Below are 112,928 nucleotides of genomic sequence, written 5' to 3'. Positions count from 1 at the left end.
TCGGCCACGCTACCGTTAGCGGCCGTGGTCAGTTCGGATATCGGGGGCGCGGCGGTCGACTACGACGTGCCGCTGGCACCCCTGACCTCGTTCCGCGTCGGACCGGTGGCAGCCCGCCTGATCACCTGCGATACCACCGCCAAGGTGGTCGGCGCGCTCACCGCGCTGCGGGATCACCCGGGCCCGGTGCTGGTGCTGGCGGGCGGGTCGAATGTGCTGGTGGCCGACGATCTGCGTGATTTGACGGTGGTGCTGCTGGCGAACACCGAGATCACCGTCGACGGCAACGTGGTGCGCGCCGAGGCCGGCGCGCTGTGGGACGACGTCGTCGTGGCCTCGCTGGCACACGGGCTCGGCGGGCTGGAATGCCTGTCCGGCATCCCGGGCTCGGCCGGGGCGACACCGGTGCAGAACGTCGGCGCCTACGGGGCCGAGGTCGCCGACGTCATCACCCGGGTCCGGCTGTTCGACCGCGAGACCGGGACCGACAGCTGGGTGAGCCCCGAGACGCTGGATTTCGGCTACCGGCACAGCGTGCTGAAGAACTCCGACCACGCCGTCGTGCTGGAGGTGGAGTTCACCCTGAACCCGGACGGGCTCAGCGCCCCGCTGCGGTACGGCGAACTGGCGACCCGCCTGGGCGCCGAGCCGGGTACCCGGGTCGATGCGGTCAAGGTCCGCGAGGCGGTGCTGGCGTTGCGGCGCGGCAAGGGGATGGTGTCCGACGCCGCCGACCACGACACCTGGAGCGCCGGCTCGTTCTTCACCAACCCGGTCGTCGCGCAGGACGTTTTCGAACGCATCCAGGCCGCCACCGACGGTCCCGTGCCGAATTACCCGGCGCCGAACGGGGTCAAGCTGGCGGCCGGCTGGCTCGTGGAACAGGCCGGTTTCGGCAAGGGATACCCGGGTGACGGCGCCCCGGCCCGGCTCTCGACCAAGCACGCGCTGGCCCTGACCAACCGGGGCTTTGCTGGCAGCGCCGATGTATTAGCGCTGGCCAGGACGGTTCGGGACGGCGTCAAGGCCGCTTTCGGGATAGATCTCACACCGGAACCGTGCTTAATCGGCTGTTCGCTGTAGGTAAATTCGAACCTGTGAGTGTGAACCGGCGACAGATGCTGACCGCGATTGCCGTCGGCACTTCCGGCGTGCTCGCCGCGTGCTCCGACAAATCGAACGGATCTGGCTCTTCGGCCCCTGCCAAAGAGACCGCGGCGCCCGTCATCACCTACCGGCCCGCCAACGGCGCCACCGATGTGGTGCCGACCAGCAGCGTCGGCGTCGATGTCACCGACGGCTGGTTCCAGAAGCTGACGCTGACCAACGGCGACGGCAAGGTCGTCGCCGCGGTGTTCAACAAGGACCGCACGTCGTTCAACGCCGCCGAGCCGCTCGGCTTCGGCGCGACGTACACGTTCACCGGTTCCGTCGTCGGCCGGGACGGCAAGTCCGTGCCGGTGTCCGCGACGTTCACGACCGTCAACCCGACCAAGCAGGTCAACGGCCAGTTCCAGCTCGCCGACGGGCAGACCGTCGGCGTGGCGGCGCCGATCATCCTGCAGTTCGACTCCTCGATCAGCGACAAGGCCTCGGTCGAGCGCAACGTCAAGGTCGTCACCGACCCGCCGGTCGAGGGCAGTTGGGCCTGGCTGCCCGACGAGCGTGAGGGCGCGCGCATGCACTGGCGGCCGCGCGAGTACTACCCGCCCGGCACCAAGGTCAGCGTCTCGGCGAAGTTGTACGGCGTCCCGTTCGGCGACGACGCCTACGGCGCGCAGGACAGCACGCTGGAGATCAACATCGGCCGGCGCCAGGTGGTCAAGGCCGACGCCACCAGCCACCGCATCCAGGTGATCACCGACGGCGGCGTGCTGTTCGACTTCCCGTGTAGCTACGGCGAGGCCGACAAGCCGCGCAACGTGACGCGCAGCGGCATCCACGTCGTCACCGAGAAGTACGCGGACTTCTGGATGTCCAACCCGGCCGCCGGCTACTCGAACGTCCACGAACGCTGGGCCGTGCGGATCTCCAACAACGGTGAGTTCATCCACGCCAACCCGGCCAGTTCGGGCGCACAGGGCAACACCAACGTCACCAACGGCTGTATCAACCTGTCGACCGACAACGCGCAGCAGTACTTCCAGACCGCCATCTACGGCGACCCGGTCGAGGTGACGGGCACGTCGATCCAGCTGTCCTACGCCGACGGCGACATCTGGGACTGGGCCGTCGACTGGGCCACCTGGGTGTCGATGTCCGCGTTGCCGCCGGCCAACGCCGCACCGCCGGAGACGTCCATCCCGCAGAGTGCGCCGGCCACCCCGACCGACGCACCGACGTATTCGGGTACGCCGACGACCACGACGACACCGCCGCCGACGGGCCCGGCCACCACTTCGTCGACCGCCCCGTCGACGTCGTCGTCCACCTCGACGACGACCTCGACAGCGACGTCGACTTCGACTTCGAGTCTGCCGGCCCCGACGACGACTACTGCGGCCGGCGGCTGAAGCGGCTGTAGGGCGCCTGGTCGCGCGGCCGCATGACGATCTGGTCCAGATCGACGTGCGGCGGCCGTGACGCCACGAAACCGATGACCTCCGCGACGTCCTCGGCGACCAGTGGCGTGATGCCCTGATACACCGCGCCCGCGCGCTCGGCGTCACCGTCGAACCGCACCAGCGAGAACTCCGTCTCGACGGCGCCGGGCGCAATCTCGGTGAGCCGCACCGGTTTTCCCAACAATTCGCCGCGCAGCGTGCGGTGCAGGGCGCCCTGGCCGTGCTTGGCGGCGATGTACCCGGCGCCGTTGTCGTACGTCTCCAATGCCGCGATGGACGTGACGGTGACGACCAGTCCGTCACCCGAATCGATCAGCGCGGGCAGCAACGCGCGCGTCACCCGAAGGGTGCCCAGCACGTTGGTCCGCCACATCCAGTCCCAGTGCTCCAGATCGGCCTCCGCGACCGGCGCCAGACCCTTGGCGCCGCCGGCGTTGTTGACCAGGACGTGTACCGGTCCCAGGCCTTTGACCTGGGCCGCAAGCGCGTCCACCGAATCCTGGTCGGTGACGTCCGTCACAACCGCGGTGCCGCCGATCTCGGCTGCGAGGGCGGTGATCCGGTCCGCGCGTCGGGCCGCACAGACGACATGAAAGCCAAGGGTGGCAAGGGTTTTCGCGGTGGCGGCGCCGATTCCGGAACTGGCGCCGGTGACCACCGCGATGCGTACGGAGCGTTCGTCAGCTGGCATATGACCGACCTTAGTGGGCGTGCTAAGTTCCTTCCGTGATCATCAGTCAGGCATCCGGCGTCGCTGTGCGGCGTTCGTGTTGTTGTTGTCGCGCTTCGCGCTGCGCCTGACTCACGACACGGATATCTTCGTCCTAGCTGTCGGCAGGTGTGGCCCCAGGACCCACCAGCCCGACTTCTTCCCTAGGACACCCAAATGCCTGCTTCCGTCTCCACCGTTTCTGCCCCCTCCGGCGTCCGCTCTGCCGCACACGCCAAGCGCACCCTCCTGGCCCGGCACCACATCGTCGCCCCGTCGCTCCGCGTCGCCGACGCCGCCGCCGGCTCGGTTTTCAGCGCGGCCCGGCTGCGCGGCCCCATCGCCCGGGACGTGATCGCGCAGGCCACCGGCCTGAGCATCGCCACGGTGAACCGCCAGGTCACGGCCCTGCTGGACGCCGGGATGCTGCGTGAGCGGGCCGACCTGGCCGTCGCCGGCGCCATCGGCCGCCCGCGCATTCCGGTCGAGGTCAACCACGAACCGTTCCTCACCCTGGGCCTGCACGTCGGCGCCCGCACCACCGCGATCGTCGCGACCGACCTGTTCGGCCGCACCCTCGACGTGGTCGAGACGCCCACGCCGCGCGGCGACCAGAACGCCGCGCTGGCATCGCTCGCCGGCAGCGCGCAGCGCTATCTGAGCCGCTGGCACCGGCGCCGCCCGCTGTGGGTCGGCGTCGCAGCCGGTGGTGTGGTGGACAGTGCCACCGGTCACGTCGACCACCCGCGCCTCGGCTGGGTCGACGCGCCCGTCGGCCCGGTGCTGGCCCAGACCCTGGGTCTGCCGGTGTCGCTGGCGTCGCACGTCGATGCGATGGCCGGCGCCGAACTGCTGCTGGGCGCGCGCCGCGGCAAGATCGACGCCGATGCCTCGTCTGAATCCATGACCAGCCTGTACGTGTACGCCCGCGAGACCGTCGGCTACGCGCTGTCGATCGGCGGCAAGGTGCACTCGCCGGCCAGCGGCCCCGGCACCATCTCGGGCCTGCCGGCGCAGTCGGAACTGCTCGGCGGCAGCGGGCGGCTCGAGTCCACCGTCAGCGACGAGGCCGTGCTGGCCGCCGCCCGCAAGCAGCGGATCGTGCCGGCGGACGGGCCGTCGTCGACCATCGCCGCGGTGCTGCGCGCCGCGCGGTCCGGCAACGCCGCGGCCGTCGAACTGCTGGCCGAACGGGCCCGCGTGCTCGGTGGTGCGGTGGCGCTGCTGCGCGACCTGCTGAACCCCGATGATCTGGTCGTCGGTGGCCAGGCCTTCTCCGAGTACCCCGAGGGTCTGCCGCTCGTCGAGCAGGCGTTCGCGGAGCGAACGGTGTTGGGCGTCAGGGACATTCGCGTCACCACGTTCGGCAACCGGGTGCAGGAAGCCGGCGCCGGTGTGGTGTCCCTCGGCGGGCTGTACGCCGACCCGATCGGTGCGATGCGCCGCGCCCTGCGCGCCGCCTGATCCGATTTGCCGCACTCCTCATCGCGGCTCGTTCCTCGCCGCTTGATCGTCGCGCGGCCTAAACAGCGCCGAAGGCGCTGACGATGTGCAGCGCCAGTTCGAGGTAGACGCGGCGGTGGTCGACGGAGTGCCCGAGCAGCCCTTCGGCCTGCCGGACGCGGTAGCGGACGGTGTTCGGGTGCAGGTTCAGGATTTCGCCGACGGCCCGGGCGTCACCCGCGTGCTCCAGATACAGCCGGAGCGTGTCTCGCAGGCGTGCCGCCCCGTCGTCGGCCGCCGCGAGCGCGCCCAGTTCCCGTCGCACCAATGTGGCCATGCCGTCTTCGCCCGCGATACCCGCTGCCAGACAAGCCAATTCGACGTCGTCATAACGAACTGCGCCGGCGCCGTGGCGGTGCGCCACCGCCTGGGCGGCGAGCGCTTCGGCATGGCTGCGCCGGAATCCGTCGACACCGGGATGGCACGTGCCGAGCGCGACGTGGACGAACTCGGGCAGTGCGGCAATATCGTTGTCGGACAGCGGTTTCGACGGTCCTTTCGTGGCCGACCAGCACCACACGGTACGGGCTCCGCTGGTTATCGTCAGCGGCCGGTCGGCACCGAGGGCCGCGCTGACGGTGACCGGGGTGGCGTCGAGTAGCCGTTGCACGTCGGCGTCGGCCACCGGCTCGTCGACCCACACCGCAAATGCGGTGTGCCGCTGGCGAAGTGGATACGACAGCGCGGTGGTGGCGTCGTCGATGTCGACGGCCTGGCCCGCGAGGATGGTCCGGACGGTTTCGGCGCGCCTCGCCCGCGCGCCCCGCTGCCACTGGTCGCGTTCGTCGGAAAAGGTGACGATGAGCGCCTCGACCATGGTGTCCAGCCAGCCCGCCAGCCGCGGCCAGAGCTGCATCAGCACCGCGGCGCGCAGCTCCGGGTCACCGATGGCGGCGACCCGCGTCTCGGTGATGAACTGCCACGCGGACCGCTGCCCGATGCGGTAGACCGCCAGCAGCACCGGCAGTTCGTAACCGCGGCGGGCGAGGGTCCGCGCCAGGTCGTAAATCTCGGGTGCCGGTCGCACGTCGACGATGTCGCGCGTCACGACGGCGAGGAAACCCTTCCAGTTCGAGCGGGTGCTCGCATCGAGATCGCGGCGCAGCGTCGGGTCCGTGAACATCGGCAACGCCTCGGTGATCTCGTCATCGACGACGGTGACCAGGTGGTCGAGCGTCTCCCGGTGCTCCGACGCCTCGGCGAACTGCGCCAGCCAGTCCGTCACGGCCGGATCGGTCCGCATCCATTCGCTCCTCATTTGTCCGCGCGAACAACGTCGCGCGATTCGTTGTCCCGCCAGACCAAGAATATGGCGGGCATCACATCGCACCCTGGGAATGGCATAGGTCGCAGTGACAAATCTTTGACGATCCCTGACAGGAGCAACCCGATGATCGAACACGACTCGCACTACATCGACGGCCGGTGGCAGCCGTCGATCGGCACCGAGCGATTCGAGGTCGTCAACGCTGCGACCGAGGACGTCATCGCGACCATCCCGCTGGGCGACGCCGACGATGCCGAGGCGGCAGTGGCCGCCGCGCGCGCCGCGTTTCCCGGGTGGGCGGCGACGCCGGTCGCCGAGCGCGCCGGCTACCTCAAGCTGGCCGCCGAGGAACTGCAGCGCCGCCAGACCGAGATCGCCACGCTGATCAGCCAAGAAGTCGGCATGCCGTTCGCGTACAGCAACGTGGTCCAGGCGGGGCTGCCGGTGCAGTCGTTCGTGTCGATCGCCGATGTGGCACTGAGCTTTCCGTTCGAGGAGCAGGTCTACAACTCGCTGGTGGTCCGTGAGCCGATCGGCGTCGTCGTCGCGATCACGCCGTGGAACTACCCGCTGCACCAGATCGCCGCCAAGGTGGCGCCGGCGCTCGCCGCGGGCTGCACCGTCGTGCTCAAACCCAGCGAGGTCGCACCGCTCAACGCCTACGTACTGGCCGAGGTGTTCGATGCGATCGGCCTGCCGCCGGGCGTCTTCAACCTGGTCACCGGCACCGGCCCGGGCGTCGGCGAGACGCTCGTCGCGCACGAGCAGGTGGACATGGTGTCGCTGACGGGGTCGACGGCCGCGGGCCGCCGCATCGGCGCGGTGGCCGCACAGACCGTCAAGCGCGTCGGCCTGGAACTCGGCGGCAAGTCCGCGCTGGTGGTGCTCGACGACGCCGACCTCCTCGAGGCCGTGCGGGAAGGGTTGACCCGGTGCTTCCTCAACTCCGGTCAGACGTGCATCGCGCTGACCCGCATGATCGTCCCGCGCGCGAAAGTCGCTGAGGTGGAAGCGATTGCGCGCGCCGGCACCGAGGCGCTGCGCGTCGGCGATCCCTTCGACCCGGCCACCGAACTGGGCCCGCTGGTGTCCGCGGTACAGCGCGACCGCGTCATCGGCTACATCGAGCAGGGCATCGCCGAAGGTGCGCGGCTGGTGGCCGGCGGCCCGACCCCGCCCGACGGCCTCGACCGCGGTTTCTACGTCCGGCCGACGGTGTTCTCGGACTGCACACCCGACATGGCCATCGTGCGCGAGGAGATCTTCGGGCCCGTGCTCGTCATCCAGGCCTACGACGACGAGGAGGAAGCCGTCCGCCTCGCCAACGACAGCATCTACGGGCTCAACGCCGGCGTGTACTCGGCGGACCGGGAGCGCGCGATCGCCGTGGCCCGCCGGCTGCGGTCCGGCCAGGTGCAGATCAACGACGGTGCCTTCAACATCCACGCCCCGTTCGGCGGCTACGGCCAGTCCGGCAACGGGCGCGAATTCGGCAAGTGGGGCCTGGAGGAATTCCTCGAGACCAAGTCCCTGCAGCTGCCCTGAAACTTCCCTCTCCCCAACAACTTTCGAAAGCAACTCCCATGGCCAACGCATTCACCACCAAACAGCGCGCGACCCTGAAGTCCATCGTCGACACCTACGTCGCCGCGGTGCGGCGCGACGACGACCCCACCGGATTCTTCGCCACCAAAGGCAGTGACCTGGGCACCGACGCCGTGCTCGAGCAGTACCTGATCGCCAAGCTGCCCGCCGAGAAGTTCGCCGGCCTGCAGCAGCTGCTGGACACCGCCGAGCTGGTCGGCCTCAACAACCAGCCGCTGAATGTGCGCGAGGTCATCGTCGGCAACCTGTCGCGCATCTCGCCCGAGACCACCGCGGCCATGACGGCCCTGTACACGCTGTCGGTGCTGTTCTCCTACAGCCTGCCCGGCGGCGAGAACGGAAACCCGTTGTGGGCGGGCATGGGGTACCCCGGCCCCGCGCAACAGCCGCCGCAGACGCCGAAGACGCTGTCGGTCATCACCCCGTCGGCGGATACGACGCTCGACGCGGACGTCGTCATCGTCGGATCCGGGTCGGGTGGCGGCGTTGCCGCTGCGGTGTTGGCCGCAGCGGGCAAGCGCGTCATCGTCCTGGAAGCCGGCGGCTACCGCAACGAATCGGACTTCGTGCAGCTCGAGCCCGTCGCCTATCACAACCTGTTCCTGCGCGGCGGCTTCTTCCCGAGCGCCGACGGCATGGTCTCGATCGCCGCCGGGTCGACGGTCGGTGGCGGCAGCACCGTCAACTGGTCCAACTCGCTGCTGACGCCGGCCACGGTCCGCAAGACGTGGGCCGAGGAGTACGGGCTGACGGATGTCACCGGCCCGTCGTTCGACGAGCACCTGGCCGCGGTGTTCGAGCGTATCGGCTGCTGCGACAAGGTCGCCGTCCAGAACGAACCGCACCAACGCCTGTCGGAAGGCGCTGCGGCACTGGACTATTCGTACGGCGTCGCGCAGCTCAACATCGACCCGGAACGCTTCGACCCGGCGCTGGTCGGCTACAGCGGCATGGGTGACCAGACAGGCGCCAAGCAGGGCACCATGAAGACGTTCCTGCAGGACGCCTCCGACGCCGGCGCCCAGTTGCTGCCCGACACCCGGGCCCACCGGATCGTCACGCGCGACGGAGTGGCCGCGGGTGTCGAGGCGACGTACACCGACCCGGTCACCGGCACCGCGCACCGCGTGCTGATCAACGCCCCGCAGGTCGTCGCGGCCGCGGGCAGCCTGGAGACCCCGGCGCTGCTGTTGCGTTCGGGCATCGGCGGCCCCGCGGTCGGCACCGGCCTGCGGTTGCACCCGGCAACCCTGGTCAGCGGCATCTACGACGACCGCCAGGAGCCGTGGTCGGGCCCCGCCATGGCCGGCGTGATGAACGAATTCGCCGAAGTCCACGACGGGCACGGCTACCTCATCGAGTGCGTGCAGCACCTGCCCGGGCTGTTCACCGCCACCGTCCCGTGGCTGTCGGGCGCACAGCACAAGGAACTCGCCCGGCAGTACCAGAACCGCGCCGACTGGGTCGTCCTGGTCAAGGACCGCGGCAACGGCAGCGTCACCATCGACGCCGACGGGGAGGCGGTGCACTGGTACCCGTTCACCGACGAGCTCGACCGCCGCCATTTCCGGGAGGGCATCGAGACGTCCATCCGGATGCACGCGGCCGCGGGCGCGCAGCAGATTTACGCGGCGGGCCAGCCGTTCGCGCCGTGGCAGCGCGGCGAGGACCTGGAGGCGTTCATCGCGAAGGTCAACGAGCTGCCGATCGGCCCCGGCGGCACCCCGGTGTTCAGCGCCCACCAGATGAGCAGCGCGCGGATGGGTGCCGACCCGCAGACCTCGGTCGCCAAGCCGTCCGGCGAGCTGCACGACACCCCCGGCGTGTGGATCGCCGACGCCAGCGCCATGCCGACCTGTTCCGGCGTGAACCCCATGATCACCGTCATGGCCGTCGCCCGCCGCACCGCCACCAACATGCTCTAGGTGCCCACCGTCCCGGCCTGGGGTACTTCCCGCGAGCGGCCGTGTCTGCACGCCGACACTCCGTGTCAGGCGTGCATTCCACGGCCGCTCGCGGGCGTCGAGCGTCCCCAAAATGCCCAGCTCGGACCACCGGACGGCGGGCGCCCGAAGCGACGGTGTAAGGATGGAGGGCGTGCGTGTCGCCGTCCTGTCGGTCCATACCTCGCCGCTGGCCCAACCGGGCACCGGCGATGCCGGCGGCATGAACGTCTACGTCCTGCAAAGCGCCCTCGAGTTGGCGCGCCGCGGCGTCGAGGTGGAAATCTTCACCCGCGCCACGTCGTCGACCGACGCCCCGGTCGTCCGGGTGGCCCCCGGCGTCCTGGTGCGCAACATCGTCGCCGGCCCGTTCGAAGGCCTGGACAAGTACGACCTGCCGACGCAGCTGTGCGCTTTCACGGCGGGTGTGCTGCGCGTCGAGGCCAACCATGAGCCGGGCTACTACGACATCGTGCATTCGCACTACTGGCTGTCGGGGCAGGTGGGCTGGCTGGCCTCGGACCGCTGGGCCGTGCCCTTGGTGCACACCGCGCACACGTGGGCCGCGGTGAAGAACCTGTCGCTGGCGGAAGGCGATACCCCGGAGCCGGCGCTGCGCGCGGTCGGTGAGCAGCAGGTGGTCGACGCCGCCGACCGGCTCATCGTCAACACCGAAGACGAAGCGCAGCAACTGGTTTCGCTGCACCACGCGGACCCGGCCCGCATCGACGTGGCCTATCCGGGTGTCGACCTGACGACCTTCACGCCCGGCGACAAGGCCGAAGCCCGTGCGGCACTGGGGCTTTCGCCCCACGAACAGGTGGTCGCCTTCGTCGGCCGCATCCAGCCGCTGAAGGCGCCCGACGTGCTGTTGCGCGCGGCGGCCAAGCTGCCCGACGTGCGCGTCGTGGTCGCCGGCGGTCCGTCGGGCAGTGGCCTGGCCGTACCCGACGGCCTGGTTTCCCTCGCCGACGAGCTGGGTATCACCGACCGTGTGACATTCCTGCCGCCGCAGTCCCGTGACCAGCTGGTCAATGTCTACCGTGCCGCGGATCTCGTTGCGGTGCCGAGCTATTCGGAGTCGTTCGGCCTCGTCGCGGTCGAGGCGCAGGCCTGCGGGACGCCAGTGGTGGCCGCCGCTGTCGGCGGGCTACCTGTCGCGGTGCGCGACGGCGTGAGCGGCGTGCTGGTGCAAGGCCACGATCCGGTCGACTGGGCCAACGCCATCGGGCGGACGCTGGAAATGGGTCCGGAATCCCTGCGCGACGGCGCTTTACAGCACGCTGCGACGTTCTCGTGGGCCCACACCGTGGACGCGCTGCTGGCCGGTTACACGCGGGCCATCGCCGACTACCGCGGCCGTCGCCCCCGGCGTGATTCGGCGGCCCGCCGCAGCCGCCGGTTCCTGATTCGTCGGGGCGTGCGCGCATGACGACTGCCGCCACCGTCACCCAGTTGATCGAAGAGACCCTGCGCGCACACGAACTCGACTTCTCCCACCACGACGGGGGAGTGCACGGCCGGCCCGGCATCGTCGTGGCGCTGCCCGGTGAGCGCCGGCTGACCACCAACACGCTGCTCAGCGTGGGCGAGCACGGCGTGCGCCTGGAGGCATTCGTCTGCCGCAAGCCCGACGAGAACTTCGAGGGCGTCTACAAGTACCTGCTGCGCCGCAATCGGCGGCTGTACGGCATGGCCTACACGCTGGACAACATCGGCGACATCTATTTGGTGGGCCGGATGGCGCTGCATGCGGTGACCCCAGACGAGATCGACCGGCTGATGGGCCAGGTCATCGAGGCCGTCGACTTCGACTTCAACACCCTGCTCGAGCTGGGGTTCCGCTCGTCGATCGAGAAAGAGTGGAAGTGGCGGCTGTCCCGCGGGGAGTCGCTGAAGAACCTCAAGGCGTTCGAGCACCTGCGGCCGGAGTAGGGGTTCAGCGCCGAAAGCGGGCGAAATGACCGCACGATCGGCGATTTAGCAGTCATTTTGCCCACTTTCGGTGCGATTTGGGTAGCACTGGCCTGTGGATAACCCTCGGTTTCGTGGCCTGGCTTGTCGGTGGTCGCGCCAACGCTCGAATCATGACCGAACCATTTTTAGGCCGTGCGGCGGTCCGGGCGGGTGAGCTCACCAAGCATCAACTGCTCACTCGGAACCGTGCGATCTTCCGTAACGTCTACGTGCCCAATGACGTCGCGGTGACCGCGGAGCTCAAGGCTCGCGCGGCCTGGCTGTTCGCTGGGCCCGACGCGGTGTTGGCAGGGGTGTCGGCAGCGGCGGTCCACGGCACCAAATGGCTGGATGTCGATGCGCCGGCCGTCATTGTGCGTCAGGAGAAACACGGCCCGCCCGGGCTGACGATTCACTCGTACCAGTTGGCCTCGGACGACATCTGCATCAGGCGCGGCATGCGCGTCACCACGCCGGCTCGGACGGCGTTCGACATCGGCAGGCTGTTGCCCGAGGCCCGCTCTGTGCCGATTCTGGATGCGCTGCTGAACGCGACCAAGCTGGACATCATCGAGGTAGAGAGGCTCGCGCTCAACCGAACGGGTATGCGCGGCATCCGTCAGCTGACGAAGGCGCTGAATCTGACTGACGGCGGAGCTGAGTCGCCTCAGGAAACCCGGCTGCGGTTAGCGCTGATCGCGGGTGGCTTACCGGCGCCCGAAACGCAGATCGAGTTCTTCGATGAGTACGGCGCCGCGCACATCCGCGTGGACATGGGCTGGCGGCAGTGGAAGGTGATTGTCGAGTACGACGGTGTTCAGCACTGGGCCGATGCGCGCCAGCGGGCCTGGGATATCGAGCGCATCGCGATTCTGGAGTCACTGGGCTGGACGGTGATCAGGGTCAGTGCCGTGATGTTGCGGCGGCCGGACGCCGTAGTCGCCCGTGTCAGAACTCGGCTCCGGGCGGCGGGTTGCGCGATCTGAGCTGTCCGTGCCACCGAAGGTGGGCGAAATGGCCGCAGTACCGCCGATTTGTCGGTCACATCGCCCACTCTCGGCGGTGGGCTAGCCAGAGCGCCCCCCAAAAAACCGCACGTGAGAAGATGCAGGCCATGCCGACCTTGATCCTGCTGCGTCACGGCGAGAGCCAGTGGAACGAGAAGAACCTGTTCACCGGTTGGGTCGACGTCGACCTCACCGACAAGGGCCGGGCCGAGGCCGTCCGAGGCGGAAAGCTGCTGGTCGAGCAGGGTGTGCTGCCGGACGTGCTGTACACGTCGCTGCTGCGCCGCGCGATCACCACCGCCAACCTGGCTTTGGACGCCGCCGACCGGCACTGGATTCCCGTGCACCGCGACTGGCGCCTCAACGAGCGGCACTACGGCGCGCTGCAGGGCCTCGACAAGGCCGAGACGCTGGCCAAGTACGGCCAGGACCAGTTCATGTCGTGGCGCCGCAGCTACGACACCCCGCCGCCCCCGATCGAGAAGGGCAGCACCTACAGCCAGGACGGCGACCCGCGGTACGCCGGCATCGACGCGCCGCTGACCGAATGCCTCGCCGACGTCGTCAAGCGGTTCGTGCCCTACTTCGAGCAGACCATCGCGGCCGACCTCAAGGCCGGCAAGACCGTGCTGATCGCGGCACACGGCAACTCGCTGCGCGCGCTGGTGAAGTACCTGGACGGCATGTCCGACGACGAGATCACCGGCCTGAACATCCCGACGGGCATCCCGCTGCGGTACGAACTGGACGAAAATCTGAAGCCGACGGTGCCCGGTGGCGAATACCTGGACCCCGAGGCAGCCGCCGCGGGAGCCGCCGCGGTCGCCGCGCAGGGCGCCAAACAGCACTGACGCCGCGAACAGCTGGTGAACAGCGGTTAACACCAGTGAAACACCTGGATTTGTACGTGTGACTTGTACCGATCCGGCCGCTCGCTGCTGGGATGGCGTTCATCTGATGCGTACGATTTGCCCGTGAGCTTGTCGTACGCGCTGCCTCTGGTGGCCGCCACGGCGCTGCTCGCGTTGGCCCTGGGCATCGCGATCGGCATGCGGTGGGTGCCGCGGCTGAACGAGCGCCGCGAGCGCCGCGCCGCCGAGCAGTCCGGCCTCACGGTGTCCGAGATGTTCGCGCACATCGTGTCCATGTCCCCACTGGGCATGGCGGTCGTCGACACCTACCGCGACGTCGTCTACACCAACGGCCTGGCCAAGGACCTCGGTCTGGTGCGGGACCGGCTGCTGGACGACCGGGCGTGGGAGGCCGCGCAGCGGACCCTCGCCACCGGCGAGGACGTCGAGTTCGACCTGTCGCCGGCCAAACGGGCCAACCCCGGCCGGTCCCGGCTGGCAGTGCGGGGTCTGGCGCGGCAGCTGACGGAAGAGGACGGCCGCTTCGCGGTGGTCTACGTCAACGATCAGTCCGAACAGGCCCGCATGGAGGCCAGTCGCCGCGACTTCGTCGCCAATGTCAGTCATGAGCTCAAGACGCCGGTCGGTGCCATGGGCCTGCTGGCCGAGGCGCTGCTGGCGTCGTCGGAGGACCAGGACATGGTCAACCGGTTCGCCGAGAAGATCGTCACCGAGTCCAACCGGCTGGCCAACATGGTCGGTGAACTGATCGAGCTGTCCCGCTTGCAGGGCGCCGAGCCGCTGCCGCACCTCGACGCGGTCGACGTGGATTCCGTTGTCGCCGAGGTGGTTTCCCGGCACAAGGTGGCCGCCGACAACGCCGATATCGCGATCACCACCGACGCGCCCCGCGGTTACCAGGTGCTGGGTAGTGAGACGCTGCTGGCGACGGCGCTCGCGAATCTGGTGTCCAACGCAATCTCGTACTCGCCCAAGGGTTCCCAGGTATCGATCAGCCGGCGCCGCTACGGCGACAATGTCGAGATCGCGGTGACCGACCGTGGCATCGGTATCGAAAAGGCTGACCAGGAACGGGTTTTCGAACGATTCTTCCGCGTCGACAAGGCGCGGTCCCGGGCCACCGGCGGCACCGGGCTGGGGTTGGCCATCGTCAAACACGTTGCGGCCAACCACAACGGAACCATCCGGCTGTGGAGTCAGCCGGGAACCGGGTCGACGTTCACGTTGTCGATTCCGGCCTATCTCGACTCGGACGACGTGGATGTCGACGAGGGAGACGACCACTCATTGCCATCACAAGGAGGGCGACCGAACCAATGACCAGTGTGCTGATCGTGGAGGACGAGGAGTCCCTGGCCGATCCCTTGGCGTTCCTGTTGCGCAAGGAAGGTTTCGAGGCCACCGTCGTGACCGATGGTCCGTCGGCGTTGGCCGAGTTCGACCGGGCCGGGGCCGACATCGTGCTCCTGGACCTGATGCTGCCCGGTATGAGCGGCACCGACGTCTGTAAGCAGCTGCGCTCGCGGTCCGGCGTGCCGGTCATCATGGTGACCGCGCGGGACAGTGAGATCGACAAGGTCGTCGGCCTGGAACTCGGCGCCGACGACTACGTCACCAAGCCGTACTCGGCCCGCGAGCTCATCGCCCGCATCCGCGCCGTGCTGCGCCGCGGTGGTGAGTCCGACGACACCGTCGGCGCCGACGGCGTGCTGGAGGCCGGGCCGGTCCGCATGGACGTCGAGCGGCACATCGTGTCCGTCAACGGCGACGCCATCACGCTGCCGCTCAAGGAGTTCGACCTGCTCGAGTACCTGATGCGCAACAGCGGGCGGGTGCTGACGCGCGGCCAGTTGATCGACCGGGTCTGGGGCGCCGACTACGTCGGCGACACCAAGACCCTCGACGTCCACGTGAAGCGGCTGCGGTCCAAGATCGAGGCCGACCCGGCCAACCCGGTGCACCTCGTCACCGTCCGCGGGTTGGGTTACAAGCTGGAGGGCTAGCTCCCCGCGCCAGTCCTCGCGGTTACTTCTCTGCCGCCGCAGTGGCCGGGTGCACGGCGATGAGCCCCAGCCCGGCCCGCCGCTTGCACAGGGCCGCCAGCTCGGCGTACACCTTCGCGCCGAGCAGTTCGGTCAGTTCGGGCCCGTAGGACTCCCACACGGGCCGGGCGCCGACGTGCGCGGCCGGGTCGCCCGTGCAGTACCAGACCAGGTCGTGGCCGCCCTCGCCCCAGCCGCGCCGGTCGTATTCGGTGACGACGGTCCGCAGGATCTCGGTGCCGTCCGGCCGCGTCACCCAGTCCTGCGTGCGACGGATCGGCAGCTGCCAGCAGACCTCGGGTTTCATGGTCAGCGGCTCGACGCCGAGCTTGAGGGCCTTGCTGTGCAGTGCGCAGCCGATGCCGCCGGCGAAACCCGGCCGGTTCAGGAAGATGCACGCGCCCTTGTATTTGCGGGTCCGCAGGTTGGGCTTGTCGTCGTATTCGTCCATCTCGAGGTAGCCCTTGCGGCCCAGGCCCTTCTCCCGGAATTGCCAGTCCTCGTCGGTCAGCAGCTTGACCGACTCCTCGAGCTGCGCGACGTCGTCGTCATCGGCCATGAAGGCGCCGTGGCTGCAGCAGCCGTCGTCGGGCCGGCCCTCGACGGTGCCCTGGCACGCGGGCGTCCCGAAGACGCAGGTCCATTTCGACAGCAGCCACGTCATGTCCGCGGCGATCAGATGCTCCGGATTGTCGGGGTCGAAGAACTCCACCCACTCGCGGGCAAAGTCCAGCCCCACCTCGTGGGAACCGGGCTTCGAAGGCTCGCCGGCACTCTTCTGCGATGCGGTCACAGCACGCAACCGTAGACCCGTTACCGTGGTTTCCGTGCGATTGGGCGTCCTCGACGTGGGCAGTAACACCGTTCATCTGTTGGTGGTCGACGCGCGCCGCGGCGGGCACCCGACACCGATGAGTTCGACCAAGGCCTCGCTGCGCCTTGCCGAGGCGATCGACGACACCGGCAAATTGACCCGCAAGGGTGCCGACAGCCTCGTCGCGACCGTCGACGAGTTCGCCAAGATCGCCACCAGCTCGGGGTGCGCGGAGTTTATGGCGTTCGCCACATCTGCGGTCCGGGACGCGACCAACTCCGAGGCGGTCCTGGCGCGGGTGCGGGCCGAGACCGGCGTCCAGCTGCAGGTCCTGTCCGGGGTCGACGAATCGCGGCTCACCTTCCTGGCCGTGCGCCGCTGGTACGGCTGGAGCGCGGGCCGCATCATCAACCTCGACATCGGTGGCGGATCGCTCGAGCTCTCGGGCGGCATCGACGAAGAACCCGACGTCGCACTGTCGATGCCGCTGGGTGCGGGCCGTTTGACGCGCGAATGGCTGCAGGAGGATCCGCCCGGGCGGCGGCGCGTGGCGGTGCTGCGTGACTGGCTCGACAACGAGATTTCCGCCTCGGCGGCCAAGGTGCTGGCGGCCGGTACGCCGGAGCTCGCGGTCGCGACGTCGAAGACGTTCCGGTCGCTGGCGCGGCTCACCGGTGCGGCGCCGTCGGGCGCGGGACCGCGCGTGAAGCGCACGTTGACCGCCGCCGGCCTCAGACAGCTCATATCTTTCATCTCTAGGATGACCACCGCCGATAGAGCCGAACTGGAGGGGGTGAGTGCCGACCGCGCGCCACAGATCGTGGCCGGTGCGTTGGTGGCCGAGGCGACCATGCGAGCGCTGTCGCTGGACTCCGTGGACATCTGCCCGTGGGCATTGCGGGAGGGTGTGATCCTGCGGAAACTCGACAGTGAAGCCGATGGAACCGACTTGGTCGAAACGTTCGCGGGATTGGCTCCCGCCAAAGGCGAGACACGATGACAGATTCAGACGACTTCTCGGCGACGCGACCGATCTCGGTCGCCGAGCTGCTGGCCAAGAACGGCACCATCGGTGCGCCGCCGGTCGGTGGCCGCCGGCGCCGGCGGCGGGGGAACAGCGACGCGGTGACCGTCGCCGAACTGACCGGCGAAATCCCGATCATCCGGCCGGAGACGCCGCACGCAGAGCCGGCTGAGGCCCCTGAGGCCCCGGCTACGGAGGAAGCGGCTCCCGAGCCTGTCGCCGAACCCGAACCCGAGCCCGTCGCCGAGCCGGAAGCGGAGGCCGCCGTCGACGAGCCGGCCGTCGCCGTCGAGGACGAGACGCCGTCGGCAGCCGACGAGATGGAGCCCGACGACACCGGGGCCCACTACGTCGTCGACGAGATGCTGCACACCGACCTTGTCGCCCCCGCACCGGACACCGCGGCGGTCGACGACTACGAGGACCACCTGCGCCGCCGCGACGCCGAGGCCGACCCGGTGGAGTTCGTGGCGCCGTCGCGCAAGCCCGCCTTCCGGTGGTCGTTCAAGCCGGTCCGCGGCGCCGAGGAGATGAGCCCCGACCCGGTCGACGAGGACCTGCCGCCGGCCGACGCGGACATCGACGACGACCTGCTCTCGCTCACGGACGCCGAGCCCGTCGCCAAGCTCGACACCGGCGCCGTCCGCGTCGTGGAGGACGCCGAGGACGCCGAGGACACCGTGGCGCCGGAAGCCGCTCCGGAGGCGCCGCGTGAGCCGTCGCGCAATGGCCGCGCCGAGCGCTACGACGCCCTGTTCGGCGGCTTCGCGGCCGACGAGGACACCCGGCGGGAAGAGCTGGTCGCCGACCCCGACGTGCGCGACGAGGACGTCGACCACGACGAAGCCGACCACGAGGACGACGAAGAGTCCGGTTCCGGCCTGAAGCGCGGCGCGTGGGTCGTCGGGCAGAGCTTGCTGGCCGTGGCGTTCGGCGCCGGCATGTTCTTCGCGTTCGACCAGCTGTGGCGCTGGAACCAGATCGTGGCGCTGATGCTGTCGATGCTGGTGATCCTCGGCCTGGTCGCCGGCATTCGGGTGATCCGGAAGGATCATGATCTGGCCAGTACGCTGATCGCGATTCTGGTCGGCGGTCTTGTCACGTTCGGACCCCTGGCACTGCTCTACTCAGCCTGAACCGGAGGCCTGTGCGTCCCGCCATCAAGGTAGGTCTGTCCACCGCGTCGGTCTATCCCTTGCGGACCGAGGCTGCCTTCGAGTACGCCGCCCGCCTCGGCTACGACGGTGTCGAGCTGATGGTGTGGGCCGAGCCGGTGAGCCAGGACATCGACGCGATCGAGCGGATGTCGCAACGGTGGGGCGTCCCCGTGCTCAGTGTCCACGCGCCATGCCTGCTGATCTCGCAGCGCGTGTGGGGCTCCAATCCGATCCCGAAGCTGGAACGCAGCGTGCGGGCCGCCGAGCAGCTGGGTGCGCAGACGGTCGTCGTGCATCCGCCGTTCCGGTGGCAGCGCCGCTATGCCGAAGGCTTCTCCGATCAGGTCGCCGAGCTCGAGGCATCGAGCGACGTGCTGGTTGCCGTCGAGAACATGTTCCCGTTCCGCACCGACCGGTTCTTCGGCACCGGCCAGCCGTCGATCGAGCGGATGCGTAAGCGTGGCGGGAACCCGGGACCGGGGATCTCGGCGTTCGCGCCGTCCTACGACCCGCTGGACGGCAATCACGCCCACTACACGCTGGACCTGTCGCATTCGGCGACGGCCGGCACCGATGCCGTCGACATGGCGCGGCGCATGGGCAAGGGGCTGGTGCACCTGCATCTGTGTGACGGCAACGGCGCGTCCACCGACGAACATCTCGTGCCCGGGCGCGGCAGCCAGCCGACGGTGCAGATCTGCCAGATGCTGGCCGCCGGGGAGTTCGCCGGACACGTGATCCTGGAGGTCACCACATCGGCGGCACGCAACAACGCCGAGCGTGAGGCGCTGCTCGTCGAGTCGCTCGAATTCGCGCGGCGGCACCTGCTGCGCTGACCCCGCACCGTCCTGGCATGCTGTCTCCCGTGGCGAGAATTGCGATCATCGGTGGCGGAAATATCGGCGAAGCCCTGCTGGCGGGGCTGTTGCAGTCCGGGCGACAGGTCAAGGATCTGGTGGTCGCCGAGGCCAATCCGGCGCGCGCCGCGCAGCTCGCCGAGACGTACTCCGTCCGGGTCACCGATGTCGCGGACGCTGTCGAGAACGCGGCCTACGTGATCGTGGCGGTCAAGCCCGACGCCGTCGAGGGCGTCGTCGAGACGCTGGCCGACGCTGCCGCGGACGCCGACAGCAGCAGCGTCGAGCAGGTCGTGGTGTCGGTGGCCGCGGGCGTCCCCACGGCCTTCTACGAGGCCAAGCTGCCGGCCGGCTCGCCGGTGGTGCGGGTCATGCCGAATACGCCCATGCTGGTCGGTGCGGGCATCACCGCGCTGTCACGGGGCCGGTACGCGACCGACGCGCAACTGGCCGAGGTGTCGGAGATCTTCTCGGCCGTCGGCGCGGTGCTGACGGTGCCCGAGAAGCAGATGGACGCGGTCACCGCGGTGTCCGGTTCGGGCCCTGCGTACTTCTTCCTGATGGTCGAGGCGGTCGTCGACGCGGGTGTCGCGGCAGGCCTCCCACGGCCCGTGGCAACCGAGCTGGCGGCCCAGACGATGGCCGGTGCGGCGGCCATGTTGCTCGATCGCATGACCCAATCCGGGTCTGGTTCCACGGTCGGTCCGCTGGACACCAGCGCCGCGGCATTGCGGGCTTCGGTGACCTCTCCGGGGGGCACTACCGCCGCTGGTCTGCGGGAACTCGAACGTGGTGGGCTGCGGTCTGCTGTCGCAAATGCCGTCGAAGCCGCAAAAACACGGTCTGAGCAGCTAAGAATTACATCTGAGTAGTTCTAAGATTTCAGATTGATTACCCCACACCCGTCGCAATAACCACATTGGCCACGCTATTCTCCTTCTCGTAAGCACGCGTTGGTGCCAGCGGAGGGGAAGCCGCTGGAGCTGGCCGTGCCTGATTGATTGGGTTGCGATGACGTCTATGAACGGGCCATCGGCGCGTGACGGTGGCGATCAGCCACGAACGCAGTTCCTGACTGTTGCCGAGGTTGCGAGCCTTATGCGGGTCAGCAAGATGACGGTATACCGGCTGGTGCACAACGGGGAGTTGCCCGCGGTGCGTGTCGGCCGCTCATTTCGGGTGCACGCCAAGGCCGTGCACGACCTGCTCGAGTCGTCGTACCACGACGCGGGTTAGTCTCCGCGGGCTCGGCTGAGTGCTGCGCACCTCAGGTGCGCAGCACCGACTCCGCGACTTCGGCGTGAGCCGTCTGGGCCAGCACGGCCGGGGCGCGCTCAAATCACTGATGAGTGGGCGTATCCAGCAGGCGTTTTCGTGGCGGGAAACCCGGCCGGGTAAAGTGGCGGGGTTGGTTTCACACCGATCTTCACGGATCGACGTCTAGTAGCGGAGACTTCAAAGTCTATGGGTTCAGTCATCAAGAAGCGGCGTAAGCGCATGTCGAAGAAGAAGCACCGCAAGCTGCTTCGTCGCACCCGGGTTCAGCGCAGAAAACTCGGTAAGTAGTTCTCAGCGCTCGTTTGCGTCGCCCACTAGGCTGACCAAATGGATGCCGACGGACGCCCCGGAAGCCGGCCCACAGCGCCGGGCGGAAGCGATTCCGGCCCGGACATCCCCGAGACCCTGCACCACCCCAAGGTGGTGCTGGTCACCGGGGCGTGCCGGTTCCTGGGCGGATATCTGACAGCCAGACTCGCTCAGAACCAGCTCATCGAGCATGTGATCGCGGTCGACGCGATCACGCCGAGCAAGGACATGTTGCGGCGTATGGGCCGCGCGGAGTTCGTCCGCGCGGACATCCGCAACCCGTTCATCGCCAAGGTGATCCGGAACGGCAACGTCGACACCGTCGTCCACGCGGCGGCGGCGTCCTACGTGCCGCAATCCGGTCGTGCCGCGCTCAAAGAGCTCAACGTCATGGGCGCGATGCAGTTGTTCGCGGCCTGTCAGAAGGCACCTTCGGTCCGTCGGGTGATCCTCAAGTCGACATCGGAGATCTACGGGTCCAGCTCGCGTGATCCGGTGATGTTCACCGAGGACAGCAGCGCCCGCCGCCCACCGGGGGAGGGCTTCGCCCGGGACAGCATCGACATCGAGGGCTACGCCCGCGGTCTCGCGCGGCGGCGGCCCGACATCGCGGTGACGATCCTGCGCCTGGCCAACATGATCGGTCCGGCCATGGACACCGCGCTGTCGCGGTACCTGGCAGGTCCCTTGGTGCCGACCGCGTTCGGGCACGACGCCCGGCTGCAACTGCTGCACGAGCAGGACGCCCTCGGGGCGCTGGAACGCGCCACCCTGGTCGGACGGGCCGGCACCTTCAACATCGGGGCGCCGGGCATCATCCTGATGAGCCAGGCCATACGCCGGTCCGGCCGCATCGGTTTGCCGCTCGCCGGCCCCACCATGTGGGTGCTCGACGCGTGGCGACGGGCGACCGCGGGCGTCGAACTGGACCGCGAGCAGTCCGACTACATGCGCTACGGCCGGGTCATGGACACCACACGGATGACGAGGGAACTCGGCTATACCCCAAAGTGGACGACCATGGAGGCTTTTGACGATTACGTTTCAGGCCGCGCGCTGACGCCCATTATCGACCCGGGGTGGGTAGGCTCAGTGGAGCGTCGTGCAGTGGCCGCAGCGCAGCGGTGGGGACGCTGATTTCGCAAGTTTTTGATGGTGGGAGATATTGACGTGGCGGGCGAATCTAAAGCCAAAGTCATTCCGCTCCATTCGAATTCGACACGCGCTGCCGCGCAACGTCGGGCGTCGAAACGGGATGCAACGCTGCGACATCCTTCGCTGTTGACCGACCCCGGGACCCGCGCATCGGCCGAGCAGATTGCTGCCGTGGTCCGTGAGATCGACCAGCACCGGTTTGCCGCGGCCGGCCCTGCCGCCGACGAGGGGCCCAACGAACTGGCCCAACGTATAAGTGCCGCTTCGGATTTCATCCGCAAGCGACTGACCGGCGACTACCGCGTCGACGAATTCGGTTTCGACCAGCATCTCAACAATGCGGTCTTTCTTCCGTTGCTGCGAACACTTTTCAATTCGTGGTTCCGCGTCGAGGTATCCGGCATCGAGAATTTGCCCGATGACGGCGCCGCTTTGGTGGTGGCAAACCATGCGGGCGTATTGCCGTTCGACGGACTGATGACGTCGGTCGCCGTGCACGACAAACACCCGAAGCATCGGGACCTGCGGCTGCTGGCCGCCGACCTCGTCTTCGACCTGCCCGTGGTGGGACAGGCGGCGCGCAAGGCCGGCCACACCATGGCCTGCACCGCCGACGCGCACCGGCTGCTCGAGGCCGGCGAGCTGACCGCCGTGTTCCCCGAGGGGTACAAGGGGCTCGGCAAGCCGTTCAAGGACCGGTACAAGCTGCAGCGGTTCGGCCGCGGCGGCTTCGTCTCGGCGGCGCTGCGCTCGGGTGCGCCCATCGTGCCGTGCTCGATCGTCGGCTCCGAGGAGATCTACCCCAAGATCGGCGACGTGAAGCTGCTCGCCCGCCTGCTCGGGCTGCCGTACTTCCCGCTGACGCCGCTGTTCCCGCTCGCCGGGCCCATCGGCCTGCTGCCGCTGCCGTCGAAGTGGTACATCCAGTTCGGTGAGCCCATCTCGACGGCCGACTACGACGAGTCCGCCGCCGACGACCCGATGATCACCTTCGAGCTGACCGACCAGGTGCGCGCCACCATCCAGCAGACGCTGTACCAGCTGCTGGCCAACCGCCGCGGCACGTTCCTGTAGTTCACCGCGAGCGGCCGTGTTTGTACGCAGACACGCCGCATTGCGCGTGCATTTTGCGGCCGCTCGTCGCGCGCGAGGGACACGCTACTGCCCGGCGTTCACCGCGTGTCGCCGTACAAACACGGCCGCTCGCGGTAAGGGGCTCAACCCTTTTGCGCGGCAACCATTTTCGCGATGGCGGCGTCGCGGGCCGCGGCGATCTGCGCGCTGACCTCGCCGGCTTCGTCGTCGTTCTGGGCCTCACCCAGCATCGTGACGATGCTCGTCATGATCGGCTCACCGGAGTCGTCGGTGACCTCGGCGCGAATCTCGGCGATCACCGTGCCGTGCGACTCGATCACCGAGTCCAGGTACGAGTCGAACCACAGCCGGTCGCCGACCTTGATCGGGCGGTGGAAGATCAGCTTCTGGTCGCGGTGCAGCACGCGCTCCAGGTTGATCGGCACGTCGAACTGGTTGAACAGCTCGAGCTGGACCCGCCGGCCCGCGACGGCGATGAACGTCAGCGACGCGATCAGGGTGTCCGAGCCGCACTCGGCGGCCGCTTCCTCGGAGAAATGGGCCGGGTGATCGTCCTGGACCGCCTGCGCGAATTCCTTGACCTTCTCGCGGCCGACCTCGAAGTAATCCGGGTACCGGAAGTGGGTTCCGATGATGTCGTCCGCAATGCCCATGGCGCGTGAGCCTATCAGCGTTCGAGTGGCTGACCTGCGCGCTGCGCCCGTGGTGCGGCGGCCGCGCGTCCCTAGTTGCCCTTGCGCGACGCCATGGCCGCCAGCGCCCCGCCGACGGCGCCCAGGGCCAGCGCCGAGGGCACGCCGATGCGGGCGGCCTTGCGGGCGGTCCGGAAATCCCGGATTTCCCAGCCCCGTTCGCGCGCGACGTCGCGCAGCGCGGCATCGGGGTTGATCGCGACGGCCGTGCCGACCAGCGAGAGCATCGGCACGTCGTTGAAGCTGTCCGAGTAGGCGGTGCAGCGGCGCAGGTTCAGGCCCTCCCTGATGGCCAGCTGACGGACCGCGTGCGCCTTGCCGACCCCATGCAGGATCTCGCCGACCAGCCGGCCGGTGAAGACGCCGTCGACCGACTCGGCGACGGTGCCCAGCGCCCCGGTCAGCCCCAGCTTGCGGGCGATGGTCTGCGCCAGCTCCATGGGCGTCGCGGTGACCAGCCAGACCTGCTGGCCGGCGTCGAGGTGCATCTGCGCCAGCGCCCGGGTGCCCTGCCAGATCTTGTCGGCGATGATCTCGTCGTAGATCTCGTCGCCGAGCGCTTCCAGTTCCGCCGTCTGCCGGCCCTCGATGAAGGACAGCGCTTTGCGCCGGCCGGCGGCGACGTCGTCGCTGTTCTCCTTGCCGGTGACCTGAAACTTGGCCTGCGCGTAGGCGAAACGGGCCAGGTCCGAGTATTTGAAGTAGTCGCGGGCGGCCAGGCCGCGGGCGAAGTGCACCAGCGACGAGCCGTGCACCAGGGTGTTGTCGACGTCGAAGAACGCCGCCGCGGTGAGATCGGGCGGCGGTGGGAGCACCGGGGCGGCCGGTTCGTCGGCTCCGGAATCACGCTCGGCGGCATCGAGTTCAGCGGCGTCATCAGCTCCGGAGGGCACGGGCGTGCCCGTGGGCTCGTCGGCAGTCACGGGGCTGGATTCGGACACGGTTCAACACTAGGTCACGCCATACTGTTGCGCGTGGATCGATCAGGGAACAGCCACCGCGTGACGTTGCTCACCCGGGCCGGCTGCAGCATGTGCGAGCGCGCGGCGGCTCAGCTAGCAGAGCTGTGCGACGAGCTCGGATTCGTCCTGACGAGCACGGACGTCGATGTCCTGGCGGCGGCGGGCGACACGGCCCTGCGCGCGGAATTCGGCGATCGCCTGCCCGTGGTGCTCCTCGATGGCGTTGAGCACAGCTACTGGGAGGTCGACGAGGAGCAGTTGCGGGCCGACCTGGCAGGTTGACCGGGCGAAGCGGGCCGGTCAGCGCGGGTGCCCCGGGGCCCGGCGTGCGTATAGCAAATTTGGTCGGCGGGCTGGTGAGCGGCTAGCTTTGAAGGCGTTCCTGCGGCCAGAAGAGGCCCGGGCAACCTTCTTGCCCAACGGAGGTGCTACGAGGTGATGAGGCCGTGAGCGTCCTGCTGTTCGGGGTTTCACACCGCAGCGCGCCGGTTTCCGTGATCGAGCAGCTCAGCACCGACGAGGCCGAACAGGCCAAGATCATCGAGCTGCTGCTGCAGTCCTCTCTGGTCACCGAGGCCATGGTGCTCTCCACCTGTAACCGGGTCGAGGTGTACGCGGTGGTCGACGCCTTCCACGGCGGGCTCTCGGTGATCGGCTCGGTGCTCTCCGAGCGGTCCGGCATGTCCCTGCAGGACCTCACCAAATACGCCTACGTGCGGTACGCCGAGGCGGCCGTCGAGCATCTGTTCGCCGTCGCCAGTGGCCTGGACTCGGCCGTCATCGGCGAGGCGCAGGTGCTGGGGCAGGTGCGCCGCGCCTACACCTCGGCCGAGGCCCACCAGACCGTCGGCCGGACCCTGCACGAGCTGTCGCAGCGCGCGCTGTCGGTCGGTAAGCGGGTGCATTCCGAGACCGGGATCGACGCTGCCGGCGCCTCGGTGGTGTCGGTGGCGCTCGACATGGCCAAGGCCAAGCTGACGTCGCTGACCGGGCTGACGGCCGCCGTGATCGGCGCCGGCTCCATGGGTGCCCTGGCCGCCGCGCATCTGACGCGCGCCGGGATCGCCCGCGTCGAGGTGGTGAACCGCTCCCTGCCGCGGGCCGAGCGCATGGTCGAGAACTTGAAGGCCCAGGGCGTCGAGGCGGCCGCGCACACCCTGGACGACATCGCCGTCGCGCTGGGTAATGCCGACGTCGTCGTCGCGTGTACCGGCGCGGTGCGTCCGGTGGTGTCGTTGGCCGACGCGCACCGCGGGCTGATGAACCGGCCGGAGCACCGCCAGCTGGTGATCTGCGACCTGGGCATGCCCCGCGACGTCGACGGCGCGATTGCCGGCCTGCCCGGCGTGCACGTGATCGACATGGACCGGATCCAGCGCGAACCGTCGGCCCGGGCCGCGGCCTCGGATGCCGAAGCGGCCCGCTCGATGGTCGCTGCGGAGGTCGCCAGTTACCTGGCCGGGCAGCGGATGGCCGAGGTCACGCCGACCGTCACGGCCTTGCGTCAGCGTGCTGCCGACGTCGTCGAAGCGGAGTTGTTGCGGCTCGACAACCGGGTTCCGACACTCGACGCCGCCCACCGCGATGAGGTCGCCAAGACCGTCCGCCGGGTGGTCGACAAGTTGCTGCACGCGCCGACGGTGCGGGTCAAGCAGTTGGCCAGCGCGCCCGGCGGTGACAGCTACGCCGAGGCGCTGCGCGAGCTGTTCGAGCTGGACCCGCAGGCCATCGACGCGGTGTCCGCCGGCGAATTGCCCTTGGTGGCACCAGATTTGGCGGCAGGCGAGCCGCATTCCCACCACGACAAGGCTGAGTAACCACACTTGGTAACTACCCTCGAAAACGTTGTCCGGATCGGCACCAGGGGCAGCCTGCTGGCTACCACGCAGGCCGGCACCGTCCGTGACGCTCTGATAGCTCTCGGCCAACCCGCGGAGCTGGTCATCATCAGCACCGAAGGCGACCGGTCGCAGGCGCCCGTCGCAGACATCGGCATCGGTGTGTTCACCGCCGAGCTGCGGCACGCCATGGCCGACGGTCGCATCGACGTCGCGGTGCACTCGTACAAGGATTTGCCGACCGCACCCGACGAGCGCTTCGTCATCGCCGCCGTGCCGCCGCGCGAAGACCCGCGGGACGCCTTGGTGGCGCGCGACGGATTGGTGCTGGGGGAGTTGCCGGCCGGCTCCGTGATCGGCACGTCGAGCCCGCGACGGGCGGCGCAGCTTAGAGCACTGGGTCTCGGTTTGGAAATCCGCCCCCTACGAGGCAACCTAGATACCAGGTTGAACAGGGTAAGTAGTGGTGATCTCGACGCTGTTGTCGTCGCCCGAGCGGGTCTGGCCCGTATCGGACGGCTCGACGCCGTCACCGAGAGCCTCGAGCCGGTGCAGATGTTGCCAGCGCCGGCGCAGGGCGCCCTCGCGGTCGAGTGCCGAGTGGGGGACACCGAACTGGCGACGCTGCTGGGAAAGCTCGACGATCCCGACACGCGCGCCGCGATCACTGCCGAACGAGTCCTGTTGGCCGAACTGGAGGCGGGTTGTTCCGCGCCGGTGGGTGCGATCGCTGAAGTGGTCGAGTCCATCGACGAGGACGGCCGAGTCTTCGAAGAGCTGTCGTTGCGCGGTTGCGTGGCGGCGCTGGACGGATCCGACGTGATCCGGGCGTCCGGGATCGGGACCCCCGAACGGGCACGGGAGCTGGGGCTCTCGCTGGCCGCGGAGTTGTTCGACCTGGGTGCGCGTGACGTGTTGGATCAGCGGACTGTAGAGCGGGAGTGAGAGATGACGACCCGAGTGCGTAAACAGCACAAGCCCGGCCGCATCACCTTTGTCGGTTCCGGCCCCGGTGACCCGGGCCTGTTGACGACGCGTGCGCGGAACGTTTTGGCGCACGCGGCATTGGTTTTCACCGACCCTGATGTGCCCGAGGCGGTGCTGGCGCTGATCGGAACCGATCTGCCGCCGACGTCCGGGCCGCACCCGGCCGACGCCGAGCCGGCTGCCGATGCCAAGACCGACGACGCTGCCGCAGGCTCGATCGTCGCGCCCGCTGGGCCTTCGATGACGTTCCCGCACGGCGTCGACGTCCGCCCCGCGCTGGGCGACCCCACCGAGGTGGCGAAGCTGCTCCTCGCCGAGGCGAAGACCGGTGTCGACGTGGTGCGTCTGGTCGCCGGCGACCCGCTGTCGGTCGATTCCGTCATCACCGAGGTGAACGCCCTGGCCAAGACCGCGGCGCACTTCGAGCTGGTGCCGGGCCTGCCGTCGTCGACGGCGGTGCCCACCTACGCGGGCCTGCCCGTCGGTTCGTCGCACACCGTGGCCGACGTCCGCGGTGACGTCGACTGGGCCGCGCTGGCCGCCGCCCCCGGGCCGCTGATCCTGCACGCGACGGTGTCGCACCTGCCGGACGCCGCCCGCACCCTGATCGAATACGGCCTCACCGACAACACCCCGTGTGTCGTGACGGCCAACGGCACCACCTGCCAGCAGCGGTCCATCGAGACCACGCTGGCCGGGCTGCTGGACAAGGCCGTGCTGGAGAAGCCGGTAGGCCCCGAGCCGGTCGGTCCGCTGGCGGGCCCGCTGGTCGTGACCATCGGCAAGACCGTGGCGCACCGGGCCAAGCTGAACTGGTGGGAGAGCCGCTCGCTGTACGGCTGGACCGTGCTGGTGCCGCGGACCAAGGACCAGGCCGGCGAGATGAGCGATCGTCTCGTGGGCCACGGCGCCCTGCCGATCGAGGTGCCGACCATCGCGGTCGAGCCGCCGCGCAGCCCCGCCCAGATGGAGCGCGCGGTCAAGGGGCTGGTCGACGGCCGTTTCCAGTGGGTCGTGTTCACCTCCACCAACGCGGTGCGTGCGGTGTGGGAGAAGTTCAACGAGTTCGGTCTCGACGCCCGCGCGTTCTCCGGTGTGAAGATCGCGTGCGTCGGTCAGGCCACCGCGGACAAGGTGCGCGCGTTCGGCATCAACCCCGAGCTGGTGCCTGCCGGTGAGCAGTCGTCGCTGGGCCTGCTGGACGAATTCCCGGACTACGACGAGATTTTCGACCCGGTGAACCGGGTGCTGCTGCCGCGCGCCGACATCGCCACCGAGACGCTGGCCGAGGGCCTGCGCGAGCGTGGCTGGGAGATCGAGGACGTCACGGCCTACCGGACCGTCCGGGCGGCACCGCCGCCGGCGCACACCCGCGAGATGATCAAGACCGGTGGTTTCGACGCCGTCTGCTTCACCTCGAGCTCCACGGTGCGCAACCTGGTCGGCATCGCCGGCAAGCCGCACGCCCGGACCATCGTCGCCTGCATCGGCCCGAAAACCGCTGAAACCGCAGCCGAATTCGGCCTGCGCGTGGACGTGCAGCCGGAGACCGCCGCCGTCGGCCCGCTGGTCGAGGCGCTGGCCGAGCACGCCGCCCGGCTCCGTGCCGAGGGTGCGTTGCCGCCGCCGCGTAAGAAGAGCCGGCGCCGCTAAACTCGGCGTATGGCTTTCCCACGACAGCGGCCGCGGCGGCTCCGTACCACCCCGGCGCTGCGGCGTCTGGTGTCCGAAACCTCGCTGGAGCCACGGCATCTGGTGCTGCCGATGTTCGTCGCCGACGGGCTCGCCGAGCCGCGTCCCATCAGCTCGATGCCCGGCGTCGTGCAGCACACCCGGGATTCGGTGCGCCGCGCGGCGGCGGAAGCCGTCGAGGCCGGTGTCGGTGGACTGATGCTGTTCGGCGTCCCGTGCGACGGTGACAAGGACGCCACCGGGTCCGAGGGCGTCAACCCCGATGGCATCCTGAATGTGGCACTGCGCGACCTGAATTCGGACCTCGGCGATGCGACGGTGCTGATGGCCGACACCTGCCTGGACGAGTTCACCGATCACGGACACTGTGGCGTCTTGGACGCGCACGGCCGGGTCGACAACGATGCGACCAACGAGCAGTACATCAAACTTGCTGTGGCGCAAGCGCATTCGGGCGCGCATGTAGTCAGCCCGAGCGGCATGATGGACGGCCAGGTGGCGGCCATCCGCGACGGGCTGGACCACGCCGGGCACAGCGACGTCGCGATCCTGGCCTACGCGGCCAAGTTCGCGTCGGCGTTCTACGGCCCGTTCCGCGAGGCCGTGGGTTCGAGCCTGCAGGGCGATCGCCGTACCTACCAACAGGATCCGGGTAACGCCCGCGAAGCGGTGCGCGAGATCGAGTTGGACCTCGCCGAAGGCGCCGACATGGTGATGGTCAAGCCGGCGATGAGCTACCTGGACGTGGTCCGCGCCGCTGCCGAGATGTCACCGGTACCCGTTGCGGCGTACCAGATTTCGGGCGAGTACGCGATGATCAGCGCCGCCGCGGCCAACGGTTGGATCGACCTGCGGGCCTCGGTTCTGGAGTCGCTGCTCAGCATTCGTCGGGCCGGTGCCGACATCGTGCTCACGTACTGGGCGACGGACGTCGCGGGCTGGCTGCGGTGAACCCACTCAGCCCGCACGACCCGCAGCACCCCTACAACCCGCAGTACCCGCCGTTTCAGGGCCCGGGGCAGGGTCAGGGGCCGGACGGACCCGCACCCGAGCCGCGCGAGATGCCGCAGGACGTCGTCACCGGTTTCTGGCTGTGGACGGCCGCGCTGCCGCTGTCGCTGATCGGCTACGTCATCAACCTGCTGACGACGCCCGAGCGCGAGGTGTCGGGCTATGCGTACGCGGTGTCCGGTCTGATGTTGTTCATCATCGCGGTCCTGGTGGCCACGTTCCTGGTGCTGCTTCGGCAGGGCTACCGCTGGGCCCGCAGCATCCTCACCGGCGGATCCGCGGCCACGATCCTCTACCTGACCACGAATCTGTTCGCCAATTACCACGGCGCGGCCGCGGCCCTGGGCTACGCGGTGTGCGGCATCGGCGGCACCGTGCTGATCGGCGGCGGCGTGTATCTCCTGCACCGCCCGGATTCGAACGCCTACTTCGTCCGCTGACCCTCCCTCGGGTCCACACCTCCCTCGGGTCCACACCTCCCGCGGGCGGCCGCGTCTGTACGCGACACGCCGCCACAAGCGTGCAATTTGGGGACGCTCGCCGCTGTTCGCGCGGAACCGCACGGCTAGGCTGGCCCGGATATGACTGAGCCCACGTCCTCTTCGCCGGCCCGACCACAGGCCGTCACCGTCGCTTTCTGGTGCTGGGTGGTGGCCGCCGTGCTGCTGATGGTCGGCGGCATGCTGACCGCCACCGCCGAGGTGCCCTCCGCCTACCGGAGCCTGGTCCTGGGCTTCGGCGCCATCACCGCCCTCGCCGGCGCAGCCATGGCCTTTTCCGCGGGCCGTGCCCGGTCGGGGGACAACCGGTTTCGCCGGGCCGCGGTGGCGTTGTCGATGGCCATCGTGATCGTCGTCGGCCTCCTCGCACTGCTGGGGGTGGCGCAGCTGCTGCCGTTGATCGCCGGTACGGTCTCGATCACCCGGCCGGCGGCGCAGACCTGGTTCGACGGAAAGGCCGATGCATGACGGACGCGCCCACGGACACCGACGCCGAGCAGATTCTGTTCCACGAGGTCGGTGCCAGCTGGTGGTGGCTGGTGCTCGGTCCGTTCTCCGGTGCCTCCATCGCGGCGATGCAGCTGTGGTCGGCGCACCGGTTGGACCCGCTGGTGCCGGTGGTGTTCCTCGTTCTCGTCACCGGGTTCCTGGGGCTGCAGGTCAAGGCGGCGCGGCTGCACACCTCGGTGGAGTTGACGCCCGAGTACCTGCGGCAGGGCACCGAGTCGGTCCGCGTCGCGGACATGGTCGGGATGTTCCCGGAGGCGCGTGGCGCTGACGTGCCCCGCTGGCAGTCGTACCGGGCGTTCGGGGAGCTGACGGGCGTGCCGCGCGGCCGCACCGGGATCGGCGTCAAGCTGACCGGTGAGCGCAGTGGGCAGGCCTGGGCGCGTCGTCACCGCGGGTTGCGGGCCCAGTTGGAGGCCTTGGGCGTGCGCGAACTCGGCGAGGACGACGACGAATGAGCCGCGACAAGATCGTGGCCGCCGGTGCGCTCGTGGTCGCGGTGCTGGCGGCCGTCGGCTCCGTGGTGAGTTGGCTGGCCGCGTCGTCGATCGCCGACGTCGCGCCGGTGATTCCCGGCGAGCCGGTGAAGACGTCGGTGCTCTATGACCCGTCGCTCATCACGCTGTCCTTGTTGCTGGCGGCCTTGGCCGGGGTGCTCGCCGTAGTAGGTACCGCGAGGTGGCGGCGCGCCAAGTAGTGTGTCGCCCATGTCTTTTTCGCTGGAACTGTCTGCCGACGTCTGCCAGGTCCGGGACTGGGTTCACGAGTTCGCTGCAGACGTGATCCGTCCGGCCGCACAGGAGTGGGACGAGCGCGAAGAGACGCCGTGGCCGATCCTGCAGGAGGCGGCCAAGGTTGGCCTGTACTCCATGGAGTTCTTTGCTGCCCAGACTGCCGAGGAGACCGGGCTCGGTATGCCCGTCGCGGTCGAAGAATTGTTCTGGGGTGACGCCGGAATTTCGATGTCGATCATGGGAACCGGCCTGGCCGCCGCGTCGCTGGCGGCCAACGGCACCATGGAACAGCTGGGCGAGTGGCTGCCCCAGATGTACGGCGACATCAACGAGCCCAAGCTGGCCGCGTTCTGTTCGTCGGAACCCGGTGCGGGATCGGATGTTTCGTCGATCATCACCAGGGCGCGGTACGACGAAGCGGCCGACGAATGGGTGCTCAACGGCACCAAGACCTGGGCCTCCAACGGTGGCATCGCCAACGTGCACATCGTCGTCGCCTCGGTGTACCCGGAACTCGGTTCGCGCGGCCAGGCAAGCTTCATCATCCCGCCGGGCACCAAAGGCTTCAGCCAGGGCCAGAAGTTCAAGAAGCACGGCATCCGGGCGTCGCACACCGCCGAGGTCGTGCTCGACGACGTCCGGCTGCCGGGCCGCCTGATCGTCGGCGGCCGGGAGAAGTTCGAGGAACGGGTGGCCCGCACCCGCGAGGGCAAGAGCTCGGCGGGTCAGGTGGCGATGAAGACGTTCGAGCGGACCCGGCCGACCGTCGGGGCCATGGCGCTGGGCGTGTCCCGCGCGGCGTACGAGTACGCGCTGGGATACGCGCAGGAGCGCGAGCAGTTCGGCCGCAAGATCGGTGACTTCCAGGCCGTCGCGTTCAAGCTGGCCGACATGAAGTGCCGGATCGACGCGGCGCGGCTGCTGGTGTGGCGGGCCGGCTGGATGGCGCGCAACAATCAGCCGTTCGAGAACGCCGAGGGCTCCATGGCGAAGCTCGTCGCCAGCGAGACCGCGGTCTACGTGACCGACGAGGCCATCCAGATTCTGGGCGGCAACGGCTACACCCGCGACTACCCGGTGGAGCGGTGGCACCGCGACGCCAAGATCTTCACGATCTTCGAGGGCACCAGCGAGATTCAGCGGCTCGTGATGTCCCGCGCGATCACCGGGTTGCCGCTCAAATAGATTCCGCGAGCCGTGCCGGCTGCTGCATGGCGCATTCGATGTACAGGAACGTCCCGCTCGGCAGGTCCGAGCGGGACGTTTTTGTACGCAACTTGCGGCGTGTCGCCCGCAGACACGGCCGCTCGCGGGAAGTGGGATTGTGGCGAGGGCTGCAGCTCAAGTAGGGGTTGTTACAGAGTGCAAAATTTGTAACACTGTTCCGCATGACCGAACTTGCGGAGCAGTCCGAGCTCGTTGACGCGCTGCCACTGGGGCCCGACTCGCTGGTGTGGAAGTACTTCGGCGACAACCGGATGTACCTGATCGGTCCGCGGCCGGCGGTCCTGCAGAACATGCTGGCCCAGCTCGGCCAGGGCGTGCTGGACCATTCGGTGTTCTTCGTGGACACCTCGGCGCGGATCAAGCGCTCGCTGCCGCCGATCTTCCGCACCGTGTATGAATCGGACGACGCCAGCTCCGGCTCTCGGGCTGGCACCCAGGTCCGCGACTTCCACCGCGAGATCAAAGGCGACATGCCCGACGGGAGCCGCTACCACGCGCTCGACCCGGAGACCTACTACTGGGCGCACGCGACGTTCGTCGAGCAGGTGCTCTATTTCGCGGACACCTTCGTCAAGCGGCTGACCGATGCCGAGAAGGAGCAGATCTACCTCGAGTCCAAGACCTGGTACCGCCGCTACGGCGTCAGCGACCGGCCGATGCCGGCCACCTACGCCGAATTCGAGGAGTACTGGGACCGGATGCTGAATGACGTTGCGGTGCCGCACAAGACGGCCCGGTACGGCGTCGGCTATGTGACCAAGGGTTTCCCGGCGCCCAAGGGCGTCAACCCGGCGGTGTGGCGCGTCATCGCGGTGGTGTTCAACCCCGTCGCGGCGTTCCTGACCACCGGCGGCCTCCCGCCGCGGGCGCGGGACCTGTTGGAGCTGCCCTGGTCCGACCGGCAGGAACGCGCCTACCAGCTTTTTGCCGCCGCCTGGCGCACCAAGCCGGTGAACTGGCTGTGGGACCGGTTGCCGATGTCGGTGCGGTACAACAGCTTCGCGCAGCAGGGCTACGCGCGTGCCCGCTGACGCGACGGCCGCGATCCTCGACGCCGCGCTCGTCGAGTTCGAGCAGCACGGCTTCCGCCGCGTCGCGCTCGACGATGTGGCGCGCCGGGCCGGCGTCAGCCGCACCACCATCTACCGGCGGTTCGCGAACCGCGACGAGCTGGTGGCCGCCGTCGTCGAGCGCGAGAACGTCGTGCTGTTCGACGACATCGCGCGCGAGCTGAAAGAGGCTGGGCCGCAGTCGAATCTGTATGTCGAGGCGTTCACGCTGTCGATCCTGCGGTTCCGGCGGCACCGCGTCCTGAACCGGATGATGACCGACGAACCCGCGCTCGTCATCGAACTCATGCAGCGCCACTACGGCGCGGCGGTCGGCCGGATGGCGGCGGCGTTGCGTGTCATCTTCCCGGACGGGTTCGCCGACCGGATCGGCGAGCAGGCCGTCAACGACCTGGCCGACACCATCTTGCGCTACGCCGCGATGGTGCTGCTGTTGCCGAGCGTCGAGGCGCTCGACAGTGCCGAGGAGATCCGTGCTTTCGCCGCACGGCATTTCGTGCCGAGCCTGCCGCCCGCGCTGCAAGGCCAGTCGGGCAAGCCGGCCGCGGAGTCGATGCGTTGATCGCCGCCTAGTGCGCGACGGGCTTCTCGGCGCCCACCCCGGTCAGTGACCGCACCTCCATCTCGGCGTTGCGTTCGGGGTCACCGGAATCCCGGGAACTCAGCGTCCCGATGATGCCGAGCAGGAACGCCAGCGGGATGGACACGATGCCCGGGTTGGCCAGCGGGAAGAACGCGAAGTCCGCACCCGGGATCATCGCCGTCTTGCTGCCCGACACGGCGGGGGAGAACACGATCAGCACGATGGTCGAGATCAGGCCGCCGTACATGCTCCACAGCGCGCCGCGGGTGTTGAACCGCTTCCAGTACAGCGAGTACAGGATCGTGGGCAGGTTGGCCGCGGCCGCCACTGCGAACGCCAGGGCCACCAGGAACGCCACGTTCTGACCGTTGGCCAGGATGCCGAGCCCGATCGCGAACACGCCGAGCACCACCGCCGTGATCCGGGAGACCCGCACTTGCTCTTCCTCTGTCACCTTGTGGGACTTGAGAACTGACGCGTAGATGTCGTGCGCGAAGGACGCCGACGCGGTGATGGTCAGGCCCGCCACGACGGCGAGGATCGTCGCGAACGCCACCGCCGAGATGACGCCGAGCAGGATCACCCCGCCGAGTTCGAACGCCAGCAGTGGCGCCGCGGAGTTCACGCCGCCGGCGGCCTTGAGGATCCGGTCCGGGCCCACCAGGGCGGCCGCGCCGTACCCGAGCACCAGCGTGAAGAGGTAGAAGGCACCGATCAGCGCGATCGCCCAAACCACCGACCGCCGCGCCTCTTTCGCGGTCGGCACGGTGTAGAAGCGCATCAGCACGTGCGGCAGGCCCGCGGTGCCCAGCACCAGCGCCAGCGCCAGTGAGACGAAGTTGATCTTCGAGGTGAGCGAACCGCCGTACTGCGCGCCGGGCGCCAGGACGTCGCGGCTGGAGACGCCTTTGGTGGTGGCGTGCGAGATGGCCGACTGCGCCGAACCGAGGATGTCGGAGAAATTGAACCCGAACTTGCCGAGCACCATGGCCGTCATCAGGGCGGCGCCGGTGATCAGCAGCACGGCCTTGATGATCTGCACCCACGTGGTGCCCTTCATACCGCCGACCAGCACGTAGACGATCATCAGCACGCCGACGACGGCGATGACGATCGATTGGCCGCCCCGGCTCTTCACGTCGAGCAGCAGCGCGACCAGACCGCCCGCCCCCGCCATCTGGGCCAGCAGGTAGAACAGCGACACCGTCAGCGTCGAGGTGGCTGCGGCCAACCGGACCGGCCGCTGCTTGAGCCGGAAGCTCAGCACGTCGGCCATGGTGAATCTGCCTGTGTTGCGCAGCAATTCGGCGACCAGCAGCAGCGCGACGAGCCAGGCGACCAGGAAGCCGATGGAGTACAGGAAGCCGTCATAGCCGTAGACGGCGATGGCGCCGGCGATGCCGAGGAAGCTCGCGGCCGACAGGTAATCGCCGGCGATGGCGATGCCGTTCTGCGGGCCGGAGAAGCCGCGGCCGCCGGTGAAGAACTCGTCGGCGGTGGCGTTGCGCTTGCTGGCCTTGATGACCACGACCATCGTGACGACGACGAACACACTGAAGATGCCGATGTTGGCGACGGGATTGCCGACGGTGGCGGCGGCGAGCACGGTGGTGTTCATCAGGCGCCCTCGAGTTCTTCACGGATGGCCGCAGCGCGCGGGTCGAGCTCCCGGTTGGCGAAGCGCACGTACAGCCCGGTGATCACGAACGTCGTCAGGAACTGGCCCAGACCGATCAGCAGCCCGACGTTGATGTTGCCGAACACCCGGATGGCCATGAAGTCATGGGCGAAGGCGCCGAGCGCGACGTAGAGGCCGTACCACACCAGGAAGAACGCGGTCATCGGAAACACGAAGCGGCGCAGTCTGGTTCGCAGTTCCTGGAACTCGGGGCTGGCCTGCATGGCGAGGAACTGTTCCCCGGTGGGGACAGCGCGCTCTGGAAGTTCGGTTGCGGACACCTGCGGCTCCTGGCAGTTGGCCGTGAGGTGAATCGGGCATGAACCTAATTGAGAGCTGGGTCACCCGCGACCGGTATCGCGTTCTGTTCACCGAATTCGGTCTCGGGGTGCTGCGCTACGGTCGGCGGCAGCCACATCGAGAGAAGGACTCAGGGATGACCAGCGAGCCAGGTTCGGCGTTCGACGCCGGGATCACCACCCGCCGCCAGGTGATGGGCGACGAGTTCGTCGACCGCGCGCTGGCCCGCACCAGCGGCACCGAGTCGGAGCCGATCCAGCGCTTCGTCACCGAGCACGTCTGGGACGCGGTGTGGAACCGGCCGGGGCTGAGCCGCCGCGACCGCAGCCTGCTCAACCTCGGCATGCTGACCGCGCTGCGCGCCCATGAGGAACTCGCCGGCCACGTGCGGGGCGGCCTCAACAACGGCCTCACCCGCGAGGAGATCGTCGAGGCGATCATCCACGCCACGGGCTACTGCGGCGCGCCCGCGGCGCTGAGCGCGATGCGCGTGGTGCAGCAGGTACTGGACGAAACGCGCTAGGCCCGGCGCAACAGCACCGCCTGCTCGAAAGGCAAGCGCGGGAACACCTTACGTAGCGACCCGGTGACGAGCGGGGCCGCTTCTTCCTTGCTCACCACCCGCGGGTCGACGACGTCGTACGTCTGGCCGCGCCGGGTGAGCTTGCCGCCGCCGGACTTCGTGATGTTCTTGAGCCAGTCGCGGTCGGGGCCGTAGGTCAGCAGGATGGCGAAGCCGTCGGCGGTGGTGAACACCGTCAGCGGCGTGCGGAACGTCTTGCCGGACTTGCGCCCGACGTGCTCGAGGATGCCGAACGTCGGCGCGCGGCCGGCCCACAGCCGTTGGATGGGGTTGGTGACTCGACGGTTGAACCGGGCGACCGACTGCGGAATCTGCATGTCCCCATCGTGCGCCATCGTGGTTGGGGCGGCCAGGGGAGCGAGTAAAGTTACCGACCGGTAGCGGCGACGACGCTGTGTCGCACACCAGCCCGTAACCCGCTGATTCATCTTCGAGGAGGAATGCATGCCTGCGCCCGCCAACGCTGACGCCCGCCGGATCTATGACCTGGAGCGCAGCCGCGTATTCCACTCGTGGTCGGCCCAGGGAAAGCTCGACCCGATGGTCTTCACCGGCGCCGAGGGCAGCTACCTCATCGACGGTGACGGCAACCGTCTCCTCGATTTCTCGAGCCAGCTCGTCTACACCAACATCGGCCACCAGCACCCCAAGGTCGTCGCCGCCATCGCCGAGCAGGCCGCCAAGCTGTGCACCATCGCGCCGCAGCATGCCAACGAGGCCCGCGCCACGGCCGCCGACCTGATCTGCCAGGTCGCCCCCGAGGGCTTCAACCGGGTGTTCTTCACCAACGGTGGCGCCGATGCCGTCGAGCACGCCATCCGCATGGCCCGCGTCTACACCGGCCGCTACAAGACGCTGTCGACCTACCGCAGCTACCACGGCGGCACCGCGCTGACGGTCAACCTCACCGGCGACGTCCGCCGCTGGGGCAACGACTACGGCACCGAGGGCACCACGCACTTCTTCGGCCCCTTCCTGTACCGCAGCCAGTTCAATTCGCTGACGCAGGAGGAAGAGTCCGAGCGCGCCCTGGCGCACCTGCGGTCGGTCATCGAGTTCGAGGGCCCGAGCGCGTTCGCCGCGATCATCCTCGAGTCGGTGCCCGGCACCGTCGGCATCATGCCGCCGCCGCCCGGCTACCTGCAGGGCGTCCGGGAACTGTGCGACCAGTACGGCATCGTGATGATTCTCGACGAGGTCATGGCCGGCTTCGGCCGCACCGGTAAGTGGTTCGCGCTGGACAACTACGGCGTCACGCCGGACCTCATCACGTTCGCCAAGGGCGTCAACTCCGGCTACGTCCCGCTCGGCGGCGTCATCGTCAGCGACAAGATCCTCGAGCGCTTCCTGGACCAGCCGTACGGCGGCGGGCTCACCTACTCGGGCCACCCGCTGGCGTGTGCGGCATCCGTCGCGACCATCACGGCGATGCACGACGAGAAGATCGTCGAGAACGCCGAGCTGATCGGCACCGACGTCTTCGGTCCGGGCCTGGCGGCGCTGGCCGACAAGCACGACATCATCGGTGACGTCCGCGGTCTGGGCGTGTTCTGGGCCGTCGAGCTGGTCAAGGACCGCGCCACCAAGGAGCCGCTGGCGCCGTACGGCGGGTCGTCGCCCGAGATGGGCGCCATCAACGCGCGGGCCAAGCAGAACGGCCTGCTGCTGTTCATGAACTACAACCGCTTCCACCTGGTGCCGCCGTGCAACATCAGCATCGACGACGCCAAGCGCGGGCTGGACATTCTGGACGATGCGCTGAGCGCGGTGTAGCCATAGGCTTCTGGCCATGGCCTACCTCAAGCCGCCGTGGTTCGTCGTCCATGTCTTCAACCCGATTGCGCGGCTGACCGGTATCGGTGGCAGCCAGACCCTGACGGTCACCCGCAGCTCCAACCACGTGCCGCAGCGCATCCCGGTCGTGGTGCCGACGGTCGACGGGGTGAAGTACCTGGTGTCGACGCGTGGTGAGTCGGCGTGGGTGAAGAACGTCCGGGAGAACCCGGTGGTCGCGCTCGGCAAGGCCAACTACCTGGCCAGTGAGGTACCGGTCGCGGACCGGGCGCCCATCATCGCGGCGTACCGGCCGCTGGCCGGCAAGGTCGTCGAGCAGTACTGGCGTGAGCTGCCCGACGACGCCGACCACCCGGTGTTCAAGCTGACGCCGCAGAACTAGGGCGCCGGCTTTCACGCCCGGCACACCAGCCCCGGTTGTCAGTTCGGTGTCGTCGTGCTGTCGCGAGTGTGCAACCAGCGCGTGAAGATCGCGATAGTGACGCTCTGGCTGCACATTCGTGGTCGCGAACCTGACCAGGCGGCGGAAATCAGGCCCGAACTTCGCCCTGTGGTCAGGATCGCGGCGAACTGCGTCGCCGAATGCAACGGGGCGGCGAAAATGGCCTGAAAGTCGCCGTGCCGTTGCGGGCGCGACGTGCACTCATCGCGATGTGACGGCCGCCGCCGAGATGGACGAAGCCGCCCTCCTACACCCTGTAGTTGGTCCATTCGCGCCGGGCTGGGACACTGGTGGCCATGCGCTCTACCGACGTTTCCGCGAAACTGTTCGCCGACGCGTCGACCGTGATCCCCGGCGGGGTCAACTCGCCTGTGCGGGCCTTCAGCTCGGTCGGCGGTACCCCTGCATTCATCACCTCGGCCAACGGCTACTGGCTGACCGACGCGGACGGCAACCGGTACGTCGACCTGGTGTGCTCCTGGGGGCCGATGATCCTGGGCCACGCGCATCCCGCCGTCGTCGAGGCCGTGCGGACCACCGCTGTGAACGGCCTGTCGTTCGGCGCCCCGACGCCCGCCGAGACGGAGCTGGCCCGCGAGATCATCGACCGCGTCGCCCCCGTCGAGCGCATCCGCTTCGTCAACTCGGGCACCGAGGCCACCATGAGCGCCATCCGGTTGGCCCGCGGCTTCACCGGCCGGCCCAAGATCATCAAGTTCTCCGGCTGCTACCACGGCCACAGCGACGCGCTGCTGGCCGACGCCGGCTCCGGTGTCGCCACGCTGGGGCTGCCGTCGTCGCCGGGTGTGACCGGGGCGGCCGCCGCTGACACCATCGTGCTGCCGTACAACGATGTCGAGGCGGTGCGCCAGGCCTTCGCCACGGCCGGCGATCAGATCGCCTGCGTCATCACCGAGGCCAGCCCCGGCAATATGGGCACCGTCCCGCCGGCCGCGGGCTACAACGCCGCGCTGCGCCAGATCACCGCCGAGTACGGCGCGCTGCTGATCATCGACGAGGTGATGACGGGCTTCCGCGTCAGCCGTGGCGGCTGGTACGGACTCGATCCCGTCGCCGCCGACCTGTTCACGTTCGGCAAGGTGATGAGCGGCGGGCTGCCGGCCGCCGCGTTCGGTGGCCGCGCCGAGGTGATGGAACGGCTCGCCCCGCTGGGCCCCGTCTACCAGGCCGGGACGCTGTCGGGGAACCCGGTCGCGATGGCCGCGGGCCTGGCCACGCTGCGCGCCGCCGACGACGCGGTGTACGCCGCCCTGGACCGTAACGCCGACCGCCTGTCCGGGCTCTTGTCCGACGCGCTCACCGAAGCGTCTGTGGCGCACCGGGTTTCGCGTGCCGGAAACTTCCTGACGGCGTTCTTCGGTGACGCGCCCGTCACCGACTTCGCATCGGCCAAGGCGACCGAGACCTGGCGCTACCCGGCGTTCTTCCACGCCCTGCTGGACGCCGGGGTGTACCCGCCGTGCAGCGCCTTCGAAACCTGGTTCGTCTCGGCCGCACTCGACGACGCTGCGTTCGACCGGATCGCCGCCGCGCTGCCCGCCGCCGCGCAGGCCGCCGCCCAAGCTCAGGAGCCCGCATGACCGACAGGACGATCGTGCACGTGATGCGTCACGGCGAGGTCCACAACCCGGACAAGATCCTCTACGGCCGCAAGCCCAATTTTCATCTGTCCGACCGTGGGCGCGCCCAGGCCGAGGCGGTCGCAGGCTGGCTCGCCGAGCGCGACATCGTCTACGTCGTGGCGTCGCCGCTCGAGCGCGCGCAGGAGACGGCGGCGCCCATCGCGGCGCGGCACGGGCTGTCCATCGACACCGACCCGCACCTCATCGAGTCGGAGAATGTGTTTGAGGGACAGCGGGTTTCACCGGGTGACGGCGCCCTGCGCGACCCGCGCAACTGGTGGCACCTGCGCGACCCGAAGACCCCGTCGTGGGGCGAGCCGTACAAGCACATCGCGGAGCGGATGACCGGCGCCGTGGACCGCGCCCGGGTCAAGGGCATGGGCCACGAGGCGGTGTGCGTCAGCCATCAGCTGCCGGTGGAGACGCTGCGCCGCGCGATGCTCGGCAAGAACCTGCACCACTTCCCGACCAAGCGGATGTGCAACCTGGCATCGGTGACGTCGTTCTACTTCCATGGTGACCAGATGGTCGGCTGGGGATATTCGGAGCTGGCCGGACAGTGACTTCGCTGGTGGCCCGTGCCGGGGCAGTGATGGCGGCCGTCCTGACGACGGCCGTGCTGCTCGTCGGCTGCTCCACCGGTGACGACGCCGTCGCGCAGGGCGGCACCTTCGAGTTCGTGGCGCCGGGCGGCAAGACCGACATCTTCTACGACCCGCCATCGAGCCGCGGCAAGCCCGGCGCGGTGCGCGGACCGTCGCTCACGGATCCGGCGAAAACGCTTTCGCTGGAAGACTTTTCGGGTCAGGTCGTGGTGATCAACGTCTGGGGCCAGTGGTGTGGCCCGTGCCGCTCGGAGATCTCCGAGCTGGAGAAGGTGTACGAGCAGACCAAGGCGCAGGGCGTCGGGTTCCTCGGCATCGACGTCCGGGACAACAACCGGCAGGCCGCCGTCGACTTCGTCGTCGACCACAAGGTGACCTTCCCGTCCATCTACGACCCGGCGATGCGCACCATGATCGCGTTCGGCGGCAAGTACCCGACGACCGTCATCCCCTCGACGCTGGTGCTGGATCGCCAGCACCGGGTGGCCGCGGTGTTCCTGCGGGAACTGCTGGCCGAGGATCTCAAGCCCGTCGTCGAGCGGCTGGCCAAAGAGGGCAAGGCATGACCGGCTTCGCCGAAACCGCCGCGGCGGGACCGCTGTTGGTGGCACTCGGGGTGAGCGTGCTGGCCGGGCTGGTGTCGTTCGCCTCACCGTGCGTGGTGCCGCTGGTGCCCGGGTATCTGTCGTATCTCGCTGCCGTGGTCGGTGTCGATGACCAAGGGGGAGCAACCAAAGTGCGCACCGCGCGCTGGCGCGTGGCCGGTGCGGCGGCGCTGTTCGTCGCGGGCTTCACGGCGGTGTTCCTCATGGGCGCGGTCGCCGTACTCGGCCTGACCACGACCCTCATCGCCAATCAGCTTCTGCTGCAACGCATCGGCGGCGTCGTCACGGTGCTGATGGGCCTCGTGTTCATCGGGCTGGTCCCGGCGCTGCAGCGTCAGGTGCGGTTCACGCCGCGCCAGGTGTCGACGGTCGTCGGCGCCCCCTTGCTGGGCGCGGTGTTCGGGTTGGGCTGGACCCCATGCCTGGGGCCGACGCTCACCGGCGTCATCGCGGTGGCCTCGGCCAGTGACGGCGCCAGCGTCGCCCGCGGCATCGCGCTGGTGATCGCGTACTGCCTGGGTCTCGGCATTCCGTTCGTGCTGTTGGCCTTCGGGTCGGCCCGCGCCGTGCAGGGCCTGGGCTGGCTGCGCCGGCACACCCGCGCCATCCAGATCTTCGGCGGCCTGCTGCTGATCGTCGTCGGCACCGCGCTGGTCACCGGCGTGTGGAACGACTTCACGTCCTGGGTGCGCGACGCCTTCGTCAGCAACGTGAGGCTCCCGATATGACCGACGTTTCCGCGCCCGACGCCGTGTCGGGCGGCGAGACCCGCCGCCCCGGCCCGCTCTCCCGGGTGGTCGCACTGTTCCGCAACACCTGGCGGACGCTGACGTCGATGGGCACTGCCCTGGTGCTGTTGTTCCTGCTGGCGCTCGGCGCCATCCCGGGTGCGCTGCTGCCGCAGCGTTCGCTCAACGCCGGCAAGGTCGACGAATACCTGGCGCAGCATCCGACGATCGGGCCGTGGCTCGACAAGGTGCAGGCCTTCTCGGTGTTCTCGAGCTTCTGGTTCACCTCGATCTACGTGCTGCTGTTCGTCTCGCTCGTGGGCTGCCTGACGCCCCGCATGATCGAGCACATCCGCAGCCTGCGCGCCGTCCCGGTGCCGGCGCCGCGGAACCTGGCGCGGCTGCCCAAGCACGCGCAGGCCTCCGTCCCGGGTGAGCCGGACGCCGTCGCCGACCGGATGGCGGGGCGGCTCAAGGGCTGGCGCCAGACCACCCGCACCCTCGATGACGGCACTCGCGAAATCTCGGCCGAGAAGGGCTACCTGCGCGAGTTCGGCAACATCGTCTTCCACTTCTCGCTGCTGGGCCTCCTGGTGGCCATCGCGTTCGGCAAGATGTTCGGCTACGAGGGCAACGTCATCGTCATCGCCGACGGCGGGCCCGGCTTCTGCTCGGCCTCCCCGGCCGCGTTCGACTCGTTCCGCGCCGGCAACGTCGTCGACGGCACCTCACTGCACCCCAGCTGCCTGCGGGTCCACGACTTCGACGCCCGGTACCTGCCGAGCGGGCAGGCCACGGCGTTCGCCGCGAACATCGACTACCAGGACGGCACCGATCTGGTCAGCGGCACCTGGCGGCCGTACCGGCTGGAGGTCAACCACCCGCTGCGGATCGGCGGCGAGCGCATCTACTTGCAGGGCCACGGTTACGCGCCGACGTTCACCGTGACGTTCCCCAACGGGCAGACCCGCACGTCGACGGTGCAGTGGAAGCCCGAGAACGCGCTGACGCTGCTGTCCTCGGGCGTCGCGCGCATCGATCCGCCGGGCGGCAGTTATCCCGACGACCGCGAGCGGCGCAAGCACCAGATCGCCATCCAGGGCCTGTTCGCCCCGACCGCCGAACTCGACGGCAAGCTGCTGTCCTCGAGCTTCCCGGCGATGAACGCGCCCGCGGTGGCCATCGACATCTACCGCGGCGACACCGGGCTCGACAGCGGCCGCCCGCAGTCGCTGTTCTCGCTCGACCCCCGGCTGATCGACCAGAAGCGGCTCACCAAGCAGGCGCGCGTCAACCTCAAGGCCGGCGAGCAGACCAAGCTGGACGACGGCACCGTCATCAAGTTCGACGGCGCGGTGCCGTTCATCAACGTGCAGGTGTCGCACGACCCGGCGCAGGTGTGGGTGCTGGTGTTCGCGCTGACCATGATGGCCGGGCTGCTGGTGTCGTTGGTGGTGCGCCGCCGCCGCGTTTGGATTCGGATCGTGTCGGCCGGGCCGGGTACCGTCAACGTCGAGCTCGGCGGCCTGGCCCGCACGGACAACTCGGGGTGGGGCGACGAGTTCGAAAAGCTCACAGAGCGGTTGATTGAGGACAAGCGATGAACACAGAGCACATCGACATCGACCTGGCCCGGTACTCGGACTGGGCATTCTTCAGTTCCTGGACGGTGCTGTGCCTGGCTTTCGTCTTGCTGGCCGTCGAGCTGGCGTCGAGCCGTGGCCGGAAGGTAGAGACCCGAGAGCTGGTCGGTGCGGGCGTGGGCGCGAACAGCACCATCCCAGGCGTCATCGTCGACGCACCCACCCGCTCGGTTGACGAGCGCATCGGCCGTGTCGGGCTCGCGCTGGTGTACGTCGGCATCGCCATGTTGTTCGTCTGCATCGTGTTGCGCGGTCTGGCCACCATGCGCGTGCCGTGGGGCAACATGTACGAGTTCATCAACCTGACCAGCTTCTGTGGGCTGGTCGCAGCGTCGATCGTGCTGCGCAAGCCGCAGTACCGGGCGCTGTGGGTCTTCGTCCTGGTGCCCGAGCTGATCCTGCTGGCGGTGTCGGTCAAGTACCTGTACACCAACGCCGCGCCGGTGATGCCCGCGCTGCAGTCGTACTGGTTGCCCATCCACGTCTCGGTCGTCAGCCTCGGCTCCGGCGTCTTCCTGGTCGCCGGCGTCGCCAGCATCCTGTTCCTGCTCAAGATGTCGCCGCTGGCACATCAGGACAACGGGTTCGGCCGGATGATCCAGCGCCTGCCGGATGCCCAGACCCTGGACCGCATCGCCTACCGCACCACGATCTTCGCGTTCCCGATCTTCGGGTTCGGCGTGATCTTCGGGGCCATCTGGGCCGAGGAGGCGTGGGGCCGCTACTGGGGCTGGGACCCCAAGGAGACGGTGTCGTTCGTCGCGTGGGTCGTCTACGCCGCCTACCTGCACGCCCGGTCCACCGCCGGCTGGCGCGACAAGAAGGCCGCGTGGATCAACGTCGTCGGCTTCGTCGCGATGGTGTTCAACCTGTTCTTCATCAACCTGGTGACCGTCGGCCTGCATTCGTACGCCGGCGTCGGCTGAGCCATCAGATGTCGGGGCTGATCGTGCCTTCATTCCGCGCCCAGGGCCGGTTCAAGGACCCGGCCGATCCCGTCGCTGCCGCCACGCCGACCTCGGCGCCGGAGGCCCGCATCGTCATCGCGCATGTGGTGACGCCGGTCCTGGCGCCGACACCCGCGAAGCCGCGGAGCCTGGATCCCGCCACGGTCGCGCTGCTGAGCCGGCCGAGCCGCGCACCGTCGACCGGCTGGCGCAAGGCGCTCTACTACGCGACCGGCACCCTGCTCAATCCCGGTGACAGCCCCAAGACCCTGCACCGCAACCGGTTGACCGCGCAGATCAACCGCCCGCTGCGGGACTGCTACCGGGTCGCGGTGCTGTCCCTCAAGGGCGGCGTCGGGAAGACGACCATCACCGCGACGCTGGGGGCGACGTTCGCGTCGATCCGCGGCGACCGCGTCATCGCGGTGGACGCGAACCCCGACCGCGGCACCCTCAGCCAGAAGGTGCCGCTGGAGACGCCGGCGACGGTCCGTCATCTCCTGCGCGATGCCGAGGGCATCTCCAGCTACAGCGATGTCCGCAACTACACCTCGCGCGGTGAGAGCCAGCTCGAGGTGCTGGCCTCGGAGAGCGACCCGGCGGTGTCGGAGGCGTTCAGCTCCGAGGATTACGCCCGCACTCTGGCGGTGCTGGAGCCGTACTACCGGCTGGTCCTGACGGACTGTGGCACCGGCATGCTGCATTCGGCCATGGGTGCGGTGCTCGCGCACGCCGACGTGCTCGTCGTGATCAGCTCAGGCTCGGTCGACGGCGCCCGCAGTGCCGCGGCGACGCTCGACTGGCTCGACGCCCATGGTCATCAGGAACTGGTGCGCAACGCCGTCGCGGTGGTCAATGCCGTGCGTCCGCGCTCGGGCAAGGTCGATCTGCGCAAGGTGGTCGATCATTTCGGCCGCCGGTGCCGGGCGGTGCAGGTGGTGCCGTTCGATCCGCACCTGGAGGAGGGTGCCGAGGTCAGTCTGGACCGGCTTCGGCCGGACACCAGGGATGCGTTGCTGGAATTGGCCGTGGCCGTCGCCGACGGATTTCCGCTGTCGCTGTAGAGAGTCGCTACGAACCGAGCCGGCGCAGGAATTCCGGATCGTCATCCGGGCCGATGACGCGCGTGGTCGGCCGCGCGGCCGTGGCGCGAGTGGCGCGCCAGCCCACGTAGGCCAACAGCGCCAGCAGCGTGATCAGGAGCAGGAACTGCACGTAAAACCTCCTTTATTCGAATATACGCGTCCGTCGGTAAACTCGTGCGGTGTCTGATGCGCCCGCCACCCCGTCCATGCCACGTTTGCTGCTCGACGTTTTTCTCTACGCGCTCGCCCGCCTGCTGCTGTTAGCGGTGATTGCCGGCGCGATCTTCGGTGTCGTCGCGTTGCTGGGTATCCGTGATTTCCCGGCCATGGTGGCGCTGCTGTTCGCGCTGGTCCTCGGCATGCCGCTGGGCATCTGGCTGTTCGCTCCGCTGCGCCGCCGGGCCACCGCCGGGATCGCCGCCGTCGACGAGCGTCGCCGCGCCGAGCGCGAGCAGCTGCAGGCCCGGTTGCACGGCGAGGATTCCGCCGGCGACTGACGCCGCCCGACTAGGGCTTGACCGCCACCAGCACCGCGGTGATCAGGGCGGCCCACACCAGCATCGTCAGCCCGGTGTCCTTGAGCACGGGGATCAGCTCGCGACCGCCGAGGCCTGAGCGCACGGGCTTGGCCGCGCGGACCGCCAGCGGTGCCGCCGCGAAGCCGACCAGGCACCACGGGGTCGCGAGCGTCAGGACCGCGGTCAGCACGAACGGCAGCAGCGTCAGCACCTGGAACAGCTGGCGGGTGCGGGCGTCGCCGAGCCGCACCGCGAGCGTGATCTTGCCCGAGACTTGATCAGTGGGAATGTCGCGAAGGTTGTTGGCCACCAACACCGCCGACGACAAGGACCCGACCGCGATGGCGAGCACGAGTCCCACCCAGTCGACCCGCAGGGCCTGCGTGTACTGCGTGCCGAGCACGGCGACCAGCCCGAAGAACACGAACACCGCGACCTCGCCGAGCCCGCGATAGCCGTACGGGTTGGTGCCGCCGGTGTACAGCCAGGCGCCGGCGATGCACGCCGCGCCGACGGCGATCAGCCACGGCTGACTGACCAGCGCGAGCGCCAGGCCGGCCCCGGCGCCGATGGACAGGCTGATCACGGCCGCCGCCAGCACCGCCTGCGGCGAGGCCAACCTGGCCCCGACCAGGCGCACCGGCCCGGACCGGTCGTCATCGGTGCCGCGGATGCCGTCGGAGTAGTCGTTGGCGTAGTTGACCCCGATGATCAGCGATATCGAAACCACAAGGGCCAGAGCCGCTTTCCACCACACCTCACCGCCGACCCAGGCGGCGGCACCGGTACCTGCCAGCACGGGAGCGACGGCATTCGGGAGGGTCCGCGGTCGGGCGCCCTCTATCCACTGCGAAAGACTGGCCACGCGCGCAATCGTCCCACGCCCCTACACTTATCGGCATGAAGGATCGGCTCAGCAAGAACGAGATTCGCAAAGATGTCGTGCAGGAATCCGTCGAAGCCGTCGCAGGCACCGTCGGCGAGGTCATGAACATCGTCGTCACCGCCGTCAAGGACGTGGCGAGCTCCATCGGCGCCCTGGCCACCGACGCATTCGAGATTCGCGACGGCGCCCGGCGGGCCCGCGCGCAGCTGGAACAGGACGAGGCCGAGGATATCGAGGACGACGACGTCGTGGCGCCCGCGCCGACGCCCGTCACGGCCGTGACGCCGGAGACCGTGGATACCCCCAAGACCGACGCCGAATAACGGATGCTGGGAGTCATCGGCGGTAGCGGTTTCTACACGTTCTTCGGGGACGACGCGCGCACCGTCACCGTCGACACGCCCTACGGCACGCCGAGCGCGCCGGTCACCATCGGGGCCGTCGGCGGGCACGAGGTGGCATTCCTGCCACGGCACGGGCTCAAGCATGAGTACTCGCCGCACACGGTGCCGTACCGCGCCAACATGTGGGCGCTGCGCAAGCTCGGGGTGCGGCGGATTTTCGCCCCGTGCGCCGTCGGCAGCCTGACCGCGGATCTCGGCCCCGGCGTCGTGGTCGTGCCCGACCAGCTGGTGGACCGCACCCGCAGCCGCGAGGACACGTACTTCGACGCCGGCGGCATCCACGTCGGCTTCGCCGATCCGTACTGTCCGACGCTGCGCGCCGTGGCCGCCGAGCAGCCGGGCGTCATCGACGGCGGCACCATGGTGGTCATCCAGGGGCCCCGGTTCTCCACCCGCGCCGAGAGCCAGTGGTTCGCGGCCCAGGGGTTCACGTTGGTGAACATGACCGGCTACCCAGAGGCCGTGCTGGCCCGTGAACTCGAGATGTGTTATGCGGCAATCGCTTTGGTGACCGACCTGGATGCGGGCATCGAGGCCGGCGCCGGCGTCACCACCGTCGACGTCTTCGCGGAGTTCGAGCGCAACACCCCGATGTTCAAGGCGCTGGTGCAGCAGGCCCTGGCGACCGTCCCGGCCGAACGAACGTGTACCCACTGCCTGGCCCACAGCGGGGTGAAGCTGCCGTTTGAACTGCCCTGATCGAGGCGGCTCTTGACACCCGTCAAGTCGGGGTGGCAAAACTGACGGGGTGACTTCCCGCATCTGCGAACAGCTCGGCATCGACTTTCCGCTCTTCGCCTTCAGCCATTGCCGCGACGTGGTCGCCGCGGTCACCAACGCCGGCGGCTTCGGCGTGCTGGGCGCGACGGCGTACACGCCCGAGCAGCTCGACCGGGAACTCGCCTGGATCGATGATCACGTCGGCGGCCGGCCCTACGGTGCGGACATCATCGTGCCGGCGAAATTCGAAGGCAAGGGCGAGAACCTGTCGGACGGCCAACTGGCCGACCGAATCCCTTCGGAATACCGGGAATTCGTCACCCAACTGCTCATCGACCACGGCATCGAGCCGGAGGAAAAGATCCGCACCGGCGGGTCGGTGCTGTCCGGCAACACCGGGCACGACCTGCTCGACGTGGCGTTGAGCCATCCCGTCAAGCTGATCGCCAATGCCCTTGGCGTGCCGCCGGATTACATGATCGAGGCGGGCCGCGAGCGGGGGATTCCGGTGGCCGCGCTGGTCGGCGCCAAGGAGCACGCCGTCAAGCAGGTCGCGGCCGGGGTGGACCTCATCGTCGCGCAGGGCACCGAGGCCGGCGGGCACTGTGGTGAGGTGTCCACACTCGTCGTGGTGCCGGAAGTGATTGAGGCGATTGATGATTCGGTCCCCGTGCTGGCGGCGGGCGGCATCGTCACCGGCCGGCAGATGGCCGCGGCGGTCGCGCTGGGCGCCGCCGGGGCCTGGACCGGTTCGGTGTGGCTGACCACCGAGGAGGCCGAGACCGCGCCGGCCACCAAGCAGAAGATGCTGGCCGCCACGTCACGCGACACCGTGCGGTCGGCGGGGCGCACCGGAAAGCCCGCACGCCAACTGGTTTCGGACTGGACGGATGCCTGGGCGCCGAACGACGGCGGCCGCAAGCCACTTCCGCTGCCGCTGCAGAACATGCTGAGCGAGCCGGTGATCCGGCGCATCGACCGCCTGGCCGCCCAGGGCCATCCGGGCGCCCAGCAGTTGGCGACCTACTTCGTCGGCCAGGGCGTCGGCCTGATGAACAAGGTCAAGCCCGCCCGCGAGGTCGTCCGCGAGTTCATCGAGGACTACCTGGCCGCCACCGAGCGCCTGAACCGCTCGCTGCCCTAGGGATTTGTGCACGATTCTCCGCGCGAGGCGCGGAAGATCGTGCACAAATCCCCGGGTTACGGCTCGATGGCGCGGCGGCCTTCCTTGAGCTGACGGCGTTCGTCGGCGGCGTCGATGATCGTGGTGTCGGTGCCGTCGAGTGCGGTGTACGGGTCGGCGCCCCGCAGCGGCGTCGTCGGTGCGAACGTCGCGTTCATCTGCGGTGCGGCCCACTGGGGTTCGACGCGCGGGTGGACGCCCTGGCCCGCCCCGAGCGCCTGGCCCTGGTCCGCGGCGCGCGGGCCCGACGACTGCTCGTGCTCGTTCTCGGTCACCGTCGTCCGCGACGTCCGGCGCAGCGTGAACGTGATCTCCTCGAACTCCTCGATGACCTTCTGCGCCGAGCGCAGCTGCTGCACCGACGTGTCGATGACGCGGTCCACCACGGGCGCGACGGGCGCCACCAGCGGACGCAGCAGGCGAGCCGCGACCTTGGTGAGGTCGGGCAGTTGCGGCAGTGTCAGGCCGCCTGCGGGCTGGCTGGTCGCCTGTACCGGCAGGTTCTCGGCCCGCTCGTCGCCGATCGGGACGAGTTCGGCCGTGGCGGCCGGTTCGGCCGGTGCGTCGGCCGGTTCGGGCTCCGGCGCTGGTGCGGCGCTCAACGAACGCCGCTGCGGGTCCGGGAACGCCATGAGTTCGTCCCAGTCGGAGTACATGGGCTGCGGCGGCGAATCGGGCCGCAGCACCTCGGCGGTGGGGGCCGCGAGCGCGGGCTGCGCCGGCTCGCCGGTGAGGGCTTCGGCGACGCGCTGGCGGTGATATTCGCGGTTGATCTCGGCGTCGGTCTCGAGCGCGAGCTTCATGGCGGCCAGCTGGTGTTCGGCCTTCAGAATCTCGGCTTCGGCCCGCACCTCGGCCTGCTTGACCGCGATGGCGGTCTCGGCGCGCAGCTCGGCCCGCAGCCGGGACTCGTCGTGGCGCTCGCGCAGGGTGCGGTCCTGCCGGGCGTGCAGCAGCATCGGCAGCAGGTACAGCAGGACGCAGACGCCGACCACGGCGATGCGCGCCACCAGCGCGGCAGGCGTGTCGATGGTGTAGCCGTTCATCGCGACCCAGCGCGCGCCGAAACCGCGGTCCGCGCCGGCGCCGGCCGCATCGCGCGCGGCCGTGACCGTGTGCTCGGCACCGGCGATCCGCGCGTCGAGGGTCGGGGCCTGCTCGCCCCGGGCCGCCAGTGCGGCATCGAGCTCGCGCTGGTCGTGCTCGAGGATGTCCTGCGTGTTCTGGGTGATCTGGCCGTCACCGGGCACACCGGTGACGGGCTGCTGGGCGCACGACGGCGTCGGGTGGTATTCGCAGCGGGCCACGACCTGAGCGTCGTCACGACGCTGCCGGGCGGAGTCGACGGCGGCGTCGAGCGCACCGCGGCTCGCGCGCAGCGCATCCAACTGGCCCTGCGCGGTGGCCACGGCCGGCGTGGTCGCGGCGCGAGCCGCGGCCTCGGCGTCCAGACGCTGGGTGATGGCATTGCTGAACAGCGTCATCGCGGCCAGTTCACCGACCAGCAGGCCGATCGCGACGGCCAGGGCCGCCCGGCCGGCGGTGCCGCGGGCGCTGGCGACGGTGCTGCGGATGGCCACGACCACCAGCGCACCGAAAATCAGGGTCACGGGCAGCACGACGGCCAGTGGCAGACCGGTGGACGGGGCGGCGACGGCGGCGGCCACGGCCCAGGCCAGCACGCCTCCCGACCAGGTCAGGGCGGTCACCGCAGGATGGTTGTCAGGCTGTCTGTGGGCAGGCATGGAAACTCCAACTCTTCCGGTCCGCGTTCCAGGGTCCCAGAGAGCCGGGCCCGTCACCGAATCAAGCGCCGGTGCTGTGACCGGCATCACGGGCCGATCAGGCGTTTTTCTGGTACTGCAGCGTCAGCGCCCGCCGGTCGAGCTTGCCGATCCCGCGGCGGGGGAGTTCGGCGACCACGTGCACCTCACGTGGGGCGGCGGTGGCGGCCAGCGTGGCGCTGACGTATTCCCGCAGGTCAGCTACGGTGGGTGCGGCCGCGCCCGGGTGGAGCACGACGGCCACGGCCACCCGCTGGCCCAGCCGTTCGTCGGGCATGCCGAACACGGCGCATTCGGCGATGGCCGGATGGCCCGCCAGGGCCGACTCGACGAGCGCGGGCAGCACCTTGAGACCGCCGGTGGCGATGGCGTCGTCGATGCGGCCCAGTACCCGCAGCACGCCCGAATCATCCACGGCGCCAATGTCATCGGTGACGAACCAGCCCGCCACGAACGGCGACGGGTCGACGGGATTTCGGTAACCCGACGCCAGCGTGGGACCGCCCAACGAAATTCGGCCGGTGTCGTCGATGCGCAGCCGGACGCCGCTCAGCGGTCGTCCGTCGTAGACGCAGCCGCCGCAGGTCTCGCTCATCCCGTAGGTGCGGACCACGGAAATGCCTGCGGCCGCGGCCTTTTCGCCGAGTCCCGGCGGCATGGGGCCGCCGCCGATCAGGACGGCGTCCAGTTCGGCGAGCGCCGCGGTCGCGGCGGGATCGGCCAGGATCTTGGCCAGCTGCACCGAGACCAGTGACGTGTAGCGCCGTCCCGAACCCAAAGCCCTTACCGCAGAAGGCAGTTCACTGACGTCGAAACCCGGGTCCAGCGCGACGGGCGTGGTGCCGGCCCGCAGGCTCCGCACCAGAACCTGCACTCCGGCGACGTGGTAGGCAGGCAGTGCCAGCAGCCACCGGCCGGGCCCGCCGAGCCGGTCATGCGTGGCGTCGGCGCTGGCGTGCAATGCCGCGGCGGAAAGCAAGGCGCCCTTGGGGATTCCGGTGGAACCCGACGTCGAGACCACAAGGGCCACGTCGTCGTCGACGGCTTCACCGGCGCGCAATGTCTCCGTCAGCAGCGCGGCCTGGCGGTCATCGTCGGCCGGCACCGGCAGTAGCGCGCCGCGGCCGTCCAGGGCCTGCGCCAACTTCGGGATCAGGGCGAGGGCCGCGTCGCCGGAACCGACGGCGACCGGATGCAGAACAGCTATGCCACGCCTCCGTCACCGGGCTCGCCGTCGATCGGGTCGCGGGGATCGTCGAGCGGCCAGCCCTTGGCGGCCAGCCGGGCCCGCACCCGCTCCACATCCTCGGCGCGGGGGAGTTCGTCGGTGATCCGCGTGATCAGTACGCCGATGTCGATGTCATCGAATTCACCACGATTCATCAGCCCGCGGGCGACGGACTTGACCTCGTCGTTGGTCAGGCGCCGGGACAGCAGCGCCAACAGCGGCACCCGGTCGGTGGCGGGGATGCCGTCGGGATACCCGGCTTGCAGCCACGCCACGATCTTGGTGAGAAACGAGTTCATGGCGTCACCTCCTGATCTCGGGGAGGGGCGGCCCAGCTGTGCGCTGTGTGCCCCGAAATTGCGCACCGAATCCTATGCCCAGCCTGTGACGTGGGCATATCGCCACCGTAACCCTCGGCATCGCCGACAGCACTTTGCCAGACTAATTAGACGAAGCTAACAGGTGAACACTCCATGAACACCTCTTCGGGTCGGGCAAACACCCAGGTCGCGGTCCGGATTGAGGACTTCTGTAACTGGTCAAAAACGGCGCCGTTACACCAGAATGAGCGCCATGAGCGCAGAGTTGGTCATCCTGGTGCTGTTGATCGCAACAGCACTGGCATTTGACTTCACGAATGGATTTCACGATACCGGTAATGCCATGGCGACCTCGATCGCCACAGGCGCGCTGAAGCCCAAGACCGCCGTGCTGCTGGCCGGCGTCCTGAACTTGGTCGGCGCGTTCCTGTCAGTCGAGGTCGCCGTCACCGTCACCACCTCGGTGCTGAAGATTCAGGACAGTAAGTCCGGGCACCTACTGAAGTCCATCGACGCGTCGACCGGACTCACCATCATCTTCGCCGGCCTCATCGGCGGCATCCTGTGGAACCTCCTCACCTGGCTGTTCGGCATCCCTTCCAGCTCGTCGCACGCGCTCTTCGGCGGACTGATCGGTGCCGGCCTGGCCGCGCTCGGCACCGCGGGCATCAACTGGAGCGGCGTCATCCAGAAGGTGCTGATCCCGGCTGTCGCGGCTCCGTTCATCGCGGGCCTCGTGGCCGCCGTAGGCACCTGGCTGGTCTACAGGATCACGCGCAACGTCATCAAGAAGCGCCGTGAGGAAGGCTTCCGCTGGGGCCAGATCGCCACTGCATCGCTGGTCGCGCTGTCCCACGGCACCAACGACGCGCAGAAGACCATGGGCGTCATCGCCCTGGCCCTCATCACCACCGGCCACCTGACCGGCGACGTGAAGAAGGACGGCCTGCCGTTCTGGATCATCGCGTCGTGCGCCCTGGCCATCGGCCTGGGCACCTACATCGGCGGCTGGCGCGTCATCCGCACCCTGGGCAAGGGCCTCGTCGAGATCGAGTCCCCGCAGGGCCTGGCCGCCGAGGCGTCCTCGGCCGCGATCATCCTGAGCTCCAGCGCCGCCGGCATGGCGCTCTCGACCACCCACGTCGCCACGGGTTCGATCCTGGGCAGTGGCGTCGGCAAGCCCGGCGCTTCGGTCCGCTGGGCCGTCGCCGGACGCATGGCCATGGCCTGGCTGATCACGCTGCCGGCCGCGGCGCTGGTCGGTGCCCTGTCGTACTGGCTGTCCTACGGCCTGAAGTCCGCCACCGGTTCCGCGCTGGTGGGCGACGGCACGATCTTCGTCATCCTGGTCGCGCTGTCGGGCTTCATGTACTGGCGTGCGCAGCAGCAGAAGGTCGACCACAACAACGTCAACGCTGAATGGGACGCGTCCACCAACTCCGTGGTGCCTGCCGACGTCCGTGAGGCTGCCGCCAAGTCGCCCGAATCCGCCGGCGTCTGATTCCCGCGAACCGAACCAGAAGGAATCACTGATGCATTACTTGGAAGCCATCCTCAAGGTCCTCGTCGTGGGTTTGATCCTCGGTGCCGGACTCCCCGCGGTGTTCGCGGGCGGCCTCGTCGCCTACTCCAACGGCGCCGGCGGCGAGCACTCCGATGGGACGGTCACGGCCCCCAACCCGATCCTCAAGTACCTGGGTCTGGCGCTGTTCATGCTGGTCGGAGCCGTCGTCCTGCTCGCGATCCTGTGGATCACCCGGTCCACGATCATCCACCACACCGGCGTCGACCTGTTCCCCTTTCTGAAGAAGTGAGCTGACGGACAATGACTGAATCCAATGGATTGTTCGAGAATGTCCTGAAGTGGCTGCGGGCGGGATACCCCGACGGTGTGCCGCCGAAGGACTACTACCCGGTGCTGGCGCTGCTGAAGCGTTCGCTCACGGAGGACGAGGTCGTCGAGGCGGCGCGGTCCATCCTGCGCACCAACGACGGCGAGAGCCCCGTCACCGAGGCCGAGATTCACGCCGCGATCGCGGCCGTCACCAACCAGGAGCCCAGCCCCGACGACATCCACCAGGTGTCGGCGCGACTGGCCTCGGTCGGCTGGCCGCTGGCGACGCCGGCTCGCTGACGCGCCGCAGAACTCACCACCCGCGACACCCGGAGTGCTAACTCCGGGTGTCGCGTCGTAGCGGGTGGGTGTCGGGCACCTGGACGAAGATCAAGGTGACCTGATCAGGATCGGTGACGTGCATCTCGTGCAGGCCCCACGGTTCCTGTCTCGCGGCACGGGAAATCGCCACCCCGCGGGCCTCGAGCTCGGCCTGGGTCTGGTAGACGTCGCGCACCTGTAGCCACAGCGCGCCCGGGAACGGAACCGTCGGGCCGTCGTCGTCACGGCCGTGGCCGGCGAGTTCGATGAGCGACTGGCCGGCGTAAAACACTGTGCCGGCACCGTATTCGCGGGCGATGGCCAGGCCGATGGCGTCGCGGTAGAACGCCACCGACTTCGCGTAGTCGACGGGCCGGATCAGGATGCGGCTGGCGAGGATCTCCATCGCGTCACCCGATCGACTGCGCGCGTCGGCGTTTCATCATCTGGTCGACCAGGCCGGGCACGAAACTGTTGAGCGCGTGCGACGTCACCGCGATCCGGGGCGCGATGCGCACCGGGCGGGTCTTGGCCGCGGTGACCATCCAGTCGGCGGCTTCGTCGGCCGACAGGCCGGGCATGCCGTCGAAGGCGCGGGTCGGCGCGATCATCGGCGTCTTCACCAGCGGATAGAACAGTGTCGAGGAGTGCACTCCGCTTGCGCCCCATTCGGTTTCGATGACCCGGCTCACCGCGGTCAGTGCCGACTTGGAGGCGTTGTACACGGAGAACAGCGGCGACGACTCGTTCATCACACCCCACGTCGACACGTTGATGATGTGCCCGTCGCCGCGCTCGAGCATCCCGGGGGCGAAGCCGCGCACCAGGCGCAGCGGCGAGTAGTAGTTCAGCGTCATGGTGCGTTCGAGGTCGTGCCAGCGGTCCAGGGACTCGGCCAGCGGCCGGCGGATGGACCGGCCGGCGTTGTTGATCAGGATGTCGACGCCGCCCAGCTCGGCTTCCACGTCCGCCACCAGCTTGTCGATGGCGTCCATGTCGGACAGGTCGCACGGCCGCGCGATGGCGTCACCGCCGCTGTGGGTGATCCGGGCGGCCACCTTGTCCAGCAGTTCGGCCCGGCGGGCGACGATGACGACCGTCGCTCCGAGGTGCGCGAACTTGGCGGCGGCCGCCTCGCCGATGCCCGACGACGCTCCCGTCAGCACGATGCGTTTTCCGGCCAGGTCGACCTCGCCGTGGCCCGACAACCGTTCGATCAGGGGCGGTCGCATGCCGGCGAGCAGCAGGCTCTCGGAGACGCGCCGTAGGGGACTCTTGCTCACCCCCTGAGCTTAGGGCCGCGGCGTCAGCTCGCTCCGGTGACAGGCCAGACGTTGGTGTACACGAGTTCGTCGAGCGGGCGCGCCGTCGTCCAGCCGACGATCTCGAGTTCGGGGCGGTCCGGGAACTCCGGTACCGGGCCGACACACAGCACCGCGATCGGTTCGGCGCCCTCGGGCATGCCGAGGAGGGCGGCCAGCTCGGCCGGGTCGAACAGCGAAACCCAGCCCAGCCCAAGGCCTTCCGCGCGGGCGGCCAGCCACATGTTCTGGATGGCGCACGACACCGACGCCAGGTCCATGTGGGGCATGGTCCGGCGGCCGAAGATGTGACGCTCGCGATCGTCGCCGAGGGCCACGACGAACAGCTCGGCGCAGTCGCCGATGCCTTCGACCTTCAGCGCCAGGAACTCCGCCTCGCGCGGCCCGAGGGCCTCGCCCGTCTGGATGCGCTCGGCGTCGACGAGCTTCTTGATCGCCGTCCGGACGGCCGGGTCGGTGATGCGCAGGAAGCGCCAGGGCTGCATCAGCCCGACACTCGGCGCCATGTGCGCGGCCTCCAGGATGCGGCGCAGAACCTCTTCGGGCACCGTGGAATTCGGCGTGAAGTGCCGCATGTCCCGACGCTCGGACATGACGCGGTAGACGGCTGCGCGTTCGGCGTCGGAGTAACTCGGCTCGCTCACCGGAGGGAGGCTAACAGGGATCAGCGGGATCCGATCGCGTCTGAGTGACGCCGGTGGAAACGGCGGGGTGGCTGCCCTGCGGGCGTGGTCCGGTGGGGGAAGGCGAACCACGCCGCAAGGGTCACGTTGTAGCCGGTGAGGATCGCGTACAGGACGGTGTCACGCGAGTCGAAACCCAGAGGTCCCGGGCTGTGACTCGACGTTGCCGCCACGCACACCGCCGTCACGATGAACCAGCCGACGGCGGCGACGCGGTTGAACCGCGCCGCGCCGCGGCCGAACGCGGCGAAGACGGTCACCACGCCGACCACGAGCAGCAGCGCGCAGTGCAGCGGCGTGACCCGCAGCCACATCAGGGGCGCCCCGGCGGCGCCGAAATGCGGGTTCGCCATGGACCACGCCAGGCCGGTGCCGCCGAAGACGCCCAGCGCGAAACCCTCGGCCCCCAGCGCCCACTGGCCGATTCGCGCTCGCGTCCCGACGTCCACGTGCCAAGTGTGACGCGAGGTCTCCACCATCGGCGCGCGCCTAAGCGGATACACAGCGCACTCATGGGAAAGCACACAGCGGGCTGTCGTCCAGATGACGGACCAGGGCCCCGCCGAACCTCAGAAGTAGCGGGGGAACTCGCTCCAGTCCGGGTCGCGCTTCTGCAGGAACGCGTCCCGGCCCTCGACGGCTTCGTCGGTCATGTAGGCCAGACGGGTGGCCTCGCCGGCGAAGATCTGCTGACCCACCAGGCCGTCGTCGAGCAGGTTGAATGCGAACTTCAGCATCCGGATGGCCTGTGGTGACTTGCCGTTGATCTCGGCCGCCCATTGCAGCGCAACGGTTTCCAGGTCCTTGTGGTCCACGACCTCGTTGACGGCGCCCATCTTGTGCATGGTCTCGGCGTCGTAGGCGCGGCCCAGGAAGAAGATTTCGCGGGCGAACTTCTGCCCGGTCTGCCGCGCCAGGTACGCGGAGCCATAGCCGCCGTCGAAGCTGCCGACGTCGGCGTCGGTCTGCTTGAACCGCGCGTGTTCGCGGCTGGCCAGGGTCAGGTCGCAGACGACGTGCAGGCTGTGGCCGCCGCCGGCCGCCCAGCCGTTGACGAGGCAGATCACGGGCTTGGGCATGAACCGGATGAGCCGCTGCACCTCGAGGATGTGCAGCCGCCCGGCGCGGGCCGGGTCGACGGACTCGGCGGTCTCGCCGGACGCGTACTGGTAGCCGCTGCGGCCGCGGATGCGCTGATCGCCGCCGGAGCAGAAGGCCCAGCCGCCGTCCTTGGACGACGGTCCGTTGCCGGTGAGCAGGATGACGCCGACGTCGGGGCTCATCCGGGCATGGTCGAGGGCGCGGTAGAGCTCGTCGACGGTGTGCGGCCGGAAGGCATTGCGCACGTCGGGCCGGTCGAAGGCGATCCGGACCGTCGGCTGCGGCTTACCGTCCAGCACGTGCCGGTGGTAGGTGATGTCGGTGAGTTCACCGAGTTCGGTCACCGGCTGCCAGAGCTGCGGGTCAAACGGATTGTCTGCGTTCACGCCTCGACCTTAGAGCCGACGGTGTTTGGTCCGCGCCACCCAGGGGTACTAGATCGGACACAATCAGCGGCCGTTCGCGGCCCGAATACAGGAGGACCTTGATGAAGCGGTCAGCAGGCGTGGTGGTGTCGAGTGTCATTGCCGGACTGATGCTGGTCGGATGCTCGCCGGCCGTGCAGGGCGGCGATACCAAGTGCAAGGACTTCGTCGGCGCCGACGAGAAGACGCAGAACGAAGCGGTCAACAAGATGATCAAGGACCGCAAGGGCGCCGATCCGTCGTCCCTCGAGGTGTCGGGGACGCGCGCGTCGGCACTGGCGTGGTGTCAGACCGTCGGTCAGCAGGACGCCCCGATCAAGAACGCGCCGCACATCTAGCCGACTACCGAGCGTGGGGGTTGACGCGGAAATCCGGACCGGATTTCTCGTCAGCCCCCACGCTCGTCGGTGTCTAGACGGGGTCGAACCGGAACACCGCGCAGCGGCCTGCGAGTGCTTCGAATTCGTCGGGGTTGGGCCCGGTCACCAGGCCCGCGTTCTTCATGAAGCCGACGCCCGTCGGCACCAGGATCGGGAACTGCCGCAACAGCGGCCGGGCCTCGTCGGCGGGTACCTCGAACAGCCGGACCTCTTCGCGATGACGCCCCTGCGTGACGGTGGCAGTGGCCGCGGCGCGCGCGTTGCGCACCCAGTCGGCATTCGGGAACCCGCCCACCACGTAGCGGTGGCCGTCGACCTCGAACGGGGTGATGGGCGTCGACCGCGGTTCACCGGACTTGCGGCCGGGCACGGTCAGCACCACGGGGCCCTTGATCGGGACCACGCGCATGACCGCCATCATCACCTTGTTCATGGGCTTGAGCCACCAGGGTGGCTTGAGATTCGCGTCGCTGTCCGAGGCCATGACCCGAGGCTAGACGAGGCGCCGAAACCGCGCTGGCGTGCTATGTTCGCCCAGCTGAAAGTGGGGTTTCGATGTCGAATCAGTGGCCCCCCGGGCAATTCGGGCCTGGGCAGTTCGGACCCGGTCAACCACCGGGTCAACCGTATGGGCCCAACCCGTACGGCGCACCCGGTATGCCGCCGAACGTGCCCTATCCGCAGTACCCCCAGCCGCAGTACCCCCAGCCCCCGGGTTACGGCGTGCCCACACCGCCCGGGCCGGCGGGACCGTCGGGCGTGACGGCGATCATCGCCGCGGTGCTCAGCATTCTCGGCGCCCTGTCGACGGCATTCCAGGCGTTCTCCAGCTGGTACGCGGTCGCCACGATCGGCGCGCTGACCAGTTCGTACGCGAGTGACACCAAATCCAGCCTGATGGGTCTGAGCAGCGGCATGGCCGTCGTGCAGACGGTCGTGGCGATCGCCCTTCTCGTCGGTGGCGTGTTGCTGGTGCTCGGGCGCGGGGTGGGCCGCTGGGTCGTCATCGGCGGCTGCACCGCCGTGGTGCTGGCGAACGTGATCGGGCTGTTCGCCTCGCTCACCATCCTCAAGCGGCTCGACAGCACGCTCGGCGGCAGCTACGAGGGCATGCAGAGCATGGCAGGCCTGTCGGTGATGTCCGCCGCGGTGCCGATCGTGTTCGCGCTCGCCACCGGCGTGCTGGCCGCGCTGAATTCGACGCAGCAGTGGTGCCGGTGGAAGAGCGGGCAGGCGGCGCCCGCCGCTCCTGTCGGCTACCCGGGTTATCCGCCGCAGTACTAGACGTAGCGGTTGCGTCCGGCGAACCAGCCGGCCGTCAACTGCACCGCGTAGACGGTGAAGAACAACACGAACGGCACGTGCCAGTCGCCGGACACGTCGTGCAGCAGCCCGAACAGGAACGGGCCGGTGCTGGCGAACAGGTAGCCGAAGCCCTGCGCCATGCCCGAGAGCTGTGCGGTGTCCTCGGCGTTGCGGGCGCGCAGCGCGATGATGGTCAGCGCCAGCGAGAACGCGCTCAACCCGATGCCGATCATCGTGCTCCACAGCACCGGCGCCGCCATCGGCGCGATCAGCAGGCCGATGGTGCCGGACACGCCCAGCACACCGAGGCCGACGTTCCACAGGCTCTGGTGTGTCGTGCGGGCGGCCAGCGGCGAGATCAGCAGCGCGATCGGGACGCCGATCAGGGACATCACCCCGGACATCACGCCGGCACTGGTCTTGTCCATGCCGTTGTCGATGAAAATCTGTGGGAGCCAACCCATCATGACGTAGGCCAGGAACGACTGGCTGCCCATGTAGACCGTCACGGTCCACGCGAGCGGGTTGCGCAACAGCGAGCGGCGCTTGGTGGCCTGGGCCGCGGTGGCGGCCCAGTCGGTGCGGTGGCGCCGGGCCGCGGGGACCCAGAGGAGCAGCGCGGCCAGCGCGAGGGCGGCCCAGATGGCCAGTGACGGACGCCAGCCGCCGACGCTCTGTTCGACGGCCGGGGTGACCGCGGCACCGAACGCGCCGCCGGCCTGCAGCGCGCTGGTGTAGATGCCTGTCATCAGGCCGACGCGGGCGGGGAACGAGCTCTTGATGACCACCGGGATCAGCACGTTCGCCAGCGCGATGCCCGACGAGGCGAGCAGGGTGGCGCCGAGCATGAGGCCGCCGTCGCCGTACGGCCGCACGATCAGCCCGACGGCCAGCGCCAGCAGTGCGAGCGTGACGGTCCGGCCCAGGCCGAGTCGTTTGGACAGCAATGGCGCGGTGGCGCCGGCGGCCGAGAAGCACAGCACGGGCAGGGTGGTCAGGATGCCGGCCCAGACCGATGACACCCCGAGAGCGGTGCGCATCTCGCCGAGCAGGGGAGCGACGCTGGTGACCGACGGCCGCAGGTTCAGCGCGGTGACGACGACGGCGAGGGCCAGCAGGATGCCGCTGGCGAGGCGCGTGTTCGGGCTCGCCGGGATGTCGGTGATCTCGATGGCGCCGTCGAGCTCGAGTGCCAATTCATCTTCGTAACGGGCGTGTGGGGTTCCGCTCACGGCAGCACTCATCCTGCTAGGATGCCATACATCCTATGATTGGTTGAAAGGATGATTGCGTGACGCTGAACACAGCCCGCCGGGCCGGCTTGGTCGAGCAGGTCATCGAACAGCTCCGGGACTCGGTCACAGACGGGGAATGGCCCGTCGGGCACCGCATCCCCAACGAGACCGATCTCGTCGAAGCCCTCGGGGTCGGTCGCAACACCGTGCGCGAGGCCGTGCGGGCACTGGCGCACGCCGGGCTGTTCGAGGTGCGGCAGGGCGACGGCACGTACGTCCGTGCCACCAGCGAGGTGTCCGGTGCGCTGCGCCGGCTGTGCAGTGACGAGCTGCGCGACGTGCTGCAGGTACGCCGCGGGCTGGAAGTGGAAGGCGCCCGCCTGGCCGCGACCAACCGGACCGACGACGACATCGTCACCCTGCGCCGGCTCCTGGACGGCCGCGACGACGAACAGCGCGCCGGGCATCACGACGAATTCGTCCACGCCGACACCGAATTCCACTGCGCCGTCGTGCGGGCATCGGGCAACGCGATGTTGATCGACCTCTACCTCGGTCTCATCGAGGTCATCACCGCGAGCGTGTCGGTCATGAACGAGACGCCCGTCGAGACCGAGTTCGAAGACCATCACCGGTTGCTCGACCGCATCGTGGCAGCCGACCCGGACGGCGCGGCCGCCGCGGCAGCCGTGCTCTTCGACCGCCTGCTCGCCGGGTTGCGATCCACTCGCGAGCAGACGTAAAACTGTCGTTTTCAGGCCGAAAACGACAGTTTTGCGTCTGCTCGCGGAAAGGCCTCAGCCCACGGAGCGCTCCGAGCCGGCCCAGAACTGCGCCCGGACGGCCTTCTTGTCGGGCTTGCCGAGGGCCGTCACCGGCACGGAGTCGGCGATGACGACCTGCTTCGGCGACTGCACCGAGCCCTTGCGGTCCTTGACCGCGGCCTGAATCTCGGCCGTCATCTTCGCGATGGCATCCTCGGAACGATCGGCCTCCGGACGCAGCACGACGACGGCCGTCACCGCCTCGCCCCACTTCTCGTCCGGGGTGCCGACGACGCAGACCTGGGCGATCGAAGGATGTTCGGCGACAACGTCTTCCACCTCGCGCGGGAACACGTTGAAGCCGCCGGTGACGATCATGTCCTTGGTCCGGTCGACGATGAACCAGAACCCGTCCTCGTCCTCGCGGGCCAGGTCGCCGGTGTGCATCCAGCCGTCTTTGAACGTGTCGGCGGTGGCCTCCGGCAGGTTCCAGTAGCCACCCGACAGCAGCGGCCCGGACACGCAGATCTCGCCGACCTCGCCCTGCTTGACGGGCTTGCCGTCGTCGCCGAGCAGCGCGGTCCGCGCGAACAGCGTCGGCCGGCCGCACGACGTCAGCCGCTTCTCGTCGTGCTCGCCCTTGGCCAGGTACGTGATGACCATCGGGGCCTCGGACTGGCCGTAGTACTGCGCGAAGATCGGGCCGAACCGGCGGATGGCCTCGGCGAGGCGCACCGGGTTCATGGCGGAGGCGCCGTAGTAGACGGTCTCGAGCGACGACAGGTCCCGCGTGTGCGAGTCGGGGTGGTCCATCAGTGCGTAGATCATCGACGGCACGAGCATGGTCGCGGTGATCTTCTGCTCCTCGATGACCCGCAGCACCTCGGCGGGGTCGAACTTCTTGAGCACGACCAGCTCGCCGCCCTTGACGATGGTCGGGGTGAAGAACGCGGCGCCGGCATGCGACAGCGGCGTGCACATCAGGAAGCGGGGGTGCTCGGGCCACTCCCATTCGGCCAGCTGGATGGTCGTCATGGTGCTGATGGACTGCGTCGTGCCGATGACGCCCTTCGGCTTGCCGGTGGTGCCGCCGGTGTAGGTCAGTCCGCCGACGTGGTCAGGTGCCAGGTCGGCGGCCTTCAGCGGCTGCGGCTCGTACTTCGCGGCTTCGGCGGCCAGGTCGATGGCTGAACCGATCAGGGCGTCCGGCACCGGCCCGATGGTCAGGATCTGCTGGAGCGACGGGACCTTCTCGAGCAGCCCGATGGCCCGTTCCACGAAGGCGTCGGTCGGGTCGATGATCAGGGTCGTGACGCCGGCGTCGGTCAGGACGTAGGCGTGATCGTCCAGAGAACCGAGAGGGTGTAGTGCGGTGCGGCGGTAGCCCTGCGTCTGGCTGGCGCCGATGATCATCAGCACCTCGGGCCGGTTGAGGGACAGCAGGCCGCTGCTGGCGCCGGAACCGGCGCCGAGCGCCTCGAACGCCTGAATGTACTGGCTGATGCGGTCGGCGAGCTGGCCGCCGGTCAGCGTGGTGTCGCCGAGGAACAGGACCGGCTTGTCTTTGTTGCGCTTGAGGGCGCCGACGGTCAAGTGCCCGGAATGCAGGGGATGGCGCAGCAGCTCGTCACTCATGACCTAAGACTAGAACGTGTTCTAGTCCGTAGGTCAAGCCCTGCGGTCTAGCATCCACCTCATGGCCAGCGCTGCGGACCTCGTCATCGTCGGAAACATCCTGACCGTCGACCCCGGCCGGCCCACCGCCGAGGCGCTCGCCGTCACCGATGGCCGGATCGTCGCCGTCGGAGCGCGTGCCGACGTGCAGCCGTGGATCGGTGCCGACACCGAGGTACGTGAGATCGACGGCTGCGTGCTGCCGGGCTTCGTCGAGGCGCACGGCCACCCGCTGATGGAGGCCGTGGTGCTCGGTGGCCGCATGGTCGACATCCGGCCGGTCACGATGCCGAACGCGGCCGACGTCGTCGCCGCGATCCACGCCGAGGTCGCCGCCCGCGGCGCCGAGGGCGCCTACCTGAACGGCTGGGACCCGCTGCTGCAGAAAGGGCTGCCCGAGCTGACGCTGGCCTGGCTGAACGCGGCGGCGCCCGACACCCCGCTGGTGATCGTGCACAACTCGGGACACAAGGCGTACTTCAACTCGGCGGCCGCGGCGAACGCCGGTCTGACGCGCGACACCCCGGACCCGCACGGCGCCAAGTACGGCCGCGACGCCGACGGCGAACTCGACGGCACCGCGCTGGAGACCGCCGCCGTCTTCCCGCTGGTGACGGGCGTGCTGTCGCCGGCCGACTATCCGGCGTTGCTGCTCGCCGAATGTGCCCGGCTGAACCGCGCCGGTCTGACGACGTGCTCGGAGATGGCGTTCGATCCGATGTTCCGGCCGGTCCTGGAGCAGATGCGCGACAAGCTCACGGTGCGGCTGCGCACCTATGAGATGTCCACCGCGGCGCTGCACACCGATGCGTCGCCCGACAACGGCGACGACATGGTCCGGCAGGCCGGCATCAAGATCTGGGTCGACGGTTCCCCGTGGGTCGGCAACATCGACCTGACGTTCCCGTACCTGGACACCGAGGCCACGCGCACCATCGGTGTCGTGCCCGGGTCGTGCGGCCACGCCAACTACACGCGCGAGCAGCTCGCCGAGATCGTCGGCACCTTCTTCCCGCAGGGCTGGCAGATGGCCTGTCACGTGCACGGCGACCACGGCGTCGACACCATCCTCGACGTGTATGAAGAAGCGCTGCAGCGCTGGCCGCGCGACGATCACCGGCTGCGGCTCGAGCACGTCGGCGCCATCACGCCGGCGCAGCTGCAGCGCGCCCACGATCTCGGCGTCACGTGCAGCGTGTTCGTCGACCACATCCATTACTGGGGCGACGTCATCGTCGACGGTCTCTTCGGCCCGGAGAAGGGCGACGTGTGGATGCCGGCCGGCTCCGCCGTCGCGACCGGCATGCGGATCTCGCTGCACAACGACCCACCCGTGACGCCCGAGGAGCCGCTGCGCAACATCAGTGTCGCGGCCACCCGGACCGCCCCGAGCGGCCGCGTGCTGGCGCCGCAGGAACGGCTCACCGTCGACCAGGCGATCCGGGCGCAGACCATCGACGCGGCCTGGCAGTTGTTCTCCGACGACGTCATCGGTTCGCTGGAAGTCGGCAAGTACGCCGATCTGGTGGTGCTGTCCGCCGATCCGCACACGGTGCCGCCGGAAGACGTCGCTGACCTGGAAGTCCTCGCGACTTACCTGGCAGGACAACAGGTTCACGCCAAAGCCGACTGAGCGCGCGGCAGACGTGGCAGGCTCAGCACATGACTGAACTGTCGGCACCCCGATTCCTCGATGAACGTGTTGCCCACTGGGCCGCGACCAAGCCAGACGAAGAAGCGATCACCTACCTCGGCCGGACGTGGACGTGGTCGCAGTGGAACGACCGGGTCCGCCGCCTCGCCGGTGCGCTGCAGGCCTGGGGCATCAAACGCGGCGACGTCGTGGCGTTCCTGGACAAGAACCATCCGGCGTGCGTCGAGCTGACGCTGGCCGCGGCGTCGCTGGGCGCCGCCAACGCCATCATCAATTTCCGGCTCGCCGCTGACGAGCTGGATTTCGTGCTGAACGACTGCGGCGCAAAGGTTCTCATCGTGGGCGCCGAGCTGCGGCCGGCGGTCGATGCCATCACCGACAAGCTGACGGCCGTCGAGCACATCGTCAGCGTGACGCCCGAGGGTGGTGACGGCGACGAGTACGAGGCGCTGCTGGCCGGCGCGGCCCCGGTGGATCGGTCGCCCGACGTCCAGCCCGACGACGTCTGCATCATCATGTACTCCTCCGGCACGACGGGCCGCCCGAAGGGCGTCGCGCTCACGCAGGCCAACATGATCGCGCACACCATCAATGCCTTCGAGGGCTGGACGGCCGAGGCCGGTGACAAGAACCTGGTGGCGATGCCGCTGTTCCACGTCGGTGGCTCGTCGTACATGCAGTACGGGCTGCACAACGGGGTGCCGAGCTACATGACGCGCGACGCCGACGGCGCGTCGCTCGCCGGCGGCATCCTCAACGGTGCCAACCGCACGTTCCTCGTGCCGGCCGTGCTGGCCAAGGTGCTCGAGTCCGGCCCGGACGCGGTGAAGTTGTTCAGCGCGCTGAAGACGTACGCGTACGGCGCCTCACCGATGCCGCTTCCGCTGCTGCGCCAGGCCCTGGCGGCGTGGCCCGACACCGAGTTCATCCAGGTGTACGGCCTGACCGAGGTCTGCGGCGTCGTCAGCCGGCTGATGCCCGAGGACCACCGCGCCGACAACGAGGAGCGCCTGGTCAGCGCCGGCGTGCTGATTCCCCAAGCCGAGGTCCGTGTGGTCAACCCGGAGACCCTGGAAGACGCGCCCGCCGGCGAACAGGGCGAATTGTGGTTCCGCACACCGACATTGATGAAGGAATACCTGAACCGTCCGGACGCCACGGCCGAGGCGATCACCTCCGACGGCTGGTTCCGCACCGGCGACATCGGCCGCGTCGACGCCGACGGCTACATCTTCGTCGAGGACCGGCTCAAGGACATGATCATCTCCGGCGGCGAGAACATCTACTCCATCGAGGTGGAGCGGGTGCTCGCCGAGCACCCGGCGGTGTCCGAGGTCGCGATCATCGGCGTGCCCGACGAGAAGTGGGGCGAGTCGGTGAAAGCCGTTGTGACGCTCGAGGGTTCGGGAGAAGGGGTATCGGATGCCGACCTCATCGCCTTTGCCCGGGAACGCCTCGCCGCCTACAAGTGTCCGAAGACCATCGACTTCGTCGACGACATGCCGCGCAACCCCACCGGCAAGATCCTCAAGAAGGAGCTCCGCAAGCCGTACTGGGAGGGTCGGGACCGCGCCACCGTGTGAGGCACGATGGAGGGGTGCCGCCCGCCATGCCCACACTCGACGAACTGCTCGAGCGCCTTTACGTCGTCTCGCTGCCGATGCGGGTCCGGTTCCGTGGCATCGACGTTCGCGAAGTCGCACTGATCGAAGGACCGTGCGGCTGGGGTGAATTCGGCGCGTTCGTCGAGTACGGCGCGGCCGAGGCGGCGCACTGGCTCGCGTCCGGCATCGAGGCGGCCTACCGGCCCTCGCCGGCTCCGGTGCGTGACCGTATCCCCATCAATGCCACCGTGCCCGCCGTCGACGCGGCGCGGGTGCCCGAGGTAGTGGCCCGCTTCCCGGGTGCCCGCACCGCCAAGGTGAAGGTGGCCGAACCGGGACAGACGCTGGCCGACGACGTGGCCCGCGTCGAGGCCGTCCGCGCCCTGGTGCCGGTGGTGCGGGTCGACGCCAACGGCGGCTGGACCGTCGCGGAGGCGGCGGCCGCGGCGCGGGCGCTGACCGCGTCGGGGCCCCTCGAGTACCTGGAACAGCCGTGCGCGACGGTGCCCGAACTGGCCGCACTGCGGCGGCTGGTCGACGTGCCGGTGGCGGCCGACGAGTCCATCCGCAAGGCGTCGGACCCGCTGCGTGTCGTCCGCGAGCGCGCGGCCGACGTCGCGGTGGTCAAGGTCGCGCCGCTGGGCGGGGTGGCTCGGTTGTTGGACGTGGCCGCACAGATCGACATCCCGATCGTGGTGTCGAGTGCGCTGGATTCCGCGGTCGGGATGACGCGCGGGCTCCTCGCGGCCGGCTGCCTGCCGACGCTGCACCACGCCTGCGGCCTGGGCACCGGCGGTTTGTTCGTGCACGATGTCGCGGACGTGGCACCGCCGGCCGACGGGTTCCTGCCCGTCGGCCCGGTGGCGCCGGACCCGGCCCGGCTGACGGCCCTGGCGGCCGACCCGGCGCGCCGGGACTGGTGGATCGAGCGTGTCCGCGCGTGCTATCCGCTGCTGGGGACGTTGTCCGTCAACTGAATTCGACGAGCGTCACCGGTGCGCGGAAGCGCGCCAACGCCGGCCGGCGGTAGGACTGCCGGGTGACCCACGGCACGAGCTTGCCGCGGCCGGCCGGATAGCGCAGTTCACGCACCGCACGGACGCCGGGGATGGCCTGCAACCGCGGGTACTGGTCGGCGGTGAACCAGAACGGCATCGGGGGCACGGTGTAGTCCGCGCTGAGCCGGAAGCCGCGGCGCTGCGAATAGGCGCTCAGGAACCGCGGCACGCTGTCAAAGACCAACTGCCCGTGGGGAAAACGGTCGGCGCAGGCGGCGATGAGAGCGAAGACGACGTCCTCGGTCAGATACTGGAAGAGGCCTTCGGCGGTGATCAGCACGCCGTCGGCAGCGTCGACGGCGTCCATCCACGAGTGGTCGAGCGCGGACTGCGCGCGATACCCCAGCCGGCCGGACGTCGGGAGCAGCTGCTGCCGGAGCGCGATGATCGGTGCCAAATCCACTGACAGCCAGGTCATCTCGCTGTTGTCCACGCGCCAGAAGCTGGTCTGCAGACCCTCTGCCAGCGCCACGACGGTCGCGCGCGGGTGGACGGTCAGATAATCGCGGGTGGCCGCGTCGAACACCAGGGCCCGCAGGGCGGTGGCCTGATGGGTACGGCCGAAATCCTGGTAGTCGTAATCGAGGCTGTCCCGCAGCGTGATCGCCATCGGGTCGTCGATGATGCCGTCGGGCCGGGCGGCCTCGGTGGCGCGCTGGTGCAAGGTGAGGAGCGCGGTTTCGGATACCCCGTCGAGATGGCGGGCGTCGAGGACTGACATGGGCCCACCGTACGTCTGCCGATCACGTCGGTGGCACCGGCCCCAGGAACGGCATTTCCGTCGTGTGGCGATATCCGGCTGCGGCATAGGAGTTTTCGGTGGCCGGGAACTTTCTCGACGCTCCGCCCGACTAGCTGACAGTGACCGCACCGATTTGGCTGGCGCTACCGCCGGAAGTGCATTCGGCGCTCCTGGCAGCCGGGCCGGGGCCAGGCTCGCTGCTGGCTGCCGCCGCGCAGTGGCAACAGCTGAGCGTGGCGTACGGGCAGGCGGCCGCCGAGCTGTCGGCCATCTTGACCGACGTGCAGGGGAGTAGTTGGGAGGGGCCGAGCGCCGTCCAGTACGTCGCAGCGCACGTGCCCTACCTGGCCTGGTTGGAGGAGTCCGCACTGGCCTCGGCCGCCGCGGCGGCGCAGCACGAGACCGTGGCCGCTGCCTACGGCACCGCTGTCGCGACCATGCCGACACTGGTCGAACTGGCTGCCAACCATGTGACCAATGCCGCCCTGGTGGCGACGAACTTCTTCGGTATCAACACGATTCCCATCGCGCTCAACGAAGCCGACTACGCGCGCATGTGGGTGCAGGCGGCCGACACCATGATCGTCTACCAGGCGGTGAGTGAATCGGCCACGGCCGCGGTCCCGCCCACACAGCCGGCGCCGTCCATCGTCGCGCCCGGTGGTGAAGCCCGGCAGCCGATGTCGAACCTGTCCGCCGCGCCGAGCCAGCCGCTGCGCGACCTCTGGCAATTCCTCTCGCAACTGGGTACGCCCGGTCAGATCGACCAGATGCTCGAGAACTTCACACGCTTCTTCGAGCAGCTGGGCTTCAACCCCGCCACGTCCGCGGTGTTGGCTCTGGTGGCGTTGACGCTCTACGACATGCTCTGGTACCCGTACTACGCCTCCTATGGACTGCTGCTGACCCCGTTCTTCGCGCCGGCACTCAGTGCGCTCGCGGCGCTGGCGCTGGTGAAATCGCCACTGCCACCGGCGATGGACATGACACCGGTGCCTGCCGAGGCTGCTGTCGGGCAGCCTGCGGCCGCTGCACCACGCGCTGAGGCCGTCCCGGTTGTCCCCGGCATCCAGGTCGGTGTGCCGCAGGCTTCCGGGCCGTCCACGCCGGCGTCGACGACCGCCGGGGCCGGCGGTGCCGCCCCGGTGTCCAACCTGGTCTACGCCGTGCCCGGGCTGGCGCGCGCCGGGTCGGGCCCGGGACCGGAGCCCGGCAGCGAATCGCCCGATATCACCACCGACACCGTCGGCGCGGCAGCGGCCGCCCGGGCCGTGGCCGGCGCCCGTGACCGGGCCAAACGAGTGCGTCGAAGCCGGCGCGGGGCACGTGGCTATCGCGATGAGCTTCCCGAGCTGAAAGCCGATCTGCCTGGTGCCGGCGGCAATTCGCCGAGTGCGGCCGTCATCTCCGCCAATGCGCACGGTGCCGGGCCGGTCGGGTTCACCGGTGTGGTGACCACAGCGAGCACCGCACCCAGCGGGATGGTGGAGCGGATGCCGGCCGATGCGAACCCGCCGGCGCCCCTGCTTCCGGGCACCTGGGCTTCCGGCGCGGCGGACGGGTCTCCGCAGCGCTGACGCGAATTGTGAAGCGGCGCGGAACTTTTCTCGATGCTCCGACGACTACATCAATTGAAGACAACAACTGAACGACTTTCTGCATTGCGGAGCAACGGATTTCGACATCCCCGCGATGCGGTGCAGCAAACTTGGGGAGGCAGCGTCGATGACGCTCAATGTGCAGGGACACGGGCTCGGAGCCCAGGTCGTCGGAATCGATCCGGACAATCTGAGCAACATCTCCACCGACGAGCTCCGCGAAATCGTCTACGAGAACAAGCTTGTCGTCCTCAAGGGCGTCAAACCTTCGCCCGCGCAGTTCATCGAGCTCGGCCGCATTCTCGGTGAGATCGTCACGTACTACGAGCCCGTGTACCACCACAACGAGCACCCGGAGATCTTCGTCTCTTCCACGGAGGAGGGGCAGGGCGTGCCGCGCACGGGTGCGTTCTGGCACATCGATTACATGTTCATGCCGGAGCCGTTCGCGTTCTCCATGGTGATGCCGCTGACGGTGCCGGGCGCCGACCGCGGCACGTACTTCATCGATCTCAACAAGGTGTGGGATTCCCTGCCGCCGGCGCAGCAAGAGCCGGTACGCGGGACGTTCAGCACGCATGATCCGCGGCGCCACATCAAGATTCGGCCCAGCGACGTCTACAAGCCGATCGGTGAGGTGTGGGACGAGATCAACCGCGCCACGCCACCGATCAAGTGGCCCACGGTGATCCGGCACCCGCACACCGGCCAGGAAATCCTCTACATCTGCTCCACCGGCACCAGCAAGATCGAAGACGCCGACGGCGAGGTACTGGACCCCTCGGTGCTGCAGGAACTGCTCGCCGCCACCGGCCAGCTCGACGCCGACTTCGCGTCCCCGTTCATCCATACGCAGCACTACGAGGTCGGCGACATCATCCTGTGGGACAACAGGGCCCTGATCCACCGGGCGAAGCACGGCACCGCGACAGGGACGCTGACGACGTATCGGCTGACGATGCTCGACGGCCTGGCGACGCCGGGGTTCGCGGCATGAGCGCCACCGAGTTGACCGCGCCCGTCGCCGAATGGGTTGATACCGAGCAGATTCCGGAGGAGCTGCTGGCCAGAGTCCTGGAGCCCTATTCCTACAAGGGCTGCCGGTATCTCACCGACGCGACGTACCGGGCCACCGGCGACTCGATGTTCGCGACGGGGAACTTCAGCATCCCGGAGTCGGTCTACATCCGGAGCACCGGGCATTTCAACGCCGTCGAACTGGTGCTGTGCTTCAACCAGCTCGCCTACTCCGCGTTCGCGCCGGCCGTCCGCCACGGCGAGATCGACGGGTTCCGGGGGTGGTCGCTCGACGACTATTTCGAGAACCAGTTGTCCAGCATGCTGATCCGGTCGACGGCGTCGCGCTACAAGCGGCAGATCGATGCGCGCAAGTTCTCCGCGCGGCTGACGTGCGAAGGCATCGAGGTCGTCGAGCGGACCTGGCGGTATCTGAAAGTCCCGTGCGCCATCGAGTTCCACGATGACCACGGCGGATCGGCATTCGGCGAGTTCGAACTCGCGGTCCTCAACATCCCGTGAGCACCGTACTGGGACGGGTGCTCGCGCAGGCGCGGCAGCACCCGCAGGCCATCGCGTTGCGGCGCTGCGACGGGACGAGCGCCGTCACCTACGGCCAACTCCCCGCCGTGGTGAACCGGCTGGCGGGCGAGCTGCGGGAGCGCGGGGTTTCTCGCGGCCACCGGGTATTCGTGATGTCCGACAACGGTCCCGAGACCTATGTCGCGGTGCTGGCCTGCGCGCAGCTCGGTGCCGTCGCCGTGCTGGTGGACCGTGCTGTCCCGGCCGCGACGGTCGCACGCTTCGGTGAGATCACCGGCCCCGGTGCGGTGCTGCTGACCCCGGGAGCCGACCCGGCGGCGCTGCCAAACACGCTGAGCGCCATCCCGGTGATCGCCGTCGACGCCAACGAGGTCGCCGGGCACGGCGACGCCGCGCCCGCCGTCGCACCGCCGGAACTGGGCGCCGATGATCCGCTGGCGATGATCTTCACCAGCGGGACCACTGGTGAACCGAAAGCCGTGCTGCTGGCCAACCGAACGTTCTTCGCCGTCGCCGACATCCTGGCGCGCGAGAACCTGACCTGGATCAGCTGGGTTGCCGGCGAAGCCACCTACTCGCCGCTGCCCGCCAGCCACATCGGCGGACTGTGGTGGATCCTGAACTGCCTGATGCACGGCAGTGAATGTGTCACCGGCGGTGAGAATTCCGCCTCGCTGGCCGAGATTCTCAACGTCAACCAGATCGCCTCGACCTGTCTGGTGCCCACCCTGCTGACGCGACTGGTGTCGGAGGTCAGGGCCGGGGCGGCGCTGCCGCCACTGCGCATGATCGGCTACGGCGGATCGCGTGCCATCGCGGCCGATGTGCAGTTCGTCGAAGCGGCAGGCGTTCACACGGCCCAGGTCTTCGGCCTGAGCGAAACCGGTTGTACCGCCCTGTGTCTGCCGACATCGGAGGGATCGATCGCCCGGATCGAGGCGGGCGCCGTGGGGCGGCCGTACCCGGGAGTCGAGGTCCGGCTAGACGGCGACGGCGCCGAGTCGGGCACCCTGTGGATCAAATCACCGGCAAACATGCTGGGGTACTGGAACAATCCCGAGCGCACCGCTGACATCCTGGTCGACGGCTGGGTGAACACCGGCGACATCTTCGAGCGCGGTGTGGACGGGTACTTCTACATCAAGGGCCGGTCATCGGAGATGATCATCTCCGGCGGCGTCAACGTCGCACCCGACGAGGTGGACCGCATCGCCGAGAGCGTCCCCGGCGTCGGTGCGGCGGCCTGCTTCGAGATCCCCGATACCGAATTCGGTGCCCTGATCGGTCTGGCGGTGATCCCGTCGGGCGAACTCGACGAAGGTCAGGCCCGCAAGCTCAAGCGGGCCATCGCGGTGCGCTATCGGGCGGAGTCGGAATCGATGGCCAGGCCGTCGACCATCACGCTGGTGACCGAGATACCCAGGACGCAGTCCGGCAAGGTCATTCGCGCCGCACTGGCAGCGGCGGTCCATGGCTGACGGGCTCCGCGAACGCGTCCTGGCCGCCGTCGCCGACGTGCTCTACATCGACGAATCCGACCTGTTCGACGGCGACGCCACCGATCTGCGCGAACTCGGGCTGGACTCGGTGCGGTTCGTCCTGCTCATGAAACGCCTTGGGGTGGACCGGGAATCGGACCTGCTGAAGCGGCTGGCGCAGGAGCTGACGATCGAAGGCTGGGTCCGGGAATTGGCGGGCATCCGTGGCGGCGTCTGACCACGGACGGATTCCGCTGAGCATCTCTCAGCAGAACATCTACCACGGGGTGCTGCAGGACCCCGATCCCGCGCTGTATCTGATCGGCAAGCGCTACCGATTCCGGCCGCTGGCGCCGGCGAGGTTCCTGTCCGCGCTGGAAGCGACGGTGCGGGACAACCCCATTCAGCTGTGTGTCCTGGAGCCGCCGGCAGCCGGCGACGGCTACCCGGCTCTTGTTGCCCGCCTCCAGGTTGCGGACGTCGTCAGTGTGCGAGCGCAGACCGACCCCGTCGGCGAGACGTTGGAAAAGGCATGGGCGGACGGCATTCTCGAAACCCCGCTGGTGCGTTACGTCGTGCACACCGACGTCGACGGCCAGGTGGTGGGCATGGACGCGCAGACCCACCACATCCTGCTCGACGGCGCTGCGACCGCAATCATCGAAGCCGACCTGGCCCGGCATCTCGGTGACGCCGGCCAGAAGCCCAGCACCACAGCAGGTTTGGCGGCACTCGCCGCAGCACACCGCAGCGAACGCGCGAAAGTGGCGGAAGCGACCGAACGCCACGTTGCCGCGGTGCGCCGCGAACTGACCGAAGACGCACTGCGCGGCGGTTCCGCGCCGGGCACTGTCGAAGCGGGCCTCGGTACCGCAGGCCGCGGCGTGCTGCGGGAATCGTGCCGAGTCGCCGACCGGGCCTATGACGAGATCGTGGCGCTCGCCGAGGCCCGGCAGGTGCCGCTGAACATCCTGGTCGCGGCCGCCGCGGCGGCGGTACGCGCGAGCCTGCGCCAGAGCACCGAGGCCCTCCTGGTGCACCCGGTGGACAACCGCTTCGGTGCGCCGGAGCTGAATGTCGCCACCTGTCTGGTGAATTCGGTCGCCCACCCGGTTCGGTTCGCACCCTTCGCCGCGGTCCGGGACGTCGTCACCGCGATCGACCGCGGCTATGTCAAAGCGCTGCGGCGCCGGTGGTTTCGGGAAGAGCGGTACCGCCGCATGCATCTCGCGATCACCAGCGGCGCACCCGTCGACGCGCTGACGATCAACTACATGCGCGGCCGGTCCGCCCCGGAGCTCGGCCCGTACCTGTCCGAACCCCCGGTGGTCACCGATATCGGCCCGGTGGAAGGGATCACGGTCTCCTGCGTCCACGACGAGGCGCGGCGCACCATCGACTTCGCCATCTGGACCCGGCACGATCACCCTGAACCTGTCGCCGTCGCCGGCCGCATCGTCGCGGCACTGCGATCGATGGACGCGCACTGGGACCGGCCGATGGCGTTGACCGTCGGTGACTGGTCGGCGCTCGACGCCGATGGCCGTCTCGAAGCGGGCTCCGGCGTACCCGCGCCGCCACTCGCCGGTGCGCGCGCCTGGTTCCTGGACGCCGATCCCGGCCAGTGCCGCAGCCCGGGCGTCGACCAGTGGATCGCCGAGATCATCCGCCGCGGTGTCGATCCCGGCGATGTGCTGGTCTTCGTCGACGACGATTCCCAGCGCGCGGTGGAGCTGCTGATCGCGTGCCACCTGGCGGGCTGCGGTTACAGCGTCTGCGCGACACCCGGCGAGGTGGAGTCGCGGGTCAGCGTCATTGCCGAGCATTGCGGCACCCGTGCGCACGCCGTCGACCTCACCACACCGGTTGCCGAGGTGGACGGCACGACAGGACAACTCGTGGACGACCGCATCGGCCAGGTCATGCGCGACCAGGGCCTGGGCTCCCGGCTCGCGTATGTGATGCCCACGTCGGGCTCGACAGGGCAACCCAAACTTGTTCCGGTGACGCATGGTTCGCTGGCTATCTTCTGCGCCGCGGTGCGGGATGCCTACGGCTGGGGGCCGGCCGACACCATCCTGCAGTGCGCTCCGCTGACGTCGGACATCAGCGTGGAGGAGGTGTTCGGCGCGCTGTCGTGTGGCGCGCGGGTCGTCCGGTCGGTCGCGATGCGCGCCGGTGACCTGCCCGCGCTGACGCGCGATGTCGCGGCGCACCTCGCCACCGTGCTCGACCTGCCCACCGCGGTCTGGCATCTGTTGTGCGAGGACGACGCGGCACTGGCAGCGCTGGGCGGCTCGGCGCTGCGCCAGGTGATCATCGGCGGCGAGGCCGTCCGTCCCGCCGCGGTCGACAAGTGGTGGGATGTGCTTGCCGCCGAGCGCATTTCCCTGGTCTCGACGTACGGCCCGACCGAGACGACGGTGGTCGTCACGCAGCTGCCGATCGGTGCGGGTGAACCGGCGCGGACCACGGCCAGGCTGGGCCGCCCGCTGGTGCCGGGCTCGGTGTTCGTCGGATTCGGGGAAGTGGTCGTCGTCGGGGAGCTGGTGTCGGCCGGTTACCTCGGGCTGGACGGCACGAGCTTCGGCACGGTCCAGGCGCCCGATGGCTCCCGGTATCGGGCCTTCGCCACCGGCGACCGGGTGACGACAGACGCCGCGGGCTACCCCATGCTGGCCGGACGACGGGACGCCGTGGTCAAGATCGCCGGCAAGCGGTTCGACATCGCCGAACTGCTGCGCCGGTTGTCGTCGGTACCCGAGATATCCGACGCGGCAGTGGAAGTGGCGGGCGATGGCCTGGGTATCTGGTTCCAAACCCCACAGACCCGCACCGGGAACGACGACCCGGCCGCGCGCGCCAGGATTCAGGACCTGGCGAGAGCACAAGGGGCACCGGCATTTCACGTTGTCGGCGTCCCGAGCATCCCACGCCGGCCCAATGGGAAGGTCGACCGCGCGAAACTGGTTGTGGAGAAGGAGGTTCCGCGCGACGGCACCGAGGCGGACCCGCGCGCAACCGTCCTCTCCGAGATGTGGAGTCGCCGGCTCGGTCGGCCGATCGGGCCGGACGCGTCCCTGCTGGACGAGGGCATCGGTTCACTGGACCTGATCCGCATCCTGCCGGAGACCCGACGGTTCCTGGACTGGCAGCTGTCGATTCTCGATCTGATCGGCGCGGACTCCGCCACCAACATCGTCGGCCGCAAACCTGACGTCGACACCTGGATGGACGAGGAGACCGCGGCCGAGATCGCAGACGACCTGGCGGCAGCACGGAGGGGCTGCCTTCCGGCCACCAGCGGGCCCGGTGGCGGCGCATCGACCATCGTGATTCTGGGCGCCTCGGGCATTCTCGGCACCGGGTTCGCGCGGGCGATCCTCGACCGCGCCCGGGCCGGGCTCGACTGTCCCGATGTGGTGTTCGCCACGAGATCGCCACTGCCCGAAGGTGACCCGTGGGCGGGCCTGCACCGCGTGGACGGCGTCGACATCGTGCGGGTACCCGAGCGCCTGAGCCCCGCAGCACTCGATGCCCTTCTCGCCGGCGTCGGCGCCGGCACCGTGGTGAACTGCGTCGGCAACACCAATGTGTTGGTGCCCTACCGCCGGCTGCGGGCGGCCAACGTTTCCGCGGTGGCATCGATCGCCGAGGCGTGTGCGCGGCGCGGCGCCGGGTTGGTGCACCTGTCGACCTTCGTGGTGAACGCCGACGTGACGGCGTCGCGCGTGACCGACCCGCGTCATGCGCCGTACCCCTATGCCGCGTCGAAGTCGTTGGCGGAGATGGCCGTGTCCCGTGCCGCGGCCGGCCTGGACTTCTCGGTGGTGCGCCTGCCCAGGGTGCTCGGTGACGCTCGTCAAGTCGCGCGGTCGTCGGACATCCTGGTGGCGATGGTCGATGCCTGCGCCGCGCTGGGGGCGTGTCCCGTGGTGCCGGTGACGGAAGAGGTCACCACCGGCGTGGCCGCCGCGCACAGCATTCTCGGGCTGCTTCCCGGGCTGTCACCGGCGGTGGAGCTGGGTCGCGGTATGACCGTGCTACGCGGTGAAAAGCTGCCCTATACAGCGTTTCTCAACGGCCTCGGGTTCCCGGCCATCGATCTCCCGGAGTGGAAGGACCGGCTGGACCGCAGCGTGTGGGCCGCCCGAAATCCGCAGCGCTGGGCGGTACTCGACGCGTGGGTCGGGTTGGGGGCGAGGTTGCGCGGCCGCACGTATGCCGAGTACCTCGCCGAATATCCCACTGTCGATATCGATTTCGAATCCATCGCGGAGTGCACCAGTACGCCGCAGCCGCTCGACACTGTCTTCGGCGCCGATCAGATTGTGAGGAAATGACCTTGACGGATGTGACCGAACCCCGGCCCGGGGCACCGACCACCGGTGCCGTCTATCTCGACATCACCGGAATGTCGTGCGGCATGTGTTCCCGGCGGGTGCAGAAGGCACTCAACAAGATCGACGGCGTGCACGCATCGGTCAGCTTCGCCACCAAGACCGCCACCGTCGAGACCGACCGTGACGTCAGCCCTGCTGATCTGTGCGACGCCGTGGTGGCAGTGGGCTACGGCGCCGCACCGCGTGCCGACGCGCCCGCGGTGGACAGCTCGGCACCGGGTCCGCTGCAGCGGCTCGTGGGCGGCCTGTTCGGCCGGGCGTAATGCCGGCCGGCATGTCCTGATTTGTGGGGTCCGTGGCGTAGACGCCATGGACCTCGGCGTCGCACGATAGAAGCGTGACGCGATCTGTGGTGCTGCTCGGCTTCCGCGGGGTGCAGGCCCTCGATGTGGTCGGCCCCTTCGACGTGTTCACGGGAGCCACGCTGCAGCTGGCCGCGATGGGGCGGGCTGACGAGGGCTACGCGCCGGTCCTGGCCGCGGCCGACGGCGGTCCCGTCACCACGCTGACCGGGCTCGAATTCGTCGCCAAGCCGCCGCCTGACCCCAACGAGCCCATCGACACCATCGTGCTGCCCGGCGGCATGGGCGTCGACGAGGCCCGGGCCAACCCGGCCGTCATCGACTGGATTCGCACCGCCGCACCCCACGCGCGCCGCATCGTCAGCGTCTGCAACGGCGCCTTCCTGGCGGCGGAGTCCGGCCTGCTCGACGGCTGCTCGGCCACGACCCACTGGGCCTCGGCGGACAAGCTCGCCAGTGAATTCCCCTGCATCACCGTCGATCCCGATCCGATCTTCGTCCGCAGCTCCGAGCAGGTGTGGACGGCGGCCGGCGTCACCGCGGGCATCGACCTGGCGCTGGCCCTCGTCGAGGACGACTACGGCACCGACGTCGCCCAGGACGTCGCTCGCTGGCTGGTGCTGTACCTGCGCCGGCCCGGCGGGCAGACGCAGTTCGCGCCGCCGGTCTGGATGCCGCGCGCCAAGCGCGAACCGATCCGCGACGTGCAGGAGCGCATCGAAGCCGAACCCGGCGGCGCGCACAGTGTCCCGGAGCTGGCGCGCGCCGCCGCGATGAGCCCGCGGCACTTCACCCGCACCTTCACCGCCGAGGTGGGGGAGCCGCCCGCGGCCTACGTCGAGCGCGTCCGCACCGACGCGGCCCGCCGGCAACTCACCGAGACCGACGACACCGTCACCGCCATCGCCGCCCGCTGCGGCTTCGGCAGCGCGGAAACGTTGCGCCGCAGTTTCATTCGGCGCGTCGGGGTTTCACCCGACCAGTACCGCAGAACTTTCGCGCACGCGAGGACCAGAGAAAATGCGAGCTAGGGAGCAATAATGCAAGTTGCCATCGTCCTGTACCCGGGGTTCACGGCCCTCGACTTCATCGGGCCGTACGAGTCGTTGCGCTGGCTGCCCGATACCGAGGTCCGCTTCGTCTGGCACGAGCCGGGCCCGATCGTCGCCGACTCCGGGGTGCTGCTGGTGGGCGCCACCCACTCGTTCGACGAGACCCCGTCGCCCGACATCGTCCTCATCCCGGGCGGGTTCAGCACCATGGAGCACGCGCGCGACGAGAAGCTGCTGGAGTGGCTGCGGCGGGCCCACGAGACCACCACGTGGACGGCGTCGGTGTGCTCGGGCTCGGTGATCCTGGGCGCCTCCGGACTGCTGAAGGGCAAGCGCGCGACGTCGCACTGGGCCGCCGTGCAACTGCTGCGCACGTTCGGCGTCGAACCCGTCACCGACGAGCGCATCGTGCAGTCGGCCGACCGCATCGTCACCTGCGCGGGTGTCTCGGCCGGCATCGATCTCGGTCTGTGGCTGGCCGCGCAGATCGGCGGCGAGGACAAGGCCAAGGCCATCCAGCTGTCCATGGAATACGACCCGCAGCCCCCGTTCGACTCCGGGCACATGTCGAAGGCCTCGGCCGCCACCAAGGCCAGTGCGACGGCCCTGATGTCCCGCGAGCTGCTCAAGCCGACGGCCCTCAAGGCCACCACGGCGCTGCTGTGGGACCAGGCCCTCAAGAAGGTCCGAACCCGCCGCTGACCTAGGGATTTGTGCACGATTTTCCGCGCCGACCGCGGAAAATCGTGCACAAATCCCGGGTCCAGTAACCTCGGCCGGGTGAATCTGGCATATGACGAGCGCGGTAATGGCGAGCCGGTGCTGTTCATCGCGGGCCGCGGCGGCGCGGGCCGCACGTGGCACCTGCACCAGGTACCGGCGTTCCAGCGGGCCGGCTTCCGCTGCATCACGTTCGACAACCGCGGTATCGGCGCCACGGAGAACGCCATCGGCTTTTCCACCGACCAGGCGGTCGCGGACACGGCGTCGTTGATCAACAAGGTCGTCGGCGGCCCGGTGCGCGTCGTCGGGGTGTCGATGGGGTCGTTCATCGCGCAGGAACTCATGGTCGCCCGGCCCGAGCTGGTGTCCTCGGCGGTGCTCATGGCCACGCGCGGCCGGGAGGATCGCGCCCGGACGTTCTTCCGGGAGGCCGAGCGTGCGCTGCTGGCTGCCGGCATCGAGCTGCCGCCTGAGGTGGACGCGAAAAACCGGCTGCTGGAGAACTTTTCACCCAAGACCCTGAATGACGACCGTGCCGTCCAGGACTGGATCGAGATGTTCACCATGTGGCCCACGAAGCCCACCCCGGGCCTGCGGGCGCAGCTTGCCGTCGCGCCGGAGACCAACCGGCTGCCGGCCTACCGCCAGATCGCGGTGCCGGTGCAGGTGATCGGCTTCGCCGACGACGTCGTGCTGCCGCCGCACCTGTCCAAGGAGGTGGCCGACGCGATCCCGCTGGGCCGCTACCTGGAAATCCCCGACGCCGGGCACCTCGGCTTCATCGAGCGTCCCGATGCGGTGAACGCCGCGATGTTGGAATTCTTCGCCGCCAACCCGGTGTGACACGCTGTAGCAATGAACCCGTCGACGATTCAGGCGCGGGTCGTCGTCGACGAACTGATTCGCGGCGGCGTCCGCGATGTGGTGCTGTGCCCCGGTTCGCGTAACGCTCCGCTGGCGTTTGCGCTGGCCGACGCCGACCGGGCCGGCCGCTTGCGGCTGCATGTCCGCATCGACGAGCGCACCGCCGGCTACCTGGCCGTCGGCCTGGCGGTCTCGGCCGGCTCACCGGTGTGCATCGCGATGACGTCGGGCACCGCGGTGGCCAATCTCGGCCCGGCGGTAATCGAGGCCAACTACGCCCGCGTGCCGCTGATCGTGCTGAGCGCCAACCGGCCCTACGAGCTGCTGGGCACCGGCGCCAACCAGACCATGGAGCAGCTCGGCTATTTCGGCAACCAGGTGCGGGCCACCATCAGCCTCGGCCTGGCCGAGCCGACGGCCGACGTGGCCGCGGCCAACGCCCAGTGGCGGTCGGCGACGTGCCGGGTTCTGGTGGCGGCCAAGGGTTCTCGCACCGCCAATGCCGGACCCGTGCAGTTCGACATCCCGCTGCGGGAGCCGCTGGTCCCGGACACCGCCGAAGATGGCCCCTACGCGCCGGAAGGCCGCCCCGACGGCCGGCCGTGGACGTACACGCCGCCTGTCACGTTCGACCAGCCCCTCGAGATCGACCTGACGGCCGACACCGTCGTCATCGCCGGCCATGGTGCGGGCCGCCACGAGAACCTGGCGCACCTGCCGACGGTCGCCGAACCGACCGCGCCGCCGGCCGACAACCCGCTGCACCCGCTGGCGCTGTCGCTGGTCCGGCCGCAGCAGGTGATCATGCTGGGCCGGCCTACCCTGCACCGGCCGGTGTCGACCTTGCTGGCCGACCCACACACGCCCGTCTACGCGCTGACCACCGGCCCGCGCTGGCCCGACGTGTCGGGCAACTCGCAGGCCACCGGCACCCGCGCCATCACGTCGGGCACGCCCGATCCGGCCTGGCTCGCGAAGTGCGCCGACGCCAACGCGCGTGCCGAGCACGCCGTGCGTGACCAGCTCGCGGCCTATGAACTGACCACCGGCCTGCACGTGGCGGCCGCCGTCGCCGACGGACTGCAGCCCGGCGACCAGTTGGTGCTCGGCGCCTCCAACCCGGTGCGGGACGCCGCGCTCGTCGGGCTGAACTCGCACGGCATCTCGGTGCGGTCCAACCGCGGCGTCGCCGGTATCGACGGCACGGTGTCGACGGCCATCGGCGCCGCACTGGCCCACACCTCGGGCCGGACCGTGGCGCTCATCGGTGACCTGACCTTCGTCCACGACAGCTCGGGCCTGCTGATCGGCCCCACCGAGCCGACACCGAAGGCGCTGACCATCGTGGTCTCCAACGACAACGGCGGTGGCATCTTCGAGCTGCTGGAGCAGGGTGATCCCCGGTTCTCCGACGTGTCGTCGCGCATCTTCGGCACCCCGCACGACGTCGACGTCGCCGCCCTGTGCCGGGCGTACCACGTCGAGTGCCGGCAGGTGGAGGCCGACGGACTGGCCGCCGCGCTGCGCGAACCGTTCGAGGGGATGCGGGTGCTGGAGGTCAAGGCCGACCGGTCCACCCTACGGTCGTTGCACGCTTCGATACGGGCGGCGATCAAGGCCGCTCCGTGATTCCCGAACCCCTGCGCTGCCGGTTGAACACGTTGTGGGACAACCTGATTCTGCGCCTCTTCGGCAACGGCAAGGAGACCCGGTCACAGCGGGTCATCCGCCGGATCCGGATCGGCATCGTCATCATGGCCTGCCTGGTGACACTGCAGTCGGTGCTGCTGGTGCTGGGGGCGTGGCGCAACGATCAGCAGATCGAGCACAACATGGGGACGGCGGCCGCCGAGGTGCTCTCGGCCGGTCCGCGGCGCTCCACCATCGAGTTCGTGACGCCCGACCGCGTCACCTACCGGCCCGAGCTGGGCGTGCTGTACCCGTCCGAGCTGGAAACCGGGATGCGCATCTACGTCGAATACGACCGCAGCAACCCGGACCTGGTGCGGGTGCAGAACCGCAACGCGTCGCTGGCCGTCATCCCGGCCGGCTCGATCGCCGTCGTCGGCTGGTTGGTCGCCGGTGTGCTGCTCGGCATCGTCACTCTCGTGCAGCGCCGACTGGGTTAGGTCTGCCGTCCCGCCGTCAGCTTCGCCAGCCACTCGGTTTCCTGGATGTCCACCACGGTGTTGCCGGTGAGGTCGTACACCGTGGGTGTGCCGGCGTCGCCGTCGCGGATCTCCTGCAGCCGGGTCTCGTTGGTCATCGTCATCTCGTCGGTGTCGACGGCGTGTTCACCGAACTGGATGGTGGCCACCGCCTCGGCGCTGACGCCGGAGTCGGCGGCCCAGCCCGCGAGCTGACCGTCCGACGGCGCCGACCCGCCCGGATTCTGGTGGCCCCACAGCGTCGCGACGTACGCCTGCAGGGCGGGCGCCGACGTGCCGTGTGCTGCGGCGAGGAACATCGCGTTGGCGACCTTGGCCGAATAGCCGTACTCGGTGTCCAGGAAGGTCACCGGGCGGTAGGTGACGGTCAGCAGACCGAGGGCGATCATGCTCTTCATCTCCGGCCCGTCGGTGTCCTGCAGGTGCGCGCAGTGAGTGCATTGCGGCTCGGTGTACACCTCGATCTGCGCGGGGGCGTCGGGCCGGCCCGCGATGATGCCGAAGCCGTCCGCGGTGAGGGTGACGCCCGGCAGATCCGGGTCCCGCAGTGCCGATCCGGTGACGGTGCGGCCGCAGCCGGTTGATGCGGTGAGAAGCGCCAGCGCGGTGGCCAGAACAAGGATCAGCCGAGGTAGACGCATGCCGACCCCTTTCTCGCCGCGGTGCGACAGACGATACCGGTGGTACCCGAGTTGTGCGTGTCTTCGCGTCGCGGATCCCTGACGGTCACCTGACGGTCAGGCTGCGCTGCCAGCCTGCAGGTGTGCGAGTTGCGATCGTGGCGGAGTCCTTTCTCCCGAATGTCAACGGCGTCACCAATTCGGTGCTCCGGGTGCTGGAGCACCTCCACCGGAACGGCCATGAGGCGCTGGTCATCGCGCCCGACACGCCCCGGGGGGAAACGCCCGCGGACACGTTCCACGGCGATGTGCCCGTGCACCGTATCCCGTCCCGGATGTTCCCCAAGGTGACGTCGTTGCCGCTGGGTGTGCCGCGGCCGCGAATGGTGCGGGTACTGCGCGATTTTCAGCCTGACGTGGTGCACTTGGCGTCGCCGGCGCTGCTGGGTTACGGCGGGCTGCACGCCGCGCGCTTCCTCGGCATCCCGACCGTCGCGGTGTTTCAGACCGACATCGCCGGTTTCGCGCAGAGTTACGGCGTCGGCATGATGACGAAAACCGCGTGGGCCTGGAACCGGCACCTGCACTCGCGTGCCGACCGGACCCTGGCGCCGTCCAGCGCGACGATGGAAGACCTTGTCACCCATCGCATTCCGCGCGTCCACAAGTGGGGTCGCGGCGTCGACGTCACGGGTTTCGCGCCGTCGGCGCGCAGCGCCGCGCTGCGGGCGCAGTGGTCGCCCGAAGGCAAGCCGGTGGTGGGTTTCGTCGGCCGTCTGGCGCCGGAGAAGCACGTGGAGCGGCTGGCCGCGCTGGCCGGCCGCGACGACCTGCAGCTTGTCGTGGTCGGCGAGGGCATCGACCAGACCAAGCTCGAAAAACTCATGCCCACAGCAGTTTTCACCGGCGCACTGTACGGCCGGGAACTGGCCACGGCATACGCCAGCATGGACGTTTTCGTGCACCCGGGGGAGCACGAGACCTTCTGTCAAGCCGTCCAGGAGGCCATGGCGTCCGGTCTGCCGGTCATCGCGCCCGACGCCGGCGGCCCGCGCGACCTGGTGACGCCCATGCACACCGGATTGCTCTTGCCGGTAGCGGATTTCGAGGGGTCGCTGCCGGCCGCGGTCGATCACCTGCTCGCCGAGCGGTCCCGCTACTCGCTCGCCGCCCGCCGCAGCGTGCTGGGCCGCACCTGGCCCGCCGTGTGCGACGAACTGCTCGGCCACTACGCCGCCGTCCTCGGCGAGCGTCGCGCCCTCGCTGCCTGACGCTGCCTGATTCCCCGCGAGCGTGCGTGTTTGCTTGCGACACGCCGTATTCGGTGTGTATGAATGTCGCGCTCGTGGCCACCGAGAGTGACGAATCTGCACGTGTCGACCGGCGTGCCGTGCGCAGACATGCACGCTCGGCGGGAGTTCAGCTCACGTGGACGAGGTCGTACACGTAGGACCGGTCGTCCTTGCGGCTCACCCACGTACCCTCGGGTGGCAGGTAGCCGAACCCCGCGTGGTCGAACGGGCGGCTCGACACCGCGCCCAGCTCCGTGCACACCACCCACCCGAAGTGCGGCAGTCGCCGGCACCAGATGTCCAGGTCGACCCGCTTGTACGACGGAAACCCGTGCGCCTCGCCGTCTTCGGCGAACTCATAGGTCAATCCGTCGTCCCGTCGGACGAATTTCAGTCCCGCCATGAAGTTCCTTCGGTCAGCCCTGCGCCAGCTCGGCCACCGGCTGCCACTCTTCCCAAGTGCGCAACCGGTTTTCGTAGTCGGTCTTGGCGATCTGCAGCGGAGCACTACCGAAAAAGACTCGCAGCGGCGGCTTCTCGGCATCGACGATCTTGAGCACCGCGGCTGCTGACGCCTCCGGGTTGCCCGGCACCGCGTTGCGCTCGCTGCGCCAGCGGGCGACGTCCGCCCGCAGCCCGTCGTACGCCTCGAGCTCGGTGGTCCGCTTGGCCGACGCGCCGCTCCAATCCGTCGAGAATCCCCCGAGCTCGATGAGCGTGACGTGAATCCCGAACCGTTCCACCTCGGCGGCCAGCGACTGCGAGAAACCCTCGAGCGCCCACTTCGACGCGTGGTAGGCGCCGAGGCCGGCGAACGCGCTGATGCCGCCGATCGAGGACACCTGGATGATGTGCCCGCTGCCCTGCGCACGCAGGTACGGCAGTGCGGCCTGCGTGATCCACAGCGCGCCGAAGACGTTGGTTTCGATCTGATCCCGCGCCTCGGCCTCCGACAGCTCCTCGATGAAGCCGAACTGGCCGTAACCCGCGTTGTTGACGACGACGTCCAACCGGCCGAAGTGCTCGTGCGCTGTCTTCACCGCGGCGAAGTCGGCGTCGCGGTCGGTGACGTCGAGCGTGATGGGCAGCAGCGCGTCGCCGTACTTGGCCACCAGGTCGTCGAGCGTCGACACGTCCCGTGCCGTTGCGGCCACCTTGTCACCGCGCTCGAGCGCCGCAGCCGTCCACTCGCGCCCGAAACCGCGCGAGGTACCCGTGATGAACCAGACTTTTGTCCCCATGCGGCTTACAGCTCCCGAAGTGCCCTTTCCATTCCCGCCCCGCCGCAGACGCGGGGCGCTGGAGCAGCCGGTAGCGTCATATCCGTGAGTCGCGCGTCATTGGAGAAAGATCCGCACGAGGTTGCGTCGATGTTCGACGGTGTCGCCCGTCGCTATGACATCACCAACACCGTGCTGTCGCTGGGGCAGGACCGGTTCTGGCGGCGGCAGACGCGGGCGGCGCTGCGTATCGGCCCAGGTGACAAGGTCCTGGATTTGGCTGCCGGCACCGCGGTGTCGACCGTCGAGCTCGCGACGTCGGGCGCCTGGTGTGTGGCCTGTGATTTCTCGGTCGGCATGCTCGCGGCGGGGGCGGACCGGAAGGTCCCGAAGGTGGCAGGTGACGCCACCAGACTGCCGTTCGACGACGGCGTCTTCGACGCGGTCACCATCAGCTTCGGGCTGCGCAACGTCGTCGACTTCAGCGCCGGCCTGCGTGAGATGGCCCGGGTGACCCGGCCCGGTGGCCGCCTGGTGGTGTGCGAGTTCTCCACGCCGACCAACCGGCTCTTCGCGACGGCCTACAAGGAGTACCTGATGAAGGCGCTCCCGACGATGGCCACCGCGGTGTCGTCCAACCCCGAGGCGTACGTCTACCTCGCGGAGTCCATCCGGGCCTGGCCCGACCAGGACGACCTGGCCCGCAAGATCGAGGCGGCCGGCTGGTCGCAGGTGCGCTGGCGCAACCTGACCGGAGGGATCGTCGCGCTGCACGCCGCCGTCAAGCCGTGAGTATTCCCGTCCTCGCGGTCGCCGGTTTCCTCGGCGCGGGCAAGACCACACTGCTGAACCACCTGCTGCGTAACGGCCGCGGCGCGCGAATCGGCGTGCTGGTCAACGACTTCGGGTCCGTCAACATCGACGCGATGCTGGTCGCCGGTCAGGTCGACGCCATGGCGTCACTGTCCAACGGGTGCATCTGCTGCGTCGCCGAGGACGGTGAGGTCGCCGAGATGCTGGGCAAGCTGGCCGCCGTCCGCCCGGCCCTGGACCTGATCGTGGTGGAGGCCAGCGGCGTCGCCGAGCCGCCCGCGGTGGCGCGGACCATCATGACGGCCGACTCCGACGACTTCCATTACGCCGGCCTGATCCTGGTGGTCAGCGCGACCGAGCCGGAGTTCGGGCACGGTCTGCCGGTCGCCGACCTCGTGGTGCTGAACCGGGCCTCCGAGGCCACCGACATCGATGACGTCCTGGCCCGCATTCGCGCGCAGAACCCGCGGGTCCCGGTGCAGGCCACCGATTTCGCGCGGATCGACCCGACGCTGCTCATCGACATCCCCGAGCGCGCCCCGCAGGCCCAGCTGTCGTTCGACGAGCTGCTGCACGACGAGCACGACCACGACCACCCCGTCTACCAGTCCGTCGAATACACCACCGGCGACGTGCTGAATCCCCGCCGGTTGCTGGCGCTGCTGCGTGACCGGCCCGAAGGCCTGTACCGGGCAAAGGGTTTCGTCGACTTCGGCGCGGGACACCGGTACCTGCTGCACCTGGTGGGCGGCTCCCTGCGGCTGCAGAAGCGCCGCGGCAGCGGGACCCAGCTGGTGTGCATCGGCACCGGCATGGACACCGAAAAGGTGCGGGCGGCGCTGCACGAGTGCACCACCGAACCGGCCGACGAGAACGCCATCCTCGGAGTCCACAAGTACGTGGTGCAGTAGCCCGGGATCGGCGCCTTCAGCGTTGACTGCGAACTGACGTCGCAAAAGGTCGAGTGCCTATGTGCGTAGGTTCGCAGTCAACGCCGGCACAGGCGCCGGATATCCTGACCGCTCACCTGAGTTCGAGGAGTTGTGTTGTTCAAGGTCAATGAGTACTTCGATGGCAAGGTCGCATCGATCGCGTTCGCGCCCGCCGAGGGCCCCGCGACCGTCGGCGTCATGGCCGTCGGCGAATACGAATTCGGCACCTCGAGCCTCGAGATCATGCACGTGGTGTCCGGCGCCCTGACCGTCAAGCTGCCCGGCAGCGACGAGTGGGAAACCTTCGCCGCCGGAACGCAATTCACCGTGCCGGCCGACAGCAAGTTCGGCGTCCGCGTCGAGGTCGAGACCGCCTACCTCTGCGAATACCGGTAACTTTCCGCCCACGGTGAACTTGGTCGCGACTTTTTCGCAAAGTCGCGACCAAGTTCACTTTGTGCACCAAGATGAGGCATGCCCTACGGACGCCTCGCTGATCCCGATTCCATCATCGGCACCGACCGCCGCTCTGACCCGCGCATGGTCAAGGCCCTCGCCGCATTCGGCATGGACGGCCGCCTCCCGGAACCGCCGCTGACGGTCGACGCCCCGCTGGCGCAGCGCCTCGAGTTCACCGCGTTCGCGGAGCAGGGGACCGGTGCCGTGCTGAAGATGCTGGGGGACCAGGCCCCCGCACCTGAGGGCGTCACCACCACGACCACCACCATCACCGGTGCCGACGGCAACGAGATCACGCTGTTCATCAGCCGACCCACCGATGCCGACGGTCCGCTGCCCGCGGTTGTGCACCTGCACGGCGGTGGCATGGCGATCCTCAGCGCCGCCGACATCCAGTACGTCCGCCTCCGCGAAAACCTTGCGGCCGCAGGCCTTGTCGTCGTCGGCGTCGAGTTCCGTAATTCGGGCGGCGCGCTCGGCCCGCACCCGTTCCCGGCCGGGCTCAACGACTGCGCGGCGGCCGTGCGCTGGACGGCGGCGCACAAAGACGAGCTCGGGATCAGCCACCTGATCGTGTCGGGGGAGTCCGGCGGCGGGAACCTGACGCTGACGGTCGCGCTGAAAGCCAAGCGGGAGGGCTGGATCGACGAGATCGCCGGCGTCTACGCCCAGTGCCCGTACATCTCGAACCGGTGGCTCGAGGACGCCGAGGACCTGCCGTCGCTGCGGGAGAACGACGGGTACTTCATCAGCTGCCTCCAACTGGCGCTGCTGGGTTCCATCTATGACCCCGACCAGCAGCACGCGCAAGACGGCACCTGCTGGGCCGGGGCGGCCACCAGTGTGGAGCTGGAAGGTCTTCCGCCGCATGTCATTTCGGTCAACGAGCTCGACCCGCTGCGCGACGAGGGCCTGATCTACTACCGCAGGCTGGCCGCGGCCGGTGTCAGCGTCGTCGGCCGCATCGTCGCCGGCACCTGCCACGCCGGGGACATCCTGCTGGCCGGTGCCATGCCCGAGGTCTTCGCCGCGACCGTCCGCGACATCGTCGGGTTCGCGCGGTCGGTCAGCTGAACGGCTTGCGCTGATCCAGCCGCCGCGAGCCCCGGCCGGCCCGGCGCCAGATGCGGGCGATCATGTCGGTGTCCTCCTCGGTCACGAGGTTGCCCATGGCCCGTACCGCGACCGTCATCAGGTACTGCGATCGCATCGCGACAGGCCCCGTCAGCGGCAGGAACTTCGGCACGGTCAGCAGGATCGCCAATCGGCGCGCCACCGAGAACCCGGCGGCGTAGTGCTGCTGCAGCAGTGCGGGCCAGGCCGCGCTGAGGTCACCCGAGCCCAGCAGATCGGCGGCCAGCCTTCCCGTCTCCAGGCCGTAGTCGATGCCCTCGCCGTTGAGCGGGTTGACGCATGCGGCGGCGTCGCCGACGAGCATCCAGTTCGGTCCCGCGACGCCCGACACCGCGCCGCCCATCGGCAGCAGCGCCGACTTGGCCAGCCGCGGCTGACCTTCGAAGCCCCACTCGTCGCGGCGCAGGTTGGTGTAGTGGGCCAGTAGCGGGCGCAGCGCGGCGTCGGCCGGACGTTTCTCGGTGGCCAGCGCACCCACGCCGATGTTCACGTCGCCGTTGCCCAGCGGGAAGATCCAGCCGTAGCCCGGCAGCACCTCCCCCGCGGGGGAGCGCAGCTCCAGGTGCGACGTGATCCACGGCTCGGCGTGCCGCGGCGTCGCGATGTAGGCGCGGATCGCGACGCCGTACACCGTCTCCTGGTGCCATTGCCGGCCCAGGACACGGCCCAGCGTCGAGCGGGCGCCGTCGGCCACGACGAGTTCGGTGCAGCTCACCTCTTGTCCGTCGTCGAGCTGCAACGTGGTCACCCGGCCGGCCGCATCGTGGGAGACGGCGACGGCCTTGACGCCCAGCAGCATCTTCGCCCCGGAGTCGGCGGCGACCTGACGAATCCGGTCGTCGAGCTCGGCGCGGGGAACCGCGCTGCTGGTGGCCGGGAACGACGGCCCCGGCCAGCGCACCTCGCGCTGCGCGCCGAAGCCGGCCAGCCGCAGCCCGTGGTGGCTGACGTGGCCGTCGAGCCAATCGCCGAGTCCCAGCTCACGCAGTTCGGCAATGGCCCGCGGCGTCAGCCCGTCGCCGCAGGCCTTGTCCCGGGGAAACTGCGCCGAGTCGATCACCAGGACGTCGCGGCCCCGGCGCGCTGCCCAGGCGGCAGCGGCGGAACCTGCCGGCCCGGCTCCGACCACGACCACATCTGCGTGCACGACCATGCCGCCCAGTATGTTGGACCCATGAAGACACCAGCGACAGTGGTCGCGGGCGTGGACTTTGGTGACGCCGCCTTCGCCGCGCAGGTTCGTGACGCGGTCGCGCGCATCGAAGACCTGATGTCGACCGAGCTGGGCAAAGCCGACGAGCTGATGGCCGAAGCGGTCCAGCACCTGTTCCAGGCCGGTGGCAAGCGGTTCCGTCCGCTGTTCACCGTGTTGTCGGCGTCGCTGGGGCCGGACCCCGACAACAACGACGTCGCGATCGCCGGCGCCGTCATCGAGCTGGTGCACCTGGCGACGCTCTACCACGACGACGTCATGGACGAGGCGCAGGTGCGGCGCGGCGCGGACAGCGCCAACGCCCGCTGGGGCAACAACATCGCGATCCTGGCCGGCGACTACCTGTTCGCCACCGCCTCGCGGCTGGTGTCCCGGCTGGGGCCCGACGCGGTGCGCGTCATCGCCGACACCTTCGCCCAGCTGGTGACCGGCCAGATGCGCGAGACCCGTGGCGCCCTCGAAGGCGCCGACCCCGTCGAGCACTACCTGAAGGTCGTGTACGAGAAGACGTCATGCCTGATCGAGGCGTCCGGCCGGTTCGGTGCGACGTTCTCCGGCTCCGATGAGGAGCAGATCGAGCGGCTGAGCCGGCTCGGCGGCATCGTCGGCACCATCTTCCAGATCTCCGACGACATCATCGACATCGACAGCGATCCCGACGAATCGGGCAAGGTGCCGGGAACCGATCTGCGCGAAGGCGTACACACCCTGCCGGTGCTGTACGCGCTGCAGGAGACCGGACCCGACGCCGACCGGCTGCGGGTGTTGCTGGCCAAGCCCATCGACAACGACGCCGACCTCGCCGAGGCGCTGGCGCTGCTGCGCGCGTCGCAGGGCATGGTCGAGGCCAAGCGCACCGTTCAGCGCTTCGCCGCGGACGCTCGCGCCGAGTTGGACAACCTGCCGGATCTGCCCGGCCGGTTGGCGCTGCTCAACCTGGTCGAGTACACCGCTGACCGCCACGGCTGACCTCCCACCGGGACACCCTGGAACCAGGCACCAGTTGCCGAGCGTTCAATTCAGTGAGTTTGACTGCGCTGGAGGAGGTAGCCGATGACGTGGAATCCGCACGCGAACACCGCGAAGACGTTCGCGCTGCTGGCGGGCTTCTCGACGCTCATCGTGCTGATCGGGTCGCTGTTCGGCAAGAACATCATGTACCTGGCGGTGCTGTTCGCCATCGGCATGAACGCCTACGTCTACTTCAACAGCGCCAAGATGGCGCTGCGGGCCATGCACGCGCAGCCGGTCAGCGAGATGCAGGCGCCGGCCATGTACCGCATCGTCCGCGAGCTGGCCACCACGGCGCGCCAGCCCATGCCGCAGCTGTACATCAGCGACACCGCCGCCCCCAACGCCTTCGCGACGGGACGTAACCCCCGCAACGCCGCGGTGTGCTGCACCACGGGAATCCTCAACATCCTCACCGAGCGCGAACTGCGCGCCGTGCTGGGACACGAGCTTTCGCACGTCTACAACCGCGACATCCTGATCTCCTGCGTGGCGGGCGCCATGGCGTCGGTGGTGACGGCGTTGGTCAACGTCGCCTACTTCATCGGCATGTTCGGCGGCGACCGCGACGACCGGCCCAATCCTTTTGTGCTGCTGGTTCTTTCGATCGTCGGCCCATTGGCTGCGACGATCATCCGGCTGGCGGTGTCGCGCTCGCGCGAGTACCAGGCCGACCAGTCGGGCGCCGAGCTGACGGGTGATCCGCTGGCGCTGGCGAGCGCGCTGCGCAAGATCACCGCCGGCGTCCAGCAGGCTCCGCTGCCCCCGGAGCCCCAGTTGGCCGACCAGGCCCACCTGATGATCGCCAACCCGTTCCGCGCCGGCGAGAAGATCGGCAAGCTGTTCTCGACGCACCCGCCCATCGAGGACCGCATCGCACGCCTGGAGCGCATGGCGGGGCGGTAGCGCCCGCTGTCTCGATTGCCCCTCTGGGCCTTCGCTACTCGGACTTTGGCGCCGTGGTTTCAGGGTGAACGGATGCCGTGGCTGATGCCCCATTGACCCTGTGCTGAGGGTCGTCGTCTCTCGCACTTTTTCGCCCTGGCTTCAGGGTGGATGCAGCACCGCCCGGTCGGGCTCGCCAAACTCATAGAAACATACCCCCTGGGGGTACTTGACGGACGCTCGCCGCGCTGCGTAACGTCGTCCACGTCAGGTACCCCCAGGGGGTATGCACACGAGAAGGGATTCAGCGATGACGGTGGCGGCAACCCCGAAGGCCGATTGGCATCTACGCGGCGAGTGGTTCGATGTGTGCAGCTGCAAGCTGCCCTGCCCGTGCAGCTTCGCGCAGGAGCCCACGCACGGCGACTGCCTGTTCACCCTCGTCTGGCAGGTGCACGAAGGGCATTACGGCGCAACCGATCTCAGTGGCCTCGGGGTCGTGGCCCTGGGCGAGTTCGCCGGCAACATGTGGATCGGTGACCCGGACGCCACCATGAAGCTGATGTTCTACATCGACGAGAAGGCCGACGCCGATCAGCGCGCGGCTCTGGAGCGGATCTTCCGCGGCGACGAGGGTGGCTGGCCGGGGGAGTTCGGCAGTCTGATCAGTGAGCTGCGGGGCATCGAGTACGCGCCGATCAACTTCGCCGCAGCCGACGACCTCGCCTACTGGCGGGCGGAGATCCCGGGCAAGGTCGACGTGCGGGTGGATGCGCTCACCGGACCGACGGCCGACCCGAACCGCCGCGTCACCACCGTCAACGCTCCGGGCGCGGAAGTGGGCCCGGGCCAGGTCGCGACGTGGGGTGTGGTCAGGAAGGCCGACGCCGTCGGCTTCGACTTCTCCCACGAGTACCTCGGCGCCTCCAGCAAGCACTTCCCGTTCGACTGGCGGCCCGACGGCGAACTGCCGAACGTCGAGCTGCCGTCCGCCGCGGAGGCGGCCGGCGGGTGCTGCTGCAGCTGACCGGGAAAGGGCGCGGACGTGGCACTGCGCCCAGGGCCTGCCGCTCTCGCGGGGTACGGCCCTGGGCGCAGGATCAATCAGGTACTACTCGGCAACCTCGACCAGACGGTCCACGCTGACCGGCGTCACCCGGAGGGCGGCCGCGGTGCCGATGTCATAGAACAACCCGATCACCTCGAGGTCGCCGGCGCGGTGCCGGGCCCGGACCAGCGGGTGGGCGGCGAGGGTCTGCGCCTGAAGTGCGACGTTGACCATCGACAGCTGGTCGACGACGCCGAACCCTTCCTCGGCCGCGGCGACGGCCACGGGGTGGCGGCCCTCGTCGAAGGCGCGCAACGTCGCATCGCCGTGCTCCAGCCAGGTGTGCAGGTGCTCGTCGTGACCCTGATCGCCGCCCAGCAGCGCGGTCATGGCGCCGCAGTTGGAGTGGCCGCACACCACGATCGACGAGACCTCCAGGACCTCGACGGCGAAGGCGATGGCCGCCTCGACCGAGGCGTCGGCGCGTCCCTCCGGGATCAGGTTGCCGACGTTGCGGACCGTCAGCAGGTCACCGGGGCCGCTGCTGGTGATGACGTTGGGCACGACCCGCGAGTCGACGCAGGTGATGAACAGCGTCTCCGGCTTCTGAGTGTGGGCCAGGTCCTCCATGTGCGGGCGCAGCACGGGTGCGGTACGGCGGTGGTAGGTCTCCAGGCCCTCCATCACAGAAGAGGTCTGCGGCTGCGACTTCCACGGGACGACACCCGAGCGCTTGTCGAACGGCGTGAACGTGCGGGTCGGCGGACCGGCCGCCGCACTGTGCAGCTCGGCGGTGCCGTGCTCGTGAATCTCGACGGAGCCACCGCCGGCGATGTGCTGGCGCTTCCACTCGTCGATGGTCTCGTGGGCGGCGTGGTCGATGAAGTCCACCGACAGCTCGACGGTGACGTCGGAACCGGTCGGCACCGAAGCCAGGGCCGAGGTCAGGCGCGGCAGCGACAGGAAGCTGACCGAGCCCTCGATCACGATGCGCCAGTCGTTGCCGGCGATGTGCTCTGTGACGATCTTGGCCCGGATCACGCGCCACACCGTCAGGGCGACTGCCAGCGCGAGGCCGATCAGCACGCCCTCGAGCAGGTTGAGGAAGACGACGCCGAGCACTGTGATCACGTAGACCGCGATATCGCCTGTGCGACGGGCGGTTTCGATGTGCACCTTCTTGACCAGCTGGCAGCCGATGACGATGAGCAGGCCGGCGAGCGCCGACGTCGGGATCAGCTGAGCCAGGCCGGCGAACGGCACCGCGAACAGCAGGATCCAGACGCCGTGCAGGATGGCCGAGGCCCGGGTCTTGGCGCCGGCGGCGACGTTGGTCGAGCTGCGGACGATGACGCCGGTGATGGGCAGGCCGCCGATGGCGCCGGAGAGGGTGTTGGCCGTGCCCTGGCCGATCAGCTCACGGTCGAAGTTGGTGCGGGGACCGTTGTGCATGCGGTCGACCGAGACGGCGGACAGCAGGCTCTCGACGCTGGCGATCAGGGCGACGGTCAGGACGCCGGCGATGATGCCGTCCCAGTCGCCCGTGGGCATGGTCGGCAACGACAACGAGTCCAACAGCGAGCCGTTGATCTGAATGCGCTTGACGTCGAACGGCAGCAGGACCGACAGCGCCGTCACACCGACGATGGCGACGAGCGGACCGGGGATCTGGTTGATGGGTGCCGGCACCCAGCGCCACGCCACCAGGATGACGATGACGAGCATGCCGAGCAGGAACCCGGCACCCTGGATGTTCATCAGCTGCGCCGGCAGCTGCTCGATGTTCTCCCACGCGGAGCTGTTGGATTTGCCGCCCAGCAGCACGTGCATCTGCTGCAGCGCGATGGTGATGCCGATGCCCGCGAGCATGGCGTGCACGACGACCGGCGAGATGGCCAGCGCGGCGCGGGCCACGCGGCTGAGGCCGAACAGAATCTGGAGGAGGCCGGCGCCGACGGTGATGGCGCATGTCACGCCCCAGCCGAATTCGGCGATGAGCCCGGCGACGATGACGGTCAGGCCGGCGGCCGGTCCGCTCACCTGCAGCGGCGAGCCGCCGAGGGCGCCGGCGACGATGCCGCCGACGATGGCGGCGATGATGCCGGCCAGGATGGGCGCGTTGGACGCGACGGCGATGCCGAGCGACAGTGGCAGTGCCACCAGGAATACGACAAGTGACGCGGGCAGGTCGTAGCGCAGTATGGCGCGTAGACCCTTTGCCGGCGGGGCGGTTTCTAGCATGCCTAGGTTTCCGTTCTCCGATTGTTGTCCGATGGACACATGTGCAGATGCGCTGCGCGAGGTTCGGTCCGCACACCCGCCGACACCATTGTCGATTAAACATGTTGCGAGACAACATGTTTCAGAACTGTTCGACGGTCGCCAACGATAAGCGACGTCAATTGCTAAGTGCGAGAGTATTTATCGCCAGACGGGGTCGCAAGGCGAGGAAGAGTTCCCATAGAGAACGCAAATCTTCTCCGTGGGCCAGAGGGTTGATCGATTGGGCGACCTGGGATACCGGCTTGAATCGATCCGGTCGGTATGCTCGTGATTGGGGGTCCGACCAGTCAAGATCACTGTATTGCAACGATTCTCGCGCATCACATCGGCTCAGGTAAGTGACGTGAGTCATATCCAGGGACTAATATTTGAACTCGGTATGAACGCAGTGACAATTTTCTGTGTTCTCAACACAATGGAAGAATGACAACGATGTCGGTACCACCACGAGAGGGTCACCCCCGGGCCGCCGTGCTCGGCCAGCTGCCGCGCATGGAACGTGCCGACGGATCCCCCATCCGGGTGTTGCTGGTCGACGACGAGCCGGCGCTGACCAACCTGGTCAAGATGGCGCTGCACTACGAGGGCTGGGTCGTCGAGGTTGCGCACAACGGCCGCGACGCGGTGACCAAGTTCGGCGAGATGGAACCGGATCTCGTCGTGCTGGACATCATGCTGCCCGACACCGACGGCCTGCAGTTGCTGCAGCGGGTCCGTGCGGCCGAGGGCTACACCCCGACGCTCTTCCTCACCGCGCGCGACTCCGTGATGGACCGCGTCACGGGGCTGACCGCCGGCGCCGACGACTACATGACCAAGCCGTTCAGCCTCGAAGAGCTGGTGGCCCGGCTGCGTGGACTGCTGCGCCGGTCCAGTCAGCTCGCGCCGGCGTCCGACGAGGTGCTCAAGGTCGGCGACATGGTCCTCAACGGCGCCAGCCGGGAGGTGACCCGGGCCGGCGAGCCGATCGCGTTGACCGTCACCGAGTTCGAGCTGCTCCGGTACCTGATGCGTAACCCGCGGCGGGCCATCGCCCGCGCGGAGATCCTCGACCGGGTGTGGAACTACGGATTCGGCGGCAAGTCGAGCATCGTCGACCTCTACATCTCGTATCTGCGCAAGAAGATCGACACCGATCGCGAGCCGATGATCCACACAGTGCGTGGCGTGGGCTACATGCTGCGCCCTGCCGACGCGGAGGACTAACCTGCCCGAGGTGACGCGTGTGACCCGGGTGCCGACCCGAGTACCTGCCCGTACCCCGGTTCGGGCGCCGTGGTGGCGTCCGCGCACCCTGCGCCGGCGGCTCGTGTTCGGCGTCACGTCCCTGGTCACCGTCGTGCTGCTGGCGGTCGGCGTGCTGTCGGTGTACAGCCTGCACAGCTACGTGTCGGCGATGAGCGACGCGGAACTCGAGCGCTCGCTGGACGCCCTCGGCCACTCCTATGACCGGTTGGAGATCAAGCGCGGCGATCCGGCCCACCCGATCGATGCCGGAGAAGACGGCCTGACGGCCTTCGGTGGCCAGGCGCCCGGAAACCTGATCGCGGTACTGCACAAGGGCGTCGTCGTGCAGTCGGCGGTGTTCCCCGACGGCGAACCGAAGCCCGTCCAGCCCGACGTCGTCAAGGCCGTCAGCGGGCAGCAGTGGACCAACCTCGGGCCGCGGACGGTGAAGCTGCCGCGACTCGGCTGGTACCGCATGGCGGGACAGGACGCCGGTGGCGGTGACGTGCTGGTCTCGGGCGTGTCCATGGAAGACGCCAACAGTGTGGTGGCGCGCAAGACCGTCGCGGTCGCGGTCATGACGCTGCTGGCCATCGCGCTGACCGCGGTCGGCACCATCGCGGTGGTGAACTATGCGCTGCGGCCGCTGAGCCGCGTGGCCTCGACGGCGGCGAAGGTGGCGACCCGCCAGTTCGGCAGCGAGGACCACCGCATCACCGAACGGGTCCGGCCGGAGGACACCGACCCGCGCACCGAGGTCGGCATCGTGGGGGACACGCTCAACAAGCTGCTGGACAACGTCGACAGCGCGCTGGCCGAGCTCGCCGCGTCGCACCGTCGCACGCGGCAGTTCCTCACCGACGCCAGCCACGAGTTGCGGACACCGCTGGCCGCCATCCGCGGGTACGCCGAACTGACCCGCCAGGACAGCGCTGCACTGCCCGAGACCACCGAATACGCGCTGGCCCGTATCGAGGCCGAGGCGCAGCGGATGTCCGGCCTGGTGGAGGACCTGCTGCTGATCTCGCGTCTCGAGGAGCATCAGGACCTCGAAACCGACGACGTCGAGTTGTGCGACGTGGTGATCAATGCCGTCAACGACGCCGCGGTGTCGTCGCCCGCGCACCGCTGGCGCTCGCGTCTGCCCGATGTGCCGGTGTGGGTCCGCGGGGACCCGGCCCGGTTGCATCAGGTGATCGGCAACCTGTTGGCCAACGCGCGTGTCCACACGCCGGCCGGAGTTTCGGTCACGACCAGCCTGACACCGGGTCCCGGATATGTGGAATTGGCGGTCGCCGATGACGGCCCGGGAATTCCGGAAGAATTGTTGCCGAATTTGTTCGACAGATTTGTGGTCGCCGACAAATCGCGTTCTCGCGTGCTCGGTAGCACGGGGCTGGGCCTGGCGATCGTGTCGACGATCGTCAAAGCGCACGGTGGTCGCGTGGAGGTCGAATCAAACACTGCGGGAACGGTTTTCCGGGTGCGGTTGCCGATGGACCGGGAAGTCGGGGAGTACGTGACGGTGAGTGAGTCGCACAACCCGCACGTATCTGAGTCGACTGTTTGAATTTCGCCTGAATTCGACATGATTCATGCGGATATCCGTATGGGTTCGGCCTGAGAATGTGTTTCTCTCCCTTTTTCGCGACTACCGTCGAAGTTATTGATCCAGCGCTGTCGGCGCTGGATGCGGAAAGGGAAAAACCATGAAGAGTTCCACCAAGATCTCGGCCGGACCCGGAATCGTCCTGGCCCTGCTGGTCGCGGCGGCCGCCCCGGCCGCGGCGCAGCCAGTGGTGCCGCCGGCGCCGGGGGAGTCTGCCTCGCAGACGATTCACCGGCTGCAGACCGAGGGCTTCCGGGTCATCGAGTCGCGCGTCGGCAGCGGATCCATCGACAACTGCACCGTCACCGCCGTCCGGCACGGGCGCGAGCTGTCGAGCCAGGAGGGCAAGCTGCGCGGTCAGAACACCACGGTTTACGTCGACCTCGGCTGCAAGTGATTTGCGGCTGACGCTGCGAGGCGTGGTCATTGGGTTCTACGCTGAGCGGGTGTTGAGCAGAATCCTGATCGGTGCGGTCGTGGCCGCTGGGGCGATCTCGTTGGTTCCGGGTGTTGCCGCGGCAGCTCCGCCGCCGGAGCCGGTGCCCCCGCCACCGGGACCCGCCGCGCCGAACCTCAACGGATTCAAGCCTGTCACCCCGTCGACCTACGCCAGCAAGGACGGCACGTTCTACATGTTCCAGGCCCCCGGCGGTCTGACGTGCATCATGCGCCGCAACGAAGGCGAGTACGGCTGTAGCGGCTCGATGCCGGGCGCCCCGGAGGGCACCAACGTGGTCGTCGGCCAGCAGGTCGGCGCGCCGGCGTTCAACACCCTGAACGGGCCGAAGTACGTCGGCGAGATGCCGGGCGCGGTGCAGACGCTGCCTGGCGGTTCCCGGATCACCTACCGCAACATCACGTGCGGTACCGACGGCACCATGACGGCGTGCGTCAACAGCTTCGACCAGTCCGGTTTCGTGGTCAGCCCGTCCGGCAGCTTCATCGTCAACGAGTCGAATCCGTTGCTGGACAGGCCGAAAGACCGCAACCCTTACTTCAACTGACCGTCGAGGTCAGAACCCCGCGCCGTGGACTTCGTGCCCGGGCTTCTCGAGCATGAGGCCGGCGTAGGCGTCCTCGACCGTGCAGCCGTGGTTGATCACCCGGTCCACCTCGCGGGCGATCGGCATACTCAGCCCGTGCGTCTCGGCGAACTCCATGATCACGCTGGCAGCCTTGACGCCCTCGGCGACCTGGTTCATCGAGGCGATGATCTCGTCGACGGTCTTGCCCTGGCCCAGCTGCTCGCCGACGTGCCGGTTACGGCTGCGCTGACTGGTACAGGTGACGATCAGGTCGCCCATGCCGGCCAGGCCCGCGAAGGTGTCACGATTGCCGCCCATCGCCACGCCGAGCTTGGACATCTCGGCCACGGCACGCGCCATCACCATCGCGCGGGTGTTCTCGCCGATGCCCAGGGAGTAGCCCATGCCGACGGAGATGGCGTACACGTTCTTGAGCGCCCCGGCCATCTCGACACCGATCACGTCGTCGGTTGTGTAGGTTCGAAAACGCCGGGTGCGGAACAGGCCCGCGAGATTCGCGGCGAGGTGCTGGTCCGGCATCGCGAGGACCGCGGCGGCGGCGTATCCCTCGGCGACCTCGCGGGCGATGTTGGGTCCGGCCAGGATTCCGGCCGGGTGCCCGGGCAGCACCTCGTCGACGATCTGGCTCATGCGCATATTGGTGCCCTGCTCCAGGCCCTTGACCAACGACACCACCGGGACCCACGGCCGCAATTCCTTGGCCAGCTCGCCCAGCACGTTGCGGAAGCCGTGCGACGGGACGCCCATCACGATGACGTCGGCGCAATTGGCGGCCTCGGAAAAGTCGGTGGTCGCCCGCAGCGATTCGGGAAGGGCCACCCCGTCGCCCAGATAGCGGCTGTTGCAATGCTTTTCGTTGATATCGGCGGCGGTTTCCGCCGACCGCACCCACTGCAGCGTCGGGCCGCGCCGCGCACAGATCGAGGCCACCGTGGTGCCCCACGACCCGCCACCGAGAACGACGACGGTCGGTACGCGCTGCGCTGATGCCATGGCGACAGGTTATGTCGCCGGGACGAGCGGAGCGGCGGGATTCGCGGAGTGTCCGGTCGATGGTGCGAAATGCAGGTTGTGTCGGTTGGTACCTCCGCGCTGTGCGACGATCGAAGGAGTGATCGCCGAGGGGGTGCGGCAGGGGTGACGGTGACGGTGTCGCGCGTGCGCGCGGCGAAGCCTGGGACGATGCTCGACGCCGCCGATGACGTACGGACCACGTCGGCCGCGCTGGAGATCGTGATCGGCGTCGAGCGCGGCCAGCTGGCCAACCTGAAAGCGAACTGGCAGGGGCAGGCCAGCGACGCCGCAATCGCCAAGGCGCAGCAGCTGATCGACGAGCAGGAGGCCTACCGGGCCCGGCTGGACAAGCTGGCCAAGGCGCTCACCGACGGCGGCAATCAGCTCACCTCGCTGCGCAGCACCCTGCTGGAATTTGTCGACACCGCCCTCATGCTGGGGTTCTCGGTCCGCGACGACGGCGTGGTCACCCCACAGCAGTGGCTGGTCGGCGACTTGGGACCCCTCAAGAAAGCGGCCGAGTTCTTCACCGACTCCATTCAGGAGCAACTGAAGGCCTTCGATACCACTGACACGCTCACCGCCACGGCGATCGACCAGGCAGTACAAGGCCAGAAACCCTCGGCGCCGGTCAACATCGGCGGGCAGGACATCCAGATTCCGCCGCCGGGGACCAACCCCGAGGACGTCAACAAGTGGTGGAACGCACTGACGCCGGAGCAGCAACAGCAGCTGATCGCCCGGCATCCGCCGGAATTGGGCAACCTCAACGGTGTCCCGGCCAGTGCCCGGGACGCCGTCAATCAGCAGGTGATGAACGACGACCTGAACCGGGTCCGCGACGTCGCGGGCCGCAATCACGTCTCCGAGGACGACGTCCTCAAGGACCCCGGCCGGTACGGGCTGACGCAGACCGACGCCACGCGGTTCTACAACGCCCGGCGCACCAGTGAAGGTCTCGCGCACCAGCGCGGGTCCGGCACCGACTCGAAGCGGGAACGTCCCGTCATGCTGTGGGCTTATCAACCGGAGGCGGATGGCGGACAGGGGCGGGCGGCCATCTGCCTCGGGAACCCCGACACCGCGGACAATACGACGGTGATCGTGCCCGGCACCGGCAGCAGCGTCCACGACGGCTGGCTGGCCGACGGCCATGACGATGCGATTCACGTGTACGACCAGGCGAGGCTGGCCGACCCGAACCGCTCCACCGCGGTGATGATGTGGATGGGCTACGACGCGCCCGACAGCTTCACCGATCCGCGCATCGCGAACCCGACCCTGGCCAGGCAGGGTGGCGACTTACTGGCCGCCGACGTCAACGGGCTGGCGGCGACGCATCAGGGTGCGTCGCACGTCACGGTGATGGGTCACTCGTACGGGTCCACCACGGTTGCCGATGCGTGCGCGGGCAGCGGTATGAAAGTCAATGATGTCGTGTTGATCGGTTGTCCTGGAACAGATTTGGCGCATAGTGCCGCAGACTTCCACGTCAACGGTGGCCAGGTGTATGTCGGGGCGGCATCGACCGATCCCGTCGCCCGACTTGGGATGGGCGGTCCGGGCGCGGCGCAATGGCTGAACGCGCAACTCGGTAATCCGCTGGGGCCGGTCGCCGGTCTGGGGACCGATCCATCGGCAGACGGGTTCGGCGCCACCCGGTTCCGGGCCGAGGTGGCCGGGGAAACCGGCTGGAGCATTCACGATCACTCGAAGTACTACGACATGGGCAGCGAGTCGTTGCGGGCGATGACCGACATCGCCAGCGGGCACAGCGAACGCCTCGCGACCGACGGACTCCTGGCGGAGGACCGGCACCGGCCGACCATCTCGACACCCGACCACATCGACCTGCCGTTCGGCATCGACGTCCCGGTACCGCACGTCGACATCCCCATCCCCGGGACCCCGGCATATTCGGATCCCGAATCCAATCGCCCAGGTGAGACGGTGAAGAACGACCATGAGTACAAGTAGTCGATATCGCGTCGGTACAGCGGCTGTCGCCGGTGCCCTGTTGTTAGGAGGATGTGGCTTGTTTCCGCACAGTGATCGTCCAGCGCACCCGATGACCGATGAAGAGTCCATGGCGCAAGTCCTCGACGCCGGTCGGCAATTGCGGAAAGTGGCTGGGCTGCAAGACGTTACCGGCGGCGGCTACCTCGCCTCCTGCAATGACGACGGCGCTCCGCCGAACCGCGGATACATCGAGATGAGTGCGCAACTGCCTCCCGGCGTCAGCGGCCACGACTACGCCGAACAGGTCAAGAAGGCCATGCTGGCCGCGGGCTGGTCGGACAAGCTACCCACCCAGCACAACTACGGCGGCACCATCAACCGGAACGGCGTCGCGATCAACATCGAGTACTACCAGGGCGAAAGCCGGCTCGCGTTCAAGCTCTACGGCGAGTGCCGCAACATGACCAACCATCACGGGGACAGCAAGAACGTCGGCACCCACCTGGACAAGGAGCTGAACAGCGACGGCTGAGCGTCAGCGGTAGTTGACGAACTGCAGCGCCACGTCCAGGTCGGCCCCCTTGAGCAGGGCGATGACGGCCTGCAGGTCGTCGCGCTTCTTGCTGGACACCCGGATCTCGTCGCCCTGAATCTGCGCCTTGACGCCCTTGGGGCCCTCGTCGCGGATGATCTTGGTGATCTTCTTGGCCTGCTCGCTGCTGATGCCCTGCTGGAGCGTCCCCGACACCCGGTAGGTCTTGCCGCTGGGCTGCGGATCGCCGGCGTCGAACGCCTTCATCGAGATGTCGCGACGGACCAGCTTCTCCTTGAACACGTCGACGGCGGCCTTCACACGTTCCTCGGTCGAGGAGACCAGTTCGATGACCTCGTCACCCTTCCAGGCAATGGTGGTGTCCGTGCCGCGGAAGTCGAAGCGGGTGGACAGCTCCTTGGCGGCTTGGTTCAGCGCATTGTCGACTTCCTGCCGGTCGACCTTGCTGACGATGTCGAACGATGAATCCGCCATTGGATTGCCCTCCGTATCTGCGCCCCTGGTCGGGGTCCCGTTTTCGTGTTCGGTACATCTTCGTTGTACTCTGCTACTCGCGCCAAACCCGGGGTCACCGGGAGGCGACGAACCCGGCAGGTTGCCCGAGCGGCCAATGGGAGCGGACTGTAAATCCGTCGGCGGAAGCCTACACAGGTTCGAATCCTGTACCTGCCACACTGATCAGGCCCCCTTTCGAGGGGGCCTGATTTCGTTTGGAGAGTCGATCGTCCGGAAGTTGTCCGCAGCGGCTTCGAAGGCGTCGGCCGCGGAGTCTAGATCATCTGGGAACAGATGGCGGATGGGTATGGGGCGGCTGGTTCGGCAGAGTTTCGAACCGGAGGCAGGCCGAGATGGGACCGTCGGTGACGGTGGGGGGGCGATAGTCTCCCAGGGTCGGATCGAAGTAGGGGGCGCTGTGGCTCTGACCACATCACTGGCAGGCCGTGTCCGGAACACAAGCCTGCCGAAGAGCCACGCACTCTTGCCGCTCCTCGAGGCGATCGTGAACAGCATTCAGGCGATAGATGCCCGGCCCGGGGACTCGGAATCACTCGGCCGGATCGAAGTGAGGGTGCACCGCGATGCCCAGGCGGAGCTGGACTTCGGCTCCGCAGGTCCTGGGCGGGCGCCCATGAAGCCAATCGTCGGCTTCACCATCGCCGATGACGGCGTGGGATTCACGCCGCAGAATATGTGCTCCTTCGAGACTCTCGACAGCGACTACAAGTCGGACCTCGGCTGCCGCGGCGTAGGCCGGCTTCTTTGGCTGAAGGCATTCGACAGGGTGTCGGTCCGGAGCGCGTACGAGGACGAGGAGGGGGAACTCCGGGGACGGCAGTTCAAGTTCTCGGTCGAGCACGAAGTCGAGCACAACGGAGACGCCGACGGGTTCGTACGTCCCGGCGCAGTCGTCAGTCTCGACGGCTTCAAGAAGTCGTTCCAGCAGCACGCGCCGAAGGGTGTCGACGCCATTGCACGCGAGGTGTTCGAACACTGCATCTGGTACTTTCTCCGCCCCGGCGGTGCGCCCGTGGTGACGATCGCGGACGACGATGAGTCAGTGTCCCTGGCCAGCCTGATGGACGAGTTCGTCGACTCGGCGATGTCGTCGTCGACGATCGAGGTCAAGGGTCAGAAGTTCCACATGCTGAACCTCCGGCTGAAGGCGACCGCGCGGAACTCTGTCCCCCGCCTCCACTGGTGCGCGGCAAGTCGCGTCGTCATCGAGGAGAACCTGAACGGGAAGGTGCCCGGGCTCCACGGCAAGCTCAAGGACGAGGCCTCCGGTGAGTTCGTCTACGCCTGCTATCTGACCTCGGACTTCCTGGATGAACGCGTCAGGTCTGATCGGACGGCCTTCGACATCGCCGACCGCATCGCGGGGGAACCGCTCCTCGACGACCTCTCGTTGGACGACATCCGTGATGCCGTCGCCGGGACGATCAGTGAGATCTTGAAGGGCCCGCTCGAGTTGGCTCGTGAGCAGGGAAAGCAGCGGGTACACGACTTCGTAACCAAGCGCGCTCCCCGGTATCGGCCTGTGTTGGCCACGATCGAGCAGCGTGGCATCACGGTTGATCCGTCGGTCAAGGACCAGGAGCTCGAATTCCAGCTCCACCGGCACCTGCAGAAGATCGAGTCCGAGGCGTTCGTTCAGGGGCAGGAGATCTTCGCGGAAGCCGACTCGGAGCCAGCGGAGGACTACGCCGAGCGTCTCGCGGCCTATCTCGCCACCGTCAGCGAGATCAACCAGTCAGACCTCGCCGCATATGTCTCGCGTCGCCGCACGGTGCTGGACCTGCTTGGGCGGCTGATCCGCGCTGATAAGGAGGGGAAGTACAGCCGAGAAGACGCGATCCACTCGCTGATCGTCCCGATGCGAACGGAGTCCAACGACGTCGCCTCCGACGGTTCGAACCTGTGGATCATCGACGAGAGGCTCGCGTTCCACGACTACCTCGCCTCCGACAAGACGCTGAAAAGCATGCCGATAACGGGGTCCGAATCGACGAAGGAGCCCGATATCCTCGCGACCCGGCTCATCGACGCTCCGGTGCTCGCCGCGGAAGGGCAGAAGCTGCCGCTGCCGTCGATCGTCGTGGTCGAGATCAAGCGCCCGATGCGCAAGGACACCACCGAGGACAAGAACCCGATCCAGCAGTGTCTCGACTACGTGAAGAGGATCCGCGCAGGAGGAGTACTGACCGCGACGGGGAGGCCGATCCCGCCCACCCAGGATCCCCCAGCGTTCTGCTACATCATCGCCGACCTCACGGAGAAGATGATCGAGCGGTGCGAGACTTCAGACCTGCGTCCCACCCACGATGGTCTCGGCTACTTTGGCTACAACAATGCCGCGAGGGCGTTCGTCGAGGTGATGAGCTTCGATGGGCTGGTTAATGCAGCAACTGAGCGGAACCGTGCCTTCTTTGACAAACTGGGCCTTCCCTCCGGCTAAGGCTCGGCTGCGAGCCCCCGGCCGAACGCGACCGTGAAGTCGTCCTGCCGGCTGGACGAAGGGCAGGGCATCCGTACCTCGCTGGGCGGGCCCGCAGCCGTCATTCACTATCGACGTGGCGGGTTGAGGTTCTGGCATGCCACGCGGCGTCCTCCCGCCTCCCAACCAGGCCTCTCGCCAGCTGCTTTCCACTCGCGGGCCATCGCCCGAAGCTCGGCACACACCGCCGCGCGGCGCAACTCGAGATTGCGGTGCCAGTGGCACATCCGACAGGAGCAGGCGCGGGGGCTGTGTAGACGAATTCCCAGTAGCCGCGGCCGATCCCGGCCGATTTTCCAAGAGGAGTCGGGGCCCGGAAGGTCGCACTCGCGGCCGCCGCAGCGGTGGACAGCGCGCACAGCGACTCCACGGCGGGTGACGCGGGCGCGGTAAGGCTTATGGGCATCGGTGTGGGACATGGCAGAACCCTCGGGATCCGGTAGCCCCGCCGAGTACGCAGAACGTCTACGGCGACGGAGCTACGGCATGATCCAGAGGCTGCCGGCCGAAGTCCTATTCACGAGTCGGAGGCTACTCGGCGGGGGCGACGTTCCGGGCAGAGTTCCGCTCACCAGCCCCACGCTAAGTCGCCGTTCAGGTCTGCCTTGCAAGTGGCGATCCCATCGATCTGCACGACACGGGCGCGCGCCCCGGGCTCGCTGCACGCCGACCCGAGCTGGACGGCGGGCCGACTCTGGTGGGTCTTGTCTCTCCACGAACCCGTCTCCATGCTGCAGTACAACGTGCCGTCGGGTGACACATCGCCGGACTCAGCCGGGGTGCACGGCTTGCCCTCGTACAGGAGGGGAGCACTCGTGGTCGTCGTCACCGCGGTGCGGGTCGAAGTGACCGCGGACGTCGCCGGCTTGCCCTCCCCAACGTAACCGCTTCCGTCCCAATGCAAGTCCTTGTTGGTCCATGTCCCCTCAGCGCATGAGGGTGTGCAGTCGTTCTGGTGTTCGCGAAGCACATATTGTCCGTCGACACCGGGACCGATCAGTTCGGTGTCGAGCTTGTCTTCACCGATGGTCCTGAACCCCTGTGCGGTCGGGACCAACACCAGAACCATTGCAGGGTTGTGAGCTCCGCCGCCCTTGTAGCGAACGAAGAGATTGCCGGTCGCATCGGAGGCCGGCTCGGCAAACTCGAACCCGTAGCCGAACTTGACGGAAAGCGGCATGAGAACCGAACCGGCGCCGGTCACAGCAGACACGCAGGCACCGTCGACGCCTGAGATGCCGTACGACGCTGCCCGGGGGATGACGAAAACCCGCATCCGGCCCAAATAGGGATGCTCAAGGTCGTGGTGAGCGCTGGCAGTGCCTGGGCAGCCTGCGTTTGGTGATGGGCTGTCGGGCAGCGGCGCGGCCTGCGCCGATGGCGAAGGAGTCACGGTTGCCGTTGTCGAAATCCCCGCCGTGCTGGCCGCCGGCGCCGCGGCTTCATCACTCCCACCACGCGTGACGTAGATACCGACCGCCGTCGCAGCGACCGCGACCGTCGCCACCACCGCCGCAGCGATCGGAGCCGTCCGGGACTTCGGCTGCGGCATAGGCGAGGCCTTCGTCGCGACCTTCCGAACCTGTGTGGGCCCGTTCGACGGCAGTGTCGCCGCCGCCAACGTCGGAGCGGATGCCGGATAGCGCACCTCACCACCAGCCGCCTCCTGCAGCGCCGAGACGAACTCCGCGCACGACTCGTACCGGTCGCCCGGCTCCTTCGCCAGCACCCGCTCGAACACTGGGTCCATCGCTGCGGGCAGGTGTGGTGCGACCTCGCTGATCCGCGGCGGGTCTTGGACCAGGTGCGCCTTCATGATGGAAGCGATGGTGGTGCCCGCGAAGGGCGTCCGGCCTGTCAGTAGGTGAAATGCTGTGCAGCCCAACGAATACAGGTCCGAGCGGTTATCGACCACCTCGCCCTCGATCGCCTCCGGCGAGATGTACTGCATCGTCCCGACGGTCATCCCGGTGGATGTGAGCGAGGTGGACTCGCCAGCCGCCTTTGCGATACCGAAGTCCGCTAGTTTCACCGACTCGATCTGCCAGGCACCGTCGGACTCGTCGATGCTCACCAGGAGGTTGGCCGGCTTCACGTCGCGGTGCGTGACCTTCTGCTTCCGCCAGGCGTAATCCAGCGCCGCGGCAGCCGCGCTGATCAGCTGGACCGCCAGGCCAGGGTCGAGGGGGCCATCGGCCTTGAGCAGCTCCGAGGCGTCCGTGCCGTCGACGTACTCCATCGTGATCCACAGCCGGCCCTCGAACTCGCCGCGGTCGTGCAGCGTGACGATATTCGGGTGGCTCAGCTGGGCGAGCAGGTCTGCCTCGCGCTGGAACCGGACCTTGAAGTCGTCATTCCGGCTGACCCCGGCGTCGAGCAGCTTCAGAGCATCCTGCCGCGGTAGACGCGGGTGCTGCACGAGGAACACCTGCCCCATACCGCCCGCACCGAGCGGACGGATCACGCGGTACCCCGCGATCGCGGTGATTTGCACATTGTGAGTGTGGCAGGTGAGTTGCTGTACGGGATCGGATCCGGAGCTGGTTCACACCAGGGACAGCGGGCCCGGACCGGCGCACTCCGTCAACGAGGCCGTGCGCCCAACTCCTCGCGGTACATGTCCTCGCCCCTGAGGCCCGGTAGCCGCTCCGCAAGGAGATTGCGCACCATGGTGAGGCGCCCCGGCCCGGCTCCGGCCTCGGAGGCGCTCGGCGCAGTCCAGCTTCGCTTGTGACAGAGCCGTTCCCATACCGTCCAGCTCACCATCTCAGGAACGTAATGGACTTGAGTTATCCCGTCGCTACGCGATGGACTGCTTGGGGTGATTCATCGTCGGGTCTTACACGCCAATAGCACGGGTCGGCAAACCTAATGGGGCCTCTCCCCGGGCTGATCGGAGCTGCATCCGGTCCACAACTAATGGAAGCCCGGACGTTGGGCTGACGGTGTCGCATTTGCTCTCAGGTTTTCGTTTAGGCTCGGCCGGTCAGCTTGTCGACCATGATTAGTCCTCAGGGCGAATCAGATCGAACTGGGGGTTGGGGGTTGGAAGGACACCATCATTTTTGGTCGGGTTGGGCACCGTTGCCGCTCGAACCGCTGCCTCCGCCACCTCAGCCACCTCCGATGCCGGCGCCGCCTGTCAGCGTCGTGCCCGCGTCACCTCCTGCAATCATCAACCTGCCGGCCCCGCTTCCAAAGGGTGTCTGGGAAATTTGGGCGCAGCCACTCGCGACTGGGGCGGCAGCGCTTGCAGCAATTTTGGCTGCTTGTGTCGCCATGTATGTGGCATTCAAGAATCGTCAGCAACTCGAGAAACAGTTCGTGGCATCCCATGGGCTTGAACAACTCCGCGGCCTGCGAGACAGATACACAGCGATCAGCGCTCAGCTTGATAGTTCGTCAGGAACGGTTCGAAGTGCAGGTGTCTATGCCCTCGGTGCTCTGGCGGACGATTGGCTCGCAAGGAACGACAGTAAGGAAGCGCAATCGTGCATCAATCTCTTGTGTAGTTATTTGCGTCAACCGTACTTGGTCCGGGATGAGGCAGACTCGATGTCTGGTTTTACGGTTCGTACTCAAGTCGATGACAAAGAGTACGTTGAAAAGCACTACGATTATCGCTCTGACGACGTCGATGTCCGCGATAACATTGTGTTGCTAATCAATAATCATCTACGTCGAGATGCGGCTATCTCATGGAGTGATCTGGAGTTTGATTTCAAGGGCGCATACCTACGTGCGGCGCGTTTCGGGGACTGCGTGTTTAGCAAGCAAGTCGACTTTAGTGGAGCCACGTTCGCGGGCGATTCGGCCAACTTTACTCGCACAGTCTTTCATCATTCCGCGCTTTTTGAAAGGGTGAACTTTTCGTGCCGATACGTATGGTTTGAGTCGACTCAATTTCTGGGTGGATTCGCCTCCTTTGACAACGCAGTTTTTTCTGGTTACTCGGTAGACTTCAAAGGGGCGGAATTTAAAAATGCATATATAGGCTTTGATGGCGCGGCGTGGCAATGCCAGCAGGTTGACTTCTCGGAAGTCGACATCGTTGGCAACCCGATATTTAATGAGGGCGGCAAGCCGCCAAACATCCGACCGGATATTTGGCCGCCGCGCGCAGCAGAAGCAGGAGTCGAAGGCGAGTCGAAACACTGAGCAGAAGCGCGACGCGTCGGCGGCCAGCTTGAGTTTCGCTGCCTCCACGTCGTTAGGATTCGACACATGGTCGAGTCGTCTTCGGACCGTGACGTCGTGCTCGACGTCGAGGGCTCCGGTGTGCAACCGCCGGTCGATCCCAAGATCCGCAAACAGTTCGCCTTACTCGAGCGATTCGCCCCGCCCATCGGATCCCGCTGGGCCACCGAGTTGTGGTGCACCCCGCCGATCATCGAGCAGAGCCTGCGCATGCCGCCCGGTGTCCAGCCGGGCGCACCGCTGGAAGCGCATTGGGACGGCCACCGCATCGCCGGGGAATCCTGGGGCGACGGGCCGCCGGTGTACCTCGTGCACGGCTGGGGCGGCCGCCGGCCGCACCTGGGCATGTTCATCAAACCGCTGGTGACCGCCGGCTATCGCGTCATCGCGTTCGACCTGCCCAGCCACAACGAGTCCGACCCGGGCGCGCTCGCGCCCGGACGCACCACCGCCATCGAATGCGCCGACGCCGTCGCGGCCGTCATCCGCGAACACGGGCCGGCGCACGCCGTCGTCGCGCACTCGCTCGGGGCCAACGCGACCACCATGGCCGCCGCGGTGAACGGCGCCAAGGTCGGCCGGTTGGTGCTGCTCGCACCGATGGGCGACTACCCGATGTACCTGGACCTGTTCGCCGCGCGCCACAACTTCGGCCCCCGGATCCGTGCGGGCCTGCAGAAGCGCCTGGTCCGCAGGATCGGCATGTCGCTGGAAGAGACCAACATGGTCAACCTCGCGGCCCGCGCGGGCCACCCGCCGCTGCTGCTCATTCACGACCCCGACGACCCCGACAGCCCCTACTCGTCGAGCGTGAAGCTCGCCGCTTCGTGGCCCGGCTCCGAGTTGCTCACCACGAAGGGTCTCGGCAAGCTCGCGCACTATCGCATGCTGCGGCACCGCCCGGCGATCAACGCCGGCATCGAGTTCATCGGCAGCCCGGTCTGATCACCGTCGAGCGTGGGGGATGACGTGGAGATCCGGCCGATTTTCCGCGTGAACCCCCACGCTCGACGATTCGGAATGCCGCTGACGGGTTAACGGGCTCTTCATGATTGAGGGTGTAGAACGGTCAGCTGCTGTCGGCCTGTGATTGGGGTGTCTGGTTGGCTGGG

Annotated in this window: 113 protein-coding genes, 1 tRNA gene and 1 pseudogene; 85 read left to right on the top strand and 30 right to left on the bottom strand. The window is 68.4% G+C overall.

The annotated features are described in order from the left end of the window. Positions 1 to 24: 24 nt before the first annotated feature. Positions 25 to 1,083, top strand: a complete 1,059-nt coding sequence (locus tag ACJH7A_RS05410) for a UDP-N-acetylmuramate dehydrogenase (protein ID WP_212807068.1) — start codon at positions 25 to 27, stop codon at positions 1,081 to 1,083. A gap of 35 nt (positions 1,084 to 1,118) precedes the next feature. Continuing rightward, positions 1,119 to 2,405 (top strand): annotated as a pseudogene (locus tag ACJH7A_RS05405) (Ig-like domain-containing protein); the annotation flags it as partial. An 88-nt stretch (positions 2,406 to 2,493) separates the two neighbouring features. On the opposite strand, the gene ACJH7A_RS05400 reads toward ACJH7A_RS05405, so the two are convergent. Beyond that, positions 2,494 to 3,255, bottom strand: a complete 762-nt coding sequence (locus ACJH7A_RS05400) for an SDR family oxidoreductase (protein ID WP_212807067.1) — start codon at positions 3,253 to 3,255, stop codon at positions 2,494 to 2,496. A 195-nt stretch (positions 3,256 to 3,450) separates the two neighbouring features. On the opposite strand from ACJH7A_RS05400, the gene ACJH7A_RS05395 reads away from it, so the two are divergent. After that, positions 3,451 to 4,737 carry an ROK family transcriptional regulator gene (locus ACJH7A_RS05395; protein ID WP_212807066.1) on the top strand — a complete coding sequence of 429 codons (1,287 nt, stop codon included), beginning with the start codon at positions 3,451 to 3,453 and terminating at the stop codon, positions 4,735 to 4,737. Positions 4,738 to 4,795: 58 nt separating this feature from the next. On the opposite strand, the gene ACJH7A_RS05390 is transcribed toward ACJH7A_RS05395, so the two are convergent. Continuing rightward, positions 4,796 to 6,019 (bottom strand): CdaR family transcriptional regulator, encoded by a 1,224-nt coding sequence (locus ACJH7A_RS05390; protein WP_212807065.1) that lies wholly within the window; start codon positions 6,017 to 6,019, stop codon positions 4,796 to 4,798. A gap of 147 nt (positions 6,020 to 6,166) precedes the next feature. Between ACJH7A_RS05390 and ACJH7A_RS05385 the strand changes: the two genes are divergently transcribed. The 8 genes from ACJH7A_RS05385 (at position 6,167) to regX (ending at position 15,429) form a co-directional block, all read left to right on the top strand. Next, positions 6,167 to 7,588, top strand: coding sequence for an aldehyde dehydrogenase family protein (locus ACJH7A_RS05385; protein WP_406801526.1), 1,422 nt, complete (start codon positions 6,167 to 6,169; stop codon positions 7,586 to 7,588). A gap of 38 nt (positions 7,589 to 7,626) precedes the next feature. After that, positions 7,627 to 9,573 carry a GMC family oxidoreductase gene (locus ACJH7A_RS05380; RefSeq protein ID WP_212814600.1) on the top strand — a complete coding sequence of 649 codons (1,947 nt, stop codon included), beginning with the start codon at positions 7,627 to 7,629 and terminating at the stop codon, positions 9,571 to 9,573. A gap of 163 nt (positions 9,574 to 9,736) precedes the next feature. Further along, a complete protein-coding gene (mshA, locus tag ACJH7A_RS05375; RefSeq protein WP_318986615.1) occupies positions 9,737 to 11,023 on the top strand; it encodes a D-inositol-3-phosphate glycosyltransferase in 1,287 nt (428 codons plus the stop codon). After that, positions 11,020 to 11,526, top strand: coding sequence for a YbjN domain-containing protein (locus tag ACJH7A_RS05370; protein ID WP_318986614.1), 507 nt, complete (start codon positions 11,020 to 11,022; stop codon positions 11,524 to 11,526). The genes mshA and ACJH7A_RS05370 overlap by 4 nt, the downstream gene beginning before the upstream one ends. Positions 11,527 to 11,678: 152 nt before the next feature. Beyond that, positions 11,679 to 12,533: a DUF559 domain-containing protein gene (locus ACJH7A_RS05365; protein ID WP_212807063.1), complete on the top strand. Its 855-nt coding sequence runs from the start codon at positions 11,679 to 11,681 to the stop codon at positions 12,531 to 12,533. 119 nt (positions 12,534 to 12,652) lie between these two features. Then, positions 12,653 to 13,405, top strand: a complete 753-nt coding sequence (locus ACJH7A_RS05360) for a phosphoglyceromutase (RefSeq protein WP_346415937.1) — start codon at positions 12,653 to 12,655, stop codon at positions 13,403 to 13,405. Positions 13,406 to 13,528: 123 nt separating this feature from the next. Further along, positions 13,529 to 14,746, top strand: coding sequence for a cell wall metabolism sensor histidine kinase WalK (locus ACJH7A_RS05355; protein ID WP_212807064.1), 1,218 nt, complete (start codon positions 13,529 to 13,531; stop codon positions 14,744 to 14,746). Continuing rightward, positions 14,743 to 15,429 carry a response regulator transcription factor gene (gene regX, locus ACJH7A_RS05350; RefSeq protein WP_212814598.1) on the top strand — a complete coding sequence of 229 codons (687 nt, stop codon included), beginning with the start codon at positions 14,743 to 14,745 and terminating at the stop codon, positions 15,427 to 15,429. The genes ACJH7A_RS05355 and regX overlap by 4 nt, the downstream gene beginning before the upstream one ends. Positions 15,430 to 15,451: 22 nt before the next feature. Here regX and ACJH7A_RS05345 read toward each other — a convergent pair whose 3' ends face one another. Beyond that, on the bottom strand, positions 15,452 to 16,261 hold the full coding sequence (locus tag ACJH7A_RS05345; RefSeq protein WP_318986613.1) for a hypothetical protein: 810 nt from the start codon (positions 16,259 to 16,261) through the stop codon (positions 15,452 to 15,454). A gap of 34 nt (positions 16,262 to 16,295) precedes the next feature. On the opposite strand from ACJH7A_RS05345, the gene ACJH7A_RS05340 reads away from it, so the two are divergent. The 8 genes from ACJH7A_RS05340 to ACJH7A_RS05305 all read left to right on the top strand — a co-directional run bounded on the left by ACJH7A_RS05340 (position 16,296) and on the right by ACJH7A_RS05305 (position 23,136). Then, on the top strand, positions 16,296 to 17,282 hold the full coding sequence (locus tag ACJH7A_RS05340; RefSeq protein ID WP_029105158.1) for a Ppx/GppA phosphatase family protein: 987 nt from the start codon (positions 16,296 to 16,298) through the stop codon (positions 17,280 to 17,282). After that, entirely contained in the window at positions 17,279 to 18,442 is a 1,164-nt protein-coding gene (locus ACJH7A_RS05335; protein ID WP_212807061.1) for a hypothetical protein, read from the top strand. Before ACJH7A_RS05340 ends, ACJH7A_RS05335 begins: the two co-directional genes overlap by 4 nt. Positions 18,443 to 18,453: 11 nt before the next feature. Then, a complete protein-coding gene (locus tag ACJH7A_RS05330) occupies positions 18,454 to 19,299 on the top strand; it encodes a sugar phosphate isomerase/epimerase (RefSeq protein ID WP_212807060.1) in 846 nt (281 codons plus the stop codon). Positions 19,300 to 19,328: 29 nt separating this feature from the next. After that, positions 19,329 to 20,192: a pyrroline-5-carboxylate reductase gene (proC, locus tag ACJH7A_RS05325; RefSeq protein ID WP_406801564.1), complete on the top strand. Its 864-nt coding sequence runs from the start codon at positions 19,329 to 19,331 to the stop codon at positions 20,190 to 20,192. 139 nt (positions 20,193 to 20,331) lie between these two features. After that, positions 20,332 to 20,556: a cell division/environmental response transcriptional regulator gene (locus ACJH7A_RS05320; RefSeq protein WP_029105159.1), complete on the top strand. Its 225-nt coding sequence runs from the start codon at positions 20,332 to 20,334 to the stop codon at positions 20,554 to 20,556. A gap of 228 nt (positions 20,557 to 20,784) precedes the next feature. Continuing rightward, positions 20,785 to 20,886: a 30S ribosomal protein bS22 gene (locus tag ACJH7A_RS05315; RefSeq protein WP_003402602.1), complete on the top strand. Its 102-nt coding sequence runs from the start codon at positions 20,785 to 20,787 to the stop codon at positions 20,884 to 20,886. A 39-nt stretch (positions 20,887 to 20,925) separates the two neighbouring features. Next, the gene (locus tag ACJH7A_RS05310) at positions 20,926 to 22,044 is read left to right on the top strand and encodes an SDR family oxidoreductase (protein ID WP_212807059.1); all 1,119 of its coding nucleotides are present in this window, start codon (positions 20,926 to 20,928) and stop codon (positions 22,042 to 22,044) included. A 15-nt stretch (positions 22,045 to 22,059) separates the two neighbouring features. Further along, positions 22,060 to 23,136, top strand: a complete 1,077-nt coding sequence (locus tag ACJH7A_RS05305) for a lysophospholipid acyltransferase family protein (RefSeq protein WP_406774324.1) — start codon at positions 22,060 to 22,062, stop codon at positions 23,134 to 23,136. A 143-nt stretch (positions 23,137 to 23,279) separates the two neighbouring features. Here ACJH7A_RS05305 and ACJH7A_RS05300 read toward each other — a convergent pair whose 3' ends face one another. Both ACJH7A_RS05300 and ACJH7A_RS05295 read right to left on the bottom strand, forming a co-directional pair. Beyond that, complete coding sequence (locus ACJH7A_RS05300; RefSeq protein ID WP_212807058.1) at positions 23,280 to 23,810, bottom strand: MaoC family dehydratase N-terminal domain-containing protein; 531 nt, start codon at positions 23,808 to 23,810, stop codon at positions 23,280 to 23,282. Positions 23,811 to 23,881: 71 nt separating this feature from the next. Further along, the gene (locus tag ACJH7A_RS05295) at positions 23,882 to 24,790 is read right to left on the bottom strand and encodes an HAD family phosphatase (protein WP_212807057.1); all 909 of its coding nucleotides are present in this window, start codon (positions 24,788 to 24,790) and stop codon (positions 23,882 to 23,884) included. A 33-nt stretch (positions 24,791 to 24,823) separates the two neighbouring features. On the opposite strand from ACJH7A_RS05295, the gene ACJH7A_RS05290 reads away from it, so the two are divergent. The 12 genes from ACJH7A_RS05290 (at position 24,824) to ACJH7A_RS05235 (ending at position 34,939) form a co-directional block, all read left to right on the top strand. Beyond that, positions 24,824 to 25,093 carry a glutaredoxin family protein gene (locus ACJH7A_RS05290; protein ID WP_406774325.1) on the top strand — a complete coding sequence of 90 codons (270 nt, stop codon included), beginning with the start codon at positions 24,824 to 24,826 and terminating at the stop codon, positions 25,091 to 25,093. Between the two features lie 164 nt (positions 25,094 to 25,257). Continuing rightward, positions 25,258 to 26,628, top strand: coding sequence for a glutamyl-tRNA reductase (locus tag ACJH7A_RS05285; RefSeq protein ID WP_406801525.1), 1,371 nt, complete (start codon positions 25,258 to 25,260; stop codon positions 26,626 to 26,628). Between the two features lie 6 nt (positions 26,629 to 26,634). Next, a complete protein-coding gene (gene hemC / locus ACJH7A_RS05280) occupies positions 26,635 to 27,594 on the top strand; it encodes a hydroxymethylbilane synthase (protein WP_061001491.1) in 960 nt (319 codons plus the stop codon). A gap of 3 nt (positions 27,595 to 27,597) precedes the next feature. After that, the gene (locus ACJH7A_RS05275) at positions 27,598 to 29,289 is read left to right on the top strand and encodes a bifunctional uroporphyrinogen-III C-methyltransferase/uroporphyrinogen-III synthase (protein WP_061001492.1); all 1,692 of its coding nucleotides are present in this window, start codon (positions 27,598 to 27,600) and stop codon (positions 29,287 to 29,289) included. A 9-nt stretch (positions 29,290 to 29,298) separates the two neighbouring features. Continuing rightward, complete coding sequence (gene hemB, locus ACJH7A_RS05270; protein ID WP_135356122.1) at positions 29,299 to 30,279, top strand: porphobilinogen synthase; 981 nt, start codon at positions 29,299 to 29,301, stop codon at positions 30,277 to 30,279. Next, positions 30,276 to 30,779: a hypothetical protein gene (locus tag ACJH7A_RS05265; protein ID WP_135356123.1), complete on the top strand. Its 504-nt coding sequence runs from the start codon at positions 30,276 to 30,278 to the stop codon at positions 30,777 to 30,779. Before hemB ends, ACJH7A_RS05265 begins: the two co-directional genes overlap by 4 nt. 141 nt (positions 30,780 to 30,920) lie before the next feature. Then, positions 30,921 to 31,307: a hypothetical protein gene (locus ACJH7A_RS05260; protein WP_406801524.1), complete on the top strand. Its 387-nt coding sequence runs from the start codon at positions 30,921 to 30,923 to the stop codon at positions 31,305 to 31,307. Continuing rightward, on the top strand, positions 31,304 to 31,804 hold the full coding sequence (locus ACJH7A_RS05255; protein ID WP_135356125.1) for a DUF3093 domain-containing protein: 501 nt from the start codon (positions 31,304 to 31,306) through the stop codon (positions 31,802 to 31,804). Before ACJH7A_RS05260 ends, ACJH7A_RS05255 begins: the two co-directional genes overlap by 4 nt. Beyond that, positions 31,801 to 32,043 carry a hypothetical protein gene (locus tag ACJH7A_RS05250; RefSeq protein WP_061004768.1) on the top strand — a complete coding sequence of 81 codons (243 nt, stop codon included), beginning with the start codon at positions 31,801 to 31,803 and terminating at the stop codon, positions 32,041 to 32,043. Before ACJH7A_RS05255 ends, ACJH7A_RS05250 begins: the two co-directional genes overlap by 4 nt. A gap of 10 nt (positions 32,044 to 32,053) precedes the next feature. Further along, positions 32,054 to 33,265, top strand: coding sequence for an acyl-CoA dehydrogenase family protein (locus ACJH7A_RS05245; RefSeq protein ID WP_406801523.1), 1,212 nt, complete (start codon positions 32,054 to 32,056; stop codon positions 33,263 to 33,265). 203 nt (positions 33,266 to 33,468) lie between these two features. Continuing rightward, the gene (locus ACJH7A_RS05240) at positions 33,469 to 34,338 is read left to right on the top strand and encodes an oxygenase MpaB family protein (RefSeq protein ID WP_406801522.1); all 870 of its coding nucleotides are present in this window, start codon (positions 33,469 to 33,471) and stop codon (positions 34,336 to 34,338) included. Then, positions 34,328 to 34,939 (top strand): TetR/AcrR family transcriptional regulator, encoded by a 612-nt coding sequence (locus tag ACJH7A_RS05235; RefSeq protein ID WP_135356128.1) that lies wholly within the window; start codon positions 34,328 to 34,330, stop codon positions 34,937 to 34,939. Before ACJH7A_RS05240 ends, ACJH7A_RS05235 begins: the two co-directional genes overlap by 11 nt. Before the next feature lie 7 nt (positions 34,940 to 34,946). On the opposite strand, the gene ACJH7A_RS05230 is transcribed toward ACJH7A_RS05235, so the two are convergent. Both ACJH7A_RS05230 and ACJH7A_RS05225 read right to left on the bottom strand, forming a co-directional pair. After that, a complete protein-coding gene (locus ACJH7A_RS05230) occupies positions 34,947 to 36,578 on the bottom strand; it encodes a cation acetate symporter (protein ID WP_406801521.1) in 1,632 nt (543 codons plus the stop codon). Further along, entirely contained in the window at positions 36,578 to 36,919 is a 342-nt protein-coding gene (locus ACJH7A_RS05225) for a DUF485 domain-containing protein (protein WP_406801520.1), read from the bottom strand. Before ACJH7A_RS05225 ends, ACJH7A_RS05230 begins: the two co-directional genes overlap by 1 nt. A 155-nt stretch (positions 36,920 to 37,074) precedes the next feature. On the opposite strand from ACJH7A_RS05225, the gene ACJH7A_RS05220 reads away from it, so the two are divergent. After that, a complete protein-coding gene (locus ACJH7A_RS05220) occupies positions 37,075 to 37,461 on the top strand; it encodes a carboxymuconolactone decarboxylase family protein (protein ID WP_064858689.1) in 387 nt (128 codons plus the stop codon). Here the strand turns inward: ACJH7A_RS05220 and ACJH7A_RS05215 are convergent. After that, on the bottom strand, positions 37,458 to 37,838 hold the full coding sequence (locus tag ACJH7A_RS05215) for a nitroreductase family deazaflavin-dependent oxidoreductase (protein ID WP_064858688.1): 381 nt from the start codon (positions 37,836 to 37,838) through the stop codon (positions 37,458 to 37,460). The two genes, ACJH7A_RS05220 and ACJH7A_RS05215, sit on opposite strands and share 4 nt — an antisense overlap. Positions 37,839 to 37,965: 127 nt before the next feature. Between ACJH7A_RS05215 and ACJH7A_RS05210 the strand changes: the two genes are divergently transcribed. From ACJH7A_RS05210 to ACJH7A_RS05165, 10 genes are all read left to right on the top strand, one after another. Beyond that, positions 37,966 to 39,294, top strand: a complete 1,329-nt coding sequence (locus tag ACJH7A_RS05210) for an aspartate aminotransferase family protein (RefSeq protein WP_406801519.1) — start codon at positions 37,966 to 37,968, stop codon at positions 39,292 to 39,294. A 16-nt stretch (positions 39,295 to 39,310) separates the two neighbouring features. Then, positions 39,311 to 39,697 (top strand): nitroreductase family deazaflavin-dependent oxidoreductase, encoded by a 387-nt coding sequence (locus ACJH7A_RS05205; protein WP_293019650.1) that lies wholly within the window; start codon positions 39,311 to 39,313, stop codon positions 39,695 to 39,697. Between the two features lie 54 nt (positions 39,698 to 39,751). Further along, positions 39,752 to 39,925, top strand: a complete 174-nt coding sequence (locus ACJH7A_RS05200) for a hypothetical protein (protein ID WP_406801518.1) — start codon at positions 39,752 to 39,754, stop codon at positions 39,923 to 39,925. A gap of 128 nt (positions 39,926 to 40,053) precedes the next feature. Further along, positions 40,054 to 41,358, top strand: coding sequence for a glutamate-1-semialdehyde 2,1-aminomutase (hemL, locus tag ACJH7A_RS05195; RefSeq protein ID WP_406801517.1), 1,305 nt, complete (start codon positions 40,054 to 40,056; stop codon positions 41,356 to 41,358). Further along, entirely contained in the window at positions 41,355 to 41,963 is a 609-nt protein-coding gene (locus ACJH7A_RS05190) for a histidine phosphatase family protein (RefSeq protein ID WP_406801516.1), read from the top strand. The genes hemL and ACJH7A_RS05190 overlap by 4 nt, the downstream gene beginning before the upstream one ends. Positions 41,964 to 41,992: 29 nt before the next feature. Continuing rightward, positions 41,993 to 42,571, top strand: coding sequence for a TlpA disulfide reductase family protein (locus ACJH7A_RS05185; RefSeq protein ID WP_406801563.1), 579 nt, complete (start codon positions 41,993 to 41,995; stop codon positions 42,569 to 42,571). After that, positions 42,568 to 43,338, top strand: a complete 771-nt coding sequence (locus tag ACJH7A_RS05180; protein ID WP_406801515.1) for a cytochrome c biogenesis CcdA family protein — start codon at positions 42,568 to 42,570, stop codon at positions 43,336 to 43,338. The genes ACJH7A_RS05185 and ACJH7A_RS05180 overlap by 4 nt, the downstream gene beginning before the upstream one ends. 107 nt (positions 43,339 to 43,445) lie before the next feature. Continuing rightward, the gene (locus ACJH7A_RS05175) at positions 43,446 to 44,942 is read left to right on the top strand and encodes a cytochrome c biogenesis protein ResB (protein ID WP_318985769.1); all 1,497 of its coding nucleotides are present in this window, start codon (positions 43,446 to 43,448) and stop codon (positions 44,940 to 44,942) included. After that, complete coding sequence (gene ccsB, locus ACJH7A_RS05170; protein WP_318985686.1) at positions 44,939 to 45,907, top strand: c-type cytochrome biogenesis protein CcsB; 969 nt, start codon at positions 44,939 to 44,941, stop codon at positions 45,905 to 45,907. Before ACJH7A_RS05175 ends, ccsB begins: the two co-directional genes overlap by 4 nt. 8 nt (positions 45,908 to 45,915) lie before the next feature. Continuing rightward, entirely contained in the window at positions 45,916 to 46,992 is a 1,077-nt protein-coding gene (locus tag ACJH7A_RS05165; RefSeq protein ID WP_406801514.1) for a MinD/ParA family protein, read from the top strand. Between the two features lie 7 nt (positions 46,993 to 46,999). Here ACJH7A_RS05165 and ACJH7A_RS05160 read toward each other — a convergent pair whose 3' ends face one another. Continuing rightward, entirely contained in the window at positions 47,000 to 47,143 is a 144-nt protein-coding gene (locus ACJH7A_RS05160) for a hypothetical protein (protein ID WP_020101230.1), read from the bottom strand. 76 nt (positions 47,144 to 47,219) lie between these two features. Between ACJH7A_RS05160 and ACJH7A_RS05155 the strand changes: the two genes are divergently transcribed. Next, a complete protein-coding gene (locus ACJH7A_RS05155; protein ID WP_406801562.1) occupies positions 47,220 to 47,510 on the top strand; it encodes a DUF4229 domain-containing protein in 291 nt (96 codons plus the stop codon). A 10-nt stretch (positions 47,511 to 47,520) separates the two neighbouring features. Here the strand turns inward: ACJH7A_RS05155 and ACJH7A_RS05150 are convergent, their stop codons facing one another. Beyond that, entirely contained in the window at positions 47,521 to 48,396 is an 876-nt protein-coding gene (locus ACJH7A_RS05150; protein WP_346417156.1) for a 1,4-dihydroxy-2-naphthoate polyprenyltransferase, read from the bottom strand. A gap of 35 nt (positions 48,397 to 48,431) precedes the next feature. On the opposite strand from ACJH7A_RS05150, the gene ACJH7A_RS05145 reads away from it, so the two are divergent. Genes ACJH7A_RS05145 through ACJH7A_RS05135 form a run of 3 tightly spaced genes read left to right on the top strand, consistent with a single transcriptional unit; the run spans position 48,432 to position 50,685 of the window. Next, a complete protein-coding gene (locus tag ACJH7A_RS05145) occupies positions 48,432 to 48,740 on the top strand; it encodes a hypothetical protein (protein ID WP_406801513.1) in 309 nt (102 codons plus the stop codon). Between the two features lie 3 nt (positions 48,741 to 48,743). Beyond that, a complete protein-coding gene (locus ACJH7A_RS05140; RefSeq protein WP_406801512.1) occupies positions 48,744 to 49,520 on the top strand; it encodes an S-methyl-5'-thioadenosine phosphorylase in 777 nt (258 codons plus the stop codon). A 49-nt stretch (positions 49,521 to 49,569) separates the two neighbouring features. Further along, positions 49,570 to 50,685, top strand: a complete 1,116-nt coding sequence (locus ACJH7A_RS05135) for an NAD(P)H-dependent flavin oxidoreductase (RefSeq protein ID WP_406801511.1) — start codon at positions 49,570 to 49,572, stop codon at positions 50,683 to 50,685. A 56-nt stretch (positions 50,686 to 50,741) separates the two neighbouring features. Here the strand turns inward: ACJH7A_RS05135 and ACJH7A_RS05130 are convergent, their stop codons facing one another. From ACJH7A_RS05130 to ACJH7A_RS05120, 3 genes are all read right to left on the bottom strand, one after another. Further along, entirely contained in the window at positions 50,742 to 52,433 is a 1,692-nt protein-coding gene (locus ACJH7A_RS05130) for a DUF4407 domain-containing protein (protein ID WP_406801510.1), read from the bottom strand. 133 nt (positions 52,434 to 52,566) lie between these two features. After that, entirely contained in the window at positions 52,567 to 53,661 is a 1,095-nt protein-coding gene (gene menE, locus ACJH7A_RS05125; RefSeq protein WP_406801561.1) for an o-succinylbenzoate--CoA ligase, read from the bottom strand. 50 nt (positions 53,662 to 53,711) lie between these two features. Continuing rightward, positions 53,712 to 54,035 carry a DUF3349 domain-containing protein gene (locus tag ACJH7A_RS05120; protein WP_212807031.1) on the bottom strand — a complete coding sequence of 108 codons (324 nt, stop codon included), beginning with the start codon at positions 54,033 to 54,035 and terminating at the stop codon, positions 53,712 to 53,714. A gap of 274 nt (positions 54,036 to 54,309) precedes the next feature. On the opposite strand from ACJH7A_RS05120, the gene ACJH7A_RS05115 reads away from it, so the two are divergent. The 3 genes from ACJH7A_RS05115 to ACJH7A_RS05105 are packed head-to-tail and all read left to right on the top strand — an operon-like array spanning position 54,310 to position 56,190. Next, positions 54,310 to 55,557 (top strand): inorganic phosphate transporter, encoded by a 1,248-nt coding sequence (locus tag ACJH7A_RS05115; RefSeq protein WP_212807030.1) that lies wholly within the window; start codon positions 54,310 to 54,312, stop codon positions 55,555 to 55,557. Between the two features lie 31 nt (positions 55,558 to 55,588). Further along, entirely contained in the window at positions 55,589 to 55,870 is a 282-nt protein-coding gene (locus ACJH7A_RS05110; RefSeq protein WP_406801509.1) for a hypothetical protein, read from the top strand. 11 nt (positions 55,871 to 55,881) lie between these two features. Beyond that, positions 55,882 to 56,190: a DUF3349 domain-containing protein gene (locus ACJH7A_RS05105; protein ID WP_061004071.1), complete on the top strand. Its 309-nt coding sequence runs from the start codon at positions 55,882 to 55,884 to the stop codon at positions 56,188 to 56,190. 37 nt (positions 56,191 to 56,227) lie between these two features. Here ACJH7A_RS05105 and ACJH7A_RS05100 read toward each other — a convergent pair whose 3' ends face one another. The 5 genes from ACJH7A_RS05100 to ACJH7A_RS05080 all read right to left on the bottom strand — a co-directional run bounded on the left by ACJH7A_RS05100 (position 56,228) and on the right by ACJH7A_RS05080 (position 59,703). Continuing rightward, positions 56,228 to 56,617, bottom strand: a complete 390-nt coding sequence (locus ACJH7A_RS05100; RefSeq protein ID WP_406801508.1) for a VOC family protein — start codon at positions 56,615 to 56,617, stop codon at positions 56,228 to 56,230. A gap of 4 nt (positions 56,618 to 56,621) precedes the next feature. Then, positions 56,622 to 57,494 (bottom strand): SDR family oxidoreductase, encoded by an 873-nt coding sequence (locus ACJH7A_RS05095; protein WP_212807027.1) that lies wholly within the window; start codon positions 57,492 to 57,494, stop codon positions 56,622 to 56,624. Between the two features lie 23 nt (positions 57,495 to 57,517). Further along, positions 57,518 to 58,177, bottom strand: coding sequence for a 5,6-dimethylbenzimidazole synthase (gene bluB / locus ACJH7A_RS05090; RefSeq protein WP_212807026.1), 660 nt, complete (start codon positions 58,175 to 58,177; stop codon positions 57,518 to 57,520). Between the two features lie 20 nt (positions 58,178 to 58,197). Beyond that, positions 58,198 to 58,665: a DUF4383 domain-containing protein gene (locus ACJH7A_RS05085; protein ID WP_346417148.1), complete on the bottom strand. Its 468-nt coding sequence runs from the start codon at positions 58,663 to 58,665 to the stop codon at positions 58,198 to 58,200. 120 nt (positions 58,666 to 58,785) lie between these two features. Next, entirely contained in the window at positions 58,786 to 59,703 is a 918-nt protein-coding gene (locus ACJH7A_RS05080) for a 1,4-dihydroxy-2-naphthoyl-CoA synthase (protein ID WP_346417147.1), read from the bottom strand. Between the two features lie 101 nt (positions 59,704 to 59,804). Between ACJH7A_RS05080 and ACJH7A_RS05075 the strand changes: the two genes are divergently transcribed. After that, positions 59,805 to 60,080: a hypothetical protein gene (locus ACJH7A_RS05075; protein ID WP_029105169.1), complete on the top strand. Its 276-nt coding sequence runs from the start codon at positions 59,805 to 59,807 to the stop codon at positions 60,078 to 60,080. Between the two features lie 73 nt (positions 60,081 to 60,153). On the opposite strand, the gene ACJH7A_RS05070 is transcribed toward ACJH7A_RS05075, so the two are convergent. After that, positions 60,154 to 60,606, bottom strand: coding sequence for a nitroreductase family deazaflavin-dependent oxidoreductase (locus ACJH7A_RS05070; protein WP_212807023.1), 453 nt, complete (start codon positions 60,604 to 60,606; stop codon positions 60,154 to 60,156). Positions 60,607 to 60,791: 185 nt separating this feature from the next. On the opposite strand from ACJH7A_RS05070, the gene ACJH7A_RS05065 reads away from it, so the two are divergent. Continuing rightward, positions 60,792 to 61,406 carry a hypothetical protein gene (locus tag ACJH7A_RS05065; protein WP_406774342.1) on the top strand — a complete coding sequence of 205 codons (615 nt, stop codon included), beginning with the start codon at positions 60,792 to 60,794 and terminating at the stop codon, positions 61,404 to 61,406. On the opposite strand, the gene ACJH7A_RS05060 is transcribed toward ACJH7A_RS05065, so the two are convergent. Then, positions 61,403 to 62,671, bottom strand: coding sequence for a CynX/NimT family MFS transporter (locus ACJH7A_RS05060; RefSeq protein ID WP_406774343.1), 1,269 nt, complete (start codon positions 62,669 to 62,671; stop codon positions 61,403 to 61,405). The two genes, ACJH7A_RS05065 and ACJH7A_RS05060, sit on opposite strands and share 4 nt — an antisense overlap. 47 nt (positions 62,672 to 62,718) lie before the next feature. On the opposite strand from ACJH7A_RS05060, the gene ACJH7A_RS05055 reads away from it, so the two are divergent. Further along, positions 62,719 to 63,405, top strand: a complete 687-nt coding sequence (locus ACJH7A_RS05055; RefSeq protein WP_406801507.1) for a FadR/GntR family transcriptional regulator — start codon at positions 62,719 to 62,721, stop codon at positions 63,403 to 63,405. Between the two features lie 54 nt (positions 63,406 to 63,459). On the opposite strand, the gene fadD8 is transcribed toward ACJH7A_RS05055, so the two are convergent. After that, a complete protein-coding gene (fadD8, locus tag ACJH7A_RS05050) occupies positions 63,460 to 65,061 on the bottom strand; it encodes a fatty-acid--CoA ligase FadD8 (protein ID WP_212807019.1) in 1,602 nt (533 codons plus the stop codon). Positions 65,062 to 65,122: 61 nt separating this feature from the next. Here fadD8 and ACJH7A_RS05045 point away from each other — a divergent pair, with 61 nt between their 5' ends. The 3 genes from ACJH7A_RS05045 to ACJH7A_RS05035 are packed head-to-tail and all read left to right on the top strand — an operon-like array spanning position 65,123 to position 69,335. Beyond that, positions 65,123 to 66,733 carry an amidohydrolase gene (locus ACJH7A_RS05045; protein ID WP_212807018.1) on the top strand — a complete coding sequence of 537 codons (1,611 nt, stop codon included), beginning with the start codon at positions 65,123 to 65,125 and terminating at the stop codon, positions 66,731 to 66,733. Between the two features lie 29 nt (positions 66,734 to 66,762). After that, on the top strand, positions 66,763 to 68,337 hold the full coding sequence (locus ACJH7A_RS05040) for a long-chain-fatty-acid--CoA ligase (RefSeq protein WP_212807017.1): 1,575 nt from the start codon (positions 66,763 to 66,765) through the stop codon (positions 68,335 to 68,337). Between the two features lie 26 nt (positions 68,338 to 68,363). Then, entirely contained in the window at positions 68,364 to 69,335 is a 972-nt protein-coding gene (locus tag ACJH7A_RS05035; RefSeq protein WP_371824485.1) for an o-succinylbenzoate synthase, read from the top strand. Here ACJH7A_RS05035 and ACJH7A_RS05030 read toward each other — a convergent pair. Next, on the bottom strand, positions 69,328 to 70,137 hold the full coding sequence (locus ACJH7A_RS05030) for a class I SAM-dependent methyltransferase (RefSeq protein WP_212807015.1): 810 nt from the start codon (positions 70,135 to 70,137) through the stop codon (positions 69,328 to 69,330). The two genes, ACJH7A_RS05035 and ACJH7A_RS05030, sit on opposite strands and share 8 nt — an antisense overlap. A gap of 140 nt (positions 70,138 to 70,277) precedes the next feature. Here ACJH7A_RS05030 and ACJH7A_RS05025 point away from each other — a divergent pair, with 140 nt between their 5' ends. From ACJH7A_RS05025 to ACJH7A_RS04970, 12 genes are all read left to right on the top strand, one after another. Continuing rightward, positions 70,278 to 71,735 (top strand): PPE family protein, encoded by a 1,458-nt coding sequence (locus tag ACJH7A_RS05025; protein ID WP_212807014.1) that lies wholly within the window; start codon positions 70,278 to 70,280, stop codon positions 71,733 to 71,735. Between the two features lie 148 nt (positions 71,736 to 71,883). Next, positions 71,884 to 72,753, top strand: coding sequence for a TauD/TfdA family dioxygenase (locus ACJH7A_RS05020; protein WP_212807013.1), 870 nt, complete (start codon positions 71,884 to 71,886; stop codon positions 72,751 to 72,753). After that, entirely contained in the window at positions 72,750 to 73,295 is a 546-nt protein-coding gene (locus tag ACJH7A_RS05015) for an FcoT family thioesterase (protein ID WP_212807012.1), read from the top strand. The genes ACJH7A_RS05020 and ACJH7A_RS05015 overlap by 4 nt, the downstream gene beginning before the upstream one ends. Next, the gene (gene fadD10 / locus ACJH7A_RS05010) at positions 73,292 to 74,794 is read left to right on the top strand and encodes a fatty acid--CoA ligase FadD10 (protein WP_406774346.1); all 1,503 of its coding nucleotides are present in this window, start codon (positions 73,292 to 73,294) and stop codon (positions 74,792 to 74,794) included. The genes ACJH7A_RS05015 and fadD10 overlap by 4 nt, the downstream gene beginning before the upstream one ends. After that, positions 74,787 to 75,032, top strand: a complete 246-nt coding sequence (locus ACJH7A_RS05005) for an acyl carrier protein (protein WP_212807010.1) — start codon at positions 74,787 to 74,789, stop codon at positions 75,030 to 75,032. The genes fadD10 and ACJH7A_RS05005 overlap by 8 nt, the downstream gene beginning before the upstream one ends. Continuing rightward, positions 75,019 to 79,137 (top strand): AMP-binding protein, encoded by a 4,119-nt coding sequence (locus ACJH7A_RS05000; protein ID WP_406801506.1) that lies wholly within the window; start codon positions 75,019 to 75,021, stop codon positions 79,135 to 79,137. Before ACJH7A_RS05005 ends, ACJH7A_RS05000 begins: the two co-directional genes overlap by 14 nt. Continuing rightward, entirely contained in the window at positions 79,134 to 79,460 is a 327-nt protein-coding gene (locus ACJH7A_RS04995; RefSeq protein WP_318985702.1) for a heavy metal-associated domain-containing protein, read from the top strand. The genes ACJH7A_RS05000 and ACJH7A_RS04995 overlap by 4 nt, the downstream gene beginning before the upstream one ends. 74 nt (positions 79,461 to 79,534) lie before the next feature. Beyond that, complete coding sequence (locus ACJH7A_RS04990) at positions 79,535 to 80,530, top strand: GlxA family transcriptional regulator (RefSeq protein ID WP_318985703.1); 996 nt, start codon at positions 79,535 to 79,537, stop codon at positions 80,528 to 80,530. Positions 80,531 to 80,539: 9 nt separating this feature from the next. After that, entirely contained in the window at positions 80,540 to 81,253 is a 714-nt protein-coding gene (locus ACJH7A_RS04985) for a DJ-1/PfpI family protein (protein ID WP_406801505.1), read from the top strand. Positions 81,254 to 81,331: 78 nt separating this feature from the next. Then, entirely contained in the window at positions 81,332 to 82,117 is a 786-nt protein-coding gene (locus ACJH7A_RS04980) for an alpha/beta fold hydrolase (protein ID WP_406801504.1), read from the top strand. 12 nt (positions 82,118 to 82,129) lie between these two features. Further along, entirely contained in the window at positions 82,130 to 83,767 is a 1,638-nt protein-coding gene (gene menD / locus ACJH7A_RS04975) for a 2-succinyl-5-enolpyruvyl-6-hydroxy-3-cyclohexene-1-carboxylic-acid synthase (RefSeq protein WP_406801503.1), read from the top strand. Beyond that, a complete protein-coding gene (locus tag ACJH7A_RS04970) occupies positions 83,764 to 84,267 on the top strand; it encodes a DUF3592 domain-containing protein (RefSeq protein WP_061003336.1) in 504 nt (167 codons plus the stop codon). Before menD ends, ACJH7A_RS04970 begins: the two co-directional genes overlap by 4 nt. On the opposite strand, the gene ACJH7A_RS04965 is transcribed toward ACJH7A_RS04970, so the two are convergent. Then, a complete protein-coding gene (locus tag ACJH7A_RS04965; protein ID WP_406801502.1) occupies positions 84,264 to 84,947 on the bottom strand; it encodes a DsbA family protein in 684 nt (227 codons plus the stop codon). The two genes, ACJH7A_RS04970 and ACJH7A_RS04965, sit on opposite strands and share 4 nt — an antisense overlap. A 122-nt stretch (positions 84,948 to 85,069) precedes the next feature. On the opposite strand from ACJH7A_RS04965, the gene ACJH7A_RS04960 reads away from it, so the two are divergent. Continuing rightward, positions 85,070 to 86,197, top strand: a complete 1,128-nt coding sequence (locus tag ACJH7A_RS04960) for a glycosyltransferase family 4 protein (RefSeq protein WP_406801501.1) — start codon at positions 85,070 to 85,072, stop codon at positions 86,195 to 86,197. A gap of 148 nt (positions 86,198 to 86,345) precedes the next feature. On the opposite strand, the gene ACJH7A_RS04955 is transcribed toward ACJH7A_RS04960, so the two are convergent. Together ACJH7A_RS04955 and ACJH7A_RS04950 are read right to left on the bottom strand one after the other, a co-directional pair. Beyond that, positions 86,346 to 86,621 (bottom strand): hypothetical protein, encoded by a 276-nt coding sequence (locus tag ACJH7A_RS04955; RefSeq protein ID WP_212807001.1) that lies wholly within the window; start codon positions 86,619 to 86,621, stop codon positions 86,346 to 86,348. A gap of 13 nt (positions 86,622 to 86,634) precedes the next feature. Beyond that, complete coding sequence (locus ACJH7A_RS04950; RefSeq protein ID WP_406801500.1) at positions 86,635 to 87,459, bottom strand: SDR family oxidoreductase; 825 nt, start codon at positions 87,457 to 87,459, stop codon at positions 86,635 to 86,637. Positions 87,460 to 87,543: 84 nt separating this feature from the next. Here ACJH7A_RS04950 and ACJH7A_RS04945 point away from each other — a divergent pair, with 84 nt between their 5' ends. From ACJH7A_RS04945 to ACJH7A_RS04930, 4 genes are all read left to right on the top strand, one after another. Then, positions 87,544 to 88,230 carry a demethylmenaquinone methyltransferase gene (locus ACJH7A_RS04945; RefSeq protein ID WP_212806999.1) on the top strand — a complete coding sequence of 229 codons (687 nt, stop codon included), beginning with the start codon at positions 87,544 to 87,546 and terminating at the stop codon, positions 88,228 to 88,230. Next, the gene (locus tag ACJH7A_RS04940) at positions 88,227 to 89,162 is read left to right on the top strand and encodes a CobW family GTP-binding protein (protein ID WP_406801499.1); all 936 of its coding nucleotides are present in this window, start codon (positions 88,227 to 88,229) and stop codon (positions 89,160 to 89,162) included. The genes ACJH7A_RS04945 and ACJH7A_RS04940 overlap by 4 nt, the downstream gene beginning before the upstream one ends. A gap of 135 nt (positions 89,163 to 89,297) precedes the next feature. After that, positions 89,298 to 89,579: a pyrimidine/purine nucleoside phosphorylase gene (locus ACJH7A_RS04935; protein WP_029105179.1), complete on the top strand. Its 282-nt coding sequence runs from the start codon at positions 89,298 to 89,300 to the stop codon at positions 89,577 to 89,579. 78 nt (positions 89,580 to 89,657) lie between these two features. After that, positions 89,658 to 90,716, top strand: coding sequence for an alpha/beta hydrolase (locus ACJH7A_RS04930; RefSeq protein WP_267323980.1), 1,059 nt, complete (start codon positions 89,658 to 89,660; stop codon positions 90,714 to 90,716). On the opposite strand, the gene menJ is transcribed toward ACJH7A_RS04930, so the two are convergent. After that, the gene (gene menJ / locus ACJH7A_RS04925; protein WP_406801498.1) at positions 90,709 to 91,929 is read right to left on the bottom strand and encodes a menaquinone reductase; all 1,221 of its coding nucleotides are present in this window, start codon (positions 91,927 to 91,929) and stop codon (positions 90,709 to 90,711) included. The genes ACJH7A_RS04930 and menJ overlap by 8 nt on opposite strands. 21 nt (positions 91,930 to 91,950) lie before the next feature. Here menJ and grcC1 point away from each other — a divergent pair, with 21 nt between their 5' ends. The 3 genes from grcC1 to ACJH7A_RS04910 all read left to right on the top strand — a co-directional run bounded on the left by grcC1 (position 91,951) and on the right by ACJH7A_RS04910 (position 94,912). Beyond that, a complete protein-coding gene (grcC1, locus tag ACJH7A_RS04920; protein WP_061003352.1) occupies positions 91,951 to 92,958 on the top strand; it encodes a nonaprenyl/(2E,6E)-farnesyl/geranylgeranyl diphosphat synthase in 1,008 nt (335 codons plus the stop codon). An 84-nt stretch (positions 92,959 to 93,042) separates the two neighbouring features. Further along, on the top strand, positions 93,043 to 93,906 hold the full coding sequence (gene htpX / locus ACJH7A_RS04915; RefSeq protein ID WP_267318861.1) for a zinc metalloprotease HtpX: 864 nt from the start codon (positions 93,043 to 93,045) through the stop codon (positions 93,904 to 93,906). Positions 93,907 to 94,195: 289 nt separating this feature from the next. Then, positions 94,196 to 94,912 carry a DUF1326 domain-containing protein gene (locus ACJH7A_RS04910; RefSeq protein WP_406801496.1) on the top strand — a complete coding sequence of 239 codons (717 nt, stop codon included), beginning with the start codon at positions 94,196 to 94,198 and terminating at the stop codon, positions 94,910 to 94,912. Positions 94,913 to 94,996: 84 nt separating this feature from the next. On the opposite strand, the gene ACJH7A_RS04905 is transcribed toward ACJH7A_RS04910, so the two are convergent. Next, positions 94,997 to 97,174, bottom strand: a complete 2,178-nt coding sequence (locus tag ACJH7A_RS04905) for a SulP family inorganic anion transporter (RefSeq protein ID WP_406801495.1) — start codon at positions 97,172 to 97,174, stop codon at positions 94,997 to 94,999. Between the two features lie 465 nt (positions 97,175 to 97,639). Between ACJH7A_RS04905 and ACJH7A_RS04900 the strand changes: the two genes are divergently transcribed. The 4 genes from ACJH7A_RS04900 (at position 97,640) to ACJH7A_RS04885 (ending at position 101,056) form a co-directional block, all read left to right on the top strand. After that, the gene (locus tag ACJH7A_RS04900) at positions 97,640 to 98,422 is read left to right on the top strand and encodes a response regulator transcription factor (protein WP_064858471.1); all 783 of its coding nucleotides are present in this window, start codon (positions 97,640 to 97,642) and stop codon (positions 98,420 to 98,422) included. Positions 98,423 to 98,441: 19 nt separating this feature from the next. Then, entirely contained in the window at positions 98,442 to 100,013 is a 1,572-nt protein-coding gene (locus ACJH7A_RS04895) for a sensor histidine kinase (RefSeq protein WP_406801560.1), read from the top strand. A 139-nt stretch (positions 100,014 to 100,152) separates the two neighbouring features. Beyond that, complete coding sequence (locus ACJH7A_RS04890) at positions 100,153 to 100,449, top strand: hypothetical protein (RefSeq protein ID WP_061003364.1); 297 nt, start codon at positions 100,153 to 100,155, stop codon at positions 100,447 to 100,449. A 49-nt stretch (positions 100,450 to 100,498) separates the two neighbouring features. Beyond that, positions 100,499 to 101,056, top strand: a complete 558-nt coding sequence (locus tag ACJH7A_RS04885; protein WP_234785478.1) for a hypothetical protein — start codon at positions 100,499 to 100,501, stop codon at positions 101,054 to 101,056. Positions 101,057 to 101,065: 9 nt separating this feature from the next. Here ACJH7A_RS04885 and ACJH7A_RS04880 read toward each other — a convergent pair whose 3' ends face one another. Further along, on the bottom strand, positions 101,066 to 102,091 hold the full coding sequence (locus ACJH7A_RS04880) for an NAD(P)H-dependent glycerol-3-phosphate dehydrogenase (protein WP_061003366.1): 1,026 nt from the start codon (positions 102,089 to 102,091) through the stop codon (positions 101,066 to 101,068). A gap of 144 nt (positions 102,092 to 102,235) precedes the next feature. Between ACJH7A_RS04880 and ACJH7A_RS04875 the strand changes: the two genes are divergently transcribed. Beyond that, positions 102,236 to 104,089 carry an alpha/beta hydrolase gene (locus tag ACJH7A_RS04875; RefSeq protein ID WP_406801494.1) on the top strand — a complete coding sequence of 618 codons (1,854 nt, stop codon included), beginning with the start codon at positions 102,236 to 102,238 and terminating at the stop codon, positions 104,087 to 104,089. 91 nt (positions 104,090 to 104,180) lie between these two features. After that, complete coding sequence (locus ACJH7A_RS04870) at positions 104,181 to 104,603, top strand: hypothetical protein (protein WP_212806987.1); 423 nt, start codon at positions 104,181 to 104,183, stop codon at positions 104,601 to 104,603. Between the two features lie 3 nt (positions 104,604 to 104,606). Here the strand turns inward: ACJH7A_RS04870 and ACJH7A_RS04865 are convergent, their stop codons facing one another. Then, entirely contained in the window at positions 104,607 to 105,098 is a 492-nt protein-coding gene (locus ACJH7A_RS04865) for a YajQ family cyclic di-GMP-binding protein (RefSeq protein WP_020101292.1), read from the bottom strand. Positions 105,099 to 105,213: 115 nt separating this feature from the next. Here ACJH7A_RS04865 and ACJH7A_RS04860 point away from each other — a divergent pair. Both ACJH7A_RS04860 and ACJH7A_RS04855 read left to right on the top strand, forming a co-directional pair. After that, positions 105,214 to 105,296, top strand: a tRNA-Tyr gene (locus ACJH7A_RS04860). A gap of 241 nt (positions 105,297 to 105,537) precedes the next feature. Then, positions 105,538 to 107,580 carry an ATP-binding protein gene (locus ACJH7A_RS04855; protein ID WP_406774359.1) on the top strand — a complete coding sequence of 681 codons (2,043 nt, stop codon included), beginning with the start codon at positions 105,538 to 105,540 and terminating at the stop codon, positions 107,578 to 107,580. A gap of 607 nt (positions 107,581 to 108,187) precedes the next feature. Here the strand turns inward: ACJH7A_RS04855 and ACJH7A_RS04850 are convergent. After that, positions 108,188 to 110,113 carry a serine/threonine protein kinase gene (locus ACJH7A_RS04850; protein WP_406774360.1) on the bottom strand — a complete coding sequence of 642 codons (1,926 nt, stop codon included), beginning with the start codon at positions 110,111 to 110,113 and terminating at the stop codon, positions 108,188 to 108,190. Positions 110,114 to 110,745: 632 nt separating this feature from the next. Here ACJH7A_RS04850 and ACJH7A_RS04845 point away from each other — a divergent pair. Further along, entirely contained in the window at positions 110,746 to 111,777 is a 1,032-nt protein-coding gene (locus tag ACJH7A_RS04845; protein ID WP_406774361.1) for a pentapeptide repeat-containing protein, read from the top strand. A 66-nt stretch (positions 111,778 to 111,843) separates the two neighbouring features. Next, positions 111,844 to 112,761, top strand: a complete 918-nt coding sequence (locus ACJH7A_RS04840; RefSeq protein ID WP_212806986.1) for an alpha/beta fold hydrolase — start codon at positions 111,844 to 111,846, stop codon at positions 112,759 to 112,761. The last annotated feature ends 167 nt before the right edge of the window (positions 112,762 to 112,928 follow it).

It is taken from the genome of Mycobacterium sp. SMC-17 (genome assembly GCF_045310915.1).
Lineage (GTDB): Bacteria > Actinomycetota > Actinomycetes > Mycobacteriales > Mycobacteriaceae > Mycobacterium.
This window is presented reverse-complemented; position numbering and strand designations above follow the sequence as displayed.

Coding starts and splice junctions, on each gene's coding strand:
- ACJH7A_RS05400 (WP_212807067.1), bottom strand. CDS start 3,255: ATGCCAGCTGACGAACGCTCCGTACGCATCGCGGTGGTCACCGGCGCC.
- ACJH7A_RS05395 (WP_212807066.1), top strand. CDS start 3,451: ATGCCTGCTTCCGTCTCCACCGTTTCTGCCCCCTCCGGCGTCCGCTCT.
- ACJH7A_RS05390 (WP_212807065.1), bottom strand. CDS start 6,019: ATGCGGACCGATCCGGCCGTGACGGACTGGCTGGCGCAGTTCGCCGAG.
- ACJH7A_RS05385 (WP_406801526.1), top strand. CDS start 6,167: ATGATCGAACACGACTCGCACTACATCGACGGCCGGTGGCAGCCGTCG.
- ACJH7A_RS05380 (WP_212814600.1), top strand. CDS start 7,627: ATGGCCAACGCATTCACCACCAAACAGCGCGCGACCCTGAAGTCCATC.
- mshA (WP_318986615.1), top strand. CDS start 9,737: ATGGAGGGCGTGCGTGTCGCCGTCCTGTCGGTCCATACCTCGCCGCTG.
- ACJH7A_RS05370 (WP_318986614.1), top strand. CDS start 11,020: ATGACGACTGCCGCCACCGTCACCCAGTTGATCGAAGAGACCCTGCGC.
- ACJH7A_RS05365 (WP_212807063.1), top strand. CDS start 11,679: ATGACCGAACCATTTTTAGGCCGTGCGGCGGTCCGGGCGGGTGAGCTC.
- ACJH7A_RS05360 (WP_346415937.1), top strand. CDS start 12,653: ATGCAGGCCATGCCGACCTTGATCCTGCTGCGTCACGGCGAGAGCCAG.
- regX (WP_212814598.1), top strand. CDS start 14,743: ATGACCAGTGTGCTGATCGTGGAGGACGAGGAGTCCCTGGCCGATCCC.
- ACJH7A_RS05335 (WP_212807061.1), top strand. CDS start 17,279: ATGACAGATTCAGACGACTTCTCGGCGACGCGACCGATCTCGGTCGCC.
- ACJH7A_RS05320 (WP_029105159.1), top strand. CDS start 20,332: ATGACGTCTATGAACGGGCCATCGGCGCGTGACGGTGGCGATCAGCCA.
- ACJH7A_RS05315 (WP_003402602.1), top strand. CDS start 20,785: ATGGGTTCAGTCATCAAGAAGCGGCGTAAGCGCATGTCGAAGAAGAAG.
- ACJH7A_RS05310 (WP_212807059.1), top strand. CDS start 20,926: ATGGATGCCGACGGACGCCCCGGAAGCCGGCCCACAGCGCCGGGCGGA.
- ACJH7A_RS05305 (WP_406774324.1), top strand. CDS start 22,060: ATGGTGGGAGATATTGACGTGGCGGGCGAATCTAAAGCCAAAGTCATT.
- ACJH7A_RS05300 (WP_212807058.1), bottom strand. CDS start 23,810: ATGGGCATTGCGGACGACATCATCGGAACCCACTTCCGGTACCCGGAT.
- ACJH7A_RS05275 (WP_061001492.1), top strand. CDS start 27,598: ATGACGACCCGAGTGCGTAAACAGCACAAGCCCGGCCGCATCACCTTT.
- hemB (WP_135356122.1), top strand. CDS start 29,299: ATGGCTTTCCCACGACAGCGGCCGCGGCGGCTCCGTACCACCCCGGCG.
- ACJH7A_RS05260 (WP_406801524.1), top strand. CDS start 30,921: ATGACTGAGCCCACGTCCTCTTCGCCGGCCCGACCACAGGCCGTCACC.
- ACJH7A_RS05255 (WP_135356125.1), top strand. CDS start 31,304: ATGACGGACGCGCCCACGGACACCGACGCCGAGCAGATTCTGTTCCAC.
- ACJH7A_RS05250 (WP_061004768.1), top strand. CDS start 31,801: ATGAGCCGCGACAAGATCGTGGCCGCCGGTGCGCTCGTGGTCGCGGTG.
- ACJH7A_RS05245 (WP_406801523.1), top strand. CDS start 32,054: ATGTCTTTTTCGCTGGAACTGTCTGCCGACGTCTGCCAGGTCCGGGAC.
- ACJH7A_RS05240 (WP_406801522.1), top strand. CDS start 33,469: ATGACCGAACTTGCGGAGCAGTCCGAGCTCGTTGACGCGCTGCCACTG.
- ACJH7A_RS05230 (WP_406801521.1), bottom strand. CDS start 36,578: ATGAACACCACCGTGCTCGCCGCCGCCACCGTCGGCAATCCCGTCGCC.
- ACJH7A_RS05220 (WP_064858689.1), top strand. CDS start 37,075: ATGACCAGCGAGCCAGGTTCGGCGTTCGACGCCGGGATCACCACCCGC.
- ACJH7A_RS05215 (WP_064858688.1), bottom strand. CDS start 37,838: ATGCAGATTCCGCAGTCGGTCGCCCGGTTCAACCGTCGAGTCACCAAC.
- ACJH7A_RS05210 (WP_406801519.1), top strand. CDS start 37,966: ATGCCTGCGCCCGCCAACGCTGACGCCCGCCGGATCTATGACCTGGAG.
- ACJH7A_RS05205 (WP_293019650.1), top strand. CDS start 39,311: ATGGCCTACCTCAAGCCGCCGTGGTTCGTCGTCCATGTCTTCAACCCG.
- hemL (WP_406801517.1), top strand. CDS start 40,054: ATGCGCTCTACCGACGTTTCCGCGAAACTGTTCGCCGACGCGTCGACC.
- ACJH7A_RS05190 (WP_406801516.1), top strand. CDS start 41,355: ATGACCGACAGGACGATCGTGCACGTGATGCGTCACGGCGAGGTCCAC.
- ACJH7A_RS05185 (WP_406801563.1), top strand. CDS start 41,993: ATGGCGGCCGTCCTGACGACGGCCGTGCTGCTCGTCGGCTGCTCCACC.
- ACJH7A_RS05180 (WP_406801515.1), top strand. CDS start 42,568: ATGACCGGCTTCGCCGAAACCGCCGCGGCGGGACCGCTGTTGGTGGCA.
- ACJH7A_RS05175 (WP_318985769.1), top strand. CDS start 43,446: ATGGGCACTGCCCTGGTGCTGTTGTTCCTGCTGGCGCTCGGCGCCATC.
- ccsB (WP_318985686.1), top strand. CDS start 44,939: ATGAACACAGAGCACATCGACATCGACCTGGCCCGGTACTCGGACTGG.
- ACJH7A_RS05165 (WP_406801514.1), top strand. CDS start 45,916: ATGTCGGGGCTGATCGTGCCTTCATTCCGCGCCCAGGGCCGGTTCAAG.
- ACJH7A_RS05155 (WP_406801562.1), top strand. CDS start 47,220: ATGCCACGTTTGCTGCTCGACGTTTTTCTCTACGCGCTCGCCCGCCTG.
- ACJH7A_RS05145 (WP_406801513.1), top strand. CDS start 48,432: ATGAAGGATCGGCTCAGCAAGAACGAGATTCGCAAAGATGTCGTGCAG.
- ACJH7A_RS05140 (WP_406801512.1), top strand. CDS start 48,744: ATGCTGGGAGTCATCGGCGGTAGCGGTTTCTACACGTTCTTCGGGGAC.
- ACJH7A_RS05120 (WP_212807031.1), bottom strand. CDS start 54,035: ATGAACTCGTTTCTCACCAAGATCGTGGCGTGGCTGCAAGCCGGGTAT.
- ACJH7A_RS05115 (WP_212807030.1), top strand. CDS start 54,310: ATGAGCGCAGAGTTGGTCATCCTGGTGCTGTTGATCGCAACAGCACTG.
- ACJH7A_RS05110 (WP_406801509.1), top strand. CDS start 55,589: ATGCATTACTTGGAAGCCATCCTCAAGGTCCTCGTCGTGGGTTTGATC.
- ACJH7A_RS05105 (WP_061004071.1), top strand. CDS start 55,882: ATGACTGAATCCAATGGATTGTTCGAGAATGTCCTGAAGTGGCTGCGG.
- ACJH7A_RS05100 (WP_406801508.1), bottom strand. CDS start 56,617: ATGGAGATCCTCGCCAGCCGCATCCTGATCCGGCCCGTCGACTACGCG.
- ACJH7A_RS05075 (WP_029105169.1), top strand. CDS start 59,805: ATGAAGCGGTCAGCAGGCGTGGTGGTGTCGAGTGTCATTGCCGGACTG.
- ACJH7A_RS05070 (WP_212807023.1), bottom strand. CDS start 60,606: ATGGCCTCGGACAGCGACGCGAATCTCAAGCCACCCTGGTGGCTCAAG.
- ACJH7A_RS05060 (WP_406774343.1), bottom strand. CDS start 62,671: ATGAGTGCTGCCGTGAGCGGAACCCCACACGCCCGTTACGAAGATGAA.
- fadD8 (WP_212807019.1), bottom strand. CDS start 65,061: ATGAGTGACGAGCTGCTGCGCCATCCCCTGCATTCCGGGCACTTGACC.
- ACJH7A_RS05045 (WP_212807018.1), top strand. CDS start 65,123: ATGGCCAGCGCTGCGGACCTCGTCATCGTCGGAAACATCCTGACCGTC.
- ACJH7A_RS05040 (WP_212807017.1), top strand. CDS start 66,763: ATGACTGAACTGTCGGCACCCCGATTCCTCGATGAACGTGTTGCCCAC.
- ACJH7A_RS05035 (WP_371824485.1), top strand. CDS start 68,364: ATGCCCACACTCGACGAACTGCTCGAGCGCCTTTACGTCGTCTCGCTG.
- ACJH7A_RS05030 (WP_212807015.1), bottom strand. CDS start 70,137: ATGTCAGTCCTCGACGCCCGCCATCTCGACGGGGTATCCGAAACCGCG.
- ACJH7A_RS05020 (WP_212807013.1), top strand. CDS start 71,884: ATGACGCTCAATGTGCAGGGACACGGGCTCGGAGCCCAGGTCGTCGGA.
- ACJH7A_RS05015 (WP_212807012.1), top strand. CDS start 72,750: ATGAGCGCCACCGAGTTGACCGCGCCCGTCGCCGAATGGGTTGATACC.
- ACJH7A_RS05005 (WP_212807010.1), top strand. CDS start 74,787: ATGGCTGACGGGCTCCGCGAACGCGTCCTGGCCGCCGTCGCCGACGTG.
- ACJH7A_RS04995 (WP_318985702.1), top strand. CDS start 79,134: ATGACCTTGACGGATGTGACCGAACCCCGGCCCGGGGCACCGACCACC.
- ACJH7A_RS04985 (WP_406801505.1), top strand. CDS start 80,540: ATGCAAGTTGCCATCGTCCTGTACCCGGGGTTCACGGCCCTCGACTTC.
- menD (WP_406801503.1), top strand. CDS start 82,130: ATGAACCCGTCGACGATTCAGGCGCGGGTCGTCGTCGACGAACTGATT.
- ACJH7A_RS04965 (WP_406801502.1), bottom strand. CDS start 84,947: ATGCGTCTACCTCGGCTGATCCTTGTTCTGGCCACCGCGCTGGCGCTT.
- ACJH7A_RS04955 (WP_212807001.1), bottom strand. CDS start 86,621: ATGGCGGGACTGAAATTCGTCCGACGGGACGACGGATTGACCTATGAG.
- ACJH7A_RS04950 (WP_406801500.1), bottom strand. CDS start 87,459: ATGGGGACAAAAGTCTGGTTCATCACGGGTACCTCGCGCGGTTTCGGG.
- ACJH7A_RS04930 (WP_267323980.1), top strand. CDS start 89,658: ATGCCCTACGGACGCCTCGCTGATCCCGATTCCATCATCGGCACCGAC.
- menJ (WP_406801498.1), bottom strand. CDS start 91,929: ATGGTCGTGCACGCAGATGTGGTCGTGGTCGGAGCCGGGCCGGCAGGT.
- grcC1 (WP_061003352.1), top strand. CDS start 91,951: ATGAAGACACCAGCGACAGTGGTCGCGGGCGTGGACTTTGGTGACGCC.
- htpX (WP_267318861.1), top strand. CDS start 93,043: ATGACGTGGAATCCGCACGCGAACACCGCGAAGACGTTCGCGCTGCTG.
- ACJH7A_RS04910 (WP_406801496.1), top strand. CDS start 94,196: ATGACGGTGGCGGCAACCCCGAAGGCCGATTGGCATCTACGCGGCGAG.
- ACJH7A_RS04905 (WP_406801495.1), bottom strand. CDS start 97,174: ATGCTAGAAACCGCCCCGCCGGCAAAGGGTCTACGCGCCATACTGCGC.
- ACJH7A_RS04900 (WP_064858471.1), top strand. CDS start 97,640: ATGACAACGATGTCGGTACCACCACGAGAGGGTCACCCCCGGGCCGCC.
- ACJH7A_RS04890 (WP_061003364.1), top strand. CDS start 100,153: ATGAAGAGTTCCACCAAGATCTCGGCCGGACCCGGAATCGTCCTGGCC.
- ACJH7A_RS04880 (WP_061003366.1), bottom strand. CDS start 102,091: ATGGCATCAGCGCAGCGCGTACCGACCGTCGTCGTTCTCGGTGGCGGG.
- ACJH7A_RS04870 (WP_212806987.1), top strand. CDS start 104,181: ATGACCGATGAAGAGTCCATGGCGCAAGTCCTCGACGCCGGTCGGCAA.
- ACJH7A_RS04865 (WP_020101292.1), bottom strand. CDS start 105,098: ATGGCGGATTCATCGTTCGACATCGTCAGCAAGGTCGACCGGCAGGAA.
- ACJH7A_RS04845 (WP_406774361.1), top strand. CDS start 110,746: ATGCCGGCGCCGCCTGTCAGCGTCGTGCCCGCGTCACCTCCTGCAATC.
- ACJH7A_RS04840 (WP_212806986.1), top strand. CDS start 111,844: ATGGTCGAGTCGTCTTCGGACCGTGACGTCGTGCTCGACGTCGAGGGC.